The sequence below is a fragment of the Aeoliella fuhlenseeensis genome (genome assembly GCF_052161615.1).
Taxonomy (GTDB): Bacteria; Planctomycetota; Planctomycetia; order Pirellulales; family Lacipirellulaceae; genus Aeoliella.
The window spans coordinates 346,029-461,371 of the sequence record NZ_CP197417.1 but is presented as its reverse complement, the minus strand read 5'-3'; the positions used below and the strand labels follow the sequence as shown (position 1 = coordinate 461,371).

Here is a 115,343-nt window from a genome sequence, read left to right as displayed (position 1 = left end):
GCGAGGAACGAGCCGACCGCCGCCCTGGGGGCAAATTTGATGGCGGTGGTTGTGGGAACATTTATTGAGGCTCGTGCGTACTCTCGGGTGTAGGGGAATTGCGCGCGTGGGGTGCCGGTTTTGCTCGCGGTGGTTTGACTTGCGGGCGAGATTGGGAGAAAAATGGTACCTCCCGTGGTTTTTCGCGCATTTCCGCAGTCAGTTGGGCGGAACTTATCCCCCGTGGCTAGCGTCAAATACTCGAACATCGGACGTAACGGACCTTGGCTAGCGAACACTCCGACGCCGATTGCATTGCCCGAGCCCGGAAGGGGGAGCGCGGGGCGTTTGACGAGTTGGTGCTGCGTTATCAGGATCGACTCTACAATACCCTGTCCCGCCTGATGGGTTCGGACGACGATGCACTCGACATCGCGCAGGACGCGTTCGTGCAAGCGTACGTGAAGCTCGATTCGTTCAAGGAAACTGCCGCGTTCTATACTTGGCTGTACCGCATTGCGTTCAACCTGGCGATGAGCGAAGGACGCAAGCGGCGGCCACTGACGATTATGGACCACGACGATAGCACTCGCGGAATGGAACCGACGGGGCTCGACCAGTCTCCTAGCCAAACGCTGGAGACGGCCGAGCGGGTTGCCGGCGTGCAAGCAGCCATCGCCGAACTGGCCGACGAACACCGCCACGTGGTGGTGCTGCGAGAATTGGAAGGTTGCGACTACGAACAAATTGCCGAAATACTCGATATACCCATAGGCACCGTGCGAAGCCGACTGTTTCGCGCACGTGCTTGTTTGAAAGAGAAACTAGCAACGATGGTGGACTAGCAACTCGCTTGCATATCCTCCGGTCGCTTACGCTCCCGGCTCGCCTTATTTCCAACGACTGAATCCCCACCTGTGTCCCACTCTCCTATCCAACCTGACGACGAGCTGCTGAGCGCCTATATCGATGGCGAACTCACGGCGGACGAGTTGCGCGCCGTCGAGGAGTGGCTGGCGAGCGATCCGGAAGCGCGGGCGCTGGTCGAAGAATTGCGTGGCGTTTCCAGTGCGGTGCAAGCGTTGCCTCGTGCGTCGGTGCCGGCCGAATGGACGGCAAAGTTAGCGGAGCGATTGGACGACGCTCGAGGCAACACGGCTCCTGCCACTCCCCATCACGAGTCCAATGGTCACGGCGATGCGATGCCTTCGCTGCCGTTTGGCCGTTCGTCGCGCGGATGGTGGTGGTCGGCAGCGGCGATTGCCGCGGCCGTGGCGATCATGATGATGGTGCCCCGCGAGCCCGACCAAATGGTCGCCAAAAACTCGCCGCTCGCGAAAGCTCCAGCGCGAGGTGGTGAGATCGTCATGGCGGCTCCCGACGCCGCGAACGCACCCAAGCCCGACAATGCCACGGTCGGCTCGACGTTCGATGCACCCACGCGTGGTGAAGCCGCCGAAGGCGAAGGCCTTGATGCACTCGCGATGGAGTCGTCACCCGCGCCGGCAACGGCAGCGGCTCCGACGCCCGAATCGACGCCCGAGGCCGCGGATTTCGCCAGCGTCGCCGAGGCCCCGCCAGCTCCGGCCGCGGAGGTTCCAGCTCCCGCTGCGGACACCATGATGGCCGAAGCAGTGGCGCCCGCCGAAAACACGTACCTGATCGTGTGGTGCGACGTGCCACCCGAGTCGCTTCGCGAGAAAGAAATCAACACTCTGCTAACGGGCAACGGCATCGTTGTCGACGAGACAACCGACACGTGGCTCGCCGCGGCGGAACCCGTGCGTCAGCAGATCGAGCTACGCAACTCGGTCAACTACCAAAGCAACAACGCGCCGACCGTGGCGCGGGGCGCTGAGGCGCCAGCACCGGAAATTGCTTCGAGCCGGTTTGCAGTGCCCGACACCGAAAGGGACTTCCGAAGTCGCGAACCGCTCACTCGCGGCGGCGAAGAGGAGACCTACGACGCCCCCATGGCCGACACGCTCGCCGACGCGAACCAGCGCTCGCTCGAGGGCGAAACGATCTTGGTCGACGCCACCGCCGATCAAATCGCGGGCTGCCTGGCTGCCATGCAACAGGATCCGAGTAACTTCCAGTCGATTACCATCGAACCGGTGAGCGAGCTCGCGATTCAGCAGCAGCTGTCGATGCAGCGCTCGATGGCGGCTCCCCTGGTTGCTCAAAACGAGCAACAAGCGGCGCAAGAGGCAGCGCCACTCAGTCGGCAAGCGGACAACGAGTTCGCCGAGAAGCTTGCTGAGGAGTCGCGGATGCAAATGCAACAGCAAGCGCGTGGCGGCGACGTCGACGATACTCAGCAACGCGCGAACTACGTCGAGCGGGCACAGGCTCGGCGGCTCGCGCGGCCCGAAGACTGGTACTTCTACAACACGGCTCCCAAGGAGGCGGCGCAGGGGTATCGTTTGCCGATGCTGGAGTCGAAGGATGGCAAGGTGCTGTCGAAGAGCGAGTACGCTTCCGCCGACAAGAAGCAGCAGCTTGCGGAACTCAATCGCTACGTCACACAGACGCCTCAGCAACAGATAGCGGGTCAAGTTGCCAACGCACCGCTCGGCGAGAAGCAACCGGTGCAAGTGCTGTTCGTGCTTCGGAATTCCCAGCTCCCCGATCCCGTGGCGGCAGCCTCTGGCCGCGCGATCGAACCGGCTGCGGAACCCACGGTCATCGAGCCAGCCCCCGCAGCCGCGCCTGCGGAGTCGCGTTAGTGCGGGCTCTGACATCTGGGCCGCGGTAGGATGGTCGCGCGGTTGCAGGTGCTCTACATTGTGGATGGTGGTAGCCTCTTTGCTTGCCACTCGCCAACGGAAGCCGCGCCAATGCACTCGGCTTCCATCCGCCAACATCCAACGCTGGAGACACCTCTCTCATGGCCGACGTCAAAATCCGCATGCGTCCCAATGGTCCGTTCGTCGTCGAAGGGCCGTTTGAACTAACCGACTCCGAAGGCAACAAGTTCATCATCCCCGCCGACAAGCCAGCGATCGCGCTGTGTCGTTGCGGTGAATCTTCGCGACGCCCGTTTTGCGATGGCGCGCACAAAGGGTGCGGCTTCGACTCCGACGAAAAAGCGCCTGTGGTGACTGAATAGCTTGCGCCCCATAGCCCCGCCCAAACCTGGGCGGGGTCGTGGGGGCGGGGCTCGATTTCATTGTTAAACTCTGACGGCTGGCGCGGTATCGACATCTTTTCCACGCGCGCGAGGGGCCCTCGCAACTTCAATGTTTTTGCTGCGATCGCGATATTAACGATTGATTCGCACGTATCGTGACGCCTCGAAATTTCTCGAACGAAGTTGATTGCAAACTCCTGTGCGCCGGCTTCCGGGGCGTGTTAGAATCGCCGCCCCGCGGGTAACGAGTGGCGTTGTCCGCGGTGCGTTTGACTCGAAACATTCTCGCCCGCGTGCAGGAGGCAACATGTCCCAGGCCGATCCCCCCATTACCGATAACCTCTCGATCCCCGGCCAGGTCGACGACGCCTCGCGTGCCTTCGTTGGCAAGTGGCACACCCTGGTCAGTACTACCAACTGGGAGAAGGGTCGCATCATTGGCGAGTGGCGTGCTGCGAAGCAGGCCGCTGGCGAAGAAGTGAGCGAGTACTCCGACGAAGCGTGGGCCGCGATGGTAGGTGAAGTCACCAGCCAGCACGTTGGCCGGCTTCGCCGCGTGTTCGATCGCTTCGGCGAAGTGTACGACGGCTACGCTGGTTTGTACTGGAGTCACTTCCACGCCGCGCTCGATTGGGAAGATGCAGAACTGTGGCTCGAAGGTGCCTTGCAAAAAGGTTGGTCGATCTCGCAGATGCGAAAGGCCCGCGATAAGGCGCACGGCAAGTCCGACGACGACACGAACGTGTCGACCTCCATCATGACCAAAGCCGAACATGACGCTGCGAATGGTGTCGAGCTCGCCGCGGTGGCCGATCCTGACGACGACGAGTATCCCGAAACCGACAGCCCCGAACGGAGCGAATCGGATTCGGAGTCGAGCGAGTACAGCGAACTCGACGAGATGCCCGCCGCCCCCAAGAGCACAGCCCCCAAGACCCGTCCGTTCGAATCGCTCAAGGAACTGCCGGACGACCTGGCCGATGCGTTCGAAGCGATGAAGCTGGCGATCCTTGCTCACAAACTGTCGAAGTGGGACGAGGTCTCCCGCGAAGACGTCGTGGCCTCGCTCGAGGCGCTCAAGGCGCTGGCGATGGCTCCTTCGGAGTGAGTGGAAGACTTCCGATAGCACTTCACACCGCTGACGAACGTCGATGGCTTCCTTAATGGTGAAGCCTGGCGTTTGTCAGCGGTTTTTTTTCGCGCAATAAGCGGTGGCGGCCTTACAGACTACTACTGCCCCACCACACTCGCCGCGAGATAGATCGCAAGTGCCGCGCCGGAGATGGCGATGAGTGCAGAGACCCAGAGTCCTAAGGCGGGCCATTGGCTGGTGGGTGGGAACGAGCCGCGGAACTCGCGGACGAACTGGCGGTGCTGGATGGCGGCGAGGACGACCATGATCGTGCCGAGCACGACGAACGCGATGCCGATGACGCTGGACGCCACGGGGTGACTTCCCATCTCGCCGCGCACCATTCGCAGGAACATGCCGAACCTTGCAACAAGAAACCCAAGCCCCATCACCGTAATGCCGGTGCGGAGCCAGGCGAGCATTGTCCGCTCGGCGGCGAAGTAGACACGGGGGTCGTTCGATTCGTCCATGCTTAGGCTCCTTCGTTTTGCAACCAACGCTCGCGCGACAGTCGGTAGACCACGTGCTCTTTCAGCGGACTGTCGTCCGGGACGAGCGGGTGGTCGAACTTCTCGCCATCGTGCTGCATACCCAGCCGCTGCATCACACGCTGCGACCGGACGTTGATCGTCGCGGTGAACGAGACGATCTCTTCCAACTCCAGTTGCTCGAATCCGACACGCAGCGCGGCTCGCGCGGCTTCCGTAGCGTATCCCTTCCCCCAATACTCGGGAAGCATCCGCCAACCGATCTCGACGCAGGGGCTGACTGGCAAACTGGCGTCGGGACGATTGAGTCCGACGAAGCCGATGAATGGCGCAACGCCCCGCAGTTCAACCGCCCAGAACCCCCAGCCTTGGTTGATGATGCGCTGCCGATACTTCTCGGCTTGAACGTCGCTCTCCTCGCGGCCGAGGCACTTGGGAAAGAACTCCATCGCCACCGAACTGGCACTCAACTTGGCGAACGCATCGAAATCGTCGTCACGCCACTGACGCAAGAGGAGTCGGTCGGTGGTAGGTTCGATCAGGGGCATCATGCTTTGCGCGGAATGCTTGTAGCCGGATTCGCAAGAATTCGGGGCTGCACCTTGAGTCGCCCGAATTCTTGCGAATCCGGCTACGATGAATTAATTCCCGCTGCGAAGTTTATCGCGTGCCACTTTCAACTCGCGGATGTGCTCGATGCTATCTCGCGGCGTGGCTTCGATCAACTTGCGAGTGTAATCCTGCTTGGGCATCGCGTAGATGTTATCGCTGGGTCCGAACTCGACGATCTTGCCCTCGTTCATCACGGCCATCATATCGGCCATGAACTTCACCACGGACAAGTCGTGGCTGATGAAAATGTAGGTCAAGTCGCGAACTTCCTGAAGCTTCTTAAGCAGATTTAGCACCTGGGCCTGCACCGACACGTCGAGCGCCGAGACCGACTCGTCGCAGATGATGAAGTCGGGCTCGACGGCGAGCGCCCTGGCGATCGAGATGCGCTGCCGCTGCCCACCGCTGAACTCGTGCGGGTAGCGCCGCAGGTGTTCGGGCTTCATGTCGACTTCTTCCAAGAGCGCGGCGGCCTTGTCGCGGCGTTCGGCTTTGTTCTTCGCAAGGCCGTGGATGATCATCGGCTCGGTGAGCGTCGACTCGATGGTCATGCGCGGATTGAGCGATCCGTACGGATCCTGAAAGATGATCTGCATCCGCCGCCGCATCGCCCGCATGGCGTCGGAACCGAGCGACAGCACCTCACGCCCGTCGTACAGCACTCGGCCACCCGTGGCGTCGACGAGTCGCAATAGCGCGCGGCCTGTGGTGGTCTTCCCACAACCGCTTTCGCCGACAAGACCGAGCGTCTGCCCGCGGTAAACATTGAAGCTGATGCCATCGACGGCCTTGACGTGCCCCACGACGCGTGAGAACACCCCCTTGCGCACCGGGAAGTGAACCTGGAGGTCGTGCACTTCGAGCAGTGGCTTCTCGTCATCGGGCACCATCGTCGAGTCGGGCGAATGATGCCCTTCTTCCCACGGATGGCCCATCGCTTCGAGTTCGGCACGAGGATGCAGCAGACGACCTCGGCCGTGCGTCATCAACTCATTGAGTCGCACGTCGTCGAGTTTTTTCTCGATGATCTCGACGTCGGGACCCTCGGGCGTGTCGATAGTCCGCGTTTCCATGAAGTCGCTCACCGTTGGCAGCAAGCGGTACTTCGTGTCGAGCCGCGGCCGGCAAGCCAATAGGCCCTTGGTGTAAGGATGCTGTGGGTTCTCAAAGATTTGCAGCACGTCGCCGTACTCGACCATCTTGCCGCGATACATCACGAGCACGTCGTCTGCGATCTCGGCAATGACGCCCAGGTCGTGGGTGATGAACAGGATGCTCATGCCACGCGTATCGCGTAGCCGGCGAAGGATGTCGAGGATCTGCGCCTGGATCGTGACGTCGAGCGCAGTGGTGGGCTCGTCGGCGATGAGCAGCTGCGGGTTGCAGGAGAGCGCCATGGCGATCATCACACGCTGCTTCTGCCCGCCCGACATCTGATGCGGGTAATAATCGACGCGTGACTCGGGGTCGGGAATGCCAACTTCGCGAAACAGGTCGACGGTCTTCTCGCGGGCCTCGGCCTTAGAGACTTTCTGATGCAGCACGATCGCCTCGGCCACCTGATCGCCCACCGTGAACACGGGGTTGAGCGAGGTCATCGGCTCCTGAAAGATCATGCTGATGTCTTTGCCACGAATCTGGCGCATCTCGGGCTCGGGCAGTTTGACGAGGTCCTTGCCAAGGAACGAGATGCTGCCCGTCTCGATCTCGGCGGTCGACGCGAGTAGCTGCATGATCGAGAGCGACGTGACGCTCTTGCCCGACCCGCTTTCGCCGACGATGCCGAGCGTTCGCCCGCGCTCGATGCGAAACGAAATATCATCCACCGCCCGCACAGTCCCTTCCTCGGTGTGGAAGTAGGTGCGAAGGTCGCGGATGTCGATGACGGGGGCTGTAGAGGTCATTCAAGATGGCCACAAAAAGGATGAAAATGCACGAAAAGGAAACTGGCTACGGGGTCAGTAGATACTTCTTGATGTATAGCTTTTCGGCGCCGAAGTTAATTAACAGGCCTGTTTCGATCTTGGAGGTGCGGAGGTAACCGAGTAGCTGTGCGACGTGCTCGTTGACAACGGCTCTTGCTGCCTTGAGTTCGACAATGAGCTGGTGGTCGATGAACAGGTCTGCAAAGTAGTCACCGACGATGGTGCCATCCTCATCATACACTGCGAGTGGGTATTGCTGCTCGACGTGTAATCCAAGCTTTCGGAGTCGATTCGCCAATGAGTTTTCATACACCTTCTCCAGATGCCCACTTCGAAAGTACCGGTGCATCGCAAAGCTCGTCTCCCGAACCACATCACACAATGCGTTTACCTCACCAAACATCGGATGCCCATACATTGCATACCCCCTTCAATAAACTCGCCTTGCAATCAATCCTTTTTGTGTCTTTTCATCCTTTTTGTGGCTATCTGATCGTGGCTATCTCACGCGTCGCTTCGCAACCTCGGGTCCGTGGCTTCCTGTAGGCCTTCGCCGATTAGGTTGTAGGCGAGTACCGTGAGGAAGATCGCCATGCCGGGGAAGAAGATGAGCCACCAGGTTTGTTCGATGGTCGATCGGCCTTCGCGGAGGACGCTGCCCCAGCTTGCGCCGGACGACGAGGTGCTAACGCCAAGTAGCGCGAGGCCGCTCTCGATGAGAATGGCTGCCGCAATACCGAACGTGATGGGGACCAACACGGGGGCGAGGCCATTACGGAGGATGTGCTTGAAGATGATGCGGAACTGCCCTGCCCCGAGGCTCTTGGCGGCCATCACGTAGTCGGCTTCTTTCAGGCGGAGAAACTCCGCGCGGGTGAGCCGTGCAATGTCGGTCCAGCGCGTAAAACCAATCACGGCCATGATGAGCCAGATGGTCGGGTTGGGGACGATAGCGATGCACGCGAGGATCAGTGCCAACGACGGAATGCAGAGCACCACTTCGATGATGCGGCTGATAACGATGTCGATCCACCCGCCGAAGTATCCCGCGAGCGCACCGCTGACGATGCCGATCGAAGCCGCGATGCCCATTGATACGAATCCGACGAGCAGCGCGATCCGCGTGCCATGAACCATCATGGCGAAGACGTCGATACCCTGCTGGTTGGTCCCGAACAAATTATTCCAACTTGGCTTGCCATCCGCGCCGATCGGATTGGCGGGCTGATCGGGCCATTCGTTGGCCATCACGCGACGCGTGGGGTCCTGGAACACCAGGGGCCAGATGACCCAACTGTCGGGATCCTTTTCCTTGAACTTCTCGGGCGTAAATCGCTTGCGGAAGCGATCCTTCATGAAGATGGGATTCTCCCACCCTGCGTTGAAGTACCCCATCGCCGGAAAGTAGAGATGGCCTTTGTACTTGCAGACAATGGGTTTGGTCCCCGCGATGGCGGGAGCGAATATCGCCACCAGCGCCAGGAACGCCACGAACGCGAGGGCGAGCATCGCCGTCGGACGGCGACGGAAACGCGACCACGTCTCCTGCCAGAAGCCGGGGGACTTCGGCAGTTTGCTCTTCTCGATGGTGGGCGTTGCTTGCGTCATTGCGAAAAATTTACTTGTACGTCACTCGCGGATCGACCACCGCGTACAGGATGTCGGCGAGCAATTGCCCAGCGAGCGTGAGCACGCTGAACATGAGGGTCAGACCCATGATGGTGGGATAATCCCGTTCGCTGAGCGACTCGAAGAACAACGTCCCCATGCCGGGCCAGCTAAAGATCATCTCCAGCAGAATGGCACCACTCAACAGGCTAGGAAGAGTGAGGCCAATGAGTGTGACCAGGGGAATCAGTGTGTTGCGAAAGGCGTGCTTGACCAGGATGGACCGTTCGCCGAGCCCTTTGGCCTTTGCCGTGCGGATGTAATCCTGACGGATCACTTCCTGCATGTTCGACTTGATGAATCGCGAATAGTAAGCGAGCGATCCGTACGTAAAACAGATCACCGGCATCAGCGCGTGTAAAAAGATGTCCCACGCCTGCCCGAACACCGACATCTCGGCGTGCCCGACCGCCGTGATTCCACGCAGCGGGAGCCACCCCAGCTTCACTGCGAAAATGATCTGCAAGTACAGCGCGGCGACGAACGACGGGAGCGAGTAGAGCATGTAGAGCACGATGCTCGTCGACTTGACCGCGACCGTTTGGTCGCGAGCCGTCATCCATAGTCCCAGCGGAATGGAAAGCAGGTAGGTGAGGACGAGCGAAGAGAGCGTGAGGATCAGCGTGTTGCCGATTCGCTCGCCGATGAGCGTAGCGACGGGCTGCTTGCGAGAAATGCTGCGGCCCAAGTCAAACTTTGGCCGCATTCCGTCAAACGACGCCAGCTTTCCGATCCAGTCCAAGTAGCCCAGGTACCACGGCTTGTCGAGACCGTAGGCCTTTTCGAGCCGCTTGATGTCGGCCTCGCTCATTTGCATGCTGGGGTCGGCCACCGCTTGGTTGAGCGTGAGCGGCGTGCCCGGCATGAAGCGGATGAGGGCGTAGACCAAGAAGGTGATGAGCACCAAGGTCAGCGCGCCCAACAGCAATCGGCGGATGATGTAATGAATCATGGCGTCGTGGTGGCCAGGGCGCGGTGGCTTACTTGGTCTTCCAGATGCCGTTGATGCCAGGGCTCACGCCGTAGGGATCACGCGGGCTGAAGTTGAACCCGCGAATATCCTTGTTGAGTCCGAACAACGTGGGACGATAGAACAGCCACATGTAAGCTTGCTCGTCCCACAGGATGTCGTGGATCTCGGCGTAGTACTCGGCCCGCTTGGCGCGGTCGAACTCGCGCTGCGCGAGTTCAAAGAGTTCGTCCACGCGTGCGTTGGAATAGCCGCCGTAGTTCCGCCCGCCGCCGGTTTTGAACACGTTGTCGAGCGTCGATGGATCGGTACCAGTGGTCCAGCCACCGATCATCGCGTCGAATTGGTGCTTTAGCGACTTGTCCTGCAACACCGTGAACTCGGTCGGCTTCACTTCGACGCCGATCCCGATTTGTTCGAGGTCGGTCTTCATCTGTGTACAACACTTGATCGATAGTGGTGTCTCGGAACTAAGTAGGGTAAAGCGGAATGGCACGAGCTGCCCCCCGATTTCTTTGTCGCGGATGCCATCACCATCGCTATCTTCCCAACCAGCTTCGTCCAGCAAATCTTCGGCCGCATCCAGGTCACGCTGATAGGCCTGCGGCTTCTTCGAAGCCATCCAGCCATTCGGGTGGAATGGCCCTCTTCCGGGGGCCGCGAGGCCATACAAGATGCTGTCGAGCATCTCTTGATGATTAAAAGCGAGTGCCAAGGCACGTCGGACTTTGGGATCGGTGAAGTACGGACGCTCAATGTTCCAGATAACATGAAACTCCGACCATTCCAGCCCGCGGACCTTCGTATTCTTGTCGTAGAAGTCCTTGGAATCGGTTTGTGTTAACCATTGCTCAGCGGTGATTCGAGTATCGTCGACCTCCCCCGACTTGAGTGCGAGCAGCGCTGTATTCGGATCGGCGATCACCTCGCAGCGGATCTCTTTAAAGTAAGGACGGGGACGAATCGCCTTACCGTCTTTCTGCCACCAACTGTCGCGGCGCGAAAGGACGATATTCTGGCCACGTGCCCGCGATTTGTATTCGTACGGCCCGCTAGTCAGAGGCTTATTGAGGAACTTCAAGTGATAGTCGCTATTCTCGAGGGTAGGATCCTCGTCGACGCTTCCTTCGTAGATGTGCTTGGGAATTATCGGAAACTGAAGGTTCTCAGTCGACGACGCCATGGCCTCTTTGTGGAAGATCACCAAGGTGTAGTCGTCGTAGGCCTCGACCCATTTCAAATTCTGGGTACCAGAGCGCACCGCCGGAATGGTGACGCGAGGGTTCATGATGGTCTGAAAGGAGAACACAAAATCGTGCGCCGTGATCGGCTTGCCATCGGACCAGGTCAGATCGTCGCGCAGGACGAATTTGTCCATCATGTGGTCTTCGCTGGATTGCCACGACTTGACGGCCCACGCCTGAGCGAAGGGCGTGAACTCGGCGTCGTACCCGATAAGCTGCAGGCCGGTGAGCTCTAAGAGCTCCATCTCGTAGGCGGAGCTGATCATCACCGGATTGAGGCTTTTCAGGTCGGCCGGGAGATGGTGTACCCAGGTGGCGTCCCAATCGACATCGTCACTTGCTGGATCGTCGCTCTTGGGGAGTTGGCGGACGACGCTGTAGATCTTCTCGTTCGCTTCGTCCGAGTCGTTCTTCATCGCCATCGCTTCTTCGGCCGACACCATGGGGGGATGGTTCTTCAGCACCTCGCGGAGCAGATCGCGACCTTCGGCCACTTTGCGATCTTGCCAGTTCGCGGCGGCGTCGATCTCTTCGAGCGTCGGAGGGTCGTAGGGCTCGAGCGGAGCAAAGAGTTCGTCGTTGTCGGTTTCGGATTTCGGCTTGGCGGCGCTGGTCTTGGTGTCCGCGTCGCCCGTCTCGACGATCGTTTCCTCGACGACGACTTCCGCGTCGTCAACGTCGTCCGAGGCTGCTGGCTCGCTCGAACCGCTGGGCTCGGTCTTCATGCACCCTGGCATCGTAACAAGGAGTGTCGCAACGAGACACGCGTACCAGGGGAAGCGAGAGAAAGCCAATCGGGCGAGGTGCATCATCGTCACTTCCGCGATTCGAGAGAGGGGGGCCAAGGTTCCGCGGCCAAGGAAGGCCGTATGCGCAAGGGACGCCGCCTAGACCACCGAAGCAATCGCTTCACGGCGTCAGATGCCGCATGTTCCGCCGTCCCAAGCTTTTATGCTAACAGGCGAGACAAACCCGGGTCAATGCGCCCGCCGCTAGCTACTCGACTATGTAACTAAAGTCGGTGATGAATACTTCCTTAATCGGAAGCTCGGGAACCGCGCGACGAAGCCTTAGGTAGATGCGGCGGCGGAAGGCGTGGAGCGTGGGGTCGTCAAAGTCGCTGGGGTGCACCAGCCGCGCAGAGGTGATCACTTGGTTACGAACGCGGTGCTGGCGCGGCATCCACTGGTCTGCAAACCCAGCGACCTTCTCCTCATCGACTTCTACCCAGATGACGAAATGCAGCGTCGCCTTCTCGCGCTCGACGGGCCGAAACACCTTGAGCGTGAACTCGCCGAGCTTGAAGGCGTTGCCCTGCTGCTCGACTGCGGGAGCTTCTTCGGCAGCACCATGGCCACCACCGTGACCACCCGATTCTTTTGGTTTCGCGGGTGCGGCATGCCCACCCCCACCACTCGCCAGGGTGAGCGTCGGAAGTCCGAACATCGCAACCGCCACCAACGCCACGAATAGTCCGTGGCACGATGGGCGTCGCGCGGATGCTTGTTGGCAGTCGATCACAGTCGTCGCACCTGTGGGTCTTCGATATGGAGGCGTTCGATCCGGGCGTTGCCGATAAACGGCTTGAGCGAATCGGAAAGTTCGGTCTTGAGCGTCGACAACTCGGGGTCCAGCAATTCTTCGGCCGACGCGTGCCGGCATACGTGAATTACCCGATCGCGAAGGCGACCCTCTAGCCGCTCGAAATTGCTAATCATCGTCGCCTGGTGCTGAGGCAAGACGGCTGCGTGCAGGCGAAACTCGATCTGCACCTGTGTGGCTGAGCTGGGGCTCGACTCCGCCGTGGGCTCCACGGGCACCGGGATGTGGTATTCGCCCAGGTCGACGGTCACCAGTTCGGCAATCGTCGGCAGACGCTCAAACCGCTCGAAGGGCGAAGTCTTCTCCGAACCACATCCAACAGACAGAGCGCAGGCTGCGACCAGCAACGCGCCACGCAGGGCAAGAATTCTCGGAATGGAGACGTACGGCTTCATCCTCAAGGATAGGCCGCAGGGACGATAAAGCCACGAGATTGCAATGCCGAGCGGGACGACTAGGAGGATTATAACGCCTTCGGCGAGCGCGGAATCGGCTGCGTCGACCGTCGCAACCCCACGTGAGCTTCGGACTGAGCAAGACTTGAATTGAATGCTGAAACCAGACGCTCGGCGCTGCGCTGCTATGAATCGTTACCTTCTTCAAACCATGACGCTCGTGTTCGCGCTCGGTGCGACGATGGGTTGCTACGACAACGACAAGCTACTCGACGCGGCGCACAACCGGGCGATTCGGACGCGGCTCGAAGAAGTGAAACTCGGCCAATTTCGCACTACCCTGCCCCGCACCGAGCTCGACCCCACGCCCATCGAGATCGAAGCCGAGCTGTTTGGCACCACGGTGAGGCACAAAGTGCCGAAGCTCGAAGAGACGCTGAAGTCGATCGACTATCGGCTGCGTCACGCCGTGATCATCGCCCTACGACAGACAACGGCCGCGGAAATCGCCGATCCAAATCTCGTTGCGTTCCGTGAGCGCCTGCTCCAAGTCGTCAACGGCACGCTCGGCGAGACGCCGGTGGAATCGGTGGGGCTGCGCACGGTGCGGTTCATTCCGCTCTAGACGTTCTACTTGGCGAAGAACCCTTGCGATGGGGTGTCGCTGGCACCGACCTCAACGGCCGATTCGCCCGCGAGCCAGCTCGACGCCGTGCTAGTGACACGCGATAGCCAACCAGCGGGCTGTGCTTTAACGCCCTCGACCGTGACCCTCGCATGGGGAGCGGCTCCGAGTTTGAGCGTGCCCCCATCGAACCGCTGGCGGCCGAGCTGCCGATGGGTGTAGTCGACGAGCTCGCGCTCGGTGACGCCGGGAAGCTGCGAAAAATGCTCGGCACTTTCCAGCACCGCGGCCAGACGATGTTCGGCGCGTACCACCAACACCACGTGCAAAAGCAGCACGCCCCACGCCGAAATAGCGAGCGTCGCCCCCGCCGCCTGCAGCACCCACAGCACCCCGCGGGGTGCCGACTCAGTGGTCTGCGGCGAGTCGTAAGGCGAGGGTTCGGCGACGAGTGCAAAGGGCGTATCCATGCCCTTCAGACTAATCACGCCGCGCGGTCGGGCGGAATTCATTCCGCTGGGAATTTGCTCGGCCCCTGGAACTTCGCAGGCCGATTGGCGCGGCTGGCGCGATTACGCCCGCAGCACTTGTGGGAGGGCTCTCCTGAGCCCGATTTGCAGGCTGCACATTGTTGAAGGGTCATCGGCCTCGGAGAGGCCTCCCACAGAAGCAGCAAGCCTCGCGTCCAGCGAGCCGGGCCGTCCCCGGCCGCGGACGGACTCCAGAGCGATCGCTAACTTAGCGGGCAGGTAACGGAATAAATTCCGCCGTACGGACCTACTCGTCCCACTCGACGACCACCCCGGGCAGCATCTTGTGGATCGCTTCGACACCCGCTTCGGTGATCAGCGTCAGCCGCGCGGTAATGCGATCGAGCGTCTTGATTTTGCCGAGTTCCGCAAGACCTTCGTCGCCGACGTCGGTCCCTTCGATCGACAAAGTGGTCAAGGCCGGCAGCGATGAGAGGATGGCCATGCCCTCGTCGTCGACGGTGGAGTTATCGAGGTTCAGGTACAGCAAGCCGAGCTTGTTGATGTGCTGCAGGCCTTCGTTGGTCACCATGGTGTTCCACAAATTGAGGTACACCAGCTTGTCCTTGTCCGTGAGGTACTCTAGCCCCGCGTCGTCGACGCCGGTTTCGCTGACGTCGAGCTTGCGGAGAAGCTTGCAATTCTCGAGGTGCGGGAAGCCCGAACCGTTTACGTAGGTACCACGCAGCGTCAGGTGACGGAGCTTGGTCATGCCCGACAGGTGCTCGAGGGCGTCGTCGGTCAGAGCGGCACGCATCAGGTCGAGATCGTCCATTTCCTTGAGGCCCGCAATCGACGCGAGGCCCGCATCGGTGATGGCCGTGTCTTGCAGCGTTAGGCCCTTGAGCTTCGGCAGCTTGGCCATTTCGGCCATGCCGGCGTCGGTGACGGACGAGCTACGAATCTTCACCGCGGCAAGCGTCGGAATCTGGGCGATGCTCTTCATCCCCTCGTCGGTGATGGTGCAGCCGCGCAGGTCGAGCAGTCGCAGCTTCGGCGCGCCCACCAGATGAGCCACGCCCTCGTCGTTCACGCGATTAAACAGCAAGAACAAGTACGTCAGGTTCGGCAGTTCGGCGAGGTGCTTCACGCCGTCGTTGGTCATCTGCGTGGTTCGTTCGAGATTCAGCGACGAGAGCTTCGGTAGCTTCCTGAGCTTCGCGAGGCCCGCATCGGTGATGCTGGTGTTGCGGAGCGACAGGTCAGAGAGGTTCTCGAACTTGACGATGGTGTCGAGCGCGGCATCGGTGATGTTGGCGCCCCAGAGAGAGAGCTTGGTGAGCTTCTTGGCTCCCAAAAGTGGCTCCAGCTGGTCGTCGCTCACCGGGCGTTCGTCCAGGTTAATGGCGGTCACCTCGCCTGCGGGGTTCACCGTAACCAGGGCGAGCAGCTTCTTGGCGTGGGCAACCGCAGCGTCGTCGGTCGCCGTGGTGCTTTGGGCCAGGGAGCAGGTGGTCCCCAAGGCAAAAGTCAGGGAGAAAACAGCCAGAAGTCGGGAAAATGAGCGCATCTTAAACACCACGAGCTGGGAAGTTGGACTATGGACTTTAGAAACAAGTCGCGGGGGGACCTACCTTTATACCGCGAAACGCCCCGATGGGCGAGAAATTCTCAATTAAGGATTTCCGGCGAGTTTCAGGTGCCCGACGTTTTGAATCCGCCGCAACATTTGGGTAAGATATCTTTGGCGACCTCGCTGGTCGGCCAAGGCACGCCCGTCGATTCTGCCCCTCGGTAGGCTGCACCCGCTTCGTGTTTTTTCACAATCTTGAGGAGTTGAGAGACGATGCCGAATCATCAAAATCGACGCGACTTCCTGCAGTCCACCGCTGCAGTGGGCGCAGGCTTTTGGGTGCTGGGAGGGGTAGCTTCAGCCCAGAGCAAATCGCCCAATGAGAAACTTCAGATCGGATGCGTGGGCGTAGGTGGCAAGGGCGACTCGGACGTGACCAACGCCAGCCGCTTTGGCAAGATCGCCGCGCTATGCGATATCGACGACAAGACCTTGGCCGGCAAAGAGTCGGTCATGAAGTCGGGCGCCACGTTTAACGACTACCGTGAAATGTTCGACAAGATGGGCGACAAGCTCGACGTCGTTGTCGTCAGCACGCCTGACCACATGCACGCCGTGGTTGCCGCTGCTGCCATGAAGTCGGGCAAGCACGTGTATTGCCAGAAGCCAATGACTCGCACCATTTGGGAAGCACGACGCCTTGGCGAAATCGCCAAGGAGAACAACGTGGTTACCCAGATGGGCAATCAGTACACGGCCCACAACCCGATGCGCGAAGCAGCCCATCAGGTCAAAGCTGGTAACATTGGCAACGTCAGCGAAGTCCATGTTTGGACCAATCGCCCCGTGTGGCCGCAAGGTGGCCCTCGCCCCAGCGGTCAGCCCGCTCCTGAGAACGTGCATTGGGATCTCTGGCTCGGCGTCGCGCCGAAGCGTGAGTTCGCTCCCGGTGCGTATCATGCGTTTGCATGGCGTGGCTGGTGGGACTTCGGCACCGGTGCTCTAGGCGACATGGCTTGCCATACCTGCAACCTGCCGTTCATGGGTCTTAACATGCGTGACCCTGTTTCGGTTTCGGCCGAGACCTCGGGCCACAACGGCGATAGCTACCCCGAGTGGTCGACCATCAAGTACGAGTTCCCAAAGCTGGGCGACCGCGAGGCGTTCACGCTGTACTGGTACGACGGCGGCAAGAAGCCCGACAACAGCATGTTCAGCGAAGTGACGATGAAGAACAGCGATGGCAGCCCCGCCCCCAGCCAATCGGGCGTCATGCTCATCGGCGACAAGGGCAAGCTGTACGCCGCTGGCGACTACGCCGAACAAGGTATCGAGTTCATTGGCGTTGAGCCGATGAAGGTCGAATACCCCCGTTCGCGTGGCCACGAGCGTGAATTCTACGATGCGATTAAGGATCGCTCGAAGACCCCCATGTCGAACTTCGTCGACTACGCCGGTCCGCTGACCGAAACCATCCTGCTCGGCAACCTGGCCGTCTGGAGTGGTGAGCCGGTGAAGTGGGATGCCAAGACGATGACTCCGGGCAACCCCAAGTTGATGTCGATCGTCAAGCCCGAATACCAAAACGGCTACGAGATGATCTAAGCTCTCCCCGAGCTTATTCGAAGTGCAACACGAAACCCGGCTTCTCGCCCAGCGAGAAGCCGGGTTTTTTCGTTGTAGAGGGAGAGGAGAGAACCTGTGGGAGGGCTCTCTGAGCCCGATGCCTAAGGGTCAGCTCCGCAGTAGAATCCACATCGGGCTCGGGAGAGCCCTTCTACAAAGCAATCCACAAAAATTGTGGCCGCGCGGTACAATGGAAGTATGAACCTCGAAACGCTCTCCAACTCGTCCATGAGTACCGACGAACTCTTCAGCCGGCTCGCCCACGAACTCGCCGCCGCGGGTCGGTGGCACGAACTCTTCGAAGCGAGACTCGTCGAGGCCCGGTCGCGGCTCGGGCTTTCGCTCACCGATTCGCCTTCGCTCGACGACCTGCCCGAGCCTGCGCGGACAACGCTTGAGAACGACTACACCGCCGCGTGTCGCGAAGTGGGTGGGCTGTTGCTCGATGCGGGAAGACTCCGCGAAGCATGGCGTTACCTGCGACCCGCGGGTGAGAAGCGAATGATGCGGGCGGCGCTCGCCCGGTCGGTCCCCACGACGGAAAACATTGAACCCTTGATCGAACTCGCCTTGTACGAAGGGGTCGATGTCGAGCGGGGTTACGGCTGGATGCTCGGGCACCTTGGCACTTGCAACGCGATCACCACGCTCGAAGGGCTCGCCCATCAGTTGTCGCACGAAGACCTCGCCGCGTGCGCGACGGTGCTCGTAAGGCATGTCGATCGCGAACTACGTGAAAACCTCCGCAACCACATCGGACGCCAAGAGCCAACGAAGCCCGCTGCCCGCGCGACGGTCACGGAGCTGATGGAAGGTCGCGACTGGTTGTTCGAGGTCCAAGCTTCGCACGTGGACGCATCGCACCTAGCGGCCACGGTTCGATTCGCGCGAGTGCTTACCGTTCCGCCACTCGTGGAACTTGCCTTGGGTCTCGCGGAATACGGGGCCAGGCTCGACACGACTTTGCAGTACGCCGGCGAGGCTCCCTTCGAGGACCTCTACGAATCGCACCGCCATTTCTTCCTAGCCACGCTGGGTCGCGAAGTACCGGCGGCGCTCGACTACTTCCGCGCCCGCGCGGACGAGTCGGACCTCGCCAGCGATGGGACCGCGCCACTCGAAACGCTGCTGGTCCTGCTCGAACGCACGGGGCACGCCCAGGAAGCGATGGAAATCTTCGCGCGTGAAATACCCGCCGACGCCCAGCTTTCGCCCTTCGCACCCCGGCTGCTAGATCTAGCCGCAAAGAGTGGCGACTGGGAACGCTACGAAACCATTCTCACCGACCGCGACGATCCTGTCGGCCTGGCGATCGGCGTGGTGCATCGCCAGCAGTTGGGTGCCGCGGAGCGACACTAGTAAGGCGAGCCGGGAGCGTTAGCGACCGGAGTTGGAAAACGCCATCGTACGAAACCTCCGGGCGCCCACGCTTCCGGCTCGCCAGTTCGGTTCACCCTTCGGGCCGAAGTGGTGGGGGTGGAGGGCCTTCGCCGAAGGAGGGTGGGCCTTCACCAAAGGGGGGTCGCTCGCCAAATGGCGGGCCGCCACGCTCGCCTGGGGGACCGCCGGGACCACGCTCTCGGGGCCCGCGATCGTCGTCTCCTCGGCCTCCTGGCCCTCGATCACCTGGGCCACGCTCGCCATCGCGTCGACCGTCTCCTCGACCTTCTGGCCCACGTCCATCGCGGCCACGGTCCCAGCCGCCGCGTCGGCCGCCACCGAAGGGTCCGCCGCGTAGTTCGGACCAGAATTGATCGTCGTCAGCGAACTCGCGGGCGTAAAGCACTTCGAGTTCCTTGAGCATCTGCTCCAGCGGCTTGGCCAGTAACTCCTGCCGCTCGGCTTCCGTGAGTTTGTCACTGAAGAAATACTCTTCGAGCGTCGCGACGTCAGGCTTGCCCTGTGGTCTCGAAGCCACGGTAAGCCACACGGCAAGTTGCCGCGTCCGCCCTAAAGGCTCTTCCGGAAGTTTGGCCAGCATGGATGGGTCGATCGCGGCGACTAGGTGCTGCTCGATCGCATCGCGATACGCGACGATAGCCGGATTCATGAATTCGGCTCGGCCACCCGACGATAGCCACATGACAAAGAGCATCGTTTGTTGCGGGCTCATCCTTCGGAGCTTTCGCAACAAGTCCGCGCGATCGGGCGAAAGTCGCTCGGGCAACTTATCCAGGGATGGCAACGACTTGACCATAGCTTGATGAAGTCGTTTCATCTCTGGATTGTTCGCCAACTCGTCCAGCGTCGATCGCAAGGCGGACGCCTCGCGGGGAGACAGGTGCCACTTGTTTCGCTTCTCGGTTTCGGCTTGGATCTCTTGCACGCGGGCAAGGCGCTCGGCGGCGGACAGCGTACGCAGTCGCGCTTGTTCGACTTCCCCCTGCTGCGACACCCACGCGTAGTAGGCGAGCAGGGTCTTCTGCAGCTCCTTGGCGTCGGGCGCGGCGGCCACGGTGCGGTGCCACTCGTTGAGCTCGTCTCGCATCTCGGGAGTGAGGCTCTCGTAGCGGCGGTGCTTGCTCGCCACGTCGGTTTGTTCGCTGGCCGGGAGCGCGGTGACGAATTCTCGCCGCTCGGTGTAACTTGCCGGCGTCACGGCGGCGAGGTCGGAGACGGGCTTCTCAATCTCCGCGCCCCACTCGCTCAGTAGCCAGTCGCCCGCCTGATCGTGCAGCAAGCGCAAGAACTCGATGTCGCGGACTTCGGAATAAGCGTCCAGCTCCAGAATCACCGGCAGATTGGTGTAGAGCTCGCGATTGGGATTAGGGGCCAACGCCGCGATGGCCGCAAAGCCAATGAGCCCTGCCGCCGTGGTGAGAGCCGCCAGCTTCAACCAACGATTACGCCGCCGTATAGGGAGCATCGCCGTCTCATGGGCCAGCTCCTTCCGTGCCTCGACGGCTGCCATCTCGATGGTGGTCCGCGTGAAGGTGTCGTCCACCGTGATGCGGGGCAGATCGTCGAGCGCGTTCCACACGCGGTCGAACTTCTGCAACTCGCTCCGGGCATGATCGTCCTGGTGCAGCCGCGACTCGACCGACTCGCTCTCACCAACGGAGAGCTCGCCATCGAGATACGCCACGAGCTCTTCGCTCAGGCGATCGTCGGATTGGGGGCCAGGAGTGGACATGGTAGACGAAATGACGAATGACGAAAGGGATTGGGGGGGGGACGGCGGGGTTAGGTTACTTACTCACTTCTTCTTAAACCTTTAGGGCTTCGCCTTGTTCTAGGTAAGGTTCTAGCACTTCGCGGAGGTTGGTTCTTGCGCGGGAAAGCAGCGACTTGATGGCCTGGGGGGTCATGTCCATGATCTCGCCGATTTCGGCGTAGCTGAGTTGTTCGAACTTCGCCAGCAGCACCGCCATGCGCTGCCGCTCGTTCAGGGTTTCGATCGCCATGCGCACGACTTCCGACATCTCGGCCTTATCGAGCTGGCGGGTCGGCATCAGGGCGCTGGCCGCCAGGGCGGTGTGTTCGATGGGGTTCGCGCCCGACGAGTCGGGAGCGGCGGTGACGTTGACTTCTTTGCGTCTGGCGAGGGTTCGCAAGGCGTTCGAGGCGACGTTGTTGGCGATCGTGAACAGCCAGGTACTAAACTTCGACGCCGGGACGTACTTCTTCCGGGCACGGTACACTCGCAGAAAAACGTCCTGGGCCAGGTCCTCGGCCATATCGCGGCGACCCACCAAATGAGCGAGCACGGCCACCAGTCGGTTCTGGTAGCGACGCATCAGTTCCTCGAACGCGTGCGCATCGTCCGCCGCCACGCGCAGCATCAGCCGCACGTCGGGGTCGGATTGGGTATAGCGGTCGATGATGGTCTGACTGACGCTCACGCACGCGCTCGCGGGTGGCTGGTGGACATCGCCCCGCGCAAACCACGCGCCGAGCTCGTAAAGTCTAGTCTATCCGGTCGCCGGCTAGCTGACCAACGCCGACGAAAGAAGAAACCCCGCCGGGGGAGCGAGGTTCTGTGGCGACGGGGGCTGTTCGCGGACCTCGTGGAGGTCCGGCTAGGGGAAAAGTCGTTTTCGCCGCTCGAATTACAGCAAGCTATCGAGCAACAGCCGCATTTTGCGCATCTCGCCGTGGTGGTCGACCCCTTCCATCGGGGTGATGAACACCGACAGGGCCCGGCTGTACTTTTCCTTGGCGAGCTGCTGCATCAGCCGGCCGTAGTCGACCTCGCCCTGGCCGACGCGGACTTGCAGTTCGGTCTTCGAGGTGTCGCGGAGGTGCGTGTGGCGGACGTACTTCATCACCTTGTCGTAGTTGCGACTCTGGTTCGGCCCGGCGATGTAGTGGCTGGGGTCAAGCGCCAGGCCGAGGCCTTTGACGTTGTCGCAGATCACCGCAGCAGTATCGGGGTCCTGGCTCATGCAGCCAATGGTGGTCTTCATGGCGACCACAGCCCCTTCGAGCGAGGCGAGCGCCACCATGTTCTTCAGGCGTTCGATCTCTTCGTTGAATGGCGTGCCAAGTTCCGAGGAGGGGACGACCAGCGTCACGACCTTAATTGCCTTGGCCAGTTTGCAGCACGCGGCGAACTGCTTGTAGTAGTCATCGCCGGTGGCTTCGATCTCGATCGACAGCGCGGCAACGTGCATCCGGTGGATGTCGCCACACACGCCGATGGCTCGCTCGAGGTCGGCCACCACCTCGCTGGGCTTCATCCAGCCGTCGGTTTCGTGCAGTGCTAGCTCGGTCGAGGTGTACTCGAGATCGACCAATTGCTGCAAAACTTCCTTGGGTCCCAGGCCGGGAAAACACTCAGTGGAAGCACAGATAAACACGATGTCAGTCCTTTGCCAGTCCGTTGTCGCCAGAAAGGGTTGCCCAAAATGGCCACCCTGCCGGCCTACTGTACCCCCCTTCGCGCGATGTTGGCAACACCCATCGCCCGCGGGGCGTGGCGCTTTGTGCCCATTCGCGCCGCGGTTTAGAATGAAGGATTGCCGCGGGGGAGTGCTAGCGGAGTAGCTTGCCGCCCCCCGTGTGTTTGTAGCCCGTCCACGCCGGAGTATTCAGGATGTCGACCGCCGATTCCTCGCCCGCCCCCACCACCATTGTGATCCAGCAGAAGGAAAGCATGTTCGGCCGGTATGGCAAGTTCCTGATCGCCGCGCTCGTGTTTGCCATCCTGGTGATCGTCGGCATGCAGGCCGCCTACCACAGCTACTTCAATACCCCCGGCGGCCCGCAGGAGCGTTACTACGCCGGCAGCAAAACGGCAACCGACAAGGTGGCGATCATCAGCGTCGCCGGGACCATCAGCGAAGCGGATACGTTCATCAAGGAGCAGATCGACCGTGTGAAGGCCGACCAGAACGTGGTGGCCGTGGTGCTGCGGATCAACTCGCCCGGCGGCACGGTAACCTACAGCGACTACTTGCACCACAAACTCCGCGAGCTGGCTACCGGCGAAAGTCGCGAGGGGGATGCCAAGGGCAAGCCGCTACCGATCGTGGTGAGCATGGGTAGCATCTGCGCCAGCGGTGGTTACTACCTGGCTTCCGCGGTCGGCGACACCGAGAACTCGATCTACGCCGAGCCGGCGACGATCACCGGCTCCATAGGCGTGATCATCCCCCACTACGACCTGTCCGGCTTGCTCAAAGATTGGAACGTGGTGGACGATTCGATCATGAGCAACCCGCTGAAGGACCTCGGCAGCCTTACCAAACCAATGACCGAGGAAGAGCGCCACATCCTTCAAACTTTGGTCGACGAGATGCTGACCAGTTTTAAGGACAAGATCAAAGAAGGCCGGCCGATGTATAAGGATAACCCCGAGGACCTCGACGCCATCGCCACCGGCCAAATCTTTACCGCCGACCAAGCGAAGGCGCTCAAGCTGATCGACGAGATCGGCTACCTCGAAGACGCCCTGGCCCGCGCCGCAGAACTAGCCGGCAAAGACAGCACGCTCGAAGACGTTCGCTGTGTAGAATACAACAAGCCACCGGGTGCGTTCGACGCCATCCTCGGCTCGGCCAAGGCACCGGCAACGAAGCTTGACCTCAATACCTTGGGCGAAGTCGCCTCGCCCAAAGCCTACTACTTGCACGGCTGGGTGCCGGGGGTGTTGGGTAATTAATGAGCCACGGATTTATACGGATGAAACACGGATTCTGAACAGGAGACAACAGAGGGAACGGAGAAGTTATGAGGTGAGGTGCATCTGGGCATTCTGCATCGCAAAACTACATCCAACCTATTTACCTGTCTCTGTTCTCTCCGTTTCCTCCTGTTACTTCCGACATTAGCGACTAGGATACTCCTATCAACTGCGGATCTATCCGTGTTTCATCCGTGTAAATCCGTCGCTAACTAGCCCACATGCAACTTCCCCACCTACTCAACGACATCGACGGCCAGCTCGCTGAGTGGGCCGCTGCGCGGAAGTTGCCGAAGTTTCGCGTCAAGCAGATTCGCCGGTGGCTGTTCGAAGGGCGTGCCGGTGAGTTCGCGGCGATGAGCGACTTGCCACAGAAACTTCGTGAGGAGCTTGCCGAGTCGTTCACGCTTTGGACCAGCACCATCACGCGTCACACGACGGCCGACGATGGCACCGAGAAGCTACTGCTCACGCTCGACGGCGGTGGGCAGATCGAGTGCGTGCTGCTCCGCGACAAGGTCCGCCGGACGCTGTGTATCAGCACGCAGGTCGGTTGCGGCATGGGTTGCGTCTTTTGCGCGAGCGGGCTCGATGGCGTGGATCGCAATCTGACGAGTGGCGAAATCCTGGAGCAAGTGCTGCTGCTTCAACGCCTACTCGATCCGCAGGAACGCCTGAGCCACATCGTGGTGATGGGCATGGGCGAACCGCTTGCCAACCTCGCCGCGCTGCTACCAACGCTCGATCAAATCGCCCGTGAGGATGGCCTCGGCATCAGCCATCGCCGAATCACGATCTCGACGGTAGGCCTCCCCAAGCAGATTCGCAAACTGGCCGAGCTCGACACGCGGTATCGCCTCGCCATTTCGCTACATGCACCCAACGACGAGCTGCGAAACCAGATCGTGCCGGTGAACTCGAAGATGCCGCTCGGCGAAATCCTCGACGCGGCCGACTACTACTTCGAGCACAGCGGTCGGCGGTTAACGTTCGAGTACGTGCTGTTGTCGAATCTCAACGATCGGCCCGACCACGCCCAGCAACTGGTGAAGCTGCTCGCGGGTCGCACGGCCCTGGTGAACGTCATCCCCTACAACCCGGTGGCCGGCTTGCCCTACGGCACGCCCTCTGTGGAAGCGCAGCAAGTGTTTCGCACGATCCTCGAAGCGGGCGGACTCGCTGTGCGTTTCCGCCACCGCAAAGGCGATAAGATCAACGCCGCGTGCGGACAGCTTAGGCGGAGTTCGAGCCTGACGCAGATTTCGGGTTAGGCGAGCCGGGAGCGTTAGCGACCGGAGTATTCACCCTTCGTTCAGTCCGGTCGCTGACGCTCCCGGCTCGCCCTTCGCGCAAGCGAAGAGCCACGATCGCCTGCCCCGCGACCGTGGCTCTTACACAACCTGTTGCGCGATCACACTCTAACGTTCGACTTCGGCCCGCGAGGCGTCGGTCTTGTCGAGCATCTGCTCCTGCATCTTCTGCATCTGCTCTTCCATTTGTTGCAGACGTTGCTGCAGGTCTTCAGGAAGCCCTGAGTTCATTTCGAACATGCCACCGCCGGGGTTGCCGTTGAGCATGCCTTCGACCATGGGACGCAGGTCTTCGGGAAGCTTCGCCAGCGATTCGGCGTCGTCAGCCGTGACTTCCCACTTCTCTTCACCACGCTGGACGGTCACCTTCGAAGTGCCATCGGCATTGCGGTGAACTTGCACCGACACGTTGCCGGGCACTTGATCAAGATTGAGGCCCGGCATGCGGAACACTTGGGCGTTGCCGTTGCCAAAACCTTGGGGCAGCTGACGCAAACGATCGAGCACTTGGGGGTCGATACCACCGAAGCCTTGTTGCGGTTCGACCACAGCACTCTCGGGACGATCGGCGGGCGTGACGGACACGGTTTGAGGCTGGCCGTGACGAATGATTTCGATGTCGAACGCCTTCATCTCGTCGCCCGCGTGCGAATCGACCACGGCTACCAAGTCGGCAAGCTCGTGCAGCGTTTTGCCGTCGGCGGACACCAAGATGTCGTGCGGCTCGAAACCGCTCTCGTCCGCGGGGCTACCCTCGAACACACCTTGAACCAACAGTCCAACGCCGTCTTCCAAATTCACGTGCGAACGAAGGGCTTCGTCCACCGGCATGGCTGCGATGCCAATGTAGTAGGGGGACACCGGCTGCGACGGCATCGCCATGCCACCCGGACCACCGGGCATCATGAACGGATGGAATTGTCCCGGCAGGCCTTGGGGGGCACCCCGTTCGGCGGGGATCACCTCGTCGCCGGCGCCTTCGGGGCCGACTTGAATCACGACACCTTCGTCCTCGGCCTTCGCGGCGTCATCCACGGCGTAGGCGTTCAACGTCAGGCCAGCGGCAACGAATCCGCCAGCCGCACAGAGGGCAACTTTGTGCCAGCGTTTTCTCATGTTCTGTACTCCAAAAGATCAATGAATCGAAACGAATCGGGAATGAATACGCACGGGCCCATCGCGCGGCGAAGAGAATTCGCCAACCTCGCAGGCCAAGTAGATTTCTCCCGCCGACATCGCCGGCCCCCAAGGGGGAAAAGGGCCGGCGGTCGGTCGAGGGGGGTGCCATCCAGCTGGTTGATCAGCTCACCGCAAATCTCTACGCACCCCCGCCAAGGCCGGTTCGGAATGCCTGGAAAACTTTGCGGGGGACTTCGTAAGGCCGCAATTAGACGGCGGCAGCCATGCCGGGGGGGTCGAACTCGCGACCCTGCGGCTGCCGATAAAGATAGGCCCACAGGGCCATCGCCGTTACAAACAGCACGATGCTAACGTTCTGCGAAATGCTCAGTCCGGTACCCATGAACGACGCCTCGTCCACGCGGATCATCTCCAGCAGGAAACGGGCGATCGGATAGAGCGTGAGCAGCATGGCAATCACCTCGCCATCGCGCCGGCGGAACGGATAGTAGGTCCACAAGAGCCATCCCAAAAGAGCCGCGTTCACGGCACCATACCACTGCGTCGGGTGCACCGGCAAACTGCGTGGCGGGAGGTTTGCTGCGGGCAGGACCACTTCGGATTTGCCTTCGAACCGAATGGGAAGCGTGTGTTCTTCGTTGAGCGTGTTGTTGAACACACTGGCCGCGTCTTCCAGACCTTTCATCGGAACACCGGCCAGATGAGTTACGACATCGCCCTCGGCTATACCTGCCTTGGCGGCTGCGCTGTTCGGCTGAACTTGGAATACCACTACCTTGCCATCGCGCTCGACGAGATGCATTCCGTAGAACTCACCCGATGCTAGCTGCGCGGCATAGGGTGGGCTGTAACGACCGGCGTCCTGCTGCGGAAACGTCACCGCCCAAGGCACGTCGGACACGCCACCAAAGCAGCAGCCATTGAGCAAGCAACCGATGCGACCAAACGCGAGACCGACAACCAGACTCGGGGCGATCATATCGGCGAGCGCCAGCATCGGCAGGCGATGTCGCCGCGCGAACCAGACGAAGGCTGCCGCGGCTCCGAACAATGCCCCATAAACCACGAGGCCACCGTTGGCGTACTTCAAGGCTTCGATGATCGCCGTGCCGAGCGGCAGCGGTGCGTAGATGGTTTCCCAGTACTCAACAACGTAGAACACACGCCCACCGACGATGCCGAGAATGAACATCCAGAATGCGAGCGAGAACAATAGCTCGGGGTTGAGCCCTGCCTGGCGAAAGCGGACGTACGCCAAGCTCATGCCACTAATCGCCGCGATCACCAGCATCACGCCGTACCCGCGAACGGGAAAGCCTTCGGGAAATACGCGAGGCAGGAAAACAATTGCCCCGGCGACCAAAGCAAACACAGGAAGGCCAGCGAGAAGTTCGTCCTTCGAGCCCGGCGGCTTCGACATCCGCACGGCCCAAATCACTCCAGTCACTACCCACACCAACAGCAGCAGCCCGAACCCAAACACGGGGACGCCGAATAGTTGGCTGGGAATGGTGAAGAGGTTACTGCACATGAGGCGAACGCATCGGAGTTGGGGCGAAGTGGGATCTGAATGACCAATGACGAATTAACAATGACCAATGAAGTCGGCTCACCTTGGTGATTGGTGATTTGCCCTTGGTCACGCCGGCGCTAGCCGCGATTACCCGATTTCGCGGTTGTCGATCAACCGCGTTTTGCCAACTCGCGCCGCAATTAACACAACCGTGGTGCTAGCAATGCTGTCGACGGGATCCATGGTGCCCGAGCGAACGAACGAAATGTAATCGAGATCGATACCGCCAGCTTGGTCTAGAACATTCATCATTGCCGCGCGGAGTCGTACGACATCGCGTTCGCCCATGTCGACCATCTGACTTGCGAGCGCAAGGCTTTGCGACAGCGCCACCGCACGCTGGCGATCGTCGGGCGAGAGGTAGGCGTTGCGCGAACTCATCGCCAGGCCATCCGCTTCGCGAACCGTTGCACACACCCGAAGCTGCGTTGGCAAATTCAGGTCGCGAATCATCTGGCCGACGACGAGCGTCTGCTGATAATCCTTCCGACCAAAGTAGGCGAAGTCGGCCGGCACCAGGTTCAATAGCTTGAGCACGACGGTTGCCACACCCGCGAAATGAGTTGGTCGCCGCTCCCCCTCCAGCGGATCGGCGACACTCCCCACGTCCACCGATGTTTCGAAACCCTTGGGGTACATCTCGTCGACGGACGGCGCGAACACCAAGTCGCATTGCCGCTCGCCCAGGAGCGCGGCATCGCGGTCGAGGTCGCGTGGGTAGCGATCGAAGTCCTCGTGCGGAGCGAACTGCGTGGGGTTCACGAACACCGTGGCGATCACCAAGTCGCACTCTTCGCGCGCGGCGTCCACCAGACTCAGGTGCCCGCGGTGCAGCGCCCCCATCGTTGGAATCACGCCGACGCGCTGGCCCGAACGCTGCGCATCGCGAACCCGTTTGCGAATCTCCTCGCCGGTGCGGACGATGGTGGGGAGAGCAACTGAAGTCATGAACGTTCGCCTGACGGTGCTACGAGTAAGGAATCGGAGTGCCCAATTCTACTCGCCCCCTGCCCCGCCACCCAGGTCGGGCCAAACGGCCACCACCGCGGCCTCGGTGTCGAACGTCACCTCGTCACGACCGGCGGCCGAGATCGCAAGCGTCGGCAGCCCTGAACGTGGGCTTTCGTCCGATGTTTGCAGCTGGATCGCGAGTCGCGGCTGGCCAGAGATCGCGTCGGTATCCACCGCAAGCAGCGTCTCTTGCTCCGACTCCAATGCAATCGACAGTTGCGCGAATCGCTCGCAAAGCCACGCAGCATGCCAATGCCGATCGACGGGCGACCCACCGTAGATCATCACGGCATCGCCGCCGTGGTGCAGGCGTTGATGAAGCTCGCCCAGCGTTATTCTGAGTTGCGGGTGCACCCAATCACTCGCAATCTCGACGGCAGGGTTGAGCACAAACGGCCGGAAACTCATCCGCGGGTGCGGCACGAGAAGTTTATCGGTGCGCAAGATTTGCTCGTCGTAGAGCAAAAGATCCACGTCGATCACCCTAGCGGCCCAGCGTTCGGATCGCTGGCGGCCCATCGCGAGCTCCAACGACTGAAGCGTGGCGAGAAGCTCGCTGGGGGAGAGTTCCGTCGCGACGATCGCCGCGGCGTTGGCAAACTCGGCTTGACCAGCCGGACCGCCAATGGGGCGCGTGGCGTGCACCGTGCTGGAACTGCCGAGCGATACGCCCGGCAACAGGTTGAGCTCGGCCAAGGCTCGCTGAATGTTCCCCTGAGCGTCGCCCAGGTTCGAACCGAGAGCCAACAGAGCTTGGGGCATGCGAGGGCCTGTGTGTGCCAACTTAGCCTCTATCGCTCCGCGATGAAGTTAGCCTACTTCGCCCTGCGATAAAAATGGGGGAGGGTGTCCTGAGCCCACGACAGCTGCCGTCTACGTCGTTCCATCGGTCGAGCTCCCCTTTTATCGAGCGACTGCGCGAACGCAGAGCAAGTCAGGAGATAATCGCGACACGCCTGAAACACACACGCTGCAAGAATCTTTCGAGCAGCGCCCACACCGTGACCAATCCCCAGCAAAATCAAAGAGTGCAGCGACACAAGCAACGCTGCACCTCCATCCAACTGCGCGCAAGCGCGGCCAGACATTGATCGTACTAAGTCCCTGAAAGCCACAACCGCTGAAGATCACACTCCAGCGGTTTATGAAGGGGAGGAAGGTCCCGCAAAAAAGTCGACGTCACTCTGCGAGCAACGGTGACCTCATCTGTAACGTGTTCCATTCGCATCGAGCGGTGAACGAAGGTCCGCGTTCAAAAGTTGTGACATCAAGTAATGACGTCCACCGCGATCGCTATTGTGCGAAGTCAACGCGAAATGTCAACAACCCACTCAATCGATTTTTGTACGCGACGCTTTCTTTCGCGAAACGTCGCTCGTTTCGTCGCACGCCCTCGTGCCTTATGAGATTTCTCGACAATTCTCGCCGGTGGAGAATTGGTCACGCGTCACCTAGAATGATGCTAGCACGCACAATCCGCGCAGAGGTGACCTTCGATTTCGGAAAACACACGACCGCGTTTTCGGTATCGTTACTAAGCTGATCGTGCAGCTTGCCCCGCTTAACAAATACTCTCGCCAACCAATCCACTATGACCGACGCCAAGCCCTCGTTTCGCGGACTGCGTGTGGCGTCGTTCGAGAGTCGCCGCAACGAAGAGATCGCACGCATGATCGAACGTACCGGCGGCGAGGCGTTCGCCAGTGCCTCGATGCGCGAGGTGCCACTTGCCGATCATCGCGCGGCGGTCGAGTTTGCCAATCGCTTGATCACCGGGCAGATCGATGTCTTCATCCTGCTCACCGGCGTTGGCACCAAGCACTTTGTCGACGCCGTCGAGCGGCACGTTGGTCGCCAGCGACTGCTCGACGCCATGGCCGACACCACCACCGTGGTCCGTGGACCAAAGCCGACCGCAGTGCTCAAAGAACTGGGCCTCACGCCAACGATCCGCGTCCCCGAGCCCAACACCTGGCGCGAACTCCTCACCACACTCGACACCGACCTCCCCGTCGCCAACCTCACCATCGGCCTGCAAGAGTACGGCACGTCGAACCCCAGCCTCATCGCGGGGCTCGAAGCGCGTGGCGCGACGGTTGATCGCTTGCAGGTTTACACGTGGGACTTTCCCGAAGACACCGCGCCGCTCGAAGCGAACATTCGTCGTTGGGCCGCCGGTGAGCTCGACGTGGCGATGTTCACTTCCGCTAATCAAGTTCGCAACGTGCTGAAGATGGCGGAGGACTTGGGATTGATCGACGAAGTTCGCGCCGCTACGCGCCAAATGATGATTGCGTCGATTGGTCCCACGTGCAGCGATGCGATGCGCGAGCTTGAACTGCCCATCGACTACGAAGCGTCGCCGCCGAAGATGGGCATCCTGGTACAACGCGTCGCGGACGCCGCCGAGGGAGTGCTCGAACGAAAACGGCGCGTGGCGCAGATATCGACCATCACCGTGCCCACCGCATCCGACGCCAAGCCGTACGATCAAAGCGCGTTCATGAAGGCGTGCCGTCGCGAGCCGACCGACTTCACGCCGGTGTGGCTCATGCGACAAGCGGGCCGGTACATGCCCGAGTACCGCGAGGTCCGCGCGAAGATGGGCTTCCTCGAACTGTGCCGCAATCCTCAACTTTGCAGCGAGGTGATGTGCACCGCGGTCGAGTACCTGGGGGTCGACGCGGCGATCATTTTCTCCGATCTCCTGCCAATCCTCGAACCGATGGGACTCGACCTCGAGTTCGCGCCGGGCGACGGGCCCGTGATTCACAATCCGGTACGCGACGCCGCGGACATCGATCGCGTGGTGGACCTCGAAAGCGCCGACGCGCTGCACTACGTCATTGAGACGGTACGACAGACCCGCGCCGACCTGCCAGATACCATTCCGCTGATTGGCTTCGCCGGCGCGCCGTTCACGCTGGCAAGTTACGCCATCGAAGGAGGCGCGAGCCGGAGCTACCTGCACACCAAGACGCTCATGTACCGCGATCGCGGAGCGTGGGACGCGCTGATGGGTCGGCTGGCGCGCTCGGTCGCCGTATACCTCAACGCCCAGATCGCCGCCGGCGCGCAAGTGGTGCAACTGTTCGACAGCTGGGTCGGCTGCCTGGGGCCGGGCGACTACAACACGTTCGTCGCGCCGCACGTGAAGCAGCTCATCGAATCGCTCACGCCCGGCGTCCCCGTCATCCACTTCGGCACCGGCAACCCCGAGCTCCTCGAATCGCAAGTCGCGGCAGGTGGTCACGTCGTCGGCGTCGACTGGCGCATCGATCTCGACACGGCCTGGAAAAGAATCGGCTACGACCGCGCCGTGCAAGGCAACCTCGAGCCGCTAGTGTTGCTCGCCGACCGCGACACCATCCGCCACCGCGTGAAGACCGTGCTCGACCAAGCCGAACGCCGCCCGGGGCATATCTTCAATCTAGGACACGGCATCCTGCAGCAGACGCCACCGGAGAACGCGCGGGCGCTGGTGGAGATGGTGCATGAGTTGAGTGGGGGGTAGATGTCGACTCACGAGAACCTGTAGAGCTTTCTTCGAGCGGAGTAACACCCATGAGTGCTGGCTTCTACGAATCGCGCAATCTCAATATTCGTTATGATCTTCCCGAAAGCATCTGGGCGCTCGTGCCTAGCGTGTTCGAGGAGATGCCGGGATGGTGTGGATACGGCGGAGGTGGCAAGGGCGAAGACGGGATTCCCTACTGGTTTTCCTTCGCTGAGTCCGAGAAGTGCATTAACGCGTCCGTAGAACCAAGCGGCCTGCAATTTAATGCATACAATATTGATGTTGAAGAATGGGAGAACTGGCTTGCAGCAATTAAGACCCTCGCGACTTCGCGTCTAGGGTTTCGTGTGGGTGAACTGGAGCTTGGCGAAGTCGGCTACGACATCGAATGGCTTTAGCGACGAGCGAACGTCTTTCATGCCGATAGAGGCTCTACCGCAGCTGTGAAGAAGTCGAGTGCCTCTGTTCTAACGCGAGCCGGGGCGCCCTCGCCCCCGGAAAGTTTGAAGTGAGCCAATGCCGAACATTTTCTCACGCAAAGACGCAGAGTCGCAAAGAGCGAATAGCGAGCGGGACTTGCGCCTGGATCATTACATGACACTGCCGAAAAAAAACGACGCACCATCGTGATCGGTAGCAATCTTATCATTGGCAGTTCGAGCACTGCTTGCCGCTTCAACGTGTTGACTAGAACACACCACCGCCGCCGAGTTCGCGCCCACCGGAACTACCAGAGCCACCACCCATACTTCCGCTGCGTTGCTTCGGCTTCGCCTTGCGCTTGGCACGATTCGCAGGCCGCGTCTTATTCTCCAGATGCTTTAAGGGCATCGCGAACCGATGCTGCTTGGCTAGCCTTAACGCCGAGAGGAGATCCTGGATCTCAACGTGCACTTGTTCTCGGTGCCTGACGATCAACAAGCTGGGCTGCATAGCAACGATGTAGCTTTCACCGCCTCCCCAGCTATCCACACCGCAGGTAGCCTCGATGATCTCCTTAAGGCGAGCAATGTCCTCGGGGTGTTGTGCCAAACCCTTCGGCTTCGAAGTTGCAGCTTCGTCATGCTTTACTTCGAGAAGGTCGCCGACGGGATAGATTCCGACCAAAGGACAGTCGAAGGCTTCCTCCTCACTAACAAACACTACCGTATCGTGGGCGAGAATGTAAGTTAGATCGACCTGGAGCAGCGCGGTCTTCAATGCCGCCCCTAACGATATCTCACTTAGGTTCGCATCGAGCTTATCGTCTGGGGAAAGCCCCAAATCATCGAGCGATCGAAGGTCCAGCAGTACCTTAATCTCATACTCTTTTCTCACGAAGTCGGCCACTTCCGATAATGGCGTGTCCTTGAATTTGAAGCCTTCTTTTTTCAGTGGCTGCGCGAGTAAGCGTTGCAGCTTGCCTACCGCAGGCGATGCCCAGATCACCGGCACCTCCGGTCTATCTTCCCTTCCAGCGGCGGCGATCGCAGAAACCCCAAATCGCTCGGCAAGACTTTGACCGACTACTCTCTGGCCACCACCAACTACTAAGGAAAGGTTGCCTGGAAAAGGGCGTACTTCCGGTTCTGGCTTTTCATCCTCCGAATCGTCATCCGAATGACGGTCGAAAATTTGGTCGATAATCGCATCAAACCGGTTATCCTCAGCCCGCACCGAGCAATGGCTTGATACATAGCAGCCAACCAACAGCAGCAAGCTCACCCTTGCGATCTTAGAGTACGTCACTGTTAAATCTCCGCGGGGATTCACGAATCGAGTAAGTGCCGGTGCTTAAATCATAACATCGGATGTCGTCGAACCGCAGTTTCCTCTCTGAACAGCCCGAGCTTCCACATCCTATGCGCCTCGAGCCCGCGACTCTTTCGATTACCGCCCGGGGCATATCTTCAATCTAGGACATGGCATCCTGCAGCAGACACCACCGGAGAACGCGCGAGCGCTGGTGGAGATGGTGCATGAGTTGGGTGGGAAGTAGGGCGACCATCCTTTGGTTGGCCTGTTGCTGAGTTATGCAGAGCTTAGGGTCGTTATCTGCCTTCCATACATGTGACGCGTATAGCCAGTCGCTGAAGTCGTGGGTTTGCCGGAGGGCTTGGATGCCGCGACGCTTGAGCGTTGCTCAAAAATCTGCTATGCTAGTAAAGCAGTTGTCGGTAGCGATTCTTGGGGCAAAGTACCGACTCAGATTGAAAGACTACGGATGAAGAATCCGCTATTTGCGTTCTCTGCCGCACTTTTTGCAGCTACGGTCTTCGGCGACGCTTCTGCTCAGTCTTTTGTCAACGATAATGATGGTCTGCTAGATGTGGGCGAGGTGGCTGGTTTTCCGACTGCCCCAGCAGAAGCGATGGGGTCCTTAATTCTCATCCTCGATGGAATTGAGGACCTAGACGGAACACGCTTACTAACCAATTTGCAATCACTCCATTTGAGCTCCAACAAGATTTCCAGCATCGAACCTGGCGACTTCGGTGGGCTAACCGGGTTGCAATTTCTTGCTTTACACGGCAACTCCATATCGAGTATCGAGGCCGGCGATTTCAGTGGCTTGACCAACTTGCAATCCCTTAACCTCGGAAGCAATTCCATTTCCAGTATCGAGCCAGACGACTTCAGTGGGCTTACCAATCTGCAATGGCTAAGTCTGAGCAGTAATCCGATCTCTAGCATCGAGGCGGGCGACTTGGAAAGTTTGACTAACCTTCAGGCACTTTCTTTCAGCGACAATGAAGTTCTCAGTATCGGCTCCGTCAATTTGAGGGGCATGACCAACTTACAAACTCTTAACTTACAAAGTAATCGCTTCGTTAGCATCGAATCCGGCGACTTAGATTATCTCAATAACTTACAGACCCTCGACTTGAGCTTCAATTACATCGCCAGCATTGAACCTGCCGATTTTAATGGATTAGGCGGTCTGCGAATTCTTGACGTTGGCTACAACAAGATTTCTAACATCGAGTCGAACACTTTTGATAGGTTGCCGAGTCTTCAAGAACTCGACCTGCGCGGAAATCGCATCTCCGACATTGAGTCGGGTAACTTTAGCGGACTGAGCAATGTTCAGAAGCTCGACTTAAGTAGCAATGATATCACCGGCGTAGAGTCGGGTGACTTTAGCGGTCTGCTCAGTCTGCAAGAGCTCGACTTGCATGGCAACTCCATCTCCAGCATCGAGGTGGACGACTTTTCCAATCTGCCCAATTTACGATCGCTCAAGTTGTACCGGAATGCAATCACTAGCGTTGAGGCAAGCGATTTTAGTAGCCTGACCAGCCTGCATACGCTTAGGTTAGATCGCAATGCCATTGCGACCATCGAGTCACATGCGTTCTCGGGACTGCAAGAGCTGAGGTTTCTGGCATTAAGCCAAAACAGTTTCGCGGAACTAAACCTCATGGGGGCAACGTTCGATCATCTTGAAACTATCTTGATCGACTCGAACAAGATCATTTCTCTTATCTTGGATGACGCCGCGTTATCGAAGGATTCGTTCGACACTTTGGTCAATGAGAGTACTTCGATAGTTTCGTTGTCAATTGTGGGTCTAACCTTCACGGATATCAATCCAAGCAACTTGAACGTGCTGTTGAGTATACCCACACTCGACAATATCTGGGTTGACCCTTCTTTGTACTCACGTTATCCGGAAGAGTTCGATGGCTTCGACGCCATCGCGGGTAACACCGTAACCATCGTAAATGCTGTGCCCGAACCGCGCACCCTGGGTCCGATATTGGCCGCAGCAAGCCTGCTATTCCTGCGAAGTCAAATAGTTGGAGTTCGTAAAAGTTGCTCCCTGGCAGCGTGACCAAAGACTCGAAAGTCTCCCTCCTGCCGCATTCAATAGTAGGCATGGCAAGCAAGATGCTTACCCCACACACAAAACAAAACCGGCCGGCACTCTTTCGAGCACCGGCCGGTTTTTTGTTTTTCGCCGCTAGCGAGTCGTTCGCCTCTGCGAGGTTATTCACCAATCTTCTGAACGAGCTTTCCGAACTTTTGGAACGATTGGGGGTTTGCTTTCAGTCCCTTGGTGCCCGAAAGGTTGTTTTGCTTTTTGCCGTTCATCGATTTCTGCGTGATAGGTCCGGGGACACCGATCGGCATGGGCTGGACGAACTTGGGAGCGGCGGGGTGGGCGAACTTCTGCGTCTTGTAGTGCTGGACAACTGGTCCCGACTTCGGAGTGACGGGGCCATAGATAGGGGCACCGCCATTGAGGTAAGTCGTCCGGTGGACCACCGCGCCGGTGTTGACGTCGCGGATCGCGAGGGTCACCACGCCACCATCGTAGATGGCATGCGTGAGGGCGTCGTTCCACGCTCCATGGTAGTTGAGCGGCATGCCGTTGAGCCGCAGGACAATGTCGCCCGTCTCGAGGCCCATTTCGGCGGCGAGGCCGTGGCAGTCGACGAACGTCACGCGGTCGCCGATGCCGCTAAGGTTGAAACTTTGGAAGCCGAACTTGGGTAGAAAAACTTGGCTGGGTGGCTGCACAGCCGGCATGCCGATGCCGATTTGCACCAGCGGCTGAGCAGCCTGCGAGCTGGCAGTGAAAGCGACGGTGGCTGACAGGGCGACTGCGGCGAGGACCACACGGCAGAGGTGAAGTGAACGAGTCATGGCGGGGGTCTCCTGGATCAAACGTTGCGGGGGGATATGGGTTTCCGGCAGTGGCCGGTCATGCCAAACCTATAACGCAACGCTAGTGCCAGCAGGTGGCAAAGGAGACTCACCAATTGCTACAAGTTGCTCAGCAGCAACAGTTTAGCGTGCTTCAGCAGAAAAGACTGCGCCAACACATCGACTGCGCCAGAATACCTTGCGCCATCGTTTTGATCGCATCGAGACCCAGCTTGGGACCGCTCGCGCGGTTCGACCTAAGCGGGGCGGTTGAAGAACCGGTAGGCTACGAGCACTTCGTAGAGGTCGGACGAAATGGTGACCTCGTCGTCCGCAAAGTCGCCCAGCCAAGTACGGCGGCTGTTGTAAGCGTCGGCTAACAGAGGGATGATTTCTTCGGCACGCAGCGTCACGCTATCTTGGCCGCCCAGGCGGTTTTCGAGGGCTTCGGCCGTACCCGTGGTGTCCGGTCCGTGATAGACTCGCAGTCTTGTGGCGTGCATCCGAGTGATTCCTTCACAGCATCGTTGGGGGGAGACGAGAGCCGAAATCATTTCGGCTCGCTCTTCATCGGGAGGGTGAAGGGCACGGGTTTAATGTATTGGCAAAATAAATCACCTTTGCGGATAACTGACAATTTGCCTGCTGGCGGTGCTGGCACGATTTCTTGACAGCTTCCACCTGGGCAATCCACAATGCCGCGGTTTCGGTCCGCTCCCTACAATGCACGCCGCCGAGATCACCACTGCCGTTTGAACTACCAACTCATTTGAATCCCAGCTTGGCACCATCGACCCGTCGCGGGCCTGCGAACTCGGGTCGCTAACTATCCAACACACAACCGTACTCGTACGACGCCGCTTTCTTTGCTGTGCAGCATCGGTGTCGACAGTTGCCGTAATGAGCGCCGCTTGAACACGGTGCAAGGCTCTTCATGGATTCCTCTCCTTCCGTAGATTTTGCTCGGGTTGCCCGCGCGGCGCAGCTTCCTGTTCATCAGGTCCGTGCGACCGTCGAACTGCTGGACGCCGGCAACACCATTCCCTTCGTCACGCGCTATCGTCGCGACCAGACCGGTGGTCTCGACGAAGAGCAGATCGAGCGCATCCGCGCCGCGGTCGCCGAGCTGCGTCAACTTGAGTCGCGCAAAGGAACCATCCTTCGCTCGCTCGAATCGCAGAACAAGCTGACCGACGAACTGCGTCAGCAAGTGCTCGAAGCCGAAACGCTTCGCCGGCTCGAAGACCTGTACCTGCCGTTCAAGCCGAAGAAGCAGTCGCTCGCTTCGAAGGCCCGCGAACAAGGTCTGGAGCCGCTGGCCGACGAGATCCTGAACGAGTCTCCATTAGCCGCGGATCTCGACGCGCGGGCTCGCGACTTCATCAATGAAGACAAAGGGGTCAAGGAAGCCGCGCTCGCACTGGTTGGCGCGGGGCATATCCTGGCCGAGCGGTTCAGCGAGTCGGTCGAGCTTCGCCAGCGCGTCCGCAAGTTGTTCCGCAAGTCGGCCGAGCTCACGTCCACCAAGATCTCGGACGACAACAAGAAGAACGCCCTCTACAAGGACTATTTCGAGTACCGCGAACCGCTGACCAAAGTGCCGCCGCACCGCGTGCTGGCAATCAATCGCGGCGAGAAGGGTAAAGTGCTTCGCGTCGCCATCGAGTCGGATACCGCGGCAATGCAGGAGATGGCCGTCGAACTTTTGGTTCGCCCCGACCATGCCCACGCTGAGTTCCTCCGCGGTTGCACGCGTGACGCCCTGGAGCGATTGGTGGTGCCGAGCCTGGAACGCGAGGCTCGCCGCGAGCTGACCGACAAAGCCGAGTCGCACGCCGTCGAGGTGTTCGCCCGGAACCTTCGCGCGCTACTGCTCCAACCACCCGTGCCGGGACGCCGAGTGCTGGCCGTCGATCCGGGTTACAAGAATGGTTGCAAGCTGGCGATGATCGACGAGCATGGCAACGTGGTGACGCTCGGCCTGGTGAACATCATAGGCTCCGAGGAAAAGACCGCCGAAGCCCGCGAGCAACTGCTAGCGCTCATTCGCGAGCAATCGCCTGACGTGATCGCCATCGGCAACGGCTCGGCCTGCCGGCCCACCGAGAACCTCGTGAGCGATTTGCTTTCGACCGAACTCGCCGACACCGACATTCGCTACACGATCGTCAACGAAGCGGGAGCGAGCGTTTACTCGACCAGTGCGATTGGCCGCGAGGAGTTCCCCGACTGCGAAGCGATCGACCGCAGTGCGATTTCCATCGGCCGAAGACTCCAAGACCCGCTCAGCGAACTGGTGAAGATCGACCCCGCGAGCATCGGGGTCGGACTCTACCAACACGACGCCAAGCCCGCCCACCTGCGCGACACGCTGGAGCAAATCGTTCAGTCGTGCGTGAGCTTCGTCGGTGTGGATGTCAACACCGCCAGTTCCGCCCTGCTTCGCAACGTGGCGGGACTCAACCAACTCGTCGCGCGGCGCATCCTTGAACATCGCGCTGAGCATGGACCGTTTAAGTCGCGTCAGGCTCTGCACGACGTGAAGGGTCTTGGCGATGCGACGTTCGTTCAGTCGGCGGGCTTCCTGAAAATCGAAGGGGGCGAGAATCCGCTCGACGCGACGTGGGTTCACCCTGAGAGCTATGCCGCCGCGACTTCGTTGCTGAGCGAGCTATCGATTGATGTCACCGAAGTCGGCAAAGAGGGTTGGGCCGCGAAGTTCGCCGAATCACTGTCGACCCGCGACCGTGCCGAGCTCGCCGCGAAGCTGGGCCTGGGCGAACACGCGCTAGGGCAGTTAATCGAAGCGCTGGAGCGTCCCGGCCGCGACTTGCGTGCCGATCTGCCGGCACCGGTGTTCCGCCGCGACGTGGTGAAGCTCGACGACCTGGCCGTCGGCATGCAGCTCAAGGGAACCGTGCTGAACGTGGTCGACTTCGGCGCATTCGTCGACGTTGGTCTCTCGGACAGTGGTTTGGTGCACGTGAGCCAACTTCGCGCCGACTTCGTTCGCGACCCGCATGAGGTGGTGGCGGTTGGCGATCAAGTCGATTGCTGGGTGACGGCGATCGACACCGAACGTCGCCGGGTCGCGCTAACGATGATCGAGCCCGGCAGCGAACGTCCCAAGCACGACAATTCATCGGCTCGCAAGCCGCGCCGTCGCGGCAGGAAGCCGGCTACTGGCGAAGCAACCACACCCGCCGCCGAAGGACAGAAGCCCGCCGAGGGTCAAGGCCAACAGCGACACCAGCGCCGCGATCGCGGCGAAGGGGGCAATCGCGGGAATCGCGGCGGCCAAGGTGGTCAGGGCGGTCAAGGCGGTGGCAACCGTGGGCAGAAGCGTGGCCGTCACGGCCATCGCGAGGAACAGCCCCCCGAGCGAAGCGGCGCGTTCGAACGCCGCGCGAAGCGCGAGGTGGTCCCCATCACCAAAGAGATGGAAGAAGGCAAGGAAGCGATGCGCAGCTTCAGCGACCTCTTGCAGTTCGTGAAGAAGAAGTCGCCCAAAGACGAAGGCGAATCGGGCGGCAAGAAAAAGTAACGCGGGTAGGCGTGGTCCGTGGTGCCGCGTAGAATGGAAGTCTTACAGCTACCTCTCCGCGCTTACAGCGCGACCCTCTGATGAGAGGGTAAAGTTACACGCACTTTGCCATAAGCTCACAGCTTACGGCCAATAGCCTACAGCCAATTCACCATGGATTTCCGCGAACGCTTGCAAGCCGCTGCCGACCGAGGAATGCGAACTCGCAACGAGCGCGAGAAGCAGCAGGCGGCCGAGGCGATTACCGAAGAAGAGTATCGCCGGCTGCACTCCTCTGCCCGACTACAGCTCACCGATCACATTGAAGCGTGCCTCGAACAGCTCGCCGATAACTTCCCCGGCTTCAAGTACGAGACGATTGTCAGCCAGGCAGGTTGGGGTGGCGCGGTGAGCCGCGATGATCTGCTGCTCGAAGCGGGCAAACGTCGCAACGCGTATAGTCGCTTGCAGGTGCTGGTCGGCACGCACAACTCCTACCATGTGCTGGAAATCTCCGCCAAGGGTGCGGTACGAAACAAAGAGAACTTCACCCGCCAGCACTACGTGAAACTCGCCGATGCCGACCTCGACGATTTTCGTCAATTGATCGAGCGGTGGGTGCTCGACTACGCCGAGCAGTACTCGGCGGGGTAACTGGGGCGACAAGCTATCGTCATCGAGTGGGGGCCCCTGCGTGCAACCCAATACCGATTTCGCCGTCAAGAAACGCCGAATTCTCTGGGCCCTATTTATCGCCGCAACACTAGTTGGCGCTTGGATCGGCTATTCTCCAGAAATGGATGGCAGCACCGAGGCGGCATTGAACCTCGCACTGCTGGTCCCTGCCCTGTGGTGGTGCTTTACCGATGCCGACCAGCGCGGCTTCCGACTCGGCGCGATTCATTCGATATTTCTAGTACTCGCGTTCGTCATCGCGTTCCCCGTCTACTTGTTCCGCACTCGGGGTCGCGCTGGCTTCAGGACGCTAGGACTTACGGTGCTCTGCGCTCTAGTGATGCTCGCGTGCGCAATGGTTGGCGAGGCGATCGGCATGTGGCTGGCTCCGGCCGAAGTTTACTCGACCGAATACTTTTTGACGCCAGAGTACTCCCTGCCCTAACATGAGCAACCGGTGCACTCGCCATCGGGGCGCGGCATCCTTTTGCACTTGCGATGGGACCTGGAGTATCTGCATATGATTCGCGCTGTCGGCTGTGCGTGGTTGATTGCCCTTCTCGCTAGTATCAGTTCTGCCCAAGAACTGGACCCGCGGCTCGATAACTACGACATCACGGGCCTCGTGCGATTCGACTCGCCAGACGAAGCCGAAGCGCGGCGTGGCGAGATGCTTAAGCTCATCTGGCCCGACGGAATCACCAAGGCTCGGCCGAAGGTCACCGAGTCGATCGACTACCCACCGGAACTCGGCACGGTCGACAAGTCGCTCGTCGCGCGCGTTGATCGCTACGACGTCGACGTGATAAAGACCGATTTTCACTCGATCGTCTACGTGCTATATCCCAAGGAGATGCCCGAGGGCCCCGCACGACTTGCCGTGGTGCAGGCGGGGCACATGCTCGACGGCTACGATCAGGGACTCTCCGCGGGGCTCGACGATGCCGTCGACACGCTGCTGAAACGCGGCTTCGTCGTCGCCACGGTGCAGATGCCGGTGACCAATTGGAACACCGACACCGATGGCACGCTGGCGAGCGGTACCAAAGTGAACGTCACTGGTCGTCGCACCGGTGGGCACGACGAGATGTTCGAGGAACTCGAACCGGAGCTCAAAGGCCAAACGCTACGGTTCTTCCTCGACCCCGTGGTCGAGACCATCAACGAACTGGTCGCAAGGCATCCGTCCCCAGAGATGGTGCTGATGATTGGCCTTTCCGGCGGCGGTTGGACCACGCACCTCGCGGCGGCGGCCGATACGCGCATCGACATCTCGATGCCACTCGCCGGCGCGCTGCCACTCTACGCAAGGCCCTTCAGCCCGGGCAGCAAAGGCGACGCCGAGCAGGAATACGCCCCGCTGTACCGCGAGGTGGATAGCAACGACGATGGAGTGCTCGACCGCGCCGAAGGTGCCTGCTCGTGGCTTGAAATCTTCGGGCTCGGCGGCGTCTCGCCCGACGCCGCTCGCCCGCGCGTGGCCGTGATGGTGCTCAATCTTTACGACACCTGCTGCTTTGGGGGTCCCGTGTTTAAGACGTTCGACAAGCCGCTCGACCAGCGGATCGAAGCGGTTGGCCGGGGGCGCTGGCATTTCCATTCCGACGACTCGCATAAGTCGCACATCATCTCGCCCGAAGTGCTCGAAGAAGTGATGCCGGCTGCGATTGAAGAGTGGCAGCAGCTTCAGACAAAGTCCACGCAATAGAGTCTCAATCAGGCGACAACCATGCGGCACGTCCGAAACATCGCGACTACGATCGGCGTGATTGCGACGCTCGCACTCCTTGCGATGTGGTGGCGAAGTTACACCACTCACGATCGCATCGAAGGTTGGCTGTGGGGCGGAGACGCGGCGATTGTCACCAGCAAACAGGGCTGCGTCGGCGTGATGAAGTTCGCGTGGCCCGGTGCCGACGACGAATGGGAGTGGGGATGGGTGCGTATTTCATTGAACAATCCGTCTGCAGACCCTGTTGAGGAAATGAGCAGGATTAACCACGCAGGATTTGGTCGCCTCGATTCTTTGCACTATGTGATCACGCCGCCCATGGTAGGGCCAGACGGCGTGGTAATGGGTGGCCTGGACTACTTTATCAGAGGCAAAGGATACATCGTCCCGTACTGGTTCTTGATCTTGCTTTGTCTCGCCTCGACGCTCGCCACTCGCTGGCGTGGTCGCTTCACGGTTCGGGGCATGTTGATTGGCACCGGTGTAGTGGCGGTACTGATCGTGATTTTCAAGATATGGGTGTTTGGGGAGTCGGACGAGCCCTTGCCACCGTAAATGTTGATCTGCTCCGATGGCGAGCCGGGAGCGTTAGCGACCGGAGTGGAACACCGCGAACCCATCCACCTCCGGGCGCTTACGCTACCGGCTCGCCCTGCTTGCGCTGAGAGCGAATAAACAACCTGCGGTCTCGCGAATAATCCTCGGAACTCGCCACGCCTACATCGCGTCGTAACTTCAGCGCGTCCTATTTGGCCAATGGCGAGCGTCATTCATTCTTCTTTATTCCGAGGTGCTTCCATGAATTCGCAGTTCGACGTACGGAGGGTGGTCTTACTTATTTCCGCGGTGCTGGTGGTGGGGGCACCGGTGCTGTATTTCTCGGGGCTTTTGCCGTTTCGTTCGGCGAGGCTGCCACAGAACTCGCTGCTGGTGCTTGCCCCCTACCGTCACGCGGGGACCTGGGTGTTCGACGATCCGCGGGTAGGTTTGGTGCGTGAGCCATTCGTCGCCGGCGTGCCCGAGATGATCGACATCCTGGTCGCCGACATCCCCGAGGCCGACCAAGGTTTTCGCATGACCGTCTCGGCGACCGAGTTCCCGGGCTACGAGAAAGAGCTCACGTGGAATCGCGCCGAAGCCGACGGCAACTGGTACACGCTCGCCGAGCCACCGATGGAAGGCTGGCTCTGCCCCGCGCTGTTCAAGTACTTCGACCACGCACCGGAGCACTTGTACGTGAAAGCCGAACCGCTGGAGTAAGGGATTTTCCAGCCACGGATGAACACCGATCAAACACGGATAGCAGCAATGGTAGCCGGATTCGCAAGAATTCGGGCGATTGGCAAAGGATCTGAACAGGAGGAAACGGAGGGAACAGAGAACGGAAATGCATCAAGAAGAGTAGCGAACAGAAGGCAACGAAGAAAACGAAGAAGAAAAGCAATCATGAAGTAGAATCGAATTATCGCGTTCTCTACAAATACATGCCTGCTTCACTCTCTCCTTCCATTCCTCATGCTCACATTCGCGAACATTCGCGTAATTCGCGGGCTCCAACATTCCCTTCGTTCGCTTCGTTACCTTCTGTTCTTCTTCCTTTTTACCCTCTCCGTTCGCTCTGGTTGCTCCTGTTCGTCGATCGAAAAACTACTTCGCTCCGTACTCATCCAGCAAGTTCCTGAACTTCGACCAGAAATCTTTCTGCGACTCGTACTGCTCGCGGGGCATTTGGGATTGGAAGTGGTCGAGGTACTCCAGCCACTGGTCGGCGGTGCCGACGTACGAGTAGTCGCCCGCGCTACGCGGGTTCTGCCAGGCCGGTGTGCCGGGCTCGACGAGGTCGGCCCCGTTCGTCGTGGCGTGCATGTTGCTCATCAGCACCGGCGAGGCCATGCGGAGCTCGTACGTCATCCGGTCTCCCACCGAAATGTCGGCGGTCGCTTCTTCCCACGCGCGAACCACTTCGGCAGGCGTGTTGCTATCGGGGAATCGCAACCCACGAGCAGCGCCACTCATCGTGACGCCATCGCCATCCATGTCCACCTGAGTGGCGGGAGGCAACAGCAAGTTGAGCGCGCCTTCTTCCGTCAGCGAGCCGACATCGATCGGTTGCGCCAAGTTGTGAACGCGCTGGACCACTTCGAGTTCGCTCGGCGACAGCGACGCCAGGAACTGCTGCGGCGTGGCGTAACCCCCTTCGGCATGGGCTCGCTGCAGGAGCTTGCCATACTCGTCGCGGATCTCGCTAGCATTCGTGTGGCGCGAGTAGCGCCCCGAGACGACCGACCCAAACCAATCGTTCCACGCCGTCTGGATATCGGAGGAGAGCGACTCACCCGACTCCGAGGACGCGTCGAGCTGCGTATCAAGCTTGGGCGCCGACACGTACCCCTGGCGGCCGACCGCCGCCAGCACTTCAGCAAACACCGACTGCACTTGCTTGTCCGGCCGGTGCGAGTTTGGTTCAAGGAGCGAAGTCGCCCCGCCGCTAGTCGCTTGAATCTGCATGCGTCTCCCCCACGATGCGCGTACCACTTCGCTGTCTCTATCGGCGCTGGACCAATCGCGGTCGTAGCCGGATTCGCCAGAATTCGGGGCGCTGTGAAATGGACAACTTAGAGAACAGGAGGAAACGGAGGGAACAGAGGAAGAGAAGAGTTGGGAACAGAAGGGAACGAAGAAGTTGGTAAGAAGAGTTCTACGAAGTAGAACCACGTCAGAGCGAAGGGTCGCGAAGGCGAAAAACGAGCCGGTGCGCACCCTGGGAGAGTGGTAGCTTTCAATGAGTGCTCAAGCTTTCCAGAGCCGGTATACTCAGCCTGTCGATGGATGCCTGTTTCCTCTCCGCGCTGGCAGTTGCAATGCTCTCTACTACCATTCTGATGCTTTGCCTTTTTTCGGCCATTGCCGTTCACCTAGTGGCATGGGGGCTTCTGCTGGCGGCCGGGCTACGATGGGCGCGAAGACGAGATTGGACATGGCGTCGGCTGATCGCTGTAACCTTCGTGTTGAACTTCGCCACGATTGGCATCGATCTGCTGCTGGTCATTCTCATGATTCAGTTCGGTCTAGACGAGGTGGCGATGGCAGTCCTCTCATTGGTCAGCCTGGTACTAATTCCAATGGTCGCCCTATCGCTGAACTTTCACCTTTCGACGTTACGTGCGATTCAGGCATGGCTTCCAACGTTGTTCGCCGGAGTGGCGATGCTAGGTTTCACAACCTTCGTCATTCGACCGTTCATCACCGAGCCGTTTGTTTCCCCCTCCAACGGCATGGCACCCACCTTACTTGGCTTACACGGCGAAGGTTCATGTTCGCGTTGCGGAAATACCAACTATTTCAGCATTCCACCTGCGGAGTACCCGGCGCCCCCCACGGTGCCAGCGATCTGCTCACAGTTTCACTTGACGAACCACAACACCGCCTCGGACAAGCCGGTCATGAGCGATCGCTTCTTCATCGCCAAGTACTTGAAGCCTCGACGCTGGGACCTCCTTGTGTTTGACGCGCCCCCCGATCCAGGCCAACTCTACGTTCAGCGCGTGGTGGGTCTACCAGGTGAGAGCATCATTCTGGAAAATGGCGGAATCAAAGTCGACGGCGTTCAACTCGATCTGCCGGAAGAACTGCAAGGAATCGAGTATCTCACTCGACTTGATAGTCTTGATAGTTACGGCCAAGTGATGGCCGCCAATTGCGCGACGCCAGAGAATCCCGCAGTGCTTGGCGAGGGAGAATACTTCGTGCTCGGCGACTTTTCTGCAATTTCGTCGGACTCCCGATTTTGGGAACAGGGGGTTCCTGGACATCCAAATTACGCGGTACCAGCTTCGAACATTCGAGGTGTGGTCACTCACCGAGTCTGGCCGCTATCGCGATGGAAGGTTCTGCGGTAGTGCCAATCCGGCGAGCCGGGGGCGTTAGGGACCGGAGCTTTGAGTACCAGAGCAGGTCAATACTCCGGGCGCTGACGCTTCCGGCTCGCCCTTGTCCATTTCCGTCATTCACGAACCATCTTACCAGGGTGCGCTTCGGCTCGTTCCTCGCCTTCGTGACCCTTTGCTCTGACGTGGTTCCACTTCGTGGAACGTCCCGAATAGCTTCCTTCGTGCCTTCGTTTCCTTCTGTTCTTCTTTGACCTCTCTCTCCGTTCTTTCTGTTCCCTCCTGTTCAACTTCTTCTCGAATCCCCCGAATTCTGGCGAATCTGGCTACGAATCCGCGCCGCACTGGACACTTTCTCGAACTTTCTCCTGCCACGCTGTAACAGCTTCGCTGGCGCGCGTATGAGGTGGTGAAGTGGGTCACAATGACCTGCAAGACCCTTAAAAAACTCTGGCATGGGAGAAAAGCAATGAACACTCTACTGAATCGGAAAGTACTGGCCGCGGTGGGAACTTTGGCCGTGATCGTCGGCCTCGCGTTGGCCGCCCCCTCGGCAGAGGCCAAGCATGGTTGGGGCGGTGGCTACTGTGGTGGCGGTGGTTGGGGTGGTGGTTATGGACACTCCGTGAGCTACGCCAGTTGCTACACGCCCAGTTACAACTACTGCTACCGGCCGAGCTACTGCCCCACACCGTCGTACAACTACTGCTACACCCCGACGTACCAGACTTGCTACCAGCCGAGCTACACGACCTGCTACCAGCCGACTTACACTCCGAGTTACTGCTACCAGGCTTCGTACACGCCTAGTTACTGCTACACGCCGTCGTACCAAACTTGCTACACACCTTCATACAACCACTGCTACACACCGAGTTACACGGCGAGCTGCTATGGGTACGGTGGTGGTCACCGCTGGTAGAGAACCGCGGTGGCGAGAAAGAGTTGCCCCATTAAAACAGCATAGGCCCTTGCCGCACACCTAAGAGGCGGCAAGGGCCTTTCTGTTATCCAGCCGGAGCACCTTCGGCGGTGCGGGTGGGCTTGCTAGTGTCTGTCGAGCTCAACCCTATGGGCAGTGTCCTGGCCGCGGACGATTTGTCAGATCGTGACGAGGGGATGACTCGTATCTTTGCGGGCCACGTACTATGGACGACACGGCGCTAGCGAGCGAACCTGCTGCGAGCCGAGGTTACCAAGCCTACTTCGCTTGGCGTTCACTCCTTGTGTTAAAAAACAACGACGATGTAGAAGCGAGACTTGCACGATGGCGTTCGTAAACAAGATGCCGAAGAATGCGCCCGCGAGTATTCGTGGGTGGGATCGCTAGGTCGCGTCGGCATCAGGACTAGTGGCCAAGGGCCGTGCCTCGCGGGAACCAGCCAGGTGGTTCTTCCATTGCTTTGGCCTCCCATTTCACTACGAGGAATGAAGTACCAACTGCCGTTACTCAATGGAAGTGTATCAAACAAAACGCGAAGGTCAAAAGTTCTTTTCAAGATAATTGCGTGCCAATTCCCGAGGTTTTTTGAACCCTTGTCACGCCTAGCACTTAGGGCGATGCTGGAGGGTCTGTACCTGTCTGTACCGGGGGGGTAGGCAGTGGGCGGTGAATAGTGGGCAGCAGCCTTTGCTCCCGACAAGCTGCTCGCGAATCAACAAATCATCAACACGCATTGCGTTCCACTTAGCAAGAAAGAGACATCATGAAAGTAGCCACTATCAAAACCAAGCGCGGCGACATTCGTCTGGAGCTGTTCGCCGACAAGACGCCGAAGACCGTGGCCAACTTCGAGAAGCTCGTTGGCGATGGCTTCTACGACGGACTCAAGTTCCATCGCGTCATCGAAGACTTCATGATTCAGACCGGTTGCCCCCATGGCACTGGCACCGGCGATGCTGGCTATAAGTTCAACGACGAGTTCCACCCCGACCTCAAGCACACGGGCCCCGGCATCTTGAGCATGGCGAACGCCGGTCCCAACACCAACGGCAGCCAGTTCTTCATCACGCACGTGGCAACTCCTTGGCTTGATGGCAAGCACTCGGTGTTCGGCAAGGTGATCGACGACACCCAAAGCGTGGTCGACAGCATCAAGCAAGGCGACGTCATGGAGAAGGTGACGATCACGGAAGAATAGATTCTTAAATGACCAATGACGAAGTACCCAATGACCAATGAACGTGCAAGCGTGGAGTAGTTCTTGAAGCTGCTTATTGGTCATTGGTCCTTCGGCATTGGTGATTAGCCTTCACTCACACTTAGCTTTTAGCTCGATGGATAAATTCGATCCCTATCGCGAACGCTTGGTCATGGAGACCGAGACTCGGTGGGACGAGGCGTGCGCGGTGGCGGACCCCGCGGCTCGCGAGCGGGTTTCGCTTGCGCTACATGAAGACCCTCGGTCGGCGTGTAACCTTGAGTACGTCCGCACCCATACCGGTTTCTGCCGGCGAGTGATCGTGATGCCGCAGGACTTGGAGCGACTGGGTATCCAACAACAAGCTTCATCTCTCTAATACGTTATCAATGCCACAAGTGTGATTAGCCGTTTTGGCGCTAGCCACGGTTCCTCTCCACTAAACCGTGGCTAGCGCCAAAACGGCTAATTTGTAGAACATCAACTCCCAACTGCTTCCCCCGCATGCCCACCCATCGCAAGATTCGCGTCGACCTCAAAGAACGTGGCTACGACATTGCCATCGGTAGCGGCACGCTCGAAGAGTGCCCTCAGTTTCTCGCCGAGCGTTCGAGCACGACGCACGTGGTGCTCATCACCGACACGAACGTCGATGGCCTCTACGCCGACGCCGTGGGGGATCGTTTCACCGACGAAGGGCTCGAAGTCGAAGTGCTGGTGATCGAACCCGGCGAAGAGAGCAAGAACGCCGACGTGATGATCGATCTCTGGGAGACGATGCTCGCCGAGGGAGCCGATCGTGGCAGCGTCGTTGCCGCGGTGGGTGGTGGCGTGGTGGGGGACGTGGCAGGCTTCGTCGCGGCGACCTTCGCGCGGGGTGTACCGTTCCTGCAAATACCAACCACGCTGCTGGCGCAGGTCGACAGCTCTGTGGGCGGCAAAGTGGGCATCAACCTACCCGAGGCGAAGAACATCGTCGGGGCGTTCTGGCAACCAATCGGCGTGCTGATCGATGTCGACGTCCTCAAGACGCTGCCCGACAACGAGTTCGCCGCGGGGATGGCCGAGGTGGTGAAGTATGGCGTGATCATGGACGAGCCGTTCTTCGAATACCTGGAGCAAAACGTCGCGGCGATCAACGCCCGCGACCCACAGGTGCTGGAGTACGTCGTCGAGCGATGCTGCCGGCTGAAAGCCGACGTAGTCGAGGCCGACGAGCGCGAAGAGTCGGGCCGCCGTGCAATCTTGAACTATGGCCATACCTTTGGTCATGCGTTTGAAGCGGCGACTGAGTACGGCAAGCTGCTCCATGGCGAGGCGGTGGCCATGGGCATGGTGTGTGCGTCGCGACTCGCCGAACGGGCCGGCATGATCGACGCCGCGGCAACCGAGCGGCAGATCCAGTTGCTCCAGGCGTTGTCGCTCCCCACCGAACCGCTGGAATTCGACAGCGAAGAGATCTACCGCCTGATGTGGCACGACAAAAAGGTGGCGGAAGGCAAACTCCGTTTCGTCCTCCCCACGCGAATCGGCGACGTCACCCTGACCTCGGCCGTTAAGAGCGCCGATGTGATCGCCGTTCTGGGTGCGCAATCGTAGCACGTTTTGTCTGATTTGCGGTTCCCTGGGAGTGTTTTTCTCTTCCCTGCGCAGAGGAAGTGGCGCGTACGCGCATGTTCTGGTTTTGGCAAGCCAAAAGTCCGAATATTTTTGCGCGAACCTGTAGCCACGCGTATCCGCATCGACTATACATCGAAGTAGTCAGGGGGCGTTTTCTCGGGATTCCTATGGGGTCTCGAGGTCCAAACCAACGCCACAAGGTATTGAGAGTCTATACAGGTGAATTATCTACCCCGCCGGGCGGCTATCGTCGCCAGCAATCCCTCCGAAGCCGACTTCGCCGAATCCACTGTTTCCTCTTTCGGATTTGAAGTCTCCCGCCACGAATCCCCTTCCTCCCTCACCAGCTACATCCAATCGCAACTTGGCGAAGGCCAAGCACAGGGCACTCCCGACATCGCCATCCTCACTGGTACGGGCAACGAACTGGCGCGCGCGTCGGTCGAGGCCTTGGCCAACATGGTCCCGGTGATGGTCACCACATCAAGCACCACCGTCGAGAACGCGGTGGACCTGATGAAGGGTGGCGCCAAGGACGTCGTCATGCTGCCGTGCAGCCGCGAGGAACTGCTGGACCGCGTGCAGAAGACCCTCGAAACCTGGGAAACCGAGTCGGCATGCAAGGCCCAACAAGCCGAAATGCAGGCCCGTCTCGATCAGTTGACCCCAGCCGAGAACGAGGTGGTCGACGCCATGCTCGATGGCCTGGCCAACAAGCAGATCGCACAGCGTCTGGGCATCGGTCTGCGGACCGTTGAACTCCGCCGGTCGAAGATCATGCGCAAGATGCACGCCAAGAGCGTTGCCGAGCTGGTGAAGTTCATTTGCGTCGCCGGACGCCTGAAGATCGAGCCCGAAAGCGCCCCGGCCACCTAAATGGCCCCGGCGTTTTGCTGGCACCCGCACCGCGGGGCAACTAGGATGGCAAGCATCGACCTTGCCACCCTGCCCTACCGCCCCGCGCTGCCATGAACCCTTGCCCCCCCGAACTGCTGGCCGACGTGCGGCTGAGCATGGTGAAGGACATTGGGCCGAGGCTGACGCGCAACTTGCTTGCGGCGCTCGGTTCGTCCGGCGCGCGTGTTCGAAGCCTCGCCGAGCGAACTCGCGCGCGTTGAGGGCATTGGTCCGAAGCTGGTCAAGCGCATCGCCGAAGCGCCGAGTATCGAAGACGTCGAAACTGAACTCCGGCTCGCGGAGCGGCACGGCATTGAGGTCATTACGCGGTCGTCAACGACGTACCCGCAGCCCCTCACGCAAATCGCCGACCCGCCGCCGGTGCTCTACTTGCGTGGCAACCTGGTGCCCGACGACACGCTCGCCGTGGCGATCGTCGGCACGCGTCATGCCACGTCTTACGGCCTCGAACAGGCATCGCTGCTCGCCGCGTCGCTCGCTCGTGCGGGAGTGACTGTGGTCAGCGGTCTCGCGCGGGGCATCGATGCGGCAGCGCATCGCGGAGCACTCGAAGCAGGCGGACGGACCATCGCGGTGATCGCGGGTGGGCTGCTGGAGATCTCGCCCGCCGAGAATCGCAAGCTGGCCGAAGACGTCGCCCAGCAGGGCTGCCTGATGAGCGAGTCGCCGCCCCGCCGACCGCCGGTGCCCGGTTCGTTCCCGCAGCGAAATCGACTGGTCAGCGGGCTGTCGATGGGGGTCGTGGTGGTCGAGGCCGACGATCGCTCAGGGGCACTCATCACCGCGACGCACGCCGCCGAGCAAGGCCGCGACGTGTTCGCCGTGCCCGGCGCGCTCACCAATCGGCAATCGCGGGGCTGCCACAAGTTGATACAAGACGGCGCGAAGCTGGTGATGAGCGTCGACGACATCCTCGGCGAACTCACCCACACCACCGCTGCCATCGAACGTCCCGCCGGTGGTGAACTCCGCCACGCCGCCGAACTCGCCCTGAACGACATGGAGCGACAAGTCCTTCAAGCGATCGAAACCAGCCCCACGCTGATCGACGACGTCATCACCCGCTCCGGCGTCCCCGTGCACCGCGTGCTTTCGACGGTCAGCGTGCTTGAGATGCGAAAACTAATCCGCCGCCACAGCGGCACGCAGGTGGTGAGGATCTAACGAGGTGTTGGCGTTGCTAGCACTTGCTGCACTCCAGCCGCGACGCTCGGGTACCCGATAAACTCCAGAGAAAGGATTCTCGAACATGTTTTGTACCGAGTGTGGCCACCAGGCGGCGGGGAAGTTCTGCGCGAACTGTGGCACACCGGTCGGTGCTGGCACTCCGGCAATCGCGTTCAACTGGCGCGAGTCGTGCGATTACGATCGCATCGTCCAAGTACCGGAAGTTCGTAAACGTATCGCCGAAGCCAAGGCGAAGGCGGGCAAGCGGGTGTCGGGCTCGGCGATGCTAGGACTCGTCGATGCCGCCGCGTCGCCATTGATGGGCGGCCTGTCGAGCCTCACGATCGCCAAGATCGCGCAGCCTTTGGGGGCGAAGCTGGGGCTCAAGACAGGCAAAGAACATGGCGAGTACTTGCTCGTTCCGCCCGGTGAAGCACTCGCGAATCTCGCCGTCGCGCTTGCCAGCATCGAACACGAACTCACTAGCACCACCAGCGGCGACAACCACTGCACGCTCGAAGCCACCCTGCCCGCCGACCTCCGCGCGATGGAGTCCCGGCTATCGATCAAGGTTCACCGCGTCGCCAAAGGGACCCACGTCACCGCCACCGCCACGGTCGACGGCCAGTGGTACGACTGGGGTCGCTGCAAGAAAGGCCTCGATCAACTGTTCGCCGGCTTGCGCGCGGCGTAGTCATTACTCGCCGTACGACACCCGCCAGATCACGCCACCATCGTCGTCGTTCACCAGCAGGTCGCCCCGCGGAGTGACCTCTACGCCCGTCGGCCGGCCGTAGACTTGGTTGCGATCTCCACCAGCGATGAAACCAGTGAGGAAATCCTCGGGCTTCTGTGGCTTCCCTTCTGCGTCGAACGGCACGAACAGCACCTTGTAGCCCGAGAACTTCTCGCGGTTCCACGATCCATGCTGCCCCACGAACGCGCCGCCGTGGTACTTCTCCGGGAACTTGTCCTTGTCGTAGAACGCGAGCCCTAGTGAAGCCGTGTGTGCGCCGACCGGAACATCGGGGACAATCGACTTGGCGACCATCTCTTCGTGCGGATCGTCGGCCCAGCGTGGGTCGCGAATCTGCCCGAAGTACGAGTAAGGCCAACCGTACCAGCCGCCACGCTTGACGCTGGTAATGTAGTCGGGCACCAAACCATCGCCGATGCGATCGCGCTCATTCACCGCGGTCCACAACTCACCGGTCTTAGGGTTGTGGTCCATCCCCACAGGATTGCGCAGGCCCGAGGCGTAGACTTCTTCGCCCGAGCCATCGGGGTTCATGATCAGGATGCCCGCGCGGCGTTCTTCTTTCTCCATGCCGTACTCGCCAACGTTACTCGCCGAGCCAATGCTCACCAGCAGTTGCTTGCCATCGGGCGTCGACTCTAGGTTGCGCGTCCAGTGATGGTTGTACCCACCAGCCGGCAGGTCGGCGATCTTTTCACCCTCGCCTTCTAGTTTCGTCATGCCATCGGTGTAGGGCCAACGCACCACCGAGTCGCCATTGCCGACATAAAAGTAGTCGCCCAGGATCAGCATGCCGTAGGGCTGTTTGAGGTTCTCGCAAAACACGAACGTCTCGTCGACTTCGCCATCCTCGTCGCTATCACGTAGCAACGTGATGCGGTTGGCGCTCTCATGGGCATCGCCACTCTCGACGGCGAAGTAGTCCTTGCCATTCGGAGCGACGTACGTTCGCCGCGGATGCTTGAGACCCGTTGCGAACTTCGTCACGGTGAACCCTTCGGGAGCCTTGGGCCCCTGCCCCGCCGGCCATGGCACGATCTGGCTATGCTTCTCCGCGACCTTGGTCGCGAACGGCGAAGGAAGTTCCAGCGGACCAATCGCGGTCTCCACCGTCACTGGCGGCTGAGCGGCCAGTTCCTTCTTCTTCGCATCGCTTAGATTCTCATTGACCTTCGCCGAGCTGAAGCAGCCCCCAGTCGCGAAGATCAACAACAGGGCCAGTCGCGGAAGTAGTTTCGTCATCGTTCGTTCCAATCAATCGCACCGGATTCAAACAGCAGGGATACCCCCCAAGAGTAGACCTGAAGCCGCACCCTGACAACCGGCACCAACATGAGGCAGAGGAATAGAACGCGGATTTGGCAGGATTACCGCGAATTGTTTTCTTATCCGCGCTTATCCTGCAAAATCCGCGTTCATCCGCGTCCCATTCTTAAAAGGATTGGGGGGACTCCAGCGATTTCAATTTGCCCGAGCCACCCACGTCCAATGCCGATCGCTCGTCGCAGTGACGCTCGCCGAGTCAAAACCTCGCGCCGCGACCAGCTCGCGGACTTCGTCCACCGTCAGCGCCGCCCGTAGCGATTCGGCGAACATCTGCCGCGCGTGTTCCGATTCGCCAACCGTGTAGAGATCGACGAGCCGGTGCCACTCCGCTTCGCTCGCCGCCCGGAACAAATCGCGGACGAACAGCATCCCGCGGGGCCGCAACAGCTCCACCGCGCGATCGAAGAACATCGCCGGCTCGGACAAGTGATGCACTAAGCTGTTGCTCATTACCACGTCGTATGCCCCCGCGGACTGCTGTTTGGCGTCGGCGAGTTCCAGCCGAATGCGATCCGCGAGGCCCGCCCGCGCGATGTTCGCCCGCGCAACTTCCAGCATGTGCTCCGCCGCGTCGACCGCCACGACATGCACTCGCGCGTCACGCCGGCAAAGTTCGATCGGAATCAGCGCTGTGCCCGTCCCCAGGTCGACCACTTCGACGGTGCCTTCAATTGATCCCCACGCCGCCAGCAAGTCGTCGACGAATCGGCGATTCACCCCGCTGTGGTCCATCTGGTCGTACGCCACCGCCTCGTCGGGCGTGTCCATCACCTCGGGCTCAAGCTCGCGCTGCATCGTTTGATTCCTTTCAATCACTTGGCCGGCAGCAGATCAATCGCATCCAGCCCGAACTCGTGTCCCGAAGATAGTGGGTGCTTGCCAAGCACGCGAACCGTCACCCGATGAACACCCGCGGGCAATTCGTGCGTGCCAAGCTCCAACGACCCCGCCGGCGAGAGCTCGCCCGAGTAGAGATCGATCTTCTCTGGCGAGTGATCGTCGAGCATCGCCTCGACCACCCCACTCTCTGGCGACGCCGTGGCGAGCAAACGAACTCGGTACTTCCCCGGCTTGGCGACGGGGAAATCGAGTTCCACGCTACCCTCTTCCTCCGCCTTGCAGCGCAGGTCGCGAGAGTTGCTCCACATCTTATGGCCGCGCCCCAACATGCTACGCGGCTCGCACTTCGCATTGCTCGATGATGCAATTTCTAATTGCTCGGCTTCGAAGCGTTCGATCGGTGTCTCAGTCCCCGGTGCCGCGAGTGCTAGCCACACCGCGTCGTTACCATACTCGCGCACGTAGGCGTACGACATTCGCGCGTAGCCACCTTCGCCCCACTCGGGTCCATAGCTATTGCGAAACATGAGCGCCCCGCCACCCGGCAAGCTCGCATCGTCCTCGTAGCCCACCAGCACGATGCTGTGCCCGTCCCGCACGTGATCGGCCGAGGGGACTTCCATCAAGTCGTTGCCGCGCGGCTGCACGGGCCAGCGCAATCCGCACGCCACGGGATGTCCGGCCGCGAGCTGACGTTTGACTTCGATGAGCTCGTCGGCCGACAATCCGCTACCAACGTTCCATCGCTTGATCCAATGCACTTGCCAGCGATGCCGCCACTGGGCAGCCGATTCGACCATCGCTTCATCCGGCGTCACGCCACCTGGCGTGTCGGTGTAAGGAAACGCTGCGAGGTCCGCGATGCCAAGCTCATTGAGCCCGTGCGTCGCCTCGTAGAACATGGCCTGATCGCCCCGCCGCGCGGTCGCCTTGTTCGCCGCCCAAACCAAGTACTCCGGCGAGAACCGCGGAGCCTGCGCCGTCCGAGCAGTCGCTTCGTAATTTGCTATCGCCGTGATCGCAAACAACGAACACGTATTCCGCTTCCCTTGCCGCCCGCACTCGAGGCCGACCTCATCAAACCCCGGCCGCAGGTCGATCGACGTTGGCGACCCGTTCGAGGAACGATCCCCAATCGCGGCGAACAGCATCAACAGCGCAAAACCAAGAGCCGACATCATCAACCCAGGGGGCGAAAGGAAGCCGCCAACGCGGCACGGGAGGGGCGTTTAGTTTACCACTGCGACGATGCCGGTGTCGACTTAATAGTCCCCTTAGTCCCCTCTCCCCCAGATCGTTCGCGCGCAGTATTCTCCCATCGCGCGAACACCGCCGCGAACGATTTGGGGGAGAGGGTTAGGGTGAGGGGGCATGCCTTGCGAGTGGACGACGCCATCGGATAGTGTGGAAAACCACTTCTCGCATAGCGCCGCTCTAAGCCCCCACCCTAACCCTCCCCCCAAACGATTCCGCATCCGAACGTCATCGAACTCGTAACGCCCATCATGCGGAATCGTCCGGGGGAGGGAACTAATAGTTCTACGAAACCACCGGCAACTCGTATCCCGCGCGACTCGGTCGCGAGAGCATCGCGTTGCCTTCGTCGCAGTTGGTAAATTGCTCGGCTTGCGGGTCCCAGAACAGTGGCTCGCCCACTCGACCCACCGCGCGGGCGATGTTCACCAGCTCGCACAAGGTCGCCGAGCGCTGGCCGTACTCGATGTCGGCGTTGCAGCGTGTGCGGTTCTTGATGCACTCGATCCAGTTCTCGATGTGGTACGCCGTCTCGGGCCGGGTGTTGTGGCCTGGGTTGTCGGCCGCGCGGACTAGCTCGGCGGGATTGCTCGCTACTTTGTCGCGATTGATTTCGATCTTGCCATTCTCGCCGATGAAAATCGCACCGAGTCCCGGACCCCGATCGCCATCCAAGTGCAACCGCAGCTCGGTGCCGTTTTCCATGCGCATCCGAACTTTGCCTCGCGGACCGGCGAGGCGTGCCATGCCGTGGTAGTCGGTGCCGGTGTCGACGTCGCCCGTGTCACCGACAATCACGCCACCCACCGTCTCACGCGGCGCGAACTTACCGGCGTCGCGCACGGCCACCGCTTCTTCGAGCATCACTTCCACGGGCCCCGTCTCGTCGGTGCCGAGCGCGCGGTTGATCTGATCGTACGAATGCGCACCCCAGCCGGTAACGCCGAAGCACAATCCGCCCGAATCGTAATCCCACCACTGCCCCCAACCTTGAAACAGCGCGGCATCGTAAGGCCGCAGCTCGGCCTGGTTGGTCCAGATGTCCCACCACTTGTCGACGGGGCCCGTTACATCGGCCGACGTGGTTTTAGTCCACATCTCGGGACCGATGAAGTTCGGCGCGAGCACCGTCTTGATCTTGCCAATCGCGCCGTTCTTCACCAAGTCGCTCGCCCAGTTGTTCAGCGGCATGCTCCGCTGCTGCGTGCCAACCTGCGTCACGCGGTCGAGCGCCCGTGCGGCCTTCACCATCTCGCGCCCCTCGGCAATGGTCAGGCACATCGGCTTTTCGATGTACACGTCCATCCCCATCTGCATGGCGAGCACCGTGATCCACGCCCGCGCGTGCGTGGTGGTTTCGATCATCACCGCGTCGAGTTTCTCCTTCTCGATCATCGTGCGGAAGTCGTCGTACACGCCCCAAGCTTCGCCATTCGACAAGTCGCGAGCAAACGCCTCGGCCCGATCCTTCCGAACATCACACGCCGCGACGACCTTAAAACCTTTGACATCGTCCCCCTCGCGAATCATCCGCGCCCGGCCACCACAACCAATCACGCCAACCCGCACGGTCTCACTCGGAGGCGTCTTCCCCTCACGCCCCAAAGCCGAAGCCGAGATAAACGCGGGAAGCGCCACCGCCGCCGCACCGAGCTTAAGCGTCTCGCGACGCGTGTAACTATTTCGCATGAGTAGGCTTTCTGGGAGTGGTTATTTTGTTTAACAGAAGGAAACAAAGGGAACGAAGTAGTAGTGGAACATCGAATCAATGGATCGGTTGTTTTTGAACAGGAGGAAACGGAGAGAACGGAGAAGAGCAAGCTAACATTCGCTACCAGGGTGCGCTTCGGCTCGTACCTCGCCCGCGCGACCCTTCGCTCTGATGTGGTTCTACTTCGTAGAACGTGTATAGCTTCTTTTCCTTCCTTCGTTCTCTTCGTTACCTTCTGTTCCATACATCTTCTCTTTCTCCTCTGTCCCCTCCGTTGCCTCCTGTTCTCTTGTTTTCTTCATTCGCGAACATCAGCGTCATTCGCGGGCTGCCCGAATTCTGGCGAATCCGGCTACCTCAACTCTCGTAGTTTCACGCTTTTGAACTCCACCTTCATCGGCGGGCCTTGGTGCATTTGCAAAGCGAGCACGCCGTGGGGTAAGGCGAATTTCTTCTCGTAGTCTTCCACTTCGCACATCAGCGTGTCGTTGATCCACAAGGTAACTTTGGGCCCCACGGCGCGGATGCGGTACTCGTTCCAGTCGTCGGGCTTCACGGCTTTAAGCAACTTCGCGGCGTCCTCGAACGTCTCGACCGACTTGGTGCCATCCTCTGCGAACCGCACGCGCTGGCCCCGATTCGCCACCAGCCCGCGATCGTGCTGGTACAAGCAGCCGGTGTACTCGCCGGCCTTGTCTATGTCCGCCTGGTAGCCCCAGGTGTCGAAGTTTTCACGACGCTCGCTACGGAACTGCACGCCGGTATTAGCCGGACCCGCGATGCGATACACGACGCGAAGCTCGAAGTCGCTCGGCTCGCCTCCGGTCCAGAAGAGATAGTGCGAAGCATTGCACGGCCGCTCCGCCGTCGACTCGCACACCAAGAGGCCATCGCGAATGTGCCACCAATCCGGCGCCCCTTCCCAGCCGGTTAGGTCCTTGCCATTGAAGAGCTCGCGAAACTCTTGGCGCGAAGCATCCGACTTAGCGGTAGCCACTTCCTCCGCCACCACCGTCGCGCTACAGAGCAGCGCAATCGCCAAGATCATTCCGCCAAACAATCGCACGCGACACCTCACAAGCTGCTGAATGGAAACGAATTCCAGAGGCCCGAGTATAACGAGTGCCGCGCCGGGACGCGAAATATTGTGAGTCTCAAGCCCCCTCTCACCCGGCGCTTCGAAGGACGACCCGCTGAAGCAATTCTGCACGGGTGTGCGTATCGCAGGCGTCGGAGGCGTTGCAGAAAAACTTGCAGATCGCTTGAAAATGCAATGCCCACTCCGTCGCTCCCGCTCTAACACCCCGGGCCAGCGTGTCGGCGACAAAGACTGCTCGCACATATTCACGGGCATCCTCGATCGATTGCACCGCATAGAAATGCATCAGTTCACCGAATGCCCAAAGAACATCCTCGAAATTTATGCAGTCCCGCCCGCTCAAAAGCTCGACAAGTTGCCTTGCGGTCAGTCCAATGCCGTCATGGCCACAGTCTTCCAAGACCTGTGCGGCAAAGAGATCCCTGTCGAACGGAGTCTCTGTCAAATGCAACCAGAGCGTTTCGATTTCAATACAGGGATCGTGCATCATTGTGAGAGTTTAGTGGGTAGATCACGGTGTGACAAAAGTATTGGGGATAGGGGCAAATCGCGGAACTGCGCACGAAGTGTGCAACTACGGAACTCTCCCCATCAAGCCGGCTTCCCTCCGCTCACCCGCCTACGAACAGCAGGCTTAGTGTCGCCAGCACGGTCATAATGCCAAAGAACGGTGTCCAAGACAGAAGTTCCTTTTTGAATGCCCGCCGTCGTGAGCTCAAGCACCAGTTCCACAAAAGAACGAACAACAAAGTGCACCACGAAGCTACAACTGCCATCGCTACTGCTGTAAGGCTTATGCCGAACAGAATCACGACCAGTGGATAGTCGTTGTGTTTCAATTCAAGCCAAGAAGCGACGATGGTCAGCAGCACCCAACCCACAATCCCCAATACGAAGAGCGGGATGGGAGCGAATCGGCCGTTGCCATTCGATGGAGATTCCATTTTAGCTAAGTCTCCAGCAACTCCCGCTTCCGCTCTCTCCCGCGATCAAGCGAAGCCACGCACACCACGTACGCCAGAAAACTTATCGGCCAGTAGGCGACCGTGATCGCCACCACTAGGCACGCCGCAAACAGCCGACTTCGCGTGCGAGTCTCGCAGTCGAAGTACACATAGAGCGACGTCGCGATCCAGAACACCGCGGCCAGCACCGCGAAGGGGAGCGATACCCAGATCGAAAGCGTCTCGAACAGATCGCCGTTCATGGCACGATGGCTCCGGAGAAGTTGACAATCGCCCCGCGGCGAAGGTGCCGTGCAGTATAAGGAATCGCCGAGCGGGATGCATTCGGTATTTTCCAGTAGGCCAACGATCGGGTGGCACCGACTTTCGGCCGCTTGGTGCGTCGCCACTCATTCACTGGTCCCCGGCCGATTGTCGGTGTACGGAGCACAGGAGGTTTTGGCGTGCTCGAATGTGGGGCAAGACGCATCTTTGCCACTGTCCTCTTGTCGCCAGCACCCGAGTACCCCGAAGGGGTTTCGAATGTCAGCCCAGGGTTGCCCCTTCGCGAGTTCCACGAGCGGAGGGGCTACCCTGGGTAAACGAGCTCTCCTGCACGTCATTCCCGCGCAGGCGGGAATCTAGTCGCAACGCCTTGCCCCTGGGTCCCCGCCTGCGCGGGAATGACGATGGTGAACTGGCGAAAAAACGGAATGAATTCCGTTGTACGAACTATTTCCACTTTTTTGGAGAAACCGACTAGAAAGCGCGCTTCGGGTATGTTCTCATGAACACGTTCGCCGAAGTGGTGAACGTGCGTTCTTTGAAAACTGAATGAAACGGATAAACGCGGCGCTGAGCCCTCGCTCACGCGCTGGGTGGCTGGGGACGAGTCCCACGAGCCCCCAGGGGGGAACGCTGGGAGCTCGTAGAACTCGTCCCTAGACGCACTCGGCGCAGGTGGATGCCGTGAGGCGCCGGGTCGGCGCGGAGCTTGACCCGGCCTACTAAGATTCCCCCTTCCCACTTAGTAATGTCGCACCTGCGGCGTCGCGCTGCGACTTTACTCTGGCGAGGCGACTCGCCTCAGGCTTCGCAAGCGATTGAAGGGAAACAGCTTACGGCGAAACTCCCATGCGGCGGAAAATGAGTAATGTCGCAGGCAATGAAATTGTCACGAAAGTGGGACAAAACGGGACGTCAGCGTGCGGTCAACCACAGTCTGCCAAATTGTCTCATTTTGATCCACCCACGCGCATGTTGGGACACTTGGGATGGTACGAAATGCAATTATGGCAGCCCTTACAAAGGGAAAATTCTTCGAAATTGGGCGAACCAAAACCCACCCTTACTGCGTAAATGACGAACTGCACTGGGTTTACCCGATTTCGAGACCGGGAAGTCGGAAACTCAGAACCACCGGCGAGTCCTGTGGCACACCGGTTGCATTAGTGTTGTGTAGCGAGAGGCCAAGAGAGGGTGGAACCCGAATCTCTTGCCAATTGCCTATCCCGCCGTCCAGGGATGCGCGTAAAATGCGAGGATGGCGGGTACCCATTTTTGACGGGAGGGGAATCCACGGATCGGTTCCCTTGTGCGTCGAACTCTCCAAGAGAGGAGTTCGGATTATTATGAACGCTACACGCAAGGAACAACTCAAACAGATGAATACCCGCTCGGCCGCCAATAGCGGTCCTGAGGACGAAGAACTCTTGCTGGCCTACCGCGAGTCGGGCGACCAGGACAAGCTTGGCGAACTCGTTCGCCGTTACGAGCGCGAGCTTTATAGCTACCTGCGTCGCTTCCTAGGCGATGCGGCTTTGGCAGAAGACGCGTTCCAAAACACCTTCCTACAAGTGCACACCAAGTGCGACTCGTTCGATGGCTCCCGGCGTTTCCGCCCGTGGCTGTACACGATTGCCACCAACCAGGCGATCGACATTCAGCGACGTAATAAGCGGCACCAAATCGCCAGCCTCGACCGGCCGCAACGCTCGGCTCACGCCGAAGTCGGTACGTTGATGAACCTGCTGGAGTCGGGTGACGCGAGTGCGTCGGACAAGTTCGATCTTCGCGAGAAGATGGACTGGGTTCGCACGGCGGTCGCAGCCCTGCCCGAGCAATTGGCTTCGGCCATCGGTCTGGTTTACTTCCGTGGAATGAAATACCGCGAAGCGGCCGAAGAGCTGGCTGTGCCGGTTGGAACGGTTAAGAGCCGTCTCCATTCGGCGGTCCAGCAGCTTGGCGATGCGTGGGAACAGTCGCACGGTCGCCGCGGCGAATAAAGTTCGTTGCGAACGCTTTTCGCTCTTTGGGCGTAGAAATGGAGACGAGCCACTTCCTTACCAGCATCGCCAAAATGACCTGTGCGATGCGGGAAGTGTAGACTAACAACGGCTCCCCCGCCGATCTAAATCTCGGCGGGGGAGCTTTCCATCTACCGCTCCCCAAGCCTGTCAATCGACCCGGTGCCATGCGTGAAGATCTAATTGCCTACGCCCTGGGCGAGCTCAACGACGACGACCACGCACGGGTCGTAGCCGCCTTAGCTGCTGACCCTGAGCTTCGCGAGGAATTAGAGCAAGTCCGCGAATGCTTGGGCTGTGATGACAGTCAGCCGAAGAATCCGATCCCCCGAGGTCTCGCCGCCCGCACAACGGCCGGCATCTGTTCAGGAGAGATCACCGAGCCCCAGGAACCGCAGCCCCAGCGTTCCGCCGTAGCGAGCTTCGCCGCGAACAGCGGGTTCATCTCGCCGATGGACATGACCGTTGCAATCGGCATCCTCCTCACGCTCGGCAGCTTGCTGACTCCGGCAATTTACAGCAGCCGCAACGAAGCCCAGTTGGCCATGTGTACCAACAATTTGCGGCAGTTGGGCCAGACGATGGATCAGTACGCCATCCGGCATGCGGGATTTTACCCGGTGGTTCGCCCGGACGAGCACGCAGGCATCTTTGCCTCGCGACTGCGTGAACGAGAGTACGTAGCGCCGGCATCGCTCGATCAATTGTTCGTGTGCCCGAGTTCGCCGCTTGCCGAGCAGATGGCCCGCGATAACACCGAGTACCACGTGCCGACGCTTGCCGAACTGTCGCTGGCCAAAGGTCCGTGGCTCACTCAGTTGCAGCGTAACTCGTCGGGCAGCTATGGCTATCAGGCGGGGTACGTAAAAGGGAATCACTATCTACCAGCGTCTCGCCACGACCATTCGATGGTGCCGGTGTTGGCCGATGCTCCGAGCGTCGAGTCGAACTACTACGCCAGCGATAATCACGGTGGGAAGGTGGTCAACACGTTGTTCCAGGATGGCAGTGTGCGTGCTCTTTCGTCAGCGATGGTTCCTGGCGTGAACGACCACTTGTTCGTGAATCGCGACGGACAGCCTCAGTTGAGCACGAGCTGGCGAGACGCGGTGGTGCTACCCAGCGGTGCGATGCCGGGACTGAATTTCCCGGCGCAGCAGATGCCTGACCCCGTGTATCGCATCTTCTTCCGCGTGCATGTGTTCGTGCCGAGCACGTCGCCTTAGGCACTCGTTGCACAATCGCTACTTGTGGCACGCGTGCAACTTGGCTCTCTCTGTCATGTGGCGGAAACGCCACACGTGCCCTAGCTCGCCGGGCGAGACTGTCTCCTTTTGCCGGGAAAAACGTGCGCGTGGAGAAATGGAGCAGCACTGGCACGGGGGATGCGTTGGGCTATTCGCAACACAGCACCCTACGCCGGTCGCCGCCTCCCCTCGCTCATGCCACGACGCCGCTATGAAACTGCTCGAACTGCTGGAAGTCTCCGCACTCGTCGCCTCTCACGCCCGCTCACTCGCCTGCGACCAGCCTCAAGTTGCTGAGCAGGCGGTGGTCGATTACTGGGTGGCTTCGCGGTGTCGTTTTGACAGTTGGGGGCATGACCTCCGAGCTTACGGCGTGGCGGCGAGTAAGAGCGAGCATCGCCCGCTCACGCCCAGGCTGTTTCGATTGGCGGTCGAGATCGAGACGAGCGAAGTGCTCGCCCGGACGCTCGCCGCGCTCGGGTACGCTCACGACACGCAGCACCATCGCCACGAAACATCGCCGATCACGACCAACGTGCTTGCAGGCCAACGCGACGCTACCAAGCGAATGACCGCGTTGATCGCTGGGCGGGACGAGTCGGCGTTTCGCGATGTGGTGCGGTTCCGCAATCTCCGCACACGCTTGCATCACCTGACCGATCATCTGGTGGCGTGCTTCCTTCCGTTCGCCCAGGTCGCGCCGTTCGCCCACAACCCGCGTGACATCGAGCAACTCGGAACGCTAGCAGCCAGCCGAGTGGCGCGTGGTGGTGAATCGTGCGACTGGCCGACGCTGAGTGGGATGCTAGCGTCACTCGGGCATGAGTGTAGTGATGATGGGTCGAACGATCACGAGAACCATCAAGTGGCGGCATCGGCGATGGGACTGTTCGCACCCGAGATGTTCGACAGCTTCGGACTGTTGCGGAGCACCTGGCTAAGGCGATTGGAACGCACCGAGGGCGAAACCACGGTGCTGATTGACGAGTGGCTGGCGACCGAGGCACAGCCAAATCCGACGACCGTCAATCGAATTGTAAACAGCTAGCTGCAGCTACCTGGTGCTAGCATTTGGGCGAATTGCTCTGGGACGTGCTGGCGGAAGTGCTTAAACTCCGCCCCCACAGTTTGCACCCTTGAGTGTTCTACGTTCGTCCACGCGTCGGCAAAGGATTGCCCCCATGCGCTCGATTGCCATCATCAATCAAAAAGGTGGCGTTGGTAAAACTACCACCGCCGTGAACCTGGGTGCCGGTTTGGCACGCGAAGGAAAGCGTGTGGCCGTGGTGGATCTCGATCCGCAGGCGCACGCGACGCTGCACTTTGGCGTCGATCCGCGTAGCGCTCGGAACACCACCTATCACCTACTTACCGGCGATGCACAGTTCGCTAGCATGTGGCACACGGTGGACGATGGTCTTAAGGTGGCCGCTGCTCACTTGGACCTCGCCGCAGCAGAAGTAGAACTTGCGGGCGTAGTGAGTCGCGAAGCGATCTTGCGCGACAAGCTAGCACGCATTTCGTCCGACTTCGATTACCTGATCATCGACTGCCCACCGTCGCTAGGCCTCTTAACGCTCAACGCCCTGGCCGCGGTGGAAGACGTGTTCTTGCCGCTCCAGCCGCACTTTCTCGCTCTGCACGGCCTTAGCAAGCTGATGCAAACGGTCGGCCTTGTGGCTTCGCGGCTTAACAGTCGCCTGCGGATGGCGGGCGTGGTGCTCTGCTTGTACGAATCGGGGACGCGACTCGCCGGCGAAGTTGCTGGCGACGTGGAGGAGTACTTTACGCACCTCCGCAACGAAGGCCCCGTGTGGGAGCACGCCCGGCTGTTTAGCTCGCGAATCCGCCGTAATATCCGCCTCGCCGAGGCACCCAGCTTTGGCAAGTCGATCTTTGGTTACGACGCCTCGTCGGCCGGGGCGAACGACTACAACGCCCTCTGCAGCGAAGTGCTATCGTACTACGCCGGCCGTTCGCTGGTGGAAGGACCTCGGACGACGCTAGCTGCTCCTCCGGCAGCGTCGATGATCGAGCATCGCCACGCGGCGTAAGTATAGTCTTCTAGCTGCTTCATCGTGTCATTCCGACAGGAGTGAAGCGACTGAGGAATCTACGTTGCGTACCTGCGCCACGTGGCCACTTCGGGAAGCCTTGAGTTCGTGCCTGCTTCAGTGGCGCAGCAATTTCTATGGCAAGCTAGATTCCTCGGTCGTGTAACTCCCTTCGGAATGACACAAGGGAGTGCAATCCCGGCACCTTGCTCCTACTTCGGGACAATCCGCGCCTATTCGCGGGCAACCTTTGCGCGACCAACGGTCGCGTCTTTGCAGGTGCGTGTGCTATCGCGCGCGTTAAACCTTGCGGGCTGCGGTGAGCTTGCGCATTGCTGAAGCTCTTCTTTCGGTAGCGATTGCTCCGCTGCTGCCATGCCAATTCCGTGTCCGGTTAGCGCGATTATCGCGACCGACGGGCTTGTTACGTCGATGGATGGGGGTAGGACGCACCGCGCACAAGTTGGCGGAGGATTCCCACGCGGAATCAGCAAGTTTGGATCGACCAAGGATGGTTCGATTGATGCGCGTTCGCCCGCCGCACATACCACCGCGCTCTCTATGGCGCTGGCTGCGAATCCATAAAACGGAGTTTAGGAGGTCGCTCGGATGACGCTTTTACGTTTGGCTGGCCCGCGGACATTCGCGGCCCTGATGCTGATGATCACTGGAGGTTCGGCGGTAACGCTCAAAGCCGCTCCTTCCTACACGCCAGCGACTCCGCAGACCGCGACGCAAGGTGTTGCGCAGTACCCACAGTACTCGCAGTATCCTCAAGCCAACGTCACGGTTCCTCCGGTGCAGCCGCAGGTGTCGCCGTACGCGGTGACCACGCAGCCCGCCCAGCAACCGATGATGCAGCAAACGGTTCAGCAAGCGATGCCGCAAGCTCCTGTGCAGAACTATCGCGTGGCGCAGAACACCGCGCCTGGTGGGTATCAAATGCCCAACTACCAGATGCCGCAGTATCAGGCTCCTGTGAATCAGGCGCCGCAGTACCAAGCTCCGGCACCGGGTCAGCGGTTCGCGATGAACGACCCCACGCCTGCCGCCCCTGCGCCCGAAGCAGTCCCTGCGCCACCCGGAGCTCCGGCACCGAACGTGGCTCCCGCGCAGTACCCTGAGAACTACTCGAACCAACCCCAGGCGGCTGGTTACTCGAGCTACCCTGCGACTCAGCAAGGTGGTTGGGAAGGTTACGTTCAAGCACCGGGCCAAGCTCCTGGCCAAGGCTACCAAGGTGCTGGTTGCGAAACCGGAAATTGTGGCACCGAAGAGTGCGACCCCGGCATGACGGACTACCTCAAGGGTCACCTGACCGGCGCCGCGTGCGGACGTCAGTGGTTCTTCGGCGCGTACGCGCTGTTCATGACTCGTGACAATCCGAGCTACCACAAGTTTGCATCGCAGCTCGACATGCCGTCGTATCCGTACTACCCGTCGCAGAGCGAAGTGGTGTTGTCGACTGACGACATCGAGCCCGACTGGCAGTGGGGCGCGGAAGTTCGTTTGGGCAGCACGTTTGGTCGCTCGTGCGATCCTTGCGGTGCCGGTGCTCGTCCCTACGCTTGGGAACTCGTGTACTGGGGCCTTGCTGAAGACGAGCAGTCGGCGATGGTTTCGCTACCCGGCATGCCTCCGACAGACTACTACGACCCTCGCTTAGTCGGCATGATTAACTACGTGGGCTTGAACTACGACCGCGATGGTGCCGGTGGTGGTGCAGCTCGCCCGATGAATGATTACGTCGACTACGAAATGCCCGTCACCGATAATTCGGGCACCCCGGGCGACGTGGTGGTGCTCGGTGTTCGCGTCCGAAGCAAGTTCACCGCGCAGAACCTGGAACTGAACTTCATTCGCTTCCCGGTCGCTGGTTGCGGCTACGATCCTTGCTGCCCCCCTCGCTTCACGGTGAATGGCCTTGCCGGCGTACGATTCCTGCGATTGGATGACGACCTGGAGTATGCGGTCAGCGACACGGTAATGGACGGTTCGGGTACGCCGAACCCAGGTGAACCGACCGAATACGAAGGATTCCCCAGCGACGAGAACACCACCATCTTCCACGACATTAACGTCGACAACCAATTGGTTGGTTTGCAACTGGGTGCCAATATGAACTGGCTGATTGGTTGCAAGTGGAGCGCCTTCTGCGATACGCAGTTCGGCATCTACGGAAACAACATCGATAGCTACCAGCGTGTGTACGGCGGTGGCGACGGCATGGTGAGCTGGGCGAATGGCTCGACCAATCCGGTAGTGGTCAACTCCGACAAGACCGACGTGTCGTTCATGACCGAGGTACGTGCCGGTATGGGCTATCAGGTTGGCTGCAACTGCCGCATCACCGCTGCCTACCGCTTGATGGCTCTGACCGGGGTTGCCCTGTCGGGTGAGCAGATTCCGACCGACTGGTCGAGCCGCGACTACGTGGCGATCATCGACTCGAACGACTCGCTCATTCTGCACGGTCTGCAAACCGGTGTGGAGTGGAAGTACTAAGAAACGAGTACTAAGGAATAAGATCGCGACCCCCAAACCGCGCGGCCGCCCCCACGGCCGCGCAACCCCCAGCCCCGGCGACTCCTCCCCCTTCGGAGTCGCCGGGGTTTCTTTTTTGGTAGGGAGTGGATGGAGGGCAGTGGGCGGTGGGCAGTGAGTCACGGCGAATGCTGTCGTCCTGAGAGAGCCCTAGCGACCGCGCAGCTTTGGTAGCGACTCCGCTACTAACTTCTTGAACGCCGTGACGGGGGGAGCAATCGCCGACTTCCGCCATGCCATGACCAGCGGGATGGGCTTCATCGCAGGCGACAGCGGAACGAACACCACTTGCTCACGACGAAGGTTGCGCACTCCGTCGGGCACAATGCTAATTCCTTGCCCAGCGGCGACGAGCGTTAGCACCGTCGCCATCAGGTCGGCGGTTTGCACGATGTGGGGCGAGTAGTCGCACGCCAGGCACGCCGCGACCACGTGATCGTACAAACCAGGCGCCGCCGGGCGATCGAGTAACACGAATGACTCGCGCGATAGATCCGTCAGGCGGACACGACTGCGTGAACCGAGCGGATGAGACGCCGGTACCACGGCGAAGAACGGTTCGCTGAACAGCGTCTTCGTCTCGACCTGCGGATGCCCTTCGGGGAGCGGTCGCGTGAACGCCAGGTCGATCTCTCCGCTCTCCAGTGCGACTAGCTGCTGGTCGGGAGTCATCTCGCGCATGTGAATCGCCACTTCGGGCGAGGCTTCGCGGAACTGACGGATGAGCTCTGGCAGCAGGTACATCATGGGTGCCGCGAAGAATCCGATGGAGAGCCGACCGGTTTCGCCGCGGGATGCTCGTAGAGCATCTTCTTTTGCTTGGTCCGACGCGGCGAGGATCGTTCGCGCGTGGTCGAGAAACACTTCGCCCGCCGCGGTCAGTTGCACGACGCGCTTGGTGCGGTGCAGCAGCGGCGTGCCGATCTCGCGCTCCAGGTCGGCAATCTGCTTGCTGAGCGCGGGCTGAGCAATCCAAAGCCCCTCGGCAGCCCGCGAGAAGTTGAGCTCGGTAGCGACGGCGACGAAGTAACGTAGGTGCCTGAGTTCCATAACACTACTTATACCTTGAAGTTATAAGTACGCAACTAATTATGTATTTTACACCATCATGACGTGGCGGTATTCTTAGGGCACGACAGGCGTCCGAGTCGACGAACAAGACGACCAACAGACTTGCCACCCATCTTCCCAAACTAGTAGCCTCCTATGAATCACGACGACGCCCTGTTCCGACCTCTCCAGCTAGGTGCCATCGAGATTCCGCATCGAATGCTCATGGCTCCCCTGACGCGGGCCCGAGCTACCGACCGCGTTCCCAACGAAATGATGGCCGAGTACTACCGGCAACGCGCGGGGGCGGCGCTGATCATCTCCGAAGCCACGGCCATCAGCGAGCAGGGTTACGGCTGGCATGGCGCTCCTGGTATCTACAACGATGCGCAGGTGGAGGGTTGGCGGCGAGTTACCTCGGCGGTGCACGAAGCCGGCGGGCGGATGTTCTTGCAACTGTGGCACATGGGCCGCATCTCGCATCCCGACTATCAAGGTGGCAAGCTGCCGGTAGCTCCTAGCGCGATCGCCGCCACGGGCGAAGCCCATACGCCCACGGGTAAGAAGCCGTTCGTCACGCCGCACGCTCTGACACGCGAAGAGATCGCGAGCATCGTAGGTGACTACGCCGTCGCGACGCGTCGTGCTCGCGATGCGGGGTTCGATGGTGTCGAAGTGCATGGAGCGAATAGCTATCTGATCGATCAATTCTTGCGCGACGCGTCGAACCACCGCACCGATGAGTACGGCGGATCGATTGCGAATCGCCTGCGTTTCCTCGGCGAAGTAATTGCCGCGGTCAGCGACGCGTGGTCGCCCGATCGCACGGGGCTCCGCTTGAGTCCTACCATGAATGGCAATGGAATGGGCGACTCCGATCCTTTGGCGCTCTACTCCCAAGCTGCCGAGATGCTCAACGACTACCACTTGGCTTATTTGCACGTGGCGGAAGCGATCAAGCCCGGAAGACTGTTCAATCCCGACGCGCCCCGCGTCACGCCTACGATCCGCAAACTCTACAAGGGAGTGCTTGTGGCGAATGGCGGGTACGACAAAGCCTCGGCGACCCTCGCCATTGAAGAGTCGGCCGCCGACGCGATTGCATTTGGCCAATCGTTCCTCGCCAACCCCGATCTGCCAGCGCGATTCAAAGCCGACGCCCCGCTCAACACGCCGAACGTCACGACCTACTACTCCGAGGGCCCTCACGGGTACATCGATTACCCGGCGCTCGCGAACGCGACCGCGTGATTTCCTTGCCGTCGTTGCGCTTCGCGACTGGATACTCCTACAACCGAATAACGAGCGAACTACATGGATAAACTTATCTGGATCGGAATGGCCCTGGCGGCCGGCGCGGCGCTGCCGTTTCAAGGCGGCATCAACACGAAGTTGGGGAAGGCCGCCGCGAGTCCACTGCACGCAGCCTTCATTTCGTTTACGATCGGCGCGCTGGCGCTGTTGATCTACATCCTGGTTACCAAGCAGTCGTTCTCGTGGGCGGGGCTCAAGCAGGTGCCGCCGCAGTACTGGACCGGCGGAGTACTTGGAGCGTTCTACGTGACAAGCGTTATCCTTGCCTTCCCAAAGCTCGGTCCCGGTTTAACGTTTGGACTCATTGTCGCGGGACAACTCGTCATCTCGGTGCTGCTCGACCACTTCAATCTGATGGTCACCCAACCCCACGCGCTAAACCTCGGCCGCATTGCGGGCGTGATGCTCATCGTTGGGGGCGTAGTGCTGCTCAAGCGGTTTTAGTCAGGGGAGTTGCTGCTCCTCGGCTTGCTGCTTGGAATGGCGACGGCGAGTTGTTCTAATGAAGGCCCCGCCCGGCTTCCTCCGTAGGACTCTCTGCCATGACTCGCTTTGCGTATGCCGTACTGGTTGTGATTGCGTTTTCGAGCTCGACCGTGTTCGCCCAACCCGCGACGGTCGAACTGCCGGCTGACATCAATAAGAACTTTCTCGATCCCGAGCTCAACCCCGAGGAGTGGACCGAGAAGTTCGAGCAGGATGGCCGCGAGGCTTACGAGGCTCGGAATTTCATCCTCGAAGCGGTGGGCATTCAGTCCGGCATGCGCGTAGCGGATGTCGGTGCGGGGACGGGGCTGTTTACGGTACTGTTCTCCGAGGCGGTCGGCGATCAAGGGTGGGTGTACGCGGTCGATATCGCGCCGAACTTCATCGAGCACATCGCCCAGCGGGCCAAAGAGGCCGGCATTGCGAACATCACGCCGGTGCTGTGCAGCGACCAATCGATCAACCTGCCCCCCGAGTCGATCGACATCGCTTACGTCTGCGACACTTATCACCACTTCGAACACCCGACGGCCACGGTGGCGTCGATCTACAAGGCGCTCAAGCCCGGCGGCAAGTTGATTGTGGTCGACTTCGTCCGCGAAGAGGGCATCAGCTCCGACTGGATCCTCGGCCACGTCCGCGCAGGCAAAGAAGTGTTCAAAGCCGAAATCATCTCTACCGGCATGGAGTTCGTAGCAGAACCGAAGATCGAGACGATGGAAGAGAATTACTTGTTGGTGTTCCGCAAGCCATTGACTGGTAAGTGATGAAATTTGGGAACACTAATACGCGCTAATCTTCGCTAATAGGAGGATTCGGGCACTGTTAATTCTTTTGAACAGACGGAAACGAAGGGAACGGAGAACGGCATCTAAGCACTATCCTTCTCTGTTTCATTCCTCTGTTCTCTCTGTTTGCTCCTGTTGAATGCTTTTCGAACAGGAGGGAACGGAGAGAATGCGAATCAACGAGTCACTCCTTAATTCATTCTTCGTTTCCTTCGCTGTCTTCTGTTATTTCTTTTGAACAGAAGGTAACGAAGTTGAGTAGGGTGGGTAGTTCTGCTGGCGGAGTGTTGTTTGCAATTGTAATAGCTCTGTTCGCCAGCAGGTTTACCCACCGCGTCGCATGACAGAAAAGGTGGGTGAACCTGTCGGCGGCGAAGCAATAAAGGACGCTACGTTCCTTTCGCCGACAGAACCACCCACTCTACGTTCTGTTCCTAAACCTCACCATCGATAAGTGCTTGCATCGTTAAGCAACCCGATTGGGTGGTGTGCGATTGCGTCAACTTTTGAAAATCTTTTGCAAGAGGTTTGGAATCGCTTGACAAAGATTTCGGAAAGGTGCAAAGTGCGCAGGTGAATCGGGGAGGAATTGAGTGGCGACTCTTTCAATGGCCGCTCGAACATCCGAGGTTACGCTACTGGAGTGTTTCGACGCTTTTCTTGTGGCGAGTCTTACCGTGGCGATCTGCGCGCGGTGGTGCCTATCTGACTCGCTTGATGCATAGGTCTGACATCTACTGAAAGAGTAAGGAGTAATGAGATGACCTCTCGAATGGGTGCGCTATCGGTACGCGCGTGCGCGGGGATAGCTGTGGGGGTGATGGGGCTTAGTTCGTCGGCGTGGGCCGCCGACTATTACACGAGCATCCCGTACAACGCCGTGGTGAAAATCAATCCCAAAGGCGAAGGTGCGACGCCGGTTGGGCAAGTTTTTGGCAAAGAGTACTCGCACAATCAGGTGACGGGGGCGGATCCAAACACCGTGAGCCTTGGCGATCACGACGCCGCGGGCCTTCCTGACGTCAGCCAAGTGGTATCCTGGGATGGTCTACCAACGCCGCTTAACAGTGGAGCGGTTGATAGTTTTGACTACGAGCCGGGACTGCTGCAACGACAGGTCCAGCTTCGCGAAGTCGACGCCCTCGCCAATCGCGGCGACGCCCTGTTGCGGCAGTTGGTGCGAAACGAAGCAACGCTGTTATTCTCGATGACCAACGACACGGGGCTCGGCGGAGTAAAAAAGGCCCGAGTGCATTTCGAAGATCCCGATGCGCCGAATGCGGTTCAAGACCCGCTCGATATCTGGGCGGCGATCGAAGCACCGGTGGGCCCGGGCGCTGGCATCAATCATCACGATGTGTGGGACCTGGACGGCCTGGAAGTTTGGGGGCCTGAGCCACCGAGTCATAACCCCCGCTCGCCAAGTCCGGTGCGCGAAGGTTACGTGGGTGGTGGGCCTGGCGTCGGCGTACCGACCGGCGATGCCGATCGGTTCTCCTTAGACGTCGACTCGCATCCGACGAATGGATTCTCGGTATGGGCGTACGACATCAACACGGGCGGCGTGGCCGGCTGGGTACCTCACGTGGCGGTCGTCGATGCCGTAGAGGACTTATTCCTCGGCGCGGGTGTGGACTTCACGCAAGAGACTCGCAATCGAATCGACATCGATGCCTTGATGTCTCGCGATGTAAATAATCCTCCGTCGCCCACCGCGGGACCATCGTGGAACGCGGGCGACGAGCTTGTGTTCAGTCTCGATCCGATCTTGAATACCGAGTACGTCGACCAGTCGGGTCTCGGCGTGCCAGGTCCTATCATTGACGGTGGCGAGATCATGCACTTGGTTAGGTCGGCTACCGGCTTCACGATTAGCTTCCTTAATCATGGTGGTCACTTGTGGGACACCGCTTTCGATGTCAGCGCCACATTCGGCTACGAGTTCGAAGACGTCGACGCCATTGAGGCCGTTGGCGTGCTTGAAGGGACCGACATCACGATCCCCGAGCCGAGCAGCTTGCTGCTGGTGGGCCTCGGTGTCGCGATGCTTGGGTTCTATCGTCGCCGGTAAGTGAAAGTGGCAAATAGCTGGGGGGGGAACTTAATGGCGTCGTGCTTGCCATCGCGCAGGCACGACGCTTTTTTTGCGCGATTGGCCGTGCTGGGCGGGTGCGTGTGGCGGAAGTAGAATGTCAGCCTCTGACCATTTACTCTCACGCCATACCGACTTGCGCCATGGACTACCGCACGCTGATCACCCCCCAAGAACTTGCCGCGTTGCTGCCGACCGAAGACGTGGTGCTGGTAGATTGCCGGTTTTCGCTCGCCGACACCACTGCGGGCGAGACGGAATACATGACGAGTCATTTGCCGGGGGCGGTCTACGCGCATCTCGATCGCGATCTGTCGTCCCCCATCTCACCCACCTCGGGACGACATCCGCTGCCCGACGCCGGCAACTTGGTCGCCCGCTTCGCGGCGTGGGGCATTGATCATACGAAGCAAGTCGTGGCGTACGACAACTCGGGTGGGGCGTTCGCATCGCGGCTATGGTGGCTAGCCCGGTGGCTCGGCATTACGAAGGTCGCGGTGCTCGACGGCGGTTTCACCGCGTGGCAGGCGGCAGAGCTACCAGTGACCGCAGAAATACCACATCCCACGCCAACGCAGTTCTCCGCCGCGCCGCACAACGAACTTTGGATGAGTGCCGAGGAAGTTCGCGACTCCCTCGCGGCGGGGACCATCACGCTGATCGATGCCCGCGACCCGGAGCGATTCCGTGGCGAAGTCGAACCGATGGATACCGTTGCGGGGCACGTACCGGGGGCGATCAACATGCCGTTCAAAGGCAACCTGGACGCGAACGGTCGCTACCGCAAGCCAAGCGAACTCCGCGAACGCTTCGCCGCGATTGCCGATTCTCCGGAAAGCGCCGTCTACATGTGCGGCTCGGGCGTCACGGCGTGCGTCAATCTCTTGGCGGCTGAGCACGCAGGCCTCGGCGGCGGCAAACTCTACGCGGGCTCTTGGAGCGAGTGGATTCGCGATCCAACGCGCGGCGTAGCGATGGGGGAATGACCTCACACGTAGCTGGACTCGCAAGAGTTCAGGCCGCACTCAAATGACCCCCGAACTCTTGCGAGTTCAGCTACGCTTACGCCACCTCCGATGGTAGCGATTGTGCGGAGGAGTCCGGCTGCTACTGCCATTGGCGTTGCGGCTTTTCCCATTTCACATCGCCGCACTTGCCTATCCGGCAACCTAGTGTTTGGGATTACGCCACTCACTGGAGGTTGCCAAGGTGTTAAACGTACTGGTGGTCGACGATAGCCCGTTCATGGCTCGCGCTATGAAGGGGGTACTGGAATCGATGGAATTCAACGTCGTGAGCCTCGCGCACGACGGATTCGAAGGTTTTCAGAAGTTCCAAGACCTGCGCCCCGACGTGGTGGTGCTCGACATTACGATGCCGAACATGGACGGCCTGGAGTGCTTGGTGAAAATTCGCCAGCTCGACGGGGACGCGCGGATCGTGATGCTTTCCGCGGTACGGGACGAAGAGACGGTCGCGAAGTGCCTGGCGTCGGGCGCTGCCGCGTTCCTGCAAAAGCCCATTTGCAAAACGAATCCCGACGACCTCGCTCTGCTGCGGTCGACGATTGAAACTGCCGCCCACACCAAGTGCCCCACTAAGTGCTAGTCGCATGCCCAACTTACTCCACTACACCTCCAGCTACCAACGGATCACCGAGCGAGTGCTCGGCGAGATGTTTGGCGTTGCCGATGCCGTGGCTTCGGTGGCTGTCGAGATGACGTCGGTCAAGACACGCAAATCGTTCATTGTGTCGCTTTACTACACGGGCACGGTCTACGGCGAGTACCTGCTGGCCATGGACGAGGCCGTCGCCGCCCGCGTAGTTGGCGTCAACGAACCGATTGATGACGAGAACCGTGAAGAGATTCGCAGCGCGATCTGCGACGCGCTGACCGAGACGCTCAACGTGATCGTCGGCGAGGCGATCGTCGACCTCCAGGATTGCTTCGCGAAGCTCACGATCACCGCCCCGCGCGTTTACTTCGGCGAGATCCGCTATCCGCAGTTCCGCACGGGGAAGTCGGTGCTGCAGACTCCCATGGGCGAAATTGAGTGCTTCTTCTGCCTCGACCAGATGCGATTGAGCCTGGCTTCGTCCTACGAAGAAGCCGTGTCGTCGCTGGTGCACATCAACACCCAGCTCAAAGAGGCCAACCGCCGACTCGCCGAACACCAGCGTCAGTTGGTCCACGCCGAGAAGATGGCGTCGATCGGAGTTTTGGCGTCGGGCGTTGCGCATGAGATCAACACGCCGCTGTTCCTGGTCGACATGAACCTGGCGGTGCTGGACGAGAACGTCGCACTGATTGAAGCGATTCTTCGCCGCTACGAAGAGCTGGAAGGTGCTTTGCCCGAGCGGGCGCAGCGATCGAAGGCCGACGACAACTTTACCAGCCTGCTGAACGACACTCGAGAAGTGGTGAACGAAGCACGCGAAGGGGTGAGCCGCATCAAGTTGATCGTCGGCAACCTCAAGGAGTTCGGCGACCTCGACTGCACGGGCCTTGCCGAGTCGAACCTGAATCTGATCGCCAAGAACGCCACCAACCTGGTGTCGCACTTGCTGCCCGCTGGAAGCACGATCGAGCACCAACTCTGCGACCTGCCTGCCGTGCACTGCAACGCGGGCGAGATCGGCCAAGTGCTGGCGAACATCCTGACCAACGCCTGCCAGGCGATTGGCGAGAACGGTCGCATCGTCCTGCGAACCGAAGCGGGCGAAGACGACGTGCTGCTGGTGGTCGAGGACAACGGTGTCGGCATTGCCGAGGAGCACCTCGACCGGCTGTTCGACCCGTTCTATACCACCAAGGAAGTGGGCGAAGGTACTGGCCTCGGTCTCTCCATTTCCTACGGCTTGGTGAAGAAGCACTTCGGATCGATCTCGATCGAGAGCACCCGGACGGTGGGCACCAAGGTCACCGTACGCCTGCCCGTGGCAGCGAACGCGGCGTGCTGCTCATAGTACCTCCTTACTCCGTATGGAGAAGCAATTGGGAAAACTTGCTCTTAGTGCGAGTTTTCTAGAAGGCAAAGCATCACTTTAGGCCTCTCCATACGGAGTATGGAGGTACTTTAGGCCTCGTGCTTCGCTTGAATCCCGCTCGCTGGGGGCGTAAAACTTAGGGGAGACGCTGCGCTCGTCCCTTGGCTTCCACGTCCCCTGTCGAACCCCGCCGATGAACCTCCCCGGTCTGCCGCTCGCCATCAACGGCACGTTCCTCATCATTCTCGTCGTGGTGATCATCATCGCGGCGATGGTGTTCCTGACGATCTTCGCCCGGTACTTTCGGCTGTGGATTCAATCGTACATGACCAAGGCGGGCATCGACCTGTTCGACCTGATCCGCATGACGTTTCGCAAGGTGAACCCCTCGGTCATCGTGCGTAGCAAGATCATGGCGGTGCAAGCCGGACTCAACGACGATGAAGGACTAACGACCAAGGCCCTCGAAGCCCACTACATGGCCGGTGGCAATGTGCCTTTGGTGATTCGTTCGATGATCGCGGCCCGCAAGGCGAAGATCATCAACCTCGACTTCAAGAAGGCCACGGCGATTGACCTCGCCGGGCGCAACATCCTCGAAGCCGTGCAGACGAGCGTGTACCCCCGCGTGATCGACTGCCCCAGCCGCACGAGCAAGAAGCCGTCGCTCGACGCCGTGGCGAAGAACGGCATTCAGCTCAAGGTGAAGGCCCGCGTGACGGTGCGTGCCAATCTCGATCAGCTCATCGGTGGTGCGACGGAAGAAACCATTATCGCCCGCGTCGGCGAAGGCATCGTCAGCGCCATTGGCTCGGCCGACACGCACGCCGACGTGCTGGAGAATCCCGACCGAATTTCGAAGGCAGTGCTGGCGCGGCGGCTCGACTCGCAAACGGCGTTCGAGATCGTCTCGATCGACATCGCCGACATCGACGTTGGCGATAACATTGGTGCCCGACTGCAAGCCGACAAGGCCGAGGCCGACACCCGCGTGGCCCAGGCAAACGCCGAAAAACGCCGTGCGCACGCCGTGGCGACCGAACAAGAAAACCTGGCGAAGATCGTGCAGAACCGCGCGACCCTGGTCGAGGCCCAAGCCGAAGTGCCCCGGGCGATGGCCGAGGCGTTTCAGTCCGGCCGGCTAGGCATTCTCGATTACTACAAGCTGCAAAACGTGCAAGCCGACACCGAGATGCGCGAAGCGATCGCCGGCACCGGCGCGAAACGCTCCGGTGGCTAGTTCCCTCGTAGCCGGATTCGCCAGAATTCGGAGAGCCCTTCAGACGCCACTGAACTCTGGCGAGTCCAGCTACGCGAGATGACTTCTTAGTGCTCCTTATGCCAAACTTCTTCCAACCCGTGCTCGCCCTCGACCTGGGTCCGATCATCCAGGCGATCATCTTTCTGGTGATCCTGGCGTCGGGCGTGGTGAAGATGTTCCGCGAGTCGAAGGAAGCCCAGCAGCGCGCCGAGCGAGCACGGCAACAGCAACCGCCTCCCCCCGCACCGGGTGACGAGGACATGCTGCCCCGTCCCGCCGAGGGGCAAGCCGGGCAGGTTCGCAAACCGCAGCAGGAAGCGATCCGTTCGGAGGTCGAAGAGTTCCTGCGGCGCGTTGGCCAGAAAGTCGAAGACGAACGCCCCGCACAGCCCAAGCAGCAACAGCCGCCGCAGCGACGCAAGCAACCTCCACGCATCGAAGTGTTCGACGAGGAGTCGGGGTTCGATGTCCAGCAGCGGCCCAAGCAGTCGCACCGCAAACGCCAGCCACCGGCGAAGACCCAGCCACCCAGCCCGCCGCAGCCCAAGCCCCTCGCACCGCTGCGTCCGAGTGGCCAGGGAATCGAACGGGGCGAAACTGTCGCTCAGCACGTGGCCCAGCATCTGAGCCACCAAGACGACTTCGTCCGTCGGGCGTCGCAGCTGGGCGAGGATCTGGCTCAGACCGACGAGCGGCTCGAAGCCCGTTTGCACGAGAAATTCGATCACGGCCTGGGCAACCTAGCGGCTCGCCGCGAAGCCCGCGAGGCCGCCGACTTGGTCGAAGCTGGCATCGCCGGAACGCCCACCGCCGCTGAAAATCTGCTGGAAATGCTCTCTACGCCGCAGGGTATCCAGCAGGCAATCATCATGAACGAGATCCTCAACCGACCAGCCGACCGCTGGTAGGTGGCACGAGGGCCGCGCAGCCGCGCCAGCCCATATGGTCCTCCCAGGCGGCGTTGAAATGGCCGGGAAGGGCAATTTGCTCAAACCTCCTAAATTGACACCACTTTCTGGCCCTGACTATACTGCGGAGAGCCTTGGGCGAATAATTCGAGGAGCCACCAGCGACCCATTGTGTAGCCGGAGGCCTCCACTTGTCGTCCCTGAGCGGAACAGTCCCGCGGAACACCCCTAGCCAATCGCCCCCTTTGCTGGCGATTCGCTTCGCCCCCACCTCGATCGGCTCACTCCGTGCACCCTGTGTGCGGGGCGCGTCGGTGCGGCCACGTAAGCGATGAATCTACTCGGAAAAATCCTGGTCGTGCTCGTCACGCTGCTCGCCATCGGCTTTCTGGCCGTGGCGATCACCGTGTTCACCACGCATAAGAACTGGCACGCGGAGATCGTGGGGCAGAACACCCAGATCGCCACGCTCAATGCCCAGCTCGAACGTCTGAAGTCCGACTACAAACAGACCGAAGGCAATCTCGAACTGGAACTCGAGAGTGCCGAGAACCAAGTGGTCAAACTCGAGAACGAACGAGTCGCCCTGGCTCAGCGTAATGAACAAGCGCAGGCCCAGATCGACGAGCTTGCCCAGCAGCGTCGCGACCTGACGACCGCGGTGGCCCAGGTGCAGGCCATCAACCAGCGTCTTGGCGAAGAGAACCAGCAGCTGCAACAAACCATTGCCAGTACCTTGCAAGCGACCGACGCGGCATTCAACGAAACCGTGAAGTCGACCAGCGAGTTGCACGAAGCCAAAGTAATGCTCGAATCGCAATTGGAGCGCAACGCCCAATTGGTTGAGCAAGTTGGAGGAAAACAGTAGCGATGAATCTGATCGGCAAAATCTTCGTAGTCGCCATCGTGCTCATGAGCGTGTTGTTCATGTGGTTGGCGATGGCAGTTTACTCCACGCACAAGAACTGGCGCGAGGCCTACAACACGGTCCAGCAGCAGTACACGCAGCGGAACGCCGAGTACTCCAAGCTCGATAGCAAGTACAACACGGACATCGCCGAACTGCAGCGTCAGATCGATGTCGCCCAGACCGAAATCGCCAACTTGCAATCCGATCGGACCAGCTTGGTGGCCCAGCGTGACGACCTAGCGACAGAAATCAACGACCTGAAGCAGGAACGTCGCGACGCGACGGCTGCCGTCTCGTCGACCCAGGCCAACGCCGAGCGTCTAGCCAGCTCGAACACGGTGCTGCAGAAAGAAATCATCACCGCTCAGGAGGCTGCCGACGAATCGTTCAGCAAAACCGTGGCGGCCACCGCCGAGCTCCATGACACCGAAGCCAAGCTGAAGGTGGCTTCGGAGATGCTCGCGGCGATCACCGAGCAAGTGGCTGGCATGACGGAATACATGCGTAACGAAGGACTCGATCCCGCCATGCGCGTGGGCGACAGCAAGCCTAAAGTCGAAGGCTACGTCAGCACCATTCGCCGTCGTGCGGGCGACGAGACCATCGAAATCACCATCGGTTCGGACGATGGCGTGAAGCCCGAGCACACCGTCGAGATCTTCCGCTCGTCCGAGAATCCATCGCAAACCAAGTACTTGGGCCGGGCGATCGTGCTGAGCACCAATGGTGACCGTGCCTATGCTCGCATCATCCCCGAGCTGAAGAAGGGTCAAATCCAGGAGGGCGATCGTGTCGCAACCCGATTTAACTAGTTCGCCCCGCCCCGGCTTTGGTCCCAAGCCCAAGAGCAACATCTACATCGGCTTGATGGGTGTCGCCGCCATGTGCCTGGCGATTGGCTGCATCCTGCTGATCGTCGAGATCAACCGCTCGGCGAAGGACGCAGGCGTCGCCGCCGGTTGGTTCGGCGTCGTGACCGCCGCCCCTCGCTAAGTTTTCACTTCGAACAGAGAGCACTCCCGTGGCGCAGACCGACTTCAACGAGCAACCTCGCTCGATGGTGGTTCAAAAACCCAAGAGCAACATCTACACGGTGCTGCTGGGCATCTCGATGCTCGCGCTGATGATCGGCTCCGTCTTCCTGCTACTCGAGATCACCACTTATTCCGGCAGCTTCAGCCCCTCGGCCATCTACTCCGCCGTCGGCGGACCATAGTACCTCCATACTCCGTATGGAGAGGCCTGACATCACGCTCTGCGGTCTAGCGGGCGTTTCCCTGAGAGCAAGTTGTCCCCTATCGCCTCTCCACACGGAGTGTGAAGGTACAGTCGGTCGCCCAGCTCTTGCAGGAGCTCGTTCGGGTCCTGATAGCGAAGTGCCGCGCGGTTCGCCGTGCATTTCTGCGCGCTAGGCGAGCGAGTATAAACAACCTCTATCCGGCTCGCGCCGTTGTCGGAATAGTGTGGGGCTATCGCAAGAGGACATCATGTCATCAGGAGTACCTGTGCTTCGAACCTTGCTCGTTGGTGTCCTGTTCTTGGTGCCGATTGCCCACCTTACAGCCGATGAGGTGATCGTCCGTCCAAGACCAGCCGATGGACCTCTGGACAATCCGCTCAAAGGTTGGTGCCCGTACCCGAACGCCGCCTCGATTCACCAACCCTATTCGATGGTCTTCAAGTACATCTCTTGGCGGGAACTTGAACCAGCGGAAGGCGACTTTCGTTTTGACGAGTGGGAGAAGTCGTGGGACAGCCAGGCGGCGAAGGACAAGCACATCCTCTTTCGGGTGTATGTCGACTACCCCAAGAAGCCATCAGGTCTTCCCGACTGGCTCCGCAAGGCCGGCGTAAAGGAGTCGGCCTACGAGGAGTACGGAGGGGGTGAGTCTCCTGATTACGATGACCCCCAAATGATCGCGGGAATGGAGCGGCTGATTGCTGCACTCGGAAACCGGTACAACGACAATCCCCGAGTTGCCTTTATCCAATTGGGGTTGCTAGGGTTCTGGGGCGAGTGGCACACCTACCCCCATCCGAAACTGTACGCTTCGCCCGAAACCGAACGACGAATCGTCGACGCCTACAAAAAAGCCTTCCCCGCCAAGTCCCTTATGGTTCGCTATGCCAGAGGCTACGCAGGCCAACAGGAAGGGATCGGGTTTCACGATGACATGTTCCCGGAAGATACTGACAACGGGAAAGATTGGAGTTTTCTCGCAGGCTTGCGAAACGCCAAGAGGACCGAGAACTGGAAAGTTGCTGTGCTCGGTGGTGAAATGGTTCCCGGAAAGGCCAACCACTGGCTTGGCGATGACTTCGACACGACTCTAACTATGCTGACTCGCTCCCACCTCACATGGGTGGGTCCCTATTGCCCGGCGCTAGAGAGGACCAAGGACGCGCAGTTCCGCGAACGAAGCGAACAACTGATCCGCAAGATGGGTTACGAGTTTCAGATCACCGAGGTCACGCATCCTGCGACCGTGAACGCAAAGCAAGCCGTACGAATCTCGTTAAAAGGAAAGAACAACGGCGTTGCCCCTTTCTACTACCCGTGGTCGATGGAATGGGTACTTCTCGATTCATCCGACAAGGTCGTGTCCAATCAAAAGACAGAATGGGACATTCGGAGGTGGAAGCCCGGTGAATTTGCCGAACAAGCTGAACTTGCTTTCGATGTCCCTGCAGGAAAATACCGTCTGGGGCTGGGAATTCGTGACCCCTGGAAGGACCGGCCGGCCATTCGGTTTGCGAATGACATACCCGTGACGGATGGTTGGACAACGGTGTCAGAGGTTCGAGTGTCCAACTAGCGACGAAAACCTTGCGAGTTCACGGCGAAGAGGAACGTGCGGCAACAGTCCTGACGTGGCGTCGCCTGCGGGCATCTCCATAAGGAGTGCCGAAGCACTAGGGCCTGATGAGTGCTCGCTGCAATTCACTCGCGCTGCGGTAGCGATTCGCCGGGTTTAGTGCCATGCATTTCCGTGCTATCCGAGCGAGTGCTTCGATGGCTTCATTCTCCGAGGGATCTGTTCCTGCCGAAGTTAAGAGCTGTCGGACGAGCCGCCCGAACGAGTAAACATCCGACGCGGGTGTCGGGTGGCTGCTCCCATCGAGCACTTCAGGAGCCATGTAGCCCAGCGTGCCACCAACGGACTGCAGGCCTTGAGGGTTTGGTCCAACGAGGTGGGCAAACCCAAAATCAGTCACCGTGACTTTGCCGGCTGGCCCGAGCATCACGTTCGCGGGTTTCAAGTCGCCATGGATCACGCCGTGGGCATGAGCATAAGCGAGCGCCTCGGCAATCTGGCGAACGACTTGATAGGCGAACGTTGCATCCATCTTCCGTCGTGCGAGGTGCGACGCTAAGTCGCAGCCCTCGACGAACTCCATCACCATGAAATGCCCACCACTGGGAAACTGCCCCAGTCCCTCGACCCGCACGATGTGTGGGTGCGACAAACGCTGGAGGATCTGCGACTCCTGCACAAACCTCTCGACAGCTCGCGGGTCGCGTTGTCGCGACTTGTGAAGCGACTTCACGCCGACGATGGCTCCCGAGACCTTGTCGCGGGCGCGGAACACTTTCCCCATGCCTCCCGCGCCGACAAGCTTCTCGAGCACGTAGTCCGCGTACTTGAGCGGGGTGGCGGCTGGTAATTCGACCTCAGGCGTTGGCAGCAGACGTTGCCGCAGCAGGTCTTCACATCGAGCCAAAAGTCGCCTGACCGTCCGCGGCGATTTCTTCATCTCTCGCGCGATGTGGTCGCGGCTATACCCTTTGCGGAGCATTTCCATCGCCTCCCGCTCGACCTGCGAGAGTTCACCTGTCGCAGAGGCGAAGAGTTCCTGAACCGCGAAGTGCTGCGACGGAGTGGTCTGCCCCGCTGCGTGCGTCGCCAAGTGGCGTGACTCGTCATCGTGCCTTTGGTAGTTGCGTTTGGCGGCAGTGTGCCACTCGATTCGCTTCTGCAACTTGTGGAAGGCGAAGGTGCGGAGGAGGTACCAGCTCTCTCGAGCGGTATTGATCTTGAACTGCTCGCGATCAGCCGCCAGGAAAAAGCTTCGATACGCCGACTGAAGCACGTCCTCCGCGTCGACGCGCGGGCGTAGCTTGCGGCTGATCCGCCCACGAATCAGTCGCTTGAGTCGTTCCCCGAACCGGCGCACCACTTCGGTAGCCAGGGCGGCTGGCTCGGTGGGAAGTCGGTGTTCGCTGGAGGCGTTCAAGAAAGTTCCTCGCGTGGCTGATTTTCCGTGGCCGCTATCGCCTCGAAATCGGATGTACCTGTAACCCGGAACGGTCCGTACGCCGGAAGTATGCGCCAACCCCGACGTTTAAAGGACCCGTGCCACCTTAGCGGGGTTCGGCACCAGAAGTATCACCCCCAATCCCGTGGAGTCCACATGGCCTACGTCGTCACCAAGCCGTGCGATGGTTGCAAGTACACCGACTGCGTCGTGGCATGCCCCTGCGATTGCTTTCGCGAGGGGGAGACGATGCTGTACATCGATCCGCGCGACTGCATCGACTGCGACGCATGCGTGCACGAATGCCCGGTCGAGGCGATCTTTCCAGAGTGGGACGTGCCGGCCGAGTGGACTGACTACATCGCGCTCAACGCCGAAATGGCCATGAAGCTGCCGGCGATTACGGAGAAGAAGACGCCGCTGGTTGAACCACGGGAATGAACAAGTAGCCGGATTCGCAAGAATCCGGGCTGTCATCGAGAGGCGCCCGAACTCTTGCGAGTCCGGCTACAGAACGAGGCCTCTACTCGGCTGCGGCGGTGGGCTTGGCGGCCGTGGTGCGGGCGCCGAGTTCGCGGTCGAGGTCCAGGAGCGACGAGGGGTCGCCGTCGACGAGCGTGAACTTATGCACGATGTCGCGGGCGGTCTTCTCTTCTTCGACCTGCTCCTTGATGAACCACTCGAGTTCCACCAAAGCCGCGAAGGCCTTCTCTTCGAACGCCAGTTCGTAAAGCCGTTCGATCTGGCCGGTGACACCCTGCTCCTGGGCGTAGGCAATGGTGAACACCGAGGGGACCGATTCGAATTCGGCCTGGGGCTCCGTGATGGGGGCAAGACGCACGCGAGCGCCGCGAGCGATCATGAAGTCGTACAACTTCATGGCGTGGGTGTACTCTTCCTGGCTCTGCGCTCGCATCCACTGGGCACAGCCGGTGAACAGCTCGTGCTCGCAGTAGGCGCTCATGGCGAGGTAACTGTACGAGGCGAACAGTTCGTTGTTGATCTGCTCGTTAATCGCCTGAGCCATCACGGACGAAAGTCGGGACATCGCAGCACCTTCTGTAAACGCAGAGTTGGGGGGAGCGGCAAAGACGAGCGAAGAAGCCGGGGGCCCAATCGACCGCGAAACGCCAACGTGGGGGCTTGGAGGAAGCCCAGTCGACATCGGCAGGCCACGTCTGAGGGGGCCTGCCGAGTCGAACGGAATCAACAATGAATGGGCCCGACTGGAGTCGAACCAGCACGCCCTTACGGGCACATGCCCCTCAAGCATGCGCGTCTGCCAATTTCGCCACGAGCCCATTGTTGGCCATTACTGGCCGGAAAACATAGTCTAGCTTCCCCGCTCTGGGGGTCAACCGCCCCGGGGTGCTCCGCACGGGGCCACCACGCTCCTACACTACCGATAGTCGTTACATCCGCCAGCCGTGCCCCACTCGCCCCCCACTAACCCGCCATGCTGCCCGTCTACTACAGCGACAGCGTTGCCATCCCCCTTCCCCCCAAGCACCCGTTCCCGCAGGCCAAGTACCTGCTGCTTCGCGAACGGGTGGCGGAGCTCGCCGCCGCGGGGGTGGTCGAGCTCACGCACGCCAGCGAGATAGACCGCGAGGCGCTGCTGCGGGTTCACTCCCCCGAGTACGTCGCCAAGGCCCTCAAGGGGGGCCTGTCGCGGCAGGAGGAGCGCGAGCTCGGCTTTCCCTGGTCGCCCGAGTACGCCAGCCGGGCGAGGCGCTCGGTGGGAGCGACCGTCGCCGCGGCCACCCGTGCCCTCACGTCCACCTGGGCGGCTCACTTGGCCGGGGGCACGCATCATGCCTTTCGGGATCGCGGGCGGGGCTTCTGCTTGTTCAACGATGTTGCGGTCGCGATCCACCACCTCCGGACGTCGGGGCACCAGCACCGGGTGCTCGTCGTCGACCTCGATGTTCATCAGGGAGATGGAACCGCATCGCTGTTTGCGGACGACCCGAGCGTGTTCACCTACTCGGTCCACGGGGCTCGCAACTACCCGCTGGTGAAAGTGCCGGGCGATCTAGATGTCGCCATCGCAGATAGGACGGAGGATTCCGCGTACCTCGCAGCGCTCGACGAATCGCTCGAGGTGGCTTGGGAGCGGAGCCAGCCCGAGTTCGTGTTCTATCTCGCGGGGGCCGATCCCTTGGCGAGTGATCGCTACGGGCGAATGGCGCTTACGAAGGAAGGTCTCACGCAGCGCGACCGCCGGGTGTTCGAGCGGTGCCAGAAGGCGGGAGTGCCCCTGGTTACGGTGATGGCCGGTGGTTACGCCCGCAACATTGTGGACACGGTGGACGTGTACTTCGCCACCGTGCGGCTGATGGCCGAGCTTTACGGCGTGGCCGGCTCGGTCGCCGGGTCCGCGGCTGGTGCTGCGGGCGACACAGCGGGATCCGCGAGCATCGGATCTTGAAGGCGGTAGTTCTCGATTTGTGGCAGGTACTCGCGGCGGTCCATCAACACGAAGGTGAGGAACAACGCCACAAACAGGATTGCCGAGATCAGGATGATGCCGTTCATCGGCTTGTCGTGCGCCAACTGCATGAAGATGAGCGCCACTAGCCCGGCCTTGGCGCTCGCGATCAACAGCGTGATGCCAACTTCGTACTTGCCGAGGTCGACGTAGGTTTGCGTCGCTTGAAACACGGTGATCACGGTCAGCGCCACGAGCATGGCGAACGTGCCGAGTAGCACGGGGAGCGGCGTGATGTGGTGATGATGCGTATCGGACATGGGAGTTGTCGGCGAAGGTGATTGGATGGGCGCTAGGCGTTGGCGGCGACGAGCAGCGGACTAGATCAGGTACAACAGCGGGAACAGGTAGATCCAGATCAAGTCGACCAAGTGCCAGTAAAGACCGGTGTATTCGACCGGGCCGTAGTACGTGGGTTCGAAGTGCTGGCGGGCCGCGCGGCTGACGATCCAGACGAATACACCAATGCCCGCCAGGATGTGGATGGCATGCACGCCGGTCATCGCGTAGTAGATGCTAAAGAACACGCCGGGGAACTGCGGACCCTGGCCACCATAGATCGGGGCCGATTCGAGCACCTGATCTGGAAGCGGTTCAGCATGCTCATCATGAGCGTGATCGGCGCCATGATCGTGGGCGGCATCTGCCGCATGCTCCCCGTGAGGATGCTGCTTTTCGTACCAACTCGTGTAGGCGTTCCCCGCCAAACAACCCGCGGCCGCACCAAGCACAGTCAGCCCTAGAGCGAAGAACCCCCATCGGCGCCCGACGGAGCCGGCCCCCAACACCAAGCCCAGGCCGATAATCACTGCACCAGCAATAGCGAATCCGATGCCTAGTTTATCAAGAAACGCGTGCGTGCCGGTTAGGTCGGGGTGGCTGCCCTCGACGTAGCTATACATTCCACGCCAGTAGAGACCCTCTTTGAACTTCAGCGAGTACTCAACCGACTTCACCCCCATGAAGATGCCGGCACACACCAGCGTGATCAGCAGATTGATGAGTAGCCCGCGCTGCTGATTGGTCTGTGCACAGCGCACGGCCCACGCCACTGTCAAACTGCTGAGCAGCAGCACCACCGTATTACCGGCACCGAGCGTGGGATTGAGGAATTGGGCTGCCTTGTCGAACAATTCAGGGTTCGAAGCGCGGAACGCGGCGTACGCGACGAACATGCCGCTGAAGAACAGCACTTCGGTCGCCAGGAACAGCCACATGGCCAGCTTGCCGGCCTGGAACTGCTGCTCGATGGTATCGAAGTGATGCGCCTGGAAAGGATGATGTTCGTCGTGCGCGTGAGACATGAGGTAAAAAGCGGTTTGGTGAGGAAACTCGTCCGAGGAAAGGACCAATGTCGAATTCACAATGACCAATGCCAGAGCAATGGGTCATTGGTCATTCTTAATTGGTCATTCACCCGACTGGTTGGTGTTCAGGAGCTGGATGCGGGGTGGTCAGCGGAAGAGTTTTGTAGCCTTCCAGCGCCGGGTCCCACTCCAGGTTCGAATAAATGTAAGGATCGTCCACCGAAGGGGTGTCGATGAAGTTCTGCATGATCGGCGGAGACGTACAGGTCCATTCCAGCGTCGCACCACCCCACGGGTTGCGCGGGGCCTTACGGCCGTAGAGCAGCGCGGCGATCAATGTCCCGGCCGCGATGCCAAGGCCAACGGCCAGCACCAGCGCGCCGGAGGTCGAAACGCGGTGGATGAACGTGAACTGCTCGAGCAAGTCGGGGCTCACGGGGAAGCCGTCGCGACCTTCGTACGTGGCGTAACGACGCGGCATGCCGAGCGAGCCGAGGTAGAACTGCGGGAAGAACGTCAGGTTAAAACCAACGAACACCAACAGAGCCGACAGGCGACCCCAGTTCTCGTTGTACATCTTGCCGAACATCTTGGGCCACCAGTGGAACAAGCCGGCGATGAAGGCGATCAGCGCCCCGCCCATCATCACGTAGTGGAAGTGAGCCACCACGAAGTAGGTGTCGTGCAGGGCAATGTCCGTCGCAAGCGAACCCAGGTGCAGACCGGTCAGACCACCGATGGTGAACAGGAACAAGAACGCCAGGACGTAGCACATGGCGGTGGTCAGGTAGATGTTGCCCTTGTACATCGTGGCCACCCAGTTGAACACCTTGATGCCCGACGGAATGGCGACCGCGAAGGTCAAACCGCTGAAGATGGCGGTGGCAAGCGGCGACTGACCGCTGACGAACATGTGGTGACCCCAGACCAAGAAGCCGATCAGGGCGATCGCGATGCTCGAAAGCGCGATGAACTTGTAACCGAAGATGTGCTTGCGGCAGTACACCGGCAACAGTTCGCTGATGACACCCATGCCCGGCAGAATCATGATGTACACGGCCGGGTGCGAGTAGAACCAGAAGAAGTGCTGGAACAACACGGGGTCGCCGTTGTACTTCGGATTGAAGATGCCGATGTGAATCGTGGCTTCGAGGCACAAGAGCAGCACCGTGATGCCAAGCACCGGCGTGGCGAGCAACTGGATGATGCCCGTCGCGTAGATGGACCACAGGAACAGCGGCATCTTGAACCAGGTCATGCCTGGCGGCCGCATGGTGTTCACGGTCACCACGAAGTTAAGGCCCGTGAAAATCGAGCTAAAACCAAGGATGAACACCCCCATCGTGGCGGCGACAACCGGCGCGGTGCTGGTCTCGGCGCTGTACGGGGTGTAAAAGGTCCAGCCGGTGTCGAGACCGGTGATGAGCATGGCGGCCAGGAAGAAGATGGCTCCCAGCACCCACAGGTAGAAACTAGCGAGGTTCATCCGCGGGAAGGCAACGTCCTTGGCTCCCAGCATGATGGGGAGGAAGAAGTTGCCGAGCGATGCCGGGATGCTCGGGATGATGAACAGGAACACCATGATCGCCCCGTGCAGGGTGAAGATCTGGTTGTAGACCTCTTCCGTGACACCGGCGTCTCGCAACGCACCGGTCGGCATCCATAGGTGAATGCGCACCAATAGTGCGAACACACCACCGAGGAAGAGCGAAACCACGATGCCCACCAGGTACATGATGCCGATGCGCTTGTGATCGAGCGTAAAGGCCCACGAGGCGAAGCCGTGGCTACAGTTCAGGTAGTTCTCTTCGGCAGGTCCACTACCCTTTGCGATTTGTTCAGGCGTGGTCGTCATCTAATTATCCTCTCCGGCTGGCTGGCTTCCGGTCTCTGTGCTGGGTGCGGGGGTATCGGTTGCGGGGGTGTCAGGTGCGGGCGATTCCGCTGCTGGTGCTTCCGTCGCGGGTGCTCCGGCAGCGGGGGTCGCGGCGGCCGCGTCACCCTCAGCGCCCTCGGCCTTAATCTTGGGCTGGACGTACGGCGGTGGGTTTTTAGCAAGGCTTTGAATGAAGGCAATGATTGCGTCCATTTCCGAAACCGCCTCACCCGCCTTGGGGGTGCTCTTCACTTGAGATTCGGCGTACGGCGACATTTGCACGCCACCTGCGAATCCTTGGACGATGTGTTTCTGCGGTGTGCGAATCGACTCGACGATGTAGTTGTAGTCGACCTTCTGGGTAGTGCCATCGGCCATCTTCTCTTCTTCGCCCCAGATGTCCTTCCAGGACGGACCGCCACCGGGCTTAAGAGTGCCATCGATCGAATGGCACTGGACGCAACCCTTTTTTTCCCACAGCAGCTTACCCCAGGCTCGAAGATCCTCAGGATGCTGGTTGAGTTCTTCGAGCTTCTTGAGGAACGCGGCTTCCGACTCGTGGACCTCGACGAACGTGTTCATGTTCGAGTGGTCCTTGCCACAGTACTCGGTGCAGAACAGGTCGTAGCGCCCGGCCTTGTCGGCTTGGAACCACTGGTAGGTGTACCGGCCGGGGACGACGTCCATCTTGATGCGGAACGCCGGGACGTACAGGCTGTGCAGCACGTCGCGAGATTCTTGCACCAGCCGAATCGGGCGGTCCTTGGGGACATGCAACTCGTCGCTGCTGATACCACCGGGGTAGATGAACTGCCAGTTCCACTGCGTCGCCACGACACGGATGTCGTACGAGTCGACCGGCGGATTTCGCATGTCCATGAAGCCGGTGAAACCCAAGAAGAAGATCAGGGCCACCAGCAAGATCGGGATCACCGACCAGATGATTTCCAGCGCGTTGTTGTGCGATGGCGAGGGTTGTTCGGTATGTCCCGGGCGGGCGCGGTACTTGAAGACGAACACCGCCATCAAGCCAACAACCAGCACGAAGAAGAACAAGCAAATCCAATTGATAATGGCGAACACCGTGTCGACGTTCGCCCCGTTGGTTGTGACGGAATCGCCAAACCAAAAGCCCGCCAATGGCAAGGAAGGTAGCTGCATATTACTGAGTGTTTGACTGCCAAACATGGGGTTTAGGTCCTGCTAACTACAAAGACACGTTCGTACGGGGGCCCCGGCTTGCTAGGCCTACATGCCCTGGGTGTCAGTGTCCTGGGTGTCTTCGTGGCTGGAGTTCTCAACGGCGATAGCATGATTTCGGCGACGCATGAGCCAATAGGGTGTCAGCGCGAGGCTGAGAATGACTACCGTGGTCGCCGCGCCAATCTGCATCCATCGCACGGCGTGCGGGGCGTACTGGCCGCGGGTGTGGTCGTACACGAAACACGTCAACCAAATGCGATCGAGTGCCGTTCCCACCTTTCCTTCGCCCGCTTCGACGAGGCTCATGCGAATGGTCTCAGGCGAGTTGCCCAGGCCATCAAGATATCGCGACACCACGCCGTCGGGGGTGACCAAGATCAGGGCGGCGGAGTGGACGTACTCTTTGCTCGCGGGGTCGTACTTGTAGCGAAAGCCCACCGCGTCCGCGAGCGCCGTGATGCTCGCCTGCTCGCCCACCAGGAAGTGCCACCCCTCGGCGGTGCCGGGACGACCGTAATCTTCGGTGTATCGCTTGTGGGTCTGCTTGGCTCGCTCGGGGCGCTCGGCGGGATCGATGCTGACGCTGAGCACGTCGAACTGATCGCCCGCGTTCCAGTCCATTTCGGGATCGGCGAGTGCCGCCACCAGATCATTGAGCTGCCGGCCGCAAAGCATGGGGCAGTTCGAATAGTTGAGCGTCAGCAGGACGGGCTTTTTGCCGTTGATGATCTTGCCAAGCGTGGTGGGAAGGCCATTGCGGTCGCGGAACACGAGGTCCAGCGGGATCTGCGTGCCAACCTTCTCCTCGACCCCGACGCCGAGCATTTCCTCGGGCCCCTCGGTGATGATCACCGCCCCGGCGCAGGGTGCCAGCACCACCACGGCGAACATCGCCAAGGGCAGCAGCAGGCATCGGAGTGTGGCCAGGTAACGGGACATGGGAGTGGGGGAAGGTATTGTAGAGGTTTGTCGCCCGGCTGGCGAATTGATTCGAAAACTACTGCTTTTGCTCAAATTCCTTGGCCACGATCTCCATCGCTTTGCCAATTGGCACCCCAATCGTTTTGCCATCGGTGCTCAGGTACCGAATGTTGCCCTCCAGCGAGGCTTCTTGCTGGCTGATGGCGTTGTCGGCGACGACGAACTTCTGGTCGTACGACTTGATGACCCGCTGCTCGTCGTAAAACGTCGTGTAGAGGGCGTACAAACCGGCGATCGAGGCGACGGTGATCAGCACCGACACTAGCCCCCACACCACAATGGCACGCACATCCACATCGTCGCCATGATGAGTATCGACAGGAATCACGCCAGGAGTTGCTGCTTCGGACATAGCAAGGACTAGGAGTTAAAGTTCTGACCAATGGTCATTGGTCATTCATAATTGGTCATTCGCTACTAAATGTTCTCGAACTCGAGCGACGCTTCGAGCCGCGGGTCGCGGATCGGGATCAGCCAGTTACCCGACGCGATGTAAAGCAGCGCCCCCGCGTACAACGAACCGAGGCCAATCATCGCACCGGCGTAAACGCCGATGGCCGTCAGGCTTAGCGGCCAGAAGTCGAGGTCGCTTTCGGGGGCGATGATGAAGTACAGATCGAAGTAGTGCATCACCAGCATGTACACACCCCAGCCCGCGAGCAGCAGTTTGTTGCGGCGGACGAAGCGGGACATGATGCCGAGGAACGGGACGGCAAAATGCAGGACGAACAACCATCCCAGCGCCCGGCTGATACCGGTGTTGGTGGGTTCGAACTGGCGGACGGAGTACCACTGAATTTCTTCGGGGATGTAGGCGTACCAAATCAACAGGAACTGGCTGAACGAGATGTAGCCCCAGAACAGGACGAAGCCGAACAGCAGCTTACCAATATCATGGCGGTGCTCCTCGGTAATGGAATGCGTCAAAATGCCGCGGGCCTGTAGCTGCCAGATCAGAACGGAGAGCAGCGCGAAGATGGCCACGGCACTACCGGCGAAGATGTACACGCCGAAGATGGTGCTGAACCAGGTGGGGTTCAGCGTCATCAGCCAGTCCATGGTGGCAAAGTTGATCGTCAGGGCGAACACGAGCATCGCCCAACCACTGTGCCACAACAGCGGGGCTACCACGTCGTTGCTGGTCGAACGATCCTGCTCCACCGACCGGCGATAGAACATGTTCGCCAGGCCGTACCACACGGCGAAATAGAACACTTGGCGGCCAATGAAGAAGATCGGATTGAGCCAGATCTGCTTGGGCTCGGCAAGACCGGCACGAATTTCTTCGTTCGCCCAAGGGTAGAGACTACCACTGCCGGCCAGGATCTGGGCAACCCAGATCACGGCGAAGAACACGCCGCAGACACCAATGCCCATGGCGATAATCTCGCCCAGCCGACGGAGCACCACGCCCCAGCGAGCCGCGGCCAGGTACTGGATGATCACGAAGAACAGCGCGCCAAGCGATAGCGTCGAACAGTAGGTCGCCGCGATCAAGTAAGCGTGCCAGAACCGCGGCAGTTGATCGCCCGAGCGAGCCAGCAGCAGCGACGCCACCACCGCGATAATTCCAACAATGGCGAGCGGCCCCAGCGCGATGCGTTTCAGGTCGGGGTTCGCCCGACGACGCTCGCTGGTGTCGTTCATCCAGGTATCAATGCTAACTGCTGTGTGTGCCATAGTCTGTTGGACGCGAAGGCGATTCTTGATTCGCCACAGGGATCGGAGTGGTGTTGATGGAATCCAAGCGAATGAACAATCTCAAGTCGCCTGACTCACTCCGTGCTCTCTGTGTACTCCGTGGTTAATAAGTCTTCTTGGATCGGTGTGAACTACTTCAGCGAGTTCAATTCTTGTTCGGTCAATTCATCTGGCGTCGCGGTGCGGGTCTTCTGCAATGCCTTGACGTACAGCACAATCGCCCAGCGGTCTTCGACCGTGATCTGATCCGCGTAGCCCGGCATACCGCCTCGCAGCACGCCACCCTGGGGAGTGACGCCCGCCAGGTTGCCGTTGCTGATCGTGTCGAACAGCTTACCAACCGGCTGAACGAGCACCGTCTCTTGGTGCAGCGACGTGGGCGGACGCCAAGTGGGTTGCTCGAGCTGCTGCGCCCGCAGGGCTACCAAGCCATCGCCGTCGCCGGCGAGACCGTGGCACACCGCGCAGTAGATGTCGTATCGCTGCTGACCACGCTTGAGCGTGTCGAGGTTCACGGGCACTTCAGCGGGAATCTCGGTCACCCAGTCGAACGGATCGACCACGGGCGCGGCGGCAGCACCGTCCGCCGGGGCGGCTGGTGTAGCGGCGGCGGGCTCCTCGGCTGCTGCTTCGCCTTCGGCGGGCGTTTCACCTTCGCGAGTAGTCTCCTCCGGCGTATCGCCTTCGGTGGCTTCCTCGGGGGTCGTTTCGTCGACCGTGGCCGACTCTTGTCCGGGATCGCCTTCTTGCGGAACCAGGAACGAAGTCTCGGTCGTCGGCTCGGCCTTGGGAATGTAACCCAGCGTCAGCGCGGGATTGTCGAGCACGGCACTGCGGCTCACGGTCCCCGCGACCGGAGTACGCATCGAGCGGCCATCGGCGAAGATGTCGGTGTCGATGGTGGTCTGGGCTTTGAACTTCGGCTGGTAGTCCATGTCCCACCAGATCGAAAGCCGCGGCGTTTGGCTCGTTCCGCCACGCGACATGGCGATCAAGGCCAGCGGCACCAGGGCCGCGACCACCAGCACGATGGCGACAGGAGCAACGAAGCTCGGCATCGGTGCGGGACGCTCGTCGTAGATCGATTCGACATAGGTTGCCCCAATCGCTCCGAAGTCGGACGTCAGCGTCTCGGTGGTGAACTTGGGGTCGTCGGAATCGATAAGCAGGAAGAAACCATCGTCGGTCGCCCGACGGAACTTCGCGCTGCGGAACAGCGGGTTCGAGAACTTCGGCAGCTTGTTGAACGCGATCATGCCCAGGAAGGCGGTGAACGCGCTGAACAGAATTGTCAGTTCGAACGCCACGGGAATATTCGCTGGCAAGCTCCATGCCGGCTTGCCGCTGATGTTGTACTCGTAACCGCTGAACGGAATCGGCTCTTCCGTTGCGTTCATGTACCACTGCATCAAGATGGCGACGGTAAGGCCCGTGAAGCCAGCGCACAGTACCACCCATGGCAGGATGGGCTTCGGCGCGGCCAGCGCGTCGTCGATGCCGTGGATCGGGAACGGCGAGAAAGCCTCGACCTTGCGGTAGCCCTTGCTGCGAATCGCGCGGGCTGCGTCCACCAGTTCGTGCGGGCCGGCAAACTGCGCCAGAACGCCAATGACCTTCGGCTCGTACGGCACCGGTTCGGGTTTAGGATCGTGAGACATGATTATGCGCTATTAAGGCGAACGTCGTGCTTATTGAAACGTATTAGTGAGCTTTGCCGTTGTCGTGGGCCGGGTGGTGAGCCTTCTCTTTGGCCAGCACACCCTTCACTTCCGAAATCGCCACGATCGGCAGGAAGCGAAGGAACAACAGGAACAGTGTGAAGAACAAACCAAAGCTGCCGATCAGCATGGCGTAGTCGACCCATGTGGGGCTAAAGACATTCCAGCTACTCGGGAGCTGCGTCCGTTCGAGCGTCGTGATCACGATCACGTAACGCTCGAACCACATCCCGATGTTCACGAAGATCGACACGATGAACATCACCCACGGAGTGGTGCGGGCGAACTTGAACCAGAATATCTGTGGAATGAACGCGTTGCAGGTGAACATGGTCCAGTAGGCGGGCCACTGCAAGCCGAACATGCGGTTCCAGAAGGCGTCCTGCTCGGCCGGCACACCGCTGTACCACGCTGTGAAAAATTCGGTCGTGTACGCCAATCCTACCATGGTTCCCGTAGCCAGTAGAATCTTGCAGATGTTCTCCAGATGCTGCGTCGTTACCAGGTGCTGCAACCCATACCATTTGCGGCACGGCACAATGAGTGTGATCACCATCGCGAAACCGCTGAACACGGCACCGGCAACGAAGTACGGCGGGAAAATCGTGGTGTGCCAGCCAGGGACTTGGCTCACGGCGAAGTCGAAGCTAACGATCGTGTGCACCGAGAGCACCAGCGGAGCGGCCAGAGCAGCGAGTAACACGTAAGCCTTTTCATAAACTCGCCACTGCGAAGCGCTACCAGTCCAGCCAAGGGCACCAATGCCGTAGCCGAATTGCCGAATCTTGCCCTTCGCCCGATCGCGAAGCGTCGCCAGGTCGGGGATCATGCCCATGTACCAGAACACGAGCGACACCGACGCGTACGTACCGACCGCGAACACGTCCCACAACAGCGGGCTGCGGAACTGAGGCCACATGTAGAGGTGCGTTGTCGGGACTGGGAAAAGGAAGTAAGCAAACCAGACGCGGCCGATGTGAATGCCAGGGAACGTGCCGGCGCAAACCACCGCAAAGATAGTCATCGCTTCCGAGAAGCGATTGATACTGGTGCGCCAGTCTTGGCGGAAGATAAACAGAATGGCCGAGATGAGCGTACCGGCGTGACCGATACCGACCCAGAACACGAAGTTCACGATCGGGAACGCCCAGAAGATGGGACTCGTATTACCCCAAATGCCAACACCCGTGAAAATGAGGTAACCGATCAGACCCGCGAGCACCGCGGCCAGCGTCGCGCTCACCGCAAACGCCAGCATCCAGCCGGTCGGCGTCTTGTTGACTTCCAGCTCGTTGATCGCGCAGATCGAGTTCGAGATCGAACCGTAGGTTTGATCTTCCTGCACCAGCGGCGGATTCACCCAGCGCGGGTCGCGTTGGTCGGCCACAGGGACCGGTCCGCCGTTTACTACGTAGTCCGTCGACATGAGGATATAGGTTGGTATCTGTTTAGTTGAACTATTTTCGTCGAATTGATTGCTGAAGCTCGTGAGCAACTAAGTCAGATGGTGTCTGTACTTACTCACCTACTCACTTACTCACCTCTATCATCCAATGATCGGCAGCGCCCACGGATCGCGGCGGGCGGCATGCGCGGGTTCGTGATCGCCCGAGTGATCGTCACCGTGTTCTTTGTCGTGACCTTCGCCACCGTGCTCAGCACCATGATGCCCGGTCTTGATGATCGGTCCGGCCAGCATCGGGTGAGGATTGCCGACCTTCGCCAGATACAGGTTACGAGGACGGGTCTCGAGCTCAGCGAGCAGGCCATACGCACGCGGGTCGGCGTGGGTCTTGCTCACGCGGCTGTTCGGGTCGTTCAAGTCGCCGAACACAATGGCCTGCGTCGCACACGCTTGCTGGCAAGCGGTTTGAATCTGGCCATCCTCGATCGGCTTGCCCGTGATGCGAGTCTCGGTGCGGGCCGCGGCGATACGCTGCACGCAGAAGGTGCACTTCTCCATCACACCACGGCTGCGAACTGTCACTTCCGGATTGTTGGCGAGCTTGAGCAGCTTGTTCTCGGGCTGCTCCATGTAGCCGGTCATGTGGAAGTAGTTGAACCGGCGAACCTTGTAGGGGCAGTTATTGGCACAGTACCGCGTGCCGATGCAGCGGTTGTAAACCATGTCGTTCAGGCCCTCTTCCGAGTGCACCGTCGCTGCCACGGGGCAGACCTGTTCGCACGGTGCCGTCTCGCACTGCTGGCAGGTGAGCATCTGCGTTGCCACCGCCGGGCTCGCCGGATTGTCGTTGTTGAAATCGTCTGGCACGCCATGGAAGTAGCGGTCGATGCGAATCCAGTGCATCTCGCGGCCAACTGCCACCTGCTCTTTGCCGACCACGGGAACGTTGTTCTCGCTCTGGCAGGCAATCACGCACGCGTTGCAGCCGGTGCACTTATTGAGGTCGACCGACATGCCCCACGCGTTGGTCTGCTCGCGCCAAGTGCGATTGGGGAACAGCGGCTCGGTCTTGATGATGTGGACCACTTCCTTCGCGAACTTCGGATCTTCGCGATAGTGATCGATCGAGGTCTCGCGAACCAGTTCGTGAATGCGGCCCGCGATCAACTCCAGACCCACCGTGTCGATGGTGAAGTGATCCTGCGTGGTCGCCAGCTTGTAAGTGCCGTCGGCCTTCTTCGGATTCTTCTCGGGCACGGCGACGAACATCGCCGAGCTGGTGCGAAGTGGATAGACGTCCTTACCGACCTTGATGATCTCAGGTTCGCCCATCGGGCTCCACCAACGGCGGAACCGAGGAATCGCGAGGCCACCCACCTTGCCCGCGGCGGTACGCCCGTAGCCGAGCTGAATGCCGATCGAACCGTTGGCCTGCCCCGGCAGCACGTACACCGGCAGCTTTACCGTCTTGCCATTCAGTGTGATCGACAGCAGTTCGTCCTGCGTGACGCCTAGCTGCTTGGCCGTGTAGGGGCTGACGATCGCCATGTTGTCCCACACCACTTTCGTGATGAAGTCCGGCGTTTCCTGCAGCCAGCCGTTGTTCGCGAAGCGACCATCGTACGTTTGCGACGACGGCGTGAAGACCACCTCGAACGTTCCCTTCTCGGTGGCAGCGGGAACTTCGATGTTCAGGTCAGCAGCAAGCGTTGGGTTGGCTACCGCGAGTACGCTGTTGTCGACAAAGCCCTCGAACAGCATCTTCTTCCAGGCATCGTCGCTGATGTCCGAAACCACCACGGCCATCGCGTCGCGAACCAGCTTCTGGGTGTTCTTGTAGTCCGCACCAGCAAGCTTCGCGATCATCTGCACCGGCGAGAGCGATTCGTAGATCGGCTCGATCATCGGCTGCGTCAGGCTCGGCAAACCCTCGTAGCTCACCGCATCGCCCCACGCTTCAAGCGGGTGGCACATCGGAACATGCCACTGGCAATACTCCGACGTTTCGTCTTCGTAGTAGCCAAGGCGAATCGTCTCGACCAAGCCTTTGTCCAGCTTGTCCTTGAACTTGAGCTCAGCGGGGGCATCGTACGCCGGGTTGCCACCGATGATCACCAGAGCCTCGACCGCCTTCGTGTCGATGGCCGCGGCGAGCTCGCCAATCGTGCCGCGAGCCACTTCGGGCTGGGGCTCTTCGGTGAAGACAACCGTCTTGCCGAGGTTGCCGAGCATCGAGTTGATCTCGTACGCCAAGGCGTGCACTTCGGGGGCGTGACCAGGACCAACCACCACCACGCTCTCGCCCTGATTGGCGGCGAGGTCGTCGGCGAGCGCCCACAGCACTTGGTCGGCAGTCACCGCCGGGCCCTTGTGCTTCTCCATGTAATCGCGAGGGTATTCGGCGTGCTCGACCTCTTCGTTGTACTTCTTACGCTCGGCGAACGCGGGATCCTCAGGAATCGTATCGCCATCAAGCCGCTCGCGAATACGATCGCGCAACTCTTGCAGCCTCTTGGGAATGTCGCTGCTCTTCACCGCCGCACGGTGATCGGCCGCAGCACCCAGCACGCTGAATTGACTTTCGACGGCGTAGGTGCGACCCATCGTCGCGGCCTTCGGGTCGTCGCCGAGTTCGCGAGTCGCCGCCCAGTCGCGCGAGTAACGCGTGGCGTTCGGATGACCACACAAGAGGTCCGAATCGAACCCGGCGATCACCTTCGCGTCGGCCAGCTTGTAATGCGTTCGCAGCCGCGAACCGAATGCTAGCTCCGCGCCAACGATCTCGTTTTCACGCGAAAGGGGCTCGTACTCGTAAATCTTGGCTTCAGGCAGCTTGTCAGCGAACTGCTTGACCACCGCGGTCATCGTCAACGAGCTCGTCGGCTCCATTAGCACCGCCAAGCCCTTGCCCTGCGATGCACCCAAACGAGTGAGCAACTCGCCCAGGTACTTATCGAAGTCGCTCCACTCCTTCGCACTCGAATCCTTTGCCAGCCGTTGGCGGACCGTGCTTGAGCGGTCGGGGTCGTACATCGTCAGCGTGGTCGCTTGAGAGTAACCATCGGTCGCACCGAGGCTGCCGGGGTGCTCGGGGTTACCTTCGATCTTGATCGGGCGGCCATCGTAGCAAGTCACCAGCAAGTGACGCGGAGCGCCTGCGAGCTCGATCGTTGTGGCGTACTTCATCGTCTCGCCGGGCACCATGCCCTCGGGACGCTCGACGAACGGAGCAATCCGCTCGGTCTCCCAGCGGCAACCAGCGACGCTCGCCAGGGCGAACGAGGCACCCATCAGCTGCAACCAACGCCGACGCGAGACGCCCGCCGGGAACTCCGAGGCCGCCACTGGAAACTCGCGGTGCATGAACTCTTGGAACTCAGCCGAGTTCTCGAGTTGGTCCAGACTGCGCCAGTACTTGGGGATCTTCGTTTCGGTCATGGAAAACTAGGAATCTATGGAGGGACGCCCGACAGGGGAGGGTTCGGACGCGTGTGTGTTCTAACGGTGGCAGGTCGAGCAACTGGTGCTGGCGTGGATCTTGGGGTAAGGAGTGCCGTGAAGCTGCTCGTACTCCTTCGCAATGTCATCCATGTGCTTCTTCAGGCCCTCTTCCGTGGTCAGGTCATACTGCGGCACCCACGCCAGGTTGGTGATCTCGCTTTGCGGACGCAGGCGCGGCTCGGGATTGCGATGGCAATCGAGGCAAAAGCCCATCGACAGCGTCTTGTCCTGCCAAACCTGCTCCATGCGGTCGATGCGCCCGTGGCACTCGACGCAACCTACACCCCGATTCAGATGCGCGGCGTGATTGAAGTAAACGTAGTCGGCCAGGTCGTGAATACGCTGCCAGTCCATCGGCTCGCCCGTTCGGAAGCTGTCGCGCACCGGAAGCAACTTGACGCTGGTCGAGTGAATCGCCGTGTAGCCGGTGGTGGTAGTCCCCGTGGAGTTCACGCCACTGTGGCAATTGATGCACGTCGCCGTCGGCGGAACCGCTGCTTCGCCGGCGATTTCCACCGTGTTGTGGCAATACCGACAGTCCATCTTCAACTGTCCGGCGTGCAGTTCATGGCTAAACGGCACCGGCTGAACGGGCGAATAACCCACGTTCAAGGTCGATGGCAGCGTACCGTAGGTGTAAACCACGGCGCCATAAGTCACCGCGGCCCCTGCGCCGAGGCCCAGGAGTACCACGAATTGATTGACCCAAGTCGGAAAATAAAAACGATCCACAGGCCCATTTCCTGCCAAGGGAATTTCCAATCAAGCGCGCACCAGACCCGGGAAGAACACCGAGCGCCCAGGCCTGCCACGGCTCGCAATGTGAAAAACAGCACACAGTTAACCCTAAGCAGACCGATTGGCCAACCCGGGTCTGTGCGAAAAAAGTCGTTCCAAGACCACTTAGGATAGCCGTGCGCGCGCGACTGTGTCGGCGCGGTAAACTGTCACACCCAAATGGGGGGGGTAGTAGCCCAGTCCGCGCCGAGCGTCGCCCTACTCTTCGCCAAGTGCTTATTTGGCTCGGAGCCATTTTTTGCAACTTTTCGCAGATTCTGCGTTGTCAATTTCGCAATCTCGCGGAATAGCATTGGGTAGGTTTGGTGGTGAGTAGGACTTTGGTAGACTTTTCGGCGGAACAAATCACTCATGGCGGTCTCGATATCCAATTGGCACGTGGCACTGCTCGCCGCGATATCTCTCGCTATATCCCCAATTTTATCGCACGCCCAGCCGTCCGTGAGCGATCCCGACACGCAGGTCGACTCGGTTCGGATGGTCCCTTTTTACCAGGTCGAAATGACCGACCAGGTCTGGGCTCCGCGGACTCGGCTGTTGGTTGAGAGGACCTTGCCGCACGCTTTCCGCAACACCGAGGGTGCCCTCGAAAGCCTGCGGATGTGCGCGAACTTCCTGGAGCACGGGGGCGAGGGACCCGCTCCGCCCCCCCATCGTTTCCGCGACTCCGACCTCTATAAGGTCATGGAGGGAGCCGCCCTGATGCTCCAGGCGGCCCCGAATCCCGACATCGAGACACTCATGGACAGCATCATCGATGTCATCGCCCGGGCTCAGCGGGACGATGGCTATCTCTATGTCGCCCACATCACCGGCTCGATCAACGAGGAGGAGATGGGCCCCAGGGCGTATAGCTACGTGGTCCATAGCCACGAGCTCTACAACATGGGCCACCTCTACGAGGCCGCGGTCGCCTACGCCCAGGCTACAGGCAAGACCAAGCTGCTCGACGTCGCCCAGAAGAACGCCCTTCACGTGAATAAGGTCTTCTTCGAGGGCGATCCCAACTACAACGACGGCAAACCGGTGAACCAAGCTCCGGGCCATCAGGAGATCGAGCTTGGCCTCGTAAAGCTCTACCTCTACACGGGCGAGTCGCTCTACCTCGACATGGCCAAGCGGTTCCTCGACATCCGCGGCGTCACGTATCGACCCGAGGGACACGGCATCATGTCCCCCGAGTACGCCCAGCAGCACGCCCCCGTCGCCGAGCAAACCGAGGCCGTGGGGCACGCGGTCCGTGCGTGCTACTTGTACGCGGCGATGGCCGAGGTCGACAGCCTCGCGGGCACGGACGACTACGGCCGAGCGCTCGACTCGATCTGGCACGACATCGTGGATCGCAAGATGCATCTCTCGGGCGGTCTCGGTGCGGTTCCTCATATCGAAGGCTTTGGCCCCGCGTTCGTGCTGCCCAACAAAGACACCTACCTCGAAACCTGCGCCGCGGTTGGCAACGTGCTGTTCAACATGCGAATGTTCCTCAAGCACCGCGACGCCAAGTACGTCGACGTGGCCGAGGTCGCCCTCTACAACAACTGCCTCGCGGGCATCGGGCTCGATGGCACGAGCTTCTTCTATCCAAATCCGCTCGAGGCCGAAGCAGGTCATGCCCCGCGCTCGGGTTGGTTCGGCACCGCTTGTTGTCCGTCGAACCTCGCCAGGCTCATCCCGCAAATCGCCGGCTACATGTACGCCAGCGACGCCAATCGAATCTACTGCGTGCTCTATGGCTGCAATCGCGGCAAGGCGAAGGTCGCCGGTGAAGAAGTCCTGCTCACGCAGCGAACTAATTACCCGTACGAAGGAACCATCGAGCTCAAGGTCGATCCTCCAAAGGCCATGGAGTTCGAACTGGCACTTCGCATTCCCGCCTGGGCTGGCGATCAGTTCGTGCCGGGCGAGTTGTACCACTACACCGAAGCCTCCCCCGCGTGGACCCTCGAGGTCAACGGCGAAGCTCACCCCGTAACGCTCGACCGAGGTTTCGCGGTCGTTCGCCGAACCTGGCAGCCAGGCGACGTCGTGAAGCTGCTCCTCCCGATGCCCGTTCACGCAAGCGTTGCGTTAAACGAGGTAGAGGCCGATCGCGACCGCGTGGCGCTCACTCGTGGACCACTCATGTATTCCGCTGAGGGGATCGACAACGGTGGCAGCGTCCAACGGTTCTACTTCGAAGGCTCGCCCAACGTCTCCGAAGCCAAGGTTGCCCCGCTCGAAGACGGACCCCTCGCCAAAATGCCCGGCATCACGCTCCCGGCTCGCGAACTTCGCACCGATGGCTGGCAGGACGCGTCGCTGAAGTTGGTTCCTTACTTCGCATGGGCGAATCGCGATCGCGGGTCGATGATCACCTGGATCGGAACCCAGCAGGATCTCGCCGAGCCCGACATGGCCTCGCCGGAGAATCTGAAGTTCGCCAATGCCACCGCATCGCATACCTACGAGCGCGACACTCCGCTCGCCGTGCGGATGCGTCACACCCCCAAGTCGTCCGCCGACGACACCATCCCGCGCTGGACCAGTTGGCCAAGCAAAGGCGAGACCCACTGGGTTGAGATCGACCTCGGGGAGAAGAAGTCGATCACAAGCGTTGGCGTCTACTTCTACGACGACGCGGACGGCGTGCATCTGCCGGCATCGTGGTACATTGCCGTGCCACAGGGAAGTCGCTGGCAACCCGTCAAGCTCTACAACACCGACTCTTACAGCACCCTGCCCGACACTTACAACACGGTCCATCCGGCAAACAAAATCACCGCCGAGCGAGTCCGGATCTTCATGACTCCCAAAGACCGCGAAACCAGCGTCGGAGTGCTGTCCGTCGACATCGAAATCGACTGAGCGACGTGATCGAGTAATGTCCCACTTTCGTGACAATTTCATTGCCTGCGACATTACTCATTTTCCGCCCCATGGGAGTTTCGCCGTAAGCTGTTTCCCTTCAATCGCTTGCGAAGCCTGAGGCGAGTCGCCTCGCCAGAGTAAAGTCGCAGCGCGACGCCGCAGGTGCGACGTTACTGGGAACCAGAGATGTGTGTCATTCTGAGGGGAGTGATGCGACCCGAAGAATCTCGCGTTTGGGAAAGCCGTCCAATTGGCAAACGAGATCCTTCAGTCGCTTAGGCTCCTTCAGGATGACAAGGCGCGGAGCGGGAGCCCCCAGTGTTTTCCCTTCTGGGGGCTCGCGGAACTCGTCCCCCAGCCACCCAGCGCGTGAGCCAGGGCTCGCTGCCGCGTTTATCCGTTTTATTCAGTTTCCAAAGAACGCACGTTCACCAATCCAGCGAACGTGTTCATGAGAACATACCCGAAGCGCGCTTTCTAGGCCGTGTTGACATACCTATGTTGCATCTAGGTGGATCGGGTAAAGTAGGCGAGTAACCGTTACCTCATGGAGGAGGATTAGATGCGACGTTTTTAATTGACGGACGATCAGTGGGAGCGTGTGGAGAAGCTGTTGCCGGGTCGGGTGGGGTGTCCGGGGCGTAGTGCGGAGGACAACCGGTTGTTCCTAGATGCTGTGCTGTGGATCGTTCGTACTGGCGCTCCGTGGCGTGATCTTCCAGAGCGTTTTGGGCCGTGGAACAGCGTCTTTCAACGGTTCAACCGCTGGGCGAAGAAGGGGGTCTGGCAGCAGGTGTTCGCCGCTCTTCAAGAGGCGGATTGGGAGTGGGTGATGCTGGACGCCACCATCATTCGGGCCCACGTTCACGCGGCGGGGGCTCGAAAAAAAGGGGAGATCAGCAACTTGGGCGATCGCGTGGTGGATTCGGAACGAAGGTCCATGCGGTCTGCGATGGACTCGGCAATCCCGTAAAGCTCCTCCTGACACCCGGGCAGACTCACGATGTTACTCAAGCTGTGCCGCTCTTGGAGGGACTCACGGCGGAACACGTGATCGCCGACAAGGGTTATGACAGCGAGCAAGTACGAGAGACCATTGAGCGCCAAGGCGCGACGGCCGTCATCCCTTCGCGAAGTAATCGCAAAGTGCAGCGGGCTTACGACCAGCATCTGTATCGAGAACGCAACCAAGTCGAACGACTGTTTGCCAAGCTGAAGCAATGCCGACGCATTGCCACTCGATACGACAAAACAGCACGAAACTACCTCGCGTTGCTGCATCTGGCAGCCACAATGATCCTCTTGGCCTGAATGTCAACACGGCCTGGTAGTTTTTCCAAAAAAGTGGGAATAGTTCGTACAACGGAATCCATTCCGTTTTTTCGCCATTTTGCGAAGTGACGCATCTCGGCCCGATGGCGGTCTCGGCGATGCCCCGGCCGATGGAAAGCCCGTCCCTCGACCGCCGAATTGCCATGCTCGTTTACCCAGGGTAGCCCCTCCGCTCGTAGAGCTCGCGACGGGGCAACCCTGGGCAGACATCCGAAACCCCTTCGGGGTACTCGGGTGCTGGCGACAAGAGGCCCGTGGCAGGATGCGTCTGGTAGCGAATTCGAGCACGCCAAAACCTCGCGTGCTCCGCACACCGACAATCGGCCGTGGAGCATCGAATGACTGGCGACGCACCAAGCGGCCGAAAGTCGGTGCCACCCAATGAACATGAAGAAACGGCGAGCGAAGGGTGGCGCGGTCGGACAACCGATTTATACTCCTTCGTGGCTGGCGATGTTCTGTGATATGAAAGGTTGAAGGATGCACGTCGATTCGAAGTTCCCACCCCACCCCGTTTTCGCGGTGGCCCTCTTGTTGCTGTTAACCCCGCTGGCGAATGCCGATGAGCCGCTCGGCTTTCACATTCAGGCGCATCGTGGGGCGGGGATCGGCAAGCCGGAGAATACGCTCGAGTCGTTCGAGGCGATGTGGAAGATCGGCGTCACGCCCGAGGCGGATCTGCGGACGACGAAAGATGGCGTGATCGTCTGTTTCCATGATGCCGACTTTCGCCGCGTCGTGGGCAATACTACGGACGGGCTCAAGTCGAAAGGGGTGGAGGACCTGACCTTAGAAGAAGTCAAACAGCTCGAAGTCGGTTCGTTTCGCGGAGAGGAGTTCGCCGGGCAGCGAGTGCCGACGCTTGGTGAGTTGTTCGAAGCGATGGAGTCTCATCCCGACCGGTTGGTGTACCTCGACATCAAGACCGAGAAGGTCGACCTCGACCAACTGCAGAAGCAGGTGCTCGAAGCGGGCCTCGAAAAGCATATCATCTTCACCACCAAACACCACGACTTGATCCGGCAGTGGAAACGCCGCGTCCCCGAGTCGCTCACGCTGATCTGGAACGGCGGGACCGAGGCCGACCTCCAGCAGCGCCTTGCCACGATCCGCGCCGCGGACTTCGAAGGGATCACCCACCTGCAGATCCACGTCCGAGTGATCGGCGACCCCACGGACCCCGAGCCGTTTGTCCCGTCGATCGCGTTCCTCAAGCAGGTCCGCGACGAACTAAAAGAGCGCGGCATCGTGTTCCAGGTCCTCCCCTGGGAAAACGCCGACCCAAAGGTCTATCGCCGTCTGCTGGACCTCGGCGTAGAGTCATTCGCGACGGACTACCCGGAGGTGACGGTGGAGGCGCTGCGGGGGTTTGAGAAGTAGGATCGGCGTTTCGCCCCCAGCAGGTTCAGGCTCAGCCAATAGCCATTCCCCGGTTCGCATCACGAACAAGTTCACGCGGCGGACGCTTTTGACTTGGACTTCAAGACCGACGTTGCCGCCCGATTGGGTGCAACGCTTGGTTCGCTGGTTAACGGTTAATCTTCGATCAGTTCGGACGACACGACTTGAACGCCGCCGCAGACCGGGCAAAACGAGGTAAACGCTTCCACTTTTGCATCTGCTGGGATATTTGGAAATATCTTTGCCTGCAAATCCGACGGAGCGTCGAAGAGGTCCGGCATTCCGCATTTGTCGCAGGGTTGCAAGTACCAATCGTTTCGTTCGCTTAGATACTTCTCGGTAACCATGAATGGTTGATTGCCGGCGTTTGCGGGCAAGAACAGGATGCTGTCGTTGAGCCGCAGTGATTGCAGTTGGTGCGGCTGATTCAACAGCGTGCCCTCATATGCACCGGCACGTTTCCCAGTTACGCGCACCCATACAAGCTCAGGAAGGGCCTCAGTAAGTCGCGGGCCACCTTCATGCGCGATGACCTGAAGATCATCGGGATGCTCGGGATGAAAACGTCCGGATAGTGCTGGGTCCGTCCGCCAAGGATGAATAGTGTCATTCATGGGCAGGAAATCTGGAGTGTCACTTACTGTATCGCGTGAAGTTGATTCGGCGGGCGCTATTATTTTTTGAGCCGACGGGTCGTTGCATCCAACGACTAGGAGGCAAAGCAACGAAAGTATTTTCATGTTAGACACGGACTACCCCTACCAGCGAACAACAAAAGTATACAGAAGTAGTTCTGTCTAACCTCTTAAGCAGGCGGGCCTATTGTCGCCGTAACTCCAGTTGCCCACAAGCTTCGCCGCCTGCCGAGACGGCCGCGCCGCTGCTGGCTTGTCGAGCGCAGCCGGTTAGAAGACTTTGATTTACCGCGTCCCTCTGTCATCTAGTCGCCGGGTGCCCCTTGCGCCGCCAGTCTCTTGCCCGAATCAAGCTCGGCACCAACCACTAAATCGTTCCTCGGCCATTGATCGACAGAGAGTTGGTAAGGTTCCCATGATGCAAGCACTGGCGAAGCCAGTGGCACACTTTGGCTTCAGCGTTCTACCAATGCCACCCGGCCGGCTATACCATTGTTTAGAATTGTGACGGCTGGACGGGCACAACCAAATCAAACTTCGGTGTGTATCGATGTCAGAATTTGCTTCCAACTTCAAACGTGAAAAACAAATCCCGCATTTCTACGAATGGGAGACTGATCGTCCGATTTTCCAACATGCCCGGGTGAGATATGCACTTCGTGCCGACATGTGCTCACGCTGGGAAGACACTTCGGGTGCGTTGTATGTTTCAACGCTACAGGAGAAGCCTAGTCAACGACATGAACGGACGTGGGAATACCTGATCGACAACGCCAGCGATTTAGAGCAAATTTTAAAGCGAGTACTCCTCAAGTATCATTTGTACGCTTTTCGCTTGTTCATCCGGGAACTTGAGCAGCTAGGCGATTCTACGTTCGATTCTCCAGTTGAGTGGGCCGTAAGTTGGTCCTCGATCCGAGACGAACTGAGTTGGGAAGGAGACCAAGCAGTCGACGCGTTCTTTGAGCTTTGTGCGGTTCATCTGCTGGAAGACGGAGATGATGCTACCAGCGACGTAGAGTTCGGCTTCAGTACAAGTTGGGACGAGGAGCATGGAATTCAAATAATCATGAGACGTGACGAAATCATGGACGACGGTGGTTTAGAGTATCTCTTAGGTGGAATGTGAGCACACTCACGCCGGGTGCCACTGCTGGCTTGTCGCGTGCAGCCGACTCGGCGGCTCCGATTCACCTCTTCACTCTCCTATCCAGTCGCCGGTTCGCGTCTGACCAGCAGTGCTTTTTGGGGTAGACTGCGGCACGTTCGGCGCTGCTGGTCTGGTGCGGGCTGGCGAGCATTGTGGGGAGTCAAATGGTCGTCGACATTCAAATTCTTGGCAAAGCCCGACAAGCCAGCAGTGGCACCCGTGCGTGGCCGCTGTAACCCCAACCTAGCCGCTGCACGATCGCACTAGAACAAGCAACAGCAACGATCCGATGATCGAGACCACGACCGAGCCGGCACACCCCAGCTTGTTAGAATAGAAGCCAAACATGATGTTTTTCTATCAGTGAGAGTAGATCGCGAAGTGCGTTGAGTTGTGAGACGAGAGCGTCCTAAGCGATCTCTACAGGCAACATTCGTGCCAAGAACCGAAAGGGGGTCTGACTATTCGCCTCACCGACAAACCTGCAACCCGGCCACCTCAGTCAGCACCCCATCAATAGCTACCTGATCGCCGGCCGAGAATCGGAAGCGCAGGCGTAAGAGCGGCGGTTAGAACTAGCTGGCCGGTGTTCGCAGGCTCGTCGGCTTGCGATGCGCGACACTGGGCAGTCCGAGCTTTAGAGGGCGTCGGACGATGAAGCCGGTGCTAGTTCCGGGATTCCGTATCCACCGTCTGTTTTGCTTACTACCCTTCGTAAACAATCGTGTTCTGGTTCTCTGGGAGGTTATACGCATCTGCTGTGGTCAGATGACCATCTTGGTCGCTTACACGTGCAAGGATGTGGCCACGACGCAAAACTATCTGTATGCCGTGTTCTTGCTCCCAGTCACAATTGCCTGTGAGTTGCACGTAGACCTCCTTGTCTCTCCAGTGTCGCCTGGATACGTGTACCCCTGTAATAAAAACGTGTTGCCAAACTTCCTCTTTGGACCCTATCGTGAAGTCCAACTCATCTTCCCCCACTAACTCAACGAATCGCTGATAACTACCGAATACATACGGCGATGCGGCATTTCGCTCTGACATCGAGAGAGCTAGGAATTGCTTAATGGCATCAGAGAAGTCTTCAGGCGAATTGTCGTCCTCAATTCCGTCCAGGATGAATTGAAGCTCTGCTCCCCCAACATACGGCACAGCAATGTATTCACTCACAAACCAATCCTCAATGTCGTCATCACGTAGTAAATCTCCAAGTGGTTCGATATTCATGGCACTTCGTACTTGCGGCTGGATTGAAATTGTTCCCAAGCCTTACTAGGCAGTTTTATACCTGGGTAGGCTGCTCAGATTGTAGCAAACTCCATGTTGGGGGGCTGAGGGCGTTGCCTGCGTCGCCGTGAAACTCCTGTGCAGGCTGCAGAGCTTGTCGGAAACCTGACGAGTGCCACTGCTGGCTTGTAGAGCTCAGCCGGTTAGAAGACTCGGATTCACCGCGTCACTCTGTCACCCAGTCGCCGGTTTGCGTTAGACCAGCAGTGATTTCTGGGGTAGAGCTGGTGTAGGTTAGGCACTGCTGGTGTGGTTCTGACTGGCGAGCTATCCAGAAAGCTTCTGGGTACAGCTACTCAACTTACTGATCAAGCACGACTAGCCAGCAGTGGCACCCGGCGTTGGACGATGAATTCGACGCTAGTTAGCGAATTTCGTCATGCATGAGTGCGTAGCACGTCGTCATAGGGCCACAAGTCACCATGCGGCTTAGTTGTCCTGATGAAACAACGATTGGTGAGCAACTCGATGCGCTCTTCGCGAGTCAATCCATCGCGATCATAGGTGGTTGATTCAGGACCAGCAATGTTGTGCTTCCCGTCAACGTTATAGTGAAATCCCTCGCCACTCCGATAGTCGCGCCGAAAAGTTGTTCGCCATTGAGAGTTGTGTCCCCATCCATGCGACAAATCTTGAAACGGACGATTCTTTCGCCGAAATGCCCAATAAAGAGTGGACGACTCGGCCACCTCTTTGCTTATCAATTTTGCGCCGCCCGTCACCCGCACGCCCGCCCGCGAAAAAACCATGTCTCCGAGCATTAGGCAGGGCCAGACAATTGATGCGTACTCCAACGGCTGGTCCTCGTCACTCGATTCGTCGACATCAACGATCTCGTGATAAAACGGTGAGAACACCTCGGGGGTTTCTACCGTCAGCCCGATAGACTCTGCAAATCGCTTATGCTCGTCGAGCGAGATTTTGGGACCTGGCCAGTCGGCGCCATCTGCTCGCCCGTGCTGGAACCCAAGAAGAAGAATCTCATTCACTCGACTAAACGCATACAAACGCCACAAATCTTCATCATCCGCAGGTGGAATTGGCTCACCCTGTCGCGATGCAAAATCGCGAAGCCATTCACCTTCGCCGGGGTGCGACTCTACCCAGGGGGCGACGATGTCGCAATAAACCGAACCATTGTGCGTGTTTTGAAGCGAGTCAAATAGTTGCCAGCAATGAAACTGTGATTCATGCATACCGTGCCCGTAATGAAGCATATGATGGCTGTAGCTCACCAACTGTGAATCTAGCCCTCTTACTCGATGCGGTCCAGAAACCTACCTCGGCGTGAAACTTTGAAGCAGGCTGCAGAGCTTGCCGGAAACTCGCCGGTTGCCACTGCTGGCCTGTCGAGCTCAGTCGATTAGAAGACTTTGGTTCACCGCGTCACTCCGTCATCCACTCGCCGGTTCGCGATAGACCAGCAGTGCTTTCTGGGGAGGACATAGCTTACTTCGAAGCAACCGCGGCTAGCGCCGTGCGGCTGAAGGGCACTATCAATCCTAGAGCCGGTCTTACTTGACCATGCGACGTTTCGCGGTCTCCTCGCGGCCACGGAGAACTGGCTCGATGCGGCGCCACGCCTTGACCAGTTGCGGGCGGACGCTTAGCCGCGCGTAGTGCGCCACGCTGTAGGTGAGGCGGAGATCGGTTGCTGCGCGAGTCTTGTATTCATAGATTCCCGGGCCAAGGTCCATGAAGACATCCCCCAGGGCTTCGGCCGCAACTAAGGACTCGTGCAGAGCGAGCGCACCGACGCCGGTTTTGACGAACTGTGGGTCGTAGCCGTTTCGAAAGCCGATCCATCTGCCCGCGTTGCAGTAGGCGTAGAGGTAGGCGATTGGTTGGCCGTTCAGCCACACGACGGTCATGTCGACTTGCCCCTCGGCGGTGGCCCGCGCGTGCAGGGCCCGCAGGAACTCCTGCGTTTTGTCACTGGAGAAGCTAGCTTCGTGGGCACCCTGCCAAGACTGCTTGGCAATCTGAGTGCAAGCGTCGAAAAGGTCGAACCGGGGCTCGTCTCCCACGCCGGGACGAACATGCTCGACCCGGCAGTCCCCCATCGACTCGAGCGTTTGCCGGGCCCGCCTTAGGTTCTGGCGGTACTTCTTCGAGAGCCTCGATTCATAGGCCCTGCCATCCCGAAGATCAATGACAGGCCGCTCCATTCGGGGCGTGACCTGTGCGGTAAAGCCGGCACGCTTGAAGGCCAGGACGGTCGCGTTCAAGTAGTCCTGATCCACCCATCGCAGGTCGATCAGATCCCAATCACGTGGAGTCTCGCGGACATGACGCAGCGCATCGGCTAGAACTTCAACGGGCTTCGCTCCGAGGGGCAAGTACTCGCAGGACCAATCATCCATGGGAAAAAAGAGCGTCCCGAGCAGACCGACTTTCGATGGTTCGTCCCGCACGCAGAATGGCACGACCGCCGACTGGCTGGCGTCGACCAAAAGGCGGAGGGACTGCCGGCGCGGGAACCGACGCCAGCCTTCCTCAAGCCAGGCCTGGCTCTGGAAGAACGAAGCCCCGGGCGTTGCCTGGAGTGCTTCCTTCCATTGCGTAGCCACACCGGCTACCTCGCAGATGTCGTTAATCTCTCGGAACTGGCCGTCTGGCATGGTAGGTATTTCTCTAAGGAACGGTCGGGATAAAACGGCGTTCTCTGTGGAAGCAAGCGTCGTGCCAGAGTCGCGATGCCCACGAAAAGTTGACCGTTACTGAAGGCCATCAAGAGACAGTCTTCGCGGTAGTTGACTTGTCGCCACACGCGGTGGTCTTAAGCCCTCAACCCGAGCCGGTTTCGATGAGGAGATTCCGCATCGGATGGGCTCCCGGCATGGAGAATTCCCTGACGCGGCGCGGCGAGGACTAGGTCGCCAGTACGGGCGGGGGTTCCAAAGGTAGGTCGAGCGCCAGAGCCCGACGAGGGACACCGCCGCCGCTTCTGCCGGCCCGCATGGTCGAGATAGGTGTTCTCGGTGTGACACCCTGCCGGCGACACTTAGCCGCGCATGGCTCTACGCAGCATCGAAAGCTTAATCGATGGTAGGAGGATCGAGGTGGAATAGGTCGATAGCGTCGCCATTCAAAACTCGTTCCATGAGTTCACGCACTCGAATTGACTCGTCGCGCGCAACGATGGCCGCAGCGATCGCTATCTCATGACTCCGCGAAAGCGCCAAGCCTTCAATGGCGGTCAGTCGCATTAGTTCGTCGTCGTCGAAAAGTAAACCAAAGAGCACGGTTTCTAGTAGAGGACTGTGATTGTTGAGCAGTTGTTGAACGCACTCTATTCTCACGCGATCATCTTCATTAGCTGCAAAAGCAGATCGACATAGCGCAGCTTGACCTGCAGCACTATTAAGTGATTTCCCAAGCTCCCGTGCTGCTAGTACTTTGCCATAGCCGTCAGCAAGATCGATCGGAATGATCCCATCAGAGCGTGAAGTAAGTAATTCGTCTCCGTGGAGCAATCTCAAGCATAGACTCAGTTCTTCTCTCATCGCCACCCTCATCACACCGGACCTGGACTCCACCCCGCACGACTCGGGATGAGTGTCCCCGGCCCTGCGTTCCTGTTGAATTACTCTTCTGCAGCCAGAAAATCTTGTAGCCAATACCGCTTCTTTAGTAGCTTCTCGTTGACCGTCAACCGGTAGAAGGGCTCCGCCTTCTGGAAATGCCACATGATGTCACCAATTGTAGCCGAGGTCGGTGCCCCACTCTTAAAGATTCGCACTTGGTCGCCAAACGTTAATGGTGGTGCCGGCACGTTCTTGAAAAGTGCTGGTTTCACGCGATAGGTGCATTGAGCATATCGCAACATCCAGTACCCGTCCTGAAATCCGACAACCTCGAATAGCTTGCCATTAGGCGTCAACTGGCGGAACGCAACAAGGTCGTCAGGATGTATCAGGTTTAGACCGTGTTCCTCGAACCATTGATATAGGCCCCAGTTGCCAATAGCAGTATCCATGACTTGTCTTCTCAGTTGCTGAAACGCCGGGTGCCACTGCTGGCTTGTCGGGCTTAACCAGACAGCGGACGCCGGTCTTTTCGCCACTTTGCAATCCAGTCACCGGTCACCTTCTCAGACACCTTGCAGTCGGACGGTAACTGGGGTCGGAGTACATCATCTCGGCATCATACGGCGGTTTCTACGATGCGTCGAAGTGAAACTCCCTACACACGAAAAAAGGCTTCACCAACTGGTACTTAAAGAGTGTGCCCCAGTCGAAGCTCTCGTCGAAGCACACAATGAAGGCCAACTGGTGTACAATGCGACTGGAAGCGGAAGGAAGGACCGTAAAGGATCCACCGGCAGAGCCGGTGGCTTTCAGGGGTACGCCGACAGGGCGTGCTGATCGATTTCAAGGGCGATTCCGCTTCAGCAGTTTCATCGTCCATTAGGCAAAACCTAGAACGGCAGAGCCCAGTAGCTCTGACCCCATCCAGAGGATGTGGGTTTTCCTTCGGAAACTAAAACTAGGTGCCTTCACAATTAGCCGTCAGAAGTGTGTTATGTCAACTGCGTCGAGTCGTCCTCAAGCGATTGCCCAAATTCTCTACGAACTCAAGAAAGCTGAAAAGCTTGCAACTTTAACCTCGATTGCCACCTGCGCGGGATTCTCTCCCGGTGCAAATGGGCGGACAGTCAACACATCCCTAAAAGTAGTGCGTCGCGACTGGCCGCAGTTGGAATGGTGGCGGGCAGTTGCTGACGACGGTAAAGTCGACGAAGAGCAGAAAACCTTTTTGGCTGAAGCGGGCTACGAATCGGAAGAAGTCAAGGATGGTGGTTTTGTAATCAAGTCATTCGCAGAACAATTGATGGTATGGGAAAACTTGAGCGCAGTGGTCGATTGATGCGGGCGTCATGCCGAGTCCCGCTCGAAACCAGCTCCCAATTCTGTATTGGTCAACTGTCCTACTAAGTCTCGGGCTCCTGCTTCGTGACGTTGGTGTGAAACATCGACGCAGGCTGCAGAGCTTGCCGGAAACTCGCCGGGCGCACTGCTGGCTTGTCGAGGTGGGCCTGTTGGGAGAGTCTGATACACCTTTTAACGATGTCAGCCAGTGGCCGGTTTGCGTTGGACCAGCCGTGCTTTCTGGGAGGACTGCGGCACGTTCGGCACTGCTGGTTTGGGGCGGGCTGGCG

General features: G+C 59.7%; 103 protein-coding genes, 1 tRNA gene and 1 pseudogene. 54 read left to right on the top strand and 51 right to left on the bottom strand.

Features of this window, described 5'->3' with window-relative positions; genetic code table 11:
* Window positions 1-263 precede the first annotated feature (263 nt).
* The 4 genes from SH292x_RS01845 to SH292x_RS01830 all read left to right on the top strand — a co-directional run bounded on the left by SH292x_RS01845 (window position 264) and on the right by SH292x_RS01830 (window position 4,220).
* On the top strand, window positions 264-824 hold the full coding sequence (locus SH292x_RS01845; RefSeq protein WP_442483873.1) for a sigma-70 family RNA polymerase sigma factor: 561 nt from the start codon (window positions 264-266) through the stop codon (window positions 822-824).
* Window positions 825-896: 72 nt separating this feature from the next.
* On the top strand, window positions 897-2,708 hold the full coding sequence (locus SH292x_RS01840) for an anti-sigma factor family protein (protein WP_442483872.1): 1,812 nt from the start codon (window positions 897-899) through the stop codon (window positions 2,706-2,708).
* Window positions 2,709-2,869: 161 nt separating this feature from the next.
* The gene (locus tag SH292x_RS01835; protein WP_442483871.1) at window positions 2,870-3,091 is read left to right on the top strand and encodes a CDGSH iron-sulfur domain-containing protein; all 222 of its coding nucleotides are present in this window, start codon (window positions 2,870-2,872) and stop codon (window positions 3,089-3,091) included.
* 328 nt (window positions 3,092-3,419) lie between these two features.
* Entirely contained in the window at window positions 3,420-4,220 is an 801-nt protein-coding gene (locus tag SH292x_RS01830; RefSeq protein WP_442483870.1) for a hypothetical protein, read from the top strand.
* Between the two features lie 122 nt (window positions 4,221-4,342).
* Here the strand turns inward: SH292x_RS01830 and SH292x_RS01825 are convergent, their stop codons facing one another.
* The 9 genes from SH292x_RS01825 to SH292x_RS01785 form a co-directional block, all read right to left on the bottom strand.
* Complete coding sequence (locus tag SH292x_RS01825; protein ID WP_442483869.1) at window positions 4,343-4,714, bottom strand: YidH family protein; 372 nt, start codon at window positions 4,712-4,714, stop codon at window positions 4,343-4,345.
* Between the two features lie 2 nt (window positions 4,715-4,716).
* Window positions 4,717-5,283, bottom strand: coding sequence for a GNAT family N-acetyltransferase (locus tag SH292x_RS01820; RefSeq protein WP_442483868.1), 567 nt, complete (start codon window positions 5,281-5,283; stop codon window positions 4,717-4,719).
* Window positions 5,284-5,373: 90 nt separating this feature from the next.
* Window positions 5,374-7,248 (bottom strand): ABC transporter ATP-binding protein, encoded by a 1,875-nt coding sequence (locus tag SH292x_RS01815; protein ID WP_442483867.1) that lies wholly within the window; start codon window positions 7,246-7,248, stop codon window positions 5,374-5,376.
* Window positions 7,249-7,294: 46 nt separating this feature from the next.
* On the bottom strand, window positions 7,295-7,672 hold the full coding sequence (locus tag SH292x_RS01810; protein ID WP_442485885.1) for a GxxExxY protein: 378 nt from the start codon (window positions 7,670-7,672) through the stop codon (window positions 7,295-7,297).
* Window positions 7,673-7,773: 101 nt separating this feature from the next.
* Window positions 7,774-8,877 (bottom strand): ABC transporter permease, encoded by a 1,104-nt coding sequence (locus SH292x_RS01805; RefSeq protein WP_442483866.1) that lies wholly within the window; start codon window positions 8,875-8,877, stop codon window positions 7,774-7,776.
* A gap of 10 nt (window positions 8,878-8,887) precedes the next feature.
* Window positions 8,888-9,889, bottom strand: coding sequence for an ABC transporter permease (locus SH292x_RS01800; protein ID WP_442483865.1), 1,002 nt, complete (start codon window positions 9,887-9,889; stop codon window positions 8,888-8,890).
* A gap of 28 nt (window positions 9,890-9,917) precedes the next feature.
* Window positions 9,918-11,876, bottom strand: a complete 1,959-nt coding sequence (locus SH292x_RS01795; protein WP_442483864.1) for a peptide-binding protein — start codon at window positions 11,874-11,876, stop codon at window positions 9,918-9,920.
* A 271-nt stretch (window positions 11,877-12,147) separates the two neighbouring features.
* Entirely contained in the window at window positions 12,148-12,672 is a 525-nt protein-coding gene (locus SH292x_RS01790; RefSeq protein WP_442483863.1) for a hypothetical protein, read from the bottom strand.
* The gene (locus tag SH292x_RS01785; protein ID WP_442483862.1) at window positions 12,669-13,148 is read right to left on the bottom strand and encodes a hypothetical protein; all 480 of its coding nucleotides are present in this window, start codon (window positions 13,146-13,148) and stop codon (window positions 12,669-12,671) included. The genes SH292x_RS01790 and SH292x_RS01785 overlap by 4 nt, the downstream gene beginning before the upstream one ends.
* A 187-nt stretch (window positions 13,149-13,335) precedes the next feature.
* Here SH292x_RS01785 and SH292x_RS01780 point away from each other — a divergent pair, with 187 nt between their 5' ends.
* Window positions 13,336-13,773: a flagellar basal body-associated FliL family protein gene (locus SH292x_RS01780; protein WP_442483861.1), complete on the top strand. Its 438-nt coding sequence runs from the start codon at window positions 13,336-13,338 to the stop codon at window positions 13,771-13,773.
* Between the two features lie 5 nt (window positions 13,774-13,778).
* Here the strand turns inward: SH292x_RS01780 and SH292x_RS01775 are convergent, their stop codons facing one another.
* On the bottom strand, window positions 13,779-14,285 hold the full coding sequence (locus SH292x_RS01775) for a hypothetical protein (RefSeq protein ID WP_442483860.1): 507 nt from the start codon (window positions 14,283-14,285) through the stop codon (window positions 13,779-13,781).
* A gap of 265 nt (window positions 14,286-14,550) precedes the next feature.
* Window positions 14,551-15,765, bottom strand: a complete 1,215-nt coding sequence (locus tag SH292x_RS01770) for a hypothetical protein (protein WP_442483859.1) — start codon at window positions 15,763-15,765, stop codon at window positions 14,551-14,553.
* A gap of 324 nt (window positions 15,766-16,089) precedes the next feature.
* On the opposite strand from SH292x_RS01770, the gene SH292x_RS01765 reads away from it, so the two are divergent.
* Together SH292x_RS01765 and SH292x_RS01760 are read left to right on the top strand one after the other, a co-directional pair.
* The gene (locus SH292x_RS01765; protein ID WP_442483858.1) at window positions 16,090-17,421 is read left to right on the top strand and encodes a Gfo/Idh/MocA family oxidoreductase; all 1,332 of its coding nucleotides are present in this window, start codon (window positions 16,090-16,092) and stop codon (window positions 17,419-17,421) included.
* Between the two features lie 249 nt (window positions 17,422-17,670).
* Window positions 17,671-18,801 (top strand): hypothetical protein, encoded by a 1,131-nt coding sequence (locus SH292x_RS01760; protein ID WP_442483857.1) that lies wholly within the window; start codon window positions 17,671-17,673, stop codon window positions 18,799-18,801.
* Between the two features lie 91 nt (window positions 18,802-18,892).
* Here the strand turns inward: SH292x_RS01760 and SH292x_RS01755 are convergent, their stop codons facing one another.
* The 3 genes from SH292x_RS01755 to SH292x_RS01745 form a co-directional block, all read right to left on the bottom strand.
* The gene (locus SH292x_RS01755) at window positions 18,893-20,575 is read right to left on the bottom strand and encodes a hypothetical protein (protein ID WP_442483856.1); all 1,683 of its coding nucleotides are present in this window, start codon (window positions 20,573-20,575) and stop codon (window positions 18,893-18,895) included.
* Between the two features lie 73 nt (window positions 20,576-20,648).
* Window positions 20,649-21,284: an RNA polymerase sigma factor gene (locus SH292x_RS01750; RefSeq protein ID WP_442483855.1), complete on the bottom strand. Its 636-nt coding sequence runs from the start codon at window positions 21,282-21,284 to the stop codon at window positions 20,649-20,651.
* A gap of 207 nt (window positions 21,285-21,491) precedes the next feature.
* Window positions 21,492-22,241 carry a sugar phosphate isomerase/epimerase family protein gene (locus SH292x_RS01745; RefSeq protein WP_442483854.1) on the bottom strand — a complete coding sequence of 250 codons (750 nt, stop codon included), beginning with the start codon at window positions 22,239-22,241 and terminating at the stop codon, window positions 21,492-21,494.
* 236 nt (window positions 22,242-22,477) lie between these two features.
* Here SH292x_RS01745 and sppA point away from each other — a divergent pair, with 236 nt between their 5' ends.
* Window positions 22,478-23,545 carry a signal peptide peptidase SppA gene (sppA, locus tag SH292x_RS01740; protein WP_442483853.1) on the top strand — a complete coding sequence of 356 codons (1,068 nt, stop codon included), beginning with the start codon at window positions 22,478-22,480 and terminating at the stop codon, window positions 23,543-23,545.
* A gap of 242 nt (window positions 23,546-23,787) precedes the next feature.
* Window positions 23,788-24,837, top strand: a complete 1,050-nt coding sequence (gene rlmN, locus SH292x_RS01735; RefSeq protein WP_442483852.1) for a 23S rRNA (adenine(2503)-C(2))-methyltransferase RlmN — start codon at window positions 23,788-23,790, stop codon at window positions 24,835-24,837.
* 147 nt (window positions 24,838-24,984) lie between these two features.
* Here the strand turns inward: rlmN and SH292x_RS01730 are convergent, their stop codons facing one another.
* The 4 genes from SH292x_RS01730 to folK form a co-directional block, all read right to left on the bottom strand.
* Window positions 24,985-25,992: a S1C family serine protease gene (locus SH292x_RS01730; RefSeq protein ID WP_442483851.1), complete on the bottom strand. Its 1,008-nt coding sequence runs from the start codon at window positions 25,990-25,992 to the stop codon at window positions 24,985-24,987.
* Between the two features lie 271 nt (window positions 25,993-26,263).
* The gene (locus SH292x_RS01725; RefSeq protein WP_442483850.1) at window positions 26,264-27,547 is read right to left on the bottom strand and encodes a prolipoprotein diacylglyceryl transferase family protein; all 1,284 of its coding nucleotides are present in this window, start codon (window positions 27,545-27,547) and stop codon (window positions 26,264-26,266) included.
* Window positions 27,548-27,676: 129 nt separating this feature from the next.
* Window positions 27,677-28,537 (bottom strand): pantoate--beta-alanine ligase, encoded by an 861-nt coding sequence (gene panC, locus SH292x_RS01720; protein ID WP_442483849.1) that lies wholly within the window; start codon window positions 28,535-28,537, stop codon window positions 27,677-27,679.
* 48 nt (window positions 28,538-28,585) lie between these two features.
* Entirely contained in the window at window positions 28,586-29,362 is a 777-nt protein-coding gene (folK, locus tag SH292x_RS01715) for a 2-amino-4-hydroxy-6-hydroxymethyldihydropteridine diphosphokinase (protein ID WP_442483848.1), read from the bottom strand.
* 829 nt (window positions 29,363-30,191) lie between these two features.
* Between folK and hemE the strand changes: the two genes are divergently transcribed.
* Both hemE and SH292x_RS01705 read left to right on the top strand, forming a co-directional pair.
* Window positions 30,192-32,114: a uroporphyrinogen decarboxylase gene (hemE, locus tag SH292x_RS01710; RefSeq protein ID WP_442483847.1), complete on the top strand. Its 1,923-nt coding sequence runs from the start codon at window positions 30,192-30,194 to the stop codon at window positions 32,112-32,114.
* A 50-nt stretch (window positions 32,115-32,164) separates the two neighbouring features.
* Window positions 32,165-32,515 carry a hypothetical protein gene (locus SH292x_RS01705; protein WP_442483846.1) on the top strand — a complete coding sequence of 117 codons (351 nt, stop codon included), beginning with the start codon at window positions 32,165-32,167 and terminating at the stop codon, window positions 32,513-32,515.
* A 289-nt stretch (window positions 32,516-32,804) separates the two neighbouring features.
* On the opposite strand, the gene SH292x_RS01700 is transcribed toward SH292x_RS01705, so the two are convergent.
* Window positions 32,805-33,821, bottom strand: coding sequence for a hypothetical protein (locus SH292x_RS01700; protein WP_442483845.1), 1,017 nt, complete (start codon window positions 33,819-33,821; stop codon window positions 32,805-32,807).
* A gap of 169 nt (window positions 33,822-33,990) precedes the next feature.
* On the opposite strand from SH292x_RS01700, the pseudogene SH292x_RS01695 reads away from it, so the two are divergent.
* Window positions 33,991-34,095 (top strand): annotated as a pseudogene (locus tag SH292x_RS01695) (uroporphyrinogen decarboxylase family protein); the annotation flags it as partial.
* A gap of 99 nt (window positions 34,096-34,194) precedes the next feature.
* Entirely contained in the window at window positions 34,195-35,931 is a 1,737-nt protein-coding gene (locus SH292x_RS01690) for a leucine-rich repeat domain-containing protein (RefSeq protein ID WP_442483844.1), read from the top strand.
* A gap of 155 nt (window positions 35,932-36,086) precedes the next feature.
* Here the strand turns inward: SH292x_RS01690 and SH292x_RS01685 are convergent, their stop codons facing one another.
* Together SH292x_RS01685 and SH292x_RS01680 are read right to left on the bottom strand one after the other, a co-directional pair.
* Window positions 36,087-36,746, bottom strand: coding sequence for a hypothetical protein (locus SH292x_RS01685; protein ID WP_442483843.1), 660 nt, complete (start codon window positions 36,744-36,746; stop codon window positions 36,087-36,089).
* Window positions 36,747-37,003: 257 nt separating this feature from the next.
* Window positions 37,004-37,249, bottom strand: a complete 246-nt coding sequence (locus SH292x_RS01680; RefSeq protein ID WP_442483842.1) for a hypothetical protein — start codon at window positions 37,247-37,249, stop codon at window positions 37,004-37,006.
* A 431-nt stretch (window positions 37,250-37,680) separates the two neighbouring features.
* Here SH292x_RS01680 and SH292x_RS01675 point away from each other — a divergent pair, with 431 nt between their 5' ends.
* From SH292x_RS01675 to SH292x_RS01650, 6 genes are all read left to right on the top strand, one after another.
* Complete coding sequence (locus SH292x_RS01675; RefSeq protein WP_442483841.1) at window positions 37,681-40,290, top strand: helix-hairpin-helix domain-containing protein; 2,610 nt, start codon at window positions 37,681-37,683, stop codon at window positions 40,288-40,290.
* A 153-nt stretch (window positions 40,291-40,443) separates the two neighbouring features.
* Entirely contained in the window at window positions 40,444-40,923 is a 480-nt protein-coding gene (locus SH292x_RS01670; RefSeq protein WP_442483840.1) for a hypothetical protein, read from the top strand.
* 40 nt (window positions 40,924-40,963) lie between these two features.
* On the top strand, window positions 40,964-41,389 hold the full coding sequence (locus tag SH292x_RS01665; protein ID WP_442483839.1) for a hypothetical protein: 426 nt from the start codon (window positions 40,964-40,966) through the stop codon (window positions 41,387-41,389).
* A gap of 75 nt (window positions 41,390-41,464) precedes the next feature.
* Complete coding sequence (locus tag SH292x_RS01660; protein WP_442483838.1) at window positions 41,465-42,652, top strand: hypothetical protein; 1,188 nt, start codon at window positions 41,465-41,467, stop codon at window positions 42,650-42,652.
* A gap of 21 nt (window positions 42,653-42,673) precedes the next feature.
* Entirely contained in the window at window positions 42,674-43,231 is a 558-nt protein-coding gene (locus SH292x_RS01655; protein WP_442483837.1) for a hypothetical protein, read from the top strand.
* Between the two features lie 243 nt (window positions 43,232-43,474).
* Window positions 43,475-43,936 (top strand): DUF6717 family protein, encoded by a 462-nt coding sequence (locus SH292x_RS01650; protein WP_442483836.1) that lies wholly within the window; start codon window positions 43,475-43,477, stop codon window positions 43,934-43,936.
* 387 nt (window positions 43,937-44,323) lie between these two features.
* Here SH292x_RS01650 and SH292x_RS01645 read toward each other — a convergent pair whose 3' ends face one another.
* Window positions 44,324-45,184, bottom strand: a complete 861-nt coding sequence (locus tag SH292x_RS01645; RefSeq protein ID WP_442483835.1) for a hypothetical protein — start codon at window positions 45,182-45,184, stop codon at window positions 44,324-44,326.
* A 374-nt stretch (window positions 45,185-45,558) separates the two neighbouring features.
* Here SH292x_RS01645 and lepB point away from each other — a divergent pair, with 374 nt between their 5' ends.
* The 9 genes from lepB (at window position 45,559) to SH292x_RS01600 (ending at window position 53,103) form a co-directional block, all read left to right on the top strand.
* Window positions 45,559-46,575, top strand: a complete 1,017-nt coding sequence (gene lepB / locus SH292x_RS01640) for a signal peptidase I (protein WP_442483834.1) — start codon at window positions 45,559-45,561, stop codon at window positions 46,573-46,575.
* A 457-nt stretch (window positions 46,576-47,032) separates the two neighbouring features.
* Complete coding sequence (locus tag SH292x_RS01635) at window positions 47,033-47,485, top strand: hypothetical protein (RefSeq protein WP_442483833.1); 453 nt, start codon at window positions 47,033-47,035, stop codon at window positions 47,483-47,485.
* 784 nt (window positions 47,486-48,269) lie between these two features.
* Window positions 48,270-48,704, top strand: a complete 435-nt coding sequence (locus tag SH292x_RS01630) for a peptidylprolyl isomerase (protein ID WP_442483832.1) — start codon at window positions 48,270-48,272, stop codon at window positions 48,702-48,704.
* Between the two features lie 136 nt (window positions 48,705-48,840).
* The gene (locus SH292x_RS01625; RefSeq protein ID WP_442483831.1) at window positions 48,841-49,083 is read left to right on the top strand and encodes a hypothetical protein; all 243 of its coding nucleotides are present in this window, start codon (window positions 48,841-48,843) and stop codon (window positions 49,081-49,083) included.
* A gap of 125 nt (window positions 49,084-49,208) precedes the next feature.
* Entirely contained in the window at window positions 49,209-50,303 is a 1,095-nt protein-coding gene (gene aroB, locus SH292x_RS01620) for a 3-dehydroquinate synthase (protein ID WP_442483830.1), read from the top strand.
* 240 nt (window positions 50,304-50,543) lie between these two features.
* Window positions 50,544-51,200 carry a LuxR C-terminal-related transcriptional regulator gene (locus tag SH292x_RS01615; protein WP_442483829.1) on the top strand — a complete coding sequence of 219 codons (657 nt, stop codon included), beginning with the start codon at window positions 50,544-50,546 and terminating at the stop codon, window positions 51,198-51,200.
* 92 nt (window positions 51,201-51,292) lie between these two features.
* Entirely contained in the window at window positions 51,293-51,442 is a 150-nt protein-coding gene (locus SH292x_RS01610; RefSeq protein WP_442483828.1) for a hypothetical protein, read from the top strand.
* Window positions 51,405-52,406, top strand: coding sequence for a DNA-processing protein DprA (gene dprA / locus SH292x_RS01605; RefSeq protein WP_442483827.1), 1,002 nt, complete (start codon window positions 51,405-51,407; stop codon window positions 52,404-52,406). Before SH292x_RS01610 ends, dprA begins: the two co-directional genes overlap by 38 nt.
* 85 nt (window positions 52,407-52,491) lie before the next feature.
* Window positions 52,492-53,103, top strand: a complete 612-nt coding sequence (locus tag SH292x_RS01600; protein ID WP_442483826.1) for a hypothetical protein — start codon at window positions 52,492-52,494, stop codon at window positions 53,101-53,103.
* 3 nt (window positions 53,104-53,106) lie between these two features.
* Here SH292x_RS01600 and SH292x_RS01595 read toward each other — a convergent pair whose 3' ends face one another.
* The 8 genes from SH292x_RS01595 to SH292x_RS01560 all read right to left on the bottom strand — a co-directional run bounded on the left by SH292x_RS01595 (window position 53,107) and on the right by SH292x_RS01560 (window position 60,603).
* Complete coding sequence (locus tag SH292x_RS01595) at window positions 53,107-54,408, bottom strand: PQQ-dependent sugar dehydrogenase (RefSeq protein ID WP_442483825.1); 1,302 nt, start codon at window positions 54,406-54,408, stop codon at window positions 53,107-53,109.
* A gap of 219 nt (window positions 54,409-54,627) precedes the next feature.
* Entirely contained in the window at window positions 54,628-55,287 is a 660-nt protein-coding gene (locus tag SH292x_RS01590) for a methyltransferase domain-containing protein (protein ID WP_442483824.1), read from the bottom strand.
* Window positions 55,288-55,304: 17 nt separating this feature from the next.
* Entirely contained in the window at window positions 55,305-56,513 is a 1,209-nt protein-coding gene (locus SH292x_RS01585) for a C1 family peptidase (protein WP_442483823.1), read from the bottom strand.
* Window positions 56,514-56,871: 358 nt separating this feature from the next.
* Window positions 56,872-58,275: a Gfo/Idh/MocA family protein gene (locus SH292x_RS01580; RefSeq protein ID WP_442483822.1), complete on the bottom strand. Its 1,404-nt coding sequence runs from the start codon at window positions 58,273-58,275 to the stop codon at window positions 56,872-56,874.
* A 374-nt stretch (window positions 58,276-58,649) separates the two neighbouring features.
* Window positions 58,650-59,363: a 3-keto-disaccharide hydrolase gene (locus SH292x_RS01575; RefSeq protein ID WP_442483821.1), complete on the bottom strand. Its 714-nt coding sequence runs from the start codon at window positions 59,361-59,363 to the stop codon at window positions 58,650-58,652.
* 100 nt (window positions 59,364-59,463) lie between these two features.
* Entirely contained in the window at window positions 59,464-59,886 is a 423-nt protein-coding gene (locus tag SH292x_RS01570) for a hypothetical protein (protein ID WP_442483820.1), read from the bottom strand.
* A gap of 121 nt (window positions 59,887-60,007) precedes the next feature.
* Entirely contained in the window at window positions 60,008-60,340 is a 333-nt protein-coding gene (locus SH292x_RS01565; RefSeq protein ID WP_442483819.1) for a hypothetical protein, read from the bottom strand.
* A gap of 5 nt (window positions 60,341-60,345) precedes the next feature.
* On the bottom strand, window positions 60,346-60,603 hold the full coding sequence (locus tag SH292x_RS01560) for a hypothetical protein (protein WP_442483818.1): 258 nt from the start codon (window positions 60,601-60,603) through the stop codon (window positions 60,346-60,348).
* A 1,368-nt stretch (window positions 60,604-61,971) separates the two neighbouring features.
* On the opposite strand from SH292x_RS01560, the gene SH292x_RS01555 reads away from it, so the two are divergent.
* The 5 genes from SH292x_RS01555 to SH292x_RS01535 all read left to right on the top strand — a co-directional run bounded on the left by SH292x_RS01555 (window position 61,972) and on the right by SH292x_RS01535 (window position 68,452).
* On the top strand, window positions 61,972-62,625 hold the full coding sequence (locus tag SH292x_RS01555; RefSeq protein ID WP_442483817.1) for an RNA polymerase sigma factor: 654 nt from the start codon (window positions 61,972-61,974) through the stop codon (window positions 62,623-62,625).
* Window positions 62,626-62,813: 188 nt separating this feature from the next.
* Window positions 62,814-63,872 carry a hypothetical protein gene (locus SH292x_RS01550; protein WP_442483816.1) on the top strand — a complete coding sequence of 353 codons (1,059 nt, stop codon included), beginning with the start codon at window positions 62,814-62,816 and terminating at the stop codon, window positions 63,870-63,872.
* Window positions 63,873-64,104: 232 nt separating this feature from the next.
* Window positions 64,105-64,941 carry a hypothetical protein gene (locus SH292x_RS01545; protein WP_442483815.1) on the top strand — a complete coding sequence of 279 codons (837 nt, stop codon included), beginning with the start codon at window positions 64,105-64,107 and terminating at the stop codon, window positions 64,939-64,941.
* A 133-nt stretch (window positions 64,942-65,074) separates the two neighbouring features.
* Window positions 65,075-65,947 (top strand): ParA family protein, encoded by an 873-nt coding sequence (locus SH292x_RS01540; protein WP_442483814.1) that lies wholly within the window; start codon window positions 65,075-65,077, stop codon window positions 65,945-65,947.
* Window positions 65,948-66,556: 609 nt separating this feature from the next.
* Window positions 66,557-68,452 (top strand): BBP7 family outer membrane beta-barrel protein, encoded by a 1,896-nt coding sequence (locus SH292x_RS01535; RefSeq protein ID WP_442483813.1) that lies wholly within the window; start codon window positions 66,557-66,559, stop codon window positions 68,450-68,452.
* Window positions 68,453-68,641: 189 nt separating this feature from the next.
* Here SH292x_RS01535 and SH292x_RS01530 read toward each other — a convergent pair whose 3' ends face one another.
* The gene (locus tag SH292x_RS01530; protein ID WP_442483812.1) at window positions 68,642-69,541 is read right to left on the bottom strand and encodes a LysR substrate-binding domain-containing protein; all 900 of its coding nucleotides are present in this window, start codon (window positions 69,539-69,541) and stop codon (window positions 68,642-68,644) included.
* A 156-nt stretch (window positions 69,542-69,697) separates the two neighbouring features.
* Here SH292x_RS01530 and SH292x_RS01525 point away from each other — a divergent pair, with 156 nt between their 5' ends.
* From SH292x_RS01525 to SH292x_RS01460, 14 genes are all read left to right on the top strand, one after another.
* The gene (locus SH292x_RS01525) at window positions 69,698-70,792 is read left to right on the top strand and encodes an alkene reductase (protein ID WP_442483811.1); all 1,095 of its coding nucleotides are present in this window, start codon (window positions 69,698-69,700) and stop codon (window positions 70,790-70,792) included.
* Between the two features lie 63 nt (window positions 70,793-70,855).
* A complete protein-coding gene (locus SH292x_RS01520) occupies window positions 70,856-71,299 on the top strand; it encodes a DMT family transporter (RefSeq protein ID WP_442483810.1) in 444 nt (147 codons plus the stop codon).
* A 98-nt stretch (window positions 71,300-71,397) separates the two neighbouring features.
* The gene (locus SH292x_RS01515) at window positions 71,398-72,108 is read left to right on the top strand and encodes a class I SAM-dependent methyltransferase (protein WP_442483809.1); all 711 of its coding nucleotides are present in this window, start codon (window positions 71,398-71,400) and stop codon (window positions 72,106-72,108) included.
* 781 nt (window positions 72,109-72,889) lie between these two features.
* Window positions 72,890-74,200, top strand: coding sequence for a PEP-CTERM sorting domain-containing protein (locus SH292x_RS01510; protein WP_442483808.1), 1,311 nt, complete (start codon window positions 72,890-72,892; stop codon window positions 74,198-74,200).
* Window positions 74,201-74,364: 164 nt separating this feature from the next.
* Window positions 74,365-75,207: a sulfurtransferase gene (locus tag SH292x_RS01505; RefSeq protein WP_442483807.1), complete on the top strand. Its 843-nt coding sequence runs from the start codon at window positions 74,365-74,367 to the stop codon at window positions 75,205-75,207.
* 223 nt (window positions 75,208-75,430) lie between these two features.
* Window positions 75,431-75,829, top strand: coding sequence for a response regulator (locus SH292x_RS01500; RefSeq protein WP_442483806.1), 399 nt, complete (start codon window positions 75,431-75,433; stop codon window positions 75,827-75,829).
* Window positions 75,830-75,833: 4 nt separating this feature from the next.
* Entirely contained in the window at window positions 75,834-77,189 is a 1,356-nt protein-coding gene (locus tag SH292x_RS01495; RefSeq protein WP_442483805.1) for a sensor histidine kinase, read from the top strand.
* A 214-nt stretch (window positions 77,190-77,403) separates the two neighbouring features.
* A complete protein-coding gene (gene floA, locus SH292x_RS01490) occupies window positions 77,404-78,450 on the top strand; it encodes a flotillin-like protein FloA (RefSeq protein ID WP_442483804.1) in 1,047 nt (348 codons plus the stop codon).
* A gap of 98 nt (window positions 78,451-78,548) precedes the next feature.
* Window positions 78,549-79,379: a hypothetical protein gene (locus SH292x_RS01485; RefSeq protein WP_442483803.1), complete on the top strand. Its 831-nt coding sequence runs from the start codon at window positions 78,549-78,551 to the stop codon at window positions 79,377-79,379.
* A 331-nt stretch (window positions 79,380-79,710) separates the two neighbouring features.
* Complete coding sequence (locus SH292x_RS01480) at window positions 79,711-80,247, top strand: hypothetical protein (protein ID WP_442483802.1); 537 nt, start codon at window positions 79,711-79,713, stop codon at window positions 80,245-80,247.
* 2 nt (window positions 80,248-80,249) lie between these two features.
* On the top strand, window positions 80,250-81,101 hold the full coding sequence (locus tag SH292x_RS01475) for a hypothetical protein (protein WP_442483801.1): 852 nt from the start codon (window positions 80,250-80,252) through the stop codon (window positions 81,099-81,101).
* Window positions 81,079-81,282 (top strand): hypothetical protein, encoded by a 204-nt coding sequence (locus tag SH292x_RS01470; protein ID WP_442483800.1) that lies wholly within the window; start codon window positions 81,079-81,081, stop codon window positions 81,280-81,282. The genes SH292x_RS01475 and SH292x_RS01470 overlap by 23 nt, the downstream gene beginning before the upstream one ends.
* A 28-nt stretch (window positions 81,283-81,310) precedes the next feature.
* Window positions 81,311-81,505 carry a hypothetical protein gene (locus SH292x_RS01465; RefSeq protein WP_442483799.1) on the top strand — a complete coding sequence of 65 codons (195 nt, stop codon included), beginning with the start codon at window positions 81,311-81,313 and terminating at the stop codon, window positions 81,503-81,505.
* Window positions 81,506-81,776: 271 nt separating this feature from the next.
* A complete protein-coding gene (locus tag SH292x_RS01460; protein ID WP_442483798.1) occupies window positions 81,777-83,105 on the top strand; it encodes a DUF4832 domain-containing protein in 1,329 nt (442 codons plus the stop codon).
* A gap of 97 nt (window positions 83,106-83,202) precedes the next feature.
* Here SH292x_RS01460 and SH292x_RS01455 read toward each other — a convergent pair whose 3' ends face one another.
* The gene (locus SH292x_RS01455; protein ID WP_442483797.1) at window positions 83,203-84,525 is read right to left on the bottom strand and encodes a protein kinase domain-containing protein; all 1,323 of its coding nucleotides are present in this window, start codon (window positions 84,523-84,525) and stop codon (window positions 83,203-83,205) included.
* Between the two features lie 177 nt (window positions 84,526-84,702).
* On the opposite strand from SH292x_RS01455, the gene SH292x_RS01450 reads away from it, so the two are divergent.
* Complete coding sequence (locus SH292x_RS01450; protein WP_442483796.1) at window positions 84,703-84,987, top strand: 4Fe-4S binding protein; 285 nt, start codon at window positions 84,703-84,705, stop codon at window positions 84,985-84,987.
* A gap of 82 nt (window positions 84,988-85,069) precedes the next feature.
* Here SH292x_RS01450 and SH292x_RS01445 read toward each other — a convergent pair whose 3' ends face one another.
* Both SH292x_RS01445 and SH292x_RS01440 read right to left on the bottom strand, forming a co-directional pair.
* The gene (locus SH292x_RS01445) at window positions 85,070-85,594 is read right to left on the bottom strand and encodes a ferritin (RefSeq protein WP_442483795.1); all 525 of its coding nucleotides are present in this window, start codon (window positions 85,592-85,594) and stop codon (window positions 85,070-85,072) included.
* Window positions 85,595-85,763: 169 nt separating this feature from the next.
* A tRNA-Leu gene (locus tag SH292x_RS01440) sits at window positions 85,764-85,847 on the bottom strand.
* A 155-nt stretch (window positions 85,848-86,002) separates the two neighbouring features.
* Here SH292x_RS01440 and SH292x_RS01435 point away from each other — a divergent pair.
* Window positions 86,003-86,977: a histone deacetylase family protein gene (locus SH292x_RS01435; protein ID WP_442483794.1), complete on the top strand. Its 975-nt coding sequence runs from the start codon at window positions 86,003-86,005 to the stop codon at window positions 86,975-86,977.
* Here the strand turns inward: SH292x_RS01435 and SH292x_RS01430 are convergent.
* The 11 genes from SH292x_RS01430 to SH292x_RS01380 form a co-directional block, all read right to left on the bottom strand.
* Window positions 86,896-87,297, bottom strand: coding sequence for a cytochrome C oxidase subunit IV family protein (locus SH292x_RS01430; protein WP_442483793.1), 402 nt, complete (start codon window positions 87,295-87,297; stop codon window positions 86,896-86,898). The genes SH292x_RS01435 and SH292x_RS01430 overlap by 82 nt on opposite strands.
* 60 nt (window positions 87,298-87,357) lie before the next feature.
* Complete coding sequence (locus tag SH292x_RS01425; protein ID WP_442483792.1) at window positions 87,358-88,341, bottom strand: cytochrome c oxidase subunit 3; 984 nt, start codon at window positions 88,339-88,341, stop codon at window positions 87,358-87,360.
* 109 nt (window positions 88,342-88,450) lie between these two features.
* Entirely contained in the window at window positions 88,451-90,199 is a 1,749-nt protein-coding gene (locus SH292x_RS01420; protein ID WP_442483791.1) for a cytochrome c oxidase subunit I, read from the bottom strand.
* The gene (gene coxB / locus SH292x_RS01415; RefSeq protein WP_442483790.1) at window positions 90,200-91,408 is read right to left on the bottom strand and encodes a cytochrome c oxidase subunit II; all 1,209 of its coding nucleotides are present in this window, start codon (window positions 91,406-91,408) and stop codon (window positions 90,200-90,202) included. It abuts the gene before it with no gap.
* Between the two features lie 60 nt (window positions 91,409-91,468).
* Complete coding sequence (locus tag SH292x_RS01410; protein WP_442483789.1) at window positions 91,469-92,362, bottom strand: SCO family protein; 894 nt, start codon at window positions 92,360-92,362, stop codon at window positions 91,469-91,471.
* A 58-nt stretch (window positions 92,363-92,420) separates the two neighbouring features.
* Complete coding sequence (locus SH292x_RS01405; protein ID WP_442483788.1) at window positions 92,421-92,756, bottom strand: hypothetical protein; 336 nt, start codon at window positions 92,754-92,756, stop codon at window positions 92,421-92,423.
* A 65-nt stretch (window positions 92,757-92,821) separates the two neighbouring features.
* Window positions 92,822-94,084 (bottom strand): hypothetical protein, encoded by a 1,263-nt coding sequence (locus SH292x_RS01400; protein WP_442483787.1) that lies wholly within the window; start codon window positions 94,082-94,084, stop codon window positions 92,822-92,824.
* Window positions 94,085-94,236: 152 nt separating this feature from the next.
* The gene (locus SH292x_RS01395; RefSeq protein WP_442483786.1) at window positions 94,237-95,763 is read right to left on the bottom strand and encodes a quinol:electron acceptor oxidoreductase subunit ActD; all 1,527 of its coding nucleotides are present in this window, start codon (window positions 95,761-95,763) and stop codon (window positions 94,237-94,239) included.
* A gap of 43 nt (window positions 95,764-95,806) precedes the next feature.
* On the bottom strand, window positions 95,807-97,249 hold the full coding sequence (gene nrfD, locus SH292x_RS01390; RefSeq protein WP_442483785.1) for an NrfD/PsrC family molybdoenzyme membrane anchor subunit: 1,443 nt from the start codon (window positions 97,247-97,249) through the stop codon (window positions 95,807-95,809).
* A gap of 120 nt (window positions 97,250-97,369) precedes the next feature.
* Window positions 97,370-100,666 carry a TAT-variant-translocated molybdopterin oxidoreductase gene (locus SH292x_RS01385; RefSeq protein WP_442483784.1) on the bottom strand — a complete coding sequence of 1,099 codons (3,297 nt, stop codon included), beginning with the start codon at window positions 100,664-100,666 and terminating at the stop codon, window positions 97,370-97,372.
* Between the two features lie 60 nt (window positions 100,667-100,726).
* Window positions 100,727-101,461 carry a cytochrome c3 family protein gene (locus tag SH292x_RS01380; protein ID WP_442483783.1) on the bottom strand — a complete coding sequence of 245 codons (735 nt, stop codon included), beginning with the start codon at window positions 101,459-101,461 and terminating at the stop codon, window positions 100,727-100,729.
* A gap of 507 nt (window positions 101,462-101,968) precedes the next feature.
* Here SH292x_RS01380 and SH292x_RS01375 point away from each other — a divergent pair.
* The 3 genes from SH292x_RS01375 (at window position 101,969) to SH292x_RS01365 (ending at window position 107,086) form a co-directional block, all read left to right on the top strand.
* Window positions 101,969-104,371: a glycoside hydrolase family 127 protein gene (locus SH292x_RS01375; RefSeq protein ID WP_442483782.1), complete on the top strand. Its 2,403-nt coding sequence runs from the start codon at window positions 101,969-101,971 to the stop codon at window positions 104,369-104,371.
* 580 nt (window positions 104,372-104,951) lie between these two features.
* Window positions 104,952-105,685, top strand: a protein-coding gene (locus SH292x_RS01370) for an IS5 family transposase (RefSeq protein WP_442483781.1) whose coding sequence is annotated in 2 segments (ribosomal slippage) — window positions 104,952-105,270 and window positions 105,270-105,685 — 735 coding nt in all. Because the reading frame shifts where the segments join, the coding sequence is not laid out codon by codon here.
* Between the two features lie 543 nt (window positions 105,686-106,228).
* Window positions 106,229-107,086, top strand: coding sequence for a glycerophosphodiester phosphodiesterase (locus SH292x_RS01365; protein ID WP_442483780.1), 858 nt, complete (start codon window positions 106,229-106,231; stop codon window positions 107,084-107,086).
* Window positions 107,087-107,241: 155 nt separating this feature from the next.
* On the opposite strand, the gene SH292x_RS01360 is transcribed toward SH292x_RS01365, so the two are convergent.
* A complete protein-coding gene (locus tag SH292x_RS01360; RefSeq protein ID WP_442483779.1) occupies window positions 107,242-107,721 on the bottom strand; it encodes a hypothetical protein in 480 nt (159 codons plus the stop codon).
* 571 nt (window positions 107,722-108,292) lie between these two features.
* Here SH292x_RS01360 and SH292x_RS01355 point away from each other — a divergent pair.
* A complete protein-coding gene (locus tag SH292x_RS01355; protein ID WP_442483778.1) occupies window positions 108,293-108,871 on the top strand; it encodes a DUF6985 domain-containing protein in 579 nt (192 codons plus the stop codon).
* A gap of 726 nt (window positions 108,872-109,597) precedes the next feature.
* Here the strand turns inward: SH292x_RS01355 and SH292x_RS01350 are convergent.
* The 5 genes from SH292x_RS01350 to SH292x_RS01330 form a co-directional block, all read right to left on the bottom strand.
* The gene (locus tag SH292x_RS01350; protein ID WP_442483777.1) at window positions 109,598-110,122 is read right to left on the bottom strand and encodes a DUF6985 domain-containing protein; all 525 of its coding nucleotides are present in this window, start codon (window positions 110,120-110,122) and stop codon (window positions 109,598-109,600) included.
* A gap of 437 nt (window positions 110,123-110,559) precedes the next feature.
* Complete coding sequence (locus tag SH292x_RS01345; RefSeq protein WP_442483776.1) at window positions 110,560-111,378, bottom strand: hypothetical protein; 819 nt, start codon at window positions 111,376-111,378, stop codon at window positions 110,560-110,562.
* Window positions 111,379-111,696: 318 nt separating this feature from the next.
* Window positions 111,697-112,803, bottom strand: a complete 1,107-nt coding sequence (locus SH292x_RS01340; protein ID WP_442483775.1) for a GNAT family N-acetyltransferase — start codon at window positions 112,801-112,803, stop codon at window positions 111,697-111,699.
* A 417-nt stretch (window positions 112,804-113,220) separates the two neighbouring features.
* Window positions 113,221-113,688: a hypothetical protein gene (locus SH292x_RS01335; RefSeq protein ID WP_442483774.1), complete on the bottom strand. Its 468-nt coding sequence runs from the start codon at window positions 113,686-113,688 to the stop codon at window positions 113,221-113,223.
* Between the two features lie 80 nt (window positions 113,689-113,768).
* Complete coding sequence (locus SH292x_RS01330; RefSeq protein ID WP_442483773.1) at window positions 113,769-114,161, bottom strand: DUF6960 family protein; 393 nt, start codon at window positions 114,159-114,161, stop codon at window positions 113,769-113,771.
* 545 nt (window positions 114,162-114,706) lie between these two features.
* Here SH292x_RS01330 and SH292x_RS01325 point away from each other — a divergent pair.
* Window positions 114,707-115,051, top strand: a complete 345-nt coding sequence (locus tag SH292x_RS01325; RefSeq protein WP_442483772.1) for a hypothetical protein — start codon at window positions 114,707-114,709, stop codon at window positions 115,049-115,051.
* Window positions 115,052-115,343 lie beyond the last annotated feature (292 nt).

Bases quoted from the DNA above. Each gene is read 5' to 3' on its own strand.
- SH292x_RS01835 (WP_442483871.1), top strand. From the start codon at position 2,870: ATGGCCGACGTCAAAATCCGCATGCGTCCCAATGGTCCGTTCGTCGTC.
- SH292x_RS01830 (WP_442483870.1), top strand. From the start codon at position 3,420: ATGTCCCAGGCCGATCCCCCCATTACCGATAACCTCTCGATCCCCGGC.
- SH292x_RS01825 (WP_442483869.1), bottom strand. From the start codon at position 4,714: ATGGACGAATCGAACGACCCCCGTGTCTACTTCGCCGCCGAGCGGACA.
- SH292x_RS01820 (WP_442483868.1), bottom strand. From the start codon at position 5,283: ATGATGCCCCTGATCGAACCTACCACCGACCGACTCCTCTTGCGTCAG.
- SH292x_RS01815 (WP_442483867.1), bottom strand. From the start codon at position 7,248: ATGACCTCTACAGCCCCCGTCATCGACATCCGCGACCTTCGCACCTAC.
- SH292x_RS01810 (WP_442485885.1), bottom strand. From the start codon at position 7,672: ATGTTTGGTGAGGTAAACGCATTGTGTGATGTGGTTCGGGAGACGAGC.
- SH292x_RS01805 (WP_442483866.1), bottom strand. From the start codon at position 8,877: ATGACGCAAGCAACGCCCACCATCGAGAAGAGCAAACTGCCGAAGTCC.
- SH292x_RS01800 (WP_442483865.1), bottom strand. From the start codon at position 9,889: ATGATTCATTACATCATCCGCCGATTGCTGTTGGGCGCGCTGACCTTG.
- SH292x_RS01795 (WP_442483864.1), bottom strand. From the start codon at position 11,876: ATGAAGACCGAGCCCAGCGGTTCGAGCGAGCCAGCAGCCTCGGACGAC.
- SH292x_RS01785 (WP_442483862.1), bottom strand. From the start codon at position 13,148: ATGAAGCCGTACGTCTCCATTCCGAGAATTCTTGCCCTGCGTGGCGCG.
- SH292x_RS01780 (WP_442483861.1), top strand. From the start codon at position 13,336: ATGAATCGTTACCTTCTTCAAACCATGACGCTCGTGTTCGCGCTCGGT.
- SH292x_RS01775 (WP_442483860.1), bottom strand. From the start codon at position 14,285: ATGAATTCCGCCCGACCGCGCGGCGTGATTAGTCTGAAGGGCATGGAT.
- SH292x_RS01765 (WP_442483858.1), top strand. From the start codon at position 16,090: ATGCCGAATCATCAAAATCGACGCGACTTCCTGCAGTCCACCGCTGCA.
- SH292x_RS01760 (WP_442483857.1), top strand. From the start codon at position 17,671: ATGAGTACCGACGAACTCTTCAGCCGGCTCGCCCACGAACTCGCCGCC.
- SH292x_RS01755 (WP_442483856.1), bottom strand. From the start codon at position 20,575: ATGTCCACTCCTGGCCCCCAATCCGACGATCGCCTGAGCGAAGAGCTC.
- sppA (WP_442483853.1), top strand. From the start codon at position 22,478: ATGTCGACCGCCGATTCCTCGCCCGCCCCCACCACCATTGTGATCCAG.
- rlmN (WP_442483852.1), top strand. From the start codon at position 23,788: ATGCAACTTCCCCACCTACTCAACGACATCGACGGCCAGCTCGCTGAG.
- SH292x_RS01730 (WP_442483851.1), bottom strand. From the start codon at position 25,992: ATGAGAAAACGCTGGCACAAAGTTGCCCTCTGTGCGGCTGGCGGATTC.
- SH292x_RS01725 (WP_442483850.1), bottom strand. From the start codon at position 27,547: ATGTGCAGTAACCTCTTCACCATTCCCAGCCAACTATTCGGCGTCCCC.
- panC (WP_442483849.1), bottom strand. From the start codon at position 28,537: ATGACTTCAGTTGCTCTCCCCACCATCGTCCGCACCGGCGAGGAGATT.
- folK (WP_442483848.1), bottom strand. From the start codon at position 29,362: ATGCCCCAAGCTCTGTTGGCTCTCGGTTCGAACCTGGGCGACGCTCAG.
- hemE (WP_442483847.1), top strand. From the start codon at position 30,192: ATGACCGACGCCAAGCCCTCGTTTCGCGGACTGCGTGTGGCGTCGTTC.
- SH292x_RS01705 (WP_442483846.1), top strand. From the start codon at position 32,165: ATGAGTGCTGGCTTCTACGAATCGCGCAATCTCAATATTCGTTATGAT.
- SH292x_RS01685 (WP_442483843.1), bottom strand. From the start codon at position 36,746: ATGACTCGTTCACTTCACCTCTGCCGTGTGGTCCTCGCCGCAGTCGCC.
- SH292x_RS01680 (WP_442483842.1), bottom strand. From the start codon at position 37,249: ATGCACGCCACAAGACTGCGAGTCTATCACGGACCGGACACCACGGGT.
- SH292x_RS01675 (WP_442483841.1), top strand. From the start codon at position 37,681: ATGGATTCCTCTCCTTCCGTAGATTTTGCTCGGGTTGCCCGCGCGGCG.
- SH292x_RS01670 (WP_442483840.1), top strand. From the start codon at position 40,444: ATGGATTTCCGCGAACGCTTGCAAGCCGCTGCCGACCGAGGAATGCGA.
- SH292x_RS01660 (WP_442483838.1), top strand. From the start codon at position 41,465: ATGATTCGCGCTGTCGGCTGTGCGTGGTTGATTGCCCTTCTCGCTAGT.
- SH292x_RS01655 (WP_442483837.1), top strand. From the start codon at position 42,674: ATGCGGCACGTCCGAAACATCGCGACTACGATCGGCGTGATTGCGACG.
- SH292x_RS01650 (WP_442483836.1), top strand. From the start codon at position 43,475: ATGAATTCGCAGTTCGACGTACGGAGGGTGGTCTTACTTATTTCCGCG.
- SH292x_RS01645 (WP_442483835.1), bottom strand. From the start codon at position 45,184: ATGCAGATTCAAGCGACTAGCGGCGGGGCGACTTCGCTCCTTGAACCA.
- lepB (WP_442483834.1), top strand. From the start codon at position 45,559: ATGCTTTGCCTTTTTTCGGCCATTGCCGTTCACCTAGTGGCATGGGGG.
- SH292x_RS01635 (WP_442483833.1), top strand. From the start codon at position 47,033: ATGAACACTCTACTGAATCGGAAAGTACTGGCCGCGGTGGGAACTTTG.
- SH292x_RS01630 (WP_442483832.1), top strand. From the start codon at position 48,270: ATGAAAGTAGCCACTATCAAAACCAAGCGCGGCGACATTCGTCTGGAG.
- SH292x_RS01625 (WP_442483831.1), top strand. From the start codon at position 48,841: ATGGATAAATTCGATCCCTATCGCGAACGCTTGGTCATGGAGACCGAG.
- aroB (WP_442483830.1), top strand. From the start codon at position 49,209: ATGCCCACCCATCGCAAGATTCGCGTCGACCTCAAAGAACGTGGCTAC.
- SH292x_RS01610 (WP_442483828.1), top strand. From the start codon at position 51,293: ATGAACCCTTGCCCCCCCGAACTGCTGGCCGACGTGCGGCTGAGCATG.
- SH292x_RS01600 (WP_442483826.1), top strand. From the start codon at position 52,492: ATGTTTTGTACCGAGTGTGGCCACCAGGCGGCGGGGAAGTTCTGCGCG.
- SH292x_RS01595 (WP_442483825.1), bottom strand. From the start codon at position 54,408: ATGACGAAACTACTTCCGCGACTGGCCCTGTTGTTGATCTTCGCGACT.
- SH292x_RS01590 (WP_442483824.1), bottom strand. From the start codon at position 55,287: ATGCAGCGCGAGCTTGAGCCCGAGGTGATGGACACGCCCGACGAGGCG.
- SH292x_RS01585 (WP_442483823.1), bottom strand. From the start codon at position 56,513: ATGATGTCGGCTCTTGGTTTTGCGCTGTTGATGCTGTTCGCCGCGATT.
- SH292x_RS01580 (WP_442483822.1), bottom strand. From the start codon at position 58,275: ATGCGAAATAGTTACACGCGTCGCGAGACGCTTAAGCTCGGTGCGGCG.
- SH292x_RS01570 (WP_442483820.1), bottom strand. From the start codon at position 59,886: ATGATGCACGATCCCTGTATTGAAATCGAAACGCTCTGGTTGCATTTG.
- SH292x_RS01565 (WP_442483819.1), bottom strand. From the start codon at position 60,340: ATGGAATCTCCATCGAATGGCAACGGCCGATTCGCTCCCATCCCGCTC.
- SH292x_RS01560 (WP_442483818.1), bottom strand. From the start codon at position 60,603: ATGAACGGCGATCTGTTCGAGACGCTTTCGATCTGGGTATCGCTCCCC.
- SH292x_RS01555 (WP_442483817.1), top strand. From the start codon at position 61,972: ATGAACGCTACACGCAAGGAACAACTCAAACAGATGAATACCCGCTCG.
- SH292x_RS01550 (WP_442483816.1), top strand. From the start codon at position 62,814: ATGCGTGAAGATCTAATTGCCTACGCCCTGGGCGAGCTCAACGACGAC.
- SH292x_RS01545 (WP_442483815.1), top strand. From the start codon at position 64,105: ATGAAACTGCTCGAACTGCTGGAAGTCTCCGCACTCGTCGCCTCTCAC.
- SH292x_RS01540 (WP_442483814.1), top strand. From the start codon at position 65,075: ATGCGCTCGATTGCCATCATCAATCAAAAAGGTGGCGTTGGTAAAACT.
- SH292x_RS01535 (WP_442483813.1), top strand. From the start codon at position 66,557: ATGACGCTTTTACGTTTGGCTGGCCCGCGGACATTCGCGGCCCTGATG.
- SH292x_RS01530 (WP_442483812.1), bottom strand. From the start codon at position 69,541: ATGGAACTCAGGCACCTACGTTACTTCGTCGCCGTCGCTACCGAGCTC.
- SH292x_RS01525 (WP_442483811.1), top strand. From the start codon at position 69,698: ATGAATCACGACGACGCCCTGTTCCGACCTCTCCAGCTAGGTGCCATC.
- SH292x_RS01520 (WP_442483810.1), top strand. From the start codon at position 70,856: ATGGATAAACTTATCTGGATCGGAATGGCCCTGGCGGCCGGCGCGGCG.
- SH292x_RS01515 (WP_442483809.1), top strand. From the start codon at position 71,398: ATGACTCGCTTTGCGTATGCCGTACTGGTTGTGATTGCGTTTTCGAGC.
- SH292x_RS01510 (WP_442483808.1), top strand. From the start codon at position 72,890: ATGACCTCTCGAATGGGTGCGCTATCGGTACGCGCGTGCGCGGGGATA.
- SH292x_RS01505 (WP_442483807.1), top strand. From the start codon at position 74,365: ATGGACTACCGCACGCTGATCACCCCCCAAGAACTTGCCGCGTTGCTG.
- SH292x_RS01495 (WP_442483805.1), top strand. From the start codon at position 75,834: ATGCCCAACTTACTCCACTACACCTCCAGCTACCAACGGATCACCGAG.
- floA (WP_442483804.1), top strand. From the start codon at position 77,404: ATGAACCTCCCCGGTCTGCCGCTCGCCATCAACGGCACGTTCCTCATC.
- SH292x_RS01485 (WP_442483803.1), top strand. From the start codon at position 78,549: ATGCCAAACTTCTTCCAACCCGTGCTCGCCCTCGACCTGGGTCCGATC.
- SH292x_RS01480 (WP_442483802.1), top strand. From the start codon at position 79,711: ATGAATCTACTCGGAAAAATCCTGGTCGTGCTCGTCACGCTGCTCGCC.
- SH292x_RS01475 (WP_442483801.1), top strand. From the start codon at position 80,250: ATGAATCTGATCGGCAAAATCTTCGTAGTCGCCATCGTGCTCATGAGC.
- SH292x_RS01460 (WP_442483798.1), top strand. From the start codon at position 81,777: ATGTCATCAGGAGTACCTGTGCTTCGAACCTTGCTCGTTGGTGTCCTG.
- SH292x_RS01450 (WP_442483796.1), top strand. From the start codon at position 84,703: ATGGCCTACGTCGTCACCAAGCCGTGCGATGGTTGCAAGTACACCGAC.
- SH292x_RS01445 (WP_442483795.1), bottom strand. From the start codon at position 85,594: ATGTCCCGACTTTCGTCCGTGATGGCTCAGGCGATTAACGAGCAGATC.
- SH292x_RS01435 (WP_442483794.1), top strand. From the start codon at position 86,003: ATGCTGCCCGTCTACTACAGCGACAGCGTTGCCATCCCCCTTCCCCCC.
- SH292x_RS01430 (WP_442483793.1), bottom strand. From the start codon at position 87,297: ATGTCCGATACGCATCATCACCACATCACGCCGCTCCCCGTGCTACTC.
- SH292x_RS01425 (WP_442483792.1), bottom strand. From the start codon at position 88,341: ATGTCTCACGCGCACGACGAACATCATCCTTTCCAGGCGCATCACTTC.
- SH292x_RS01420 (WP_442483791.1), bottom strand. From the start codon at position 90,199: ATGACGACCACGCCTGAACAAATCGCAAAGGGTAGTGGACCTGCCGAA.
- coxB (WP_442483790.1), bottom strand. From the start codon at position 91,408: ATGTTTGGCAGTCAAACACTCAGTAATATGCAGCTACCTTCCTTGCCA.
- SH292x_RS01410 (WP_442483789.1), bottom strand. From the start codon at position 92,362: ATGTCCCGTTACCTGGCCACACTCCGATGCCTGCTGCTGCCCTTGGCG.
- SH292x_RS01405 (WP_442483788.1), bottom strand. From the start codon at position 92,756: ATGTCCGAAGCAGCAACTCCTGGCGTGATTCCTGTCGATACTCATCAT.
- SH292x_RS01400 (WP_442483787.1), bottom strand. From the start codon at position 94,084: ATGGCACACACAGCAGTTAGCATTGATACCTGGATGAACGACACCAGC.
- SH292x_RS01395 (WP_442483786.1), bottom strand. From the start codon at position 95,763: ATGTCTCACGATCCTAAACCCGAACCGGTGCCGTACGAGCCGAAGGTC.
- nrfD (WP_442483785.1), bottom strand. From the start codon at position 97,249: ATGTCGACGGACTACGTAGTAAACGGCGGACCGGTCCCTGTGGCCGAC.
- SH292x_RS01385 (WP_442483784.1), bottom strand. From the start codon at position 100,666: ATGACCGAAACGAAGATCCCCAAGTACTGGCGCAGTCTGGACCAACTC.
- SH292x_RS01360 (WP_442483779.1), bottom strand. From the start codon at position 107,721: ATGAATGACACTATTCATCCTTGGCGGACGGACCCAGCACTATCCGGA.
- SH292x_RS01355 (WP_442483778.1), top strand. From the start codon at position 108,293: ATGTCAGAATTTGCTTCCAACTTCAAACGTGAAAAACAAATCCCGCAT.
- SH292x_RS01350 (WP_442483777.1), bottom strand. From the start codon at position 110,122: ATGAATATCGAACCACTTGGAGATTTACTACGTGATGACGACATTGAG.
- SH292x_RS01345 (WP_442483776.1), bottom strand. From the start codon at position 111,378: ATGCATGAATCACAGTTTCATTGCTGGCAACTATTTGACTCGCTTCAA.
- SH292x_RS01340 (WP_442483775.1), bottom strand. From the start codon at position 112,803: ATGCCAGACGGCCAGTTCCGAGAGATTAACGACATCTGCGAGGTAGCC.
- SH292x_RS01335 (WP_442483774.1), bottom strand. From the start codon at position 113,688: ATGAGAGAAGAACTGAGTCTATGCTTGAGATTGCTCCACGGAGACGAA.
- SH292x_RS01330 (WP_442483773.1), bottom strand. From the start codon at position 114,161: ATGGATACTGCTATTGGCAACTGGGGCCTATATCAATGGTTCGAGGAA.
- SH292x_RS01325 (WP_442483772.1), top strand. From the start codon at position 114,707: ATGTCAACTGCGTCGAGTCGTCCTCAAGCGATTGCCCAAATTCTCTAC.